General features: G+C 63.4%; 129 protein-coding genes (2 of these 129 running past the window's edge). 64 read left to right on the top strand and 65 right to left on the bottom strand.

The window, feature by feature from the left end; translation table 11 throughout:
* The 5 genes from IAG39_RS10355 to cysS form a co-directional block, all read right to left on the bottom strand.
* Positions 1-386: the beginning of an aspartate kinase gene (locus tag IAG39_RS10355; protein WP_059372055.1), read on the bottom strand. 880 nt of this gene lie to the left of the window's left edge; the window shows 386 of its 1,266 coding nt (coding positions 1-386); its start codon is at positions 384-386; the stop codon falls past the left edge of the window.
* Positions 387-527: 141 nt separating this feature from the next.
* Positions 528-1,502: a tRNA lysidine(34) synthetase TilS gene (gene tilS / locus IAG39_RS10350; protein WP_410469183.1), complete on the bottom strand. Its 975-nt coding sequence runs from the start codon at positions 1,500-1,502 to the stop codon at positions 528-530.
* Positions 1,503-1,653: 151 nt separating this feature from the next.
* The gene (locus IAG39_RS10345; RefSeq protein WP_059372051.1) at positions 1,654-2,619 is read right to left on the bottom strand and encodes an acetyl-CoA carboxylase carboxyltransferase subunit alpha; all 966 of its coding nucleotides are present in this window, start codon (positions 2,617-2,619) and stop codon (positions 1,654-1,656) included.
* Between the two features lie 36 nt (positions 2,620-2,655).
* Positions 2,656-3,300: a DNA-3-methyladenine glycosylase family protein gene (locus IAG39_RS10340; RefSeq protein WP_059372813.1), complete on the bottom strand. Its 645-nt coding sequence runs from the start codon at positions 3,298-3,300 to the stop codon at positions 2,656-2,658.
* Between the two features lie 20 nt (positions 3,301-3,320).
* Complete coding sequence (gene cysS / locus IAG39_RS10335; protein ID WP_118933680.1) at positions 3,321-4,775, bottom strand: cysteine--tRNA ligase; 1,455 nt, start codon at positions 4,773-4,775, stop codon at positions 3,321-3,323.
* 351 nt (positions 4,776-5,126) lie between these two features.
* Between cysS and IAG39_RS10330 the strand changes: the two genes are divergently transcribed.
* The 3 genes from IAG39_RS10330 (at position 5,127) to IAG39_RS10320 (ending at position 7,220) form a co-directional block, all read left to right on the top strand.
* Positions 5,127-5,810, top strand: a complete 684-nt coding sequence (locus IAG39_RS10330; protein ID WP_059372045.1) for a tetratricopeptide repeat protein — start codon at positions 5,127-5,129, stop codon at positions 5,808-5,810.
* Between the two features lie 134 nt (positions 5,811-5,944).
* A complete protein-coding gene (locus IAG39_RS10325) occupies positions 5,945-6,454 on the top strand; it encodes a peptidylprolyl isomerase (protein WP_059372043.1) in 510 nt (169 codons plus the stop codon).
* Positions 6,447-7,220 (top strand): UDP-2,3-diacylglucosamine diphosphatase, encoded by a 774-nt coding sequence (locus IAG39_RS10320; protein ID WP_059372039.1) that lies wholly within the window; start codon positions 6,447-6,449, stop codon positions 7,218-7,220. The genes IAG39_RS10325 and IAG39_RS10320 overlap by 8 nt, the downstream gene beginning before the upstream one ends.
* Before the next feature lie 87 nt (positions 7,221-7,307).
* Here the strand turns inward: IAG39_RS10320 and IAG39_RS10315 are convergent, their stop codons facing one another.
* From IAG39_RS10315 to azu, 3 genes are all read right to left on the bottom strand, one after another.
* Entirely contained in the window at positions 7,308-8,171 is an 864-nt protein-coding gene (locus tag IAG39_RS10315; RefSeq protein WP_059372038.1) for an undecaprenyl-diphosphate phosphatase, read from the bottom strand.
* An 18-nt stretch (positions 8,172-8,189) separates the two neighbouring features.
* Positions 8,190-9,773: a TerC family protein gene (locus IAG39_RS10310; protein ID WP_059372036.1), complete on the bottom strand. Its 1,584-nt coding sequence runs from the start codon at positions 9,771-9,773 to the stop codon at positions 8,190-8,192.
* Positions 9,774-9,968: 195 nt separating this feature from the next.
* Positions 9,969-10,418 carry an azurin gene (gene azu, locus IAG39_RS10305; RefSeq protein WP_059372035.1) on the bottom strand — a complete coding sequence of 150 codons (450 nt, stop codon included), beginning with the start codon at positions 10,416-10,418 and terminating at the stop codon, positions 9,969-9,971.
* A gap of 333 nt (positions 10,419-10,751) precedes the next feature.
* Between azu and IAG39_RS10300 the strand changes: the two genes are divergently transcribed.
* Genes IAG39_RS10300 through IAG39_RS10270 form a run of 7 tightly spaced genes read left to right on the top strand, consistent with a single transcriptional unit; the run spans position 10,752 to position 19,481 of the window.
* Entirely contained in the window at positions 10,752-12,962 is a 2,211-nt protein-coding gene (locus IAG39_RS10300) for a NosR/NirI family protein (protein ID WP_240633371.1), read from the top strand.
* A gap of 54 nt (positions 12,963-13,016) precedes the next feature.
* Complete coding sequence (gene nosZ / locus IAG39_RS10295) at positions 13,017-14,933, top strand: TAT-dependent nitrous-oxide reductase (protein WP_059372033.1); 1,917 nt, start codon at positions 13,017-13,019, stop codon at positions 14,931-14,933.
* A gap of 29 nt (positions 14,934-14,962) precedes the next feature.
* Positions 14,963-16,234: a nitrous oxide reductase family maturation protein NosD gene (locus IAG39_RS10290; protein WP_262422098.1), complete on the top strand. Its 1,272-nt coding sequence runs from the start codon at positions 14,963-14,965 to the stop codon at positions 16,232-16,234.
* Positions 16,231-17,133, top strand: a complete 903-nt coding sequence (locus IAG39_RS10285) for an ABC transporter ATP-binding protein (RefSeq protein WP_118934158.1) — start codon at positions 16,231-16,233, stop codon at positions 17,131-17,133. The genes IAG39_RS10290 and IAG39_RS10285 overlap by 4 nt, the downstream gene beginning before the upstream one ends.
* The gene (locus IAG39_RS10280; RefSeq protein ID WP_118934156.1) at positions 17,130-17,960 is read left to right on the top strand and encodes an ABC transporter permease; all 831 of its coding nucleotides are present in this window, start codon (positions 17,130-17,132) and stop codon (positions 17,958-17,960) included. The genes IAG39_RS10285 and IAG39_RS10280 overlap by 4 nt, the downstream gene beginning before the upstream one ends.
* Complete coding sequence (locus tag IAG39_RS10275) at positions 17,957-18,457, top strand: nitrous oxide reductase accessory protein NosL (protein ID WP_118934154.1); 501 nt, start codon at positions 17,957-17,959, stop codon at positions 18,455-18,457. The genes IAG39_RS10280 and IAG39_RS10275 overlap by 4 nt, the downstream gene beginning before the upstream one ends.
* 25 nt (positions 18,458-18,482) lie before the next feature.
* Entirely contained in the window at positions 18,483-19,481 is a 999-nt protein-coding gene (locus IAG39_RS10270) for an FAD:protein FMN transferase (RefSeq protein WP_118934151.1), read from the top strand.
* Positions 19,482-19,548: 67 nt separating this feature from the next.
* On the opposite strand, the gene IAG39_RS10265 is transcribed toward IAG39_RS10270, so the two are convergent.
* Entirely contained in the window at positions 19,549-20,334 is a 786-nt protein-coding gene (locus IAG39_RS10265; protein WP_059372021.1) for an inositol monophosphatase family protein, read from the bottom strand.
* Between the two features lie 130 nt (positions 20,335-20,464).
* On the opposite strand from IAG39_RS10265, the gene IAG39_RS10260 reads away from it, so the two are divergent.
* Positions 20,465-21,256: an RNA methyltransferase gene (locus IAG39_RS10260; RefSeq protein WP_118934149.1), complete on the top strand. Its 792-nt coding sequence runs from the start codon at positions 20,465-20,467 to the stop codon at positions 21,254-21,256.
* 66 nt (positions 21,257-21,322) lie between these two features.
* On the opposite strand, the gene IAG39_RS10255 is transcribed toward IAG39_RS10260, so the two are convergent.
* Complete coding sequence (locus IAG39_RS10255; protein ID WP_118934147.1) at positions 21,323-22,312, bottom strand: Bug family tripartite tricarboxylate transporter substrate binding protein; 990 nt, start codon at positions 22,310-22,312, stop codon at positions 21,323-21,325.
* A gap of 159 nt (positions 22,313-22,471) precedes the next feature.
* On the opposite strand from IAG39_RS10255, the gene IAG39_RS10250 reads away from it, so the two are divergent.
* The gene (locus IAG39_RS10250) at positions 22,472-23,233 is read left to right on the top strand and encodes an IclR family transcriptional regulator (RefSeq protein WP_059372016.1); all 762 of its coding nucleotides are present in this window, start codon (positions 22,472-22,474) and stop codon (positions 23,231-23,233) included.
* A 74-nt stretch (positions 23,234-23,307) separates the two neighbouring features.
* On the opposite strand, the gene IAG39_RS10245 is transcribed toward IAG39_RS10250, so the two are convergent.
* From IAG39_RS10245 to IAG39_RS10225, 5 genes are all read right to left on the bottom strand, one after another.
* On the bottom strand, positions 23,308-24,141 hold the full coding sequence (locus IAG39_RS10245; protein WP_054453202.1) for a mechanosensitive ion channel family protein: 834 nt from the start codon (positions 24,139-24,141) through the stop codon (positions 23,308-23,310).
* A 151-nt stretch (positions 24,142-24,292) separates the two neighbouring features.
* Positions 24,293-25,408 (bottom strand): DUF1513 domain-containing protein, encoded by a 1,116-nt coding sequence (locus IAG39_RS10240; RefSeq protein ID WP_118934146.1) that lies wholly within the window; start codon positions 25,406-25,408, stop codon positions 24,293-24,295.
* On the bottom strand, positions 25,398-26,486 hold the full coding sequence (locus IAG39_RS10235; RefSeq protein WP_118934144.1) for an imelysin family protein: 1,089 nt from the start codon (positions 26,484-26,486) through the stop codon (positions 25,398-25,400). Before IAG39_RS10235 ends, IAG39_RS10240 begins: the two co-directional genes overlap by 11 nt.
* Positions 26,486-27,994 carry a di-heme oxidoredictase family protein gene (locus tag IAG39_RS10230; RefSeq protein WP_118934142.1) on the bottom strand — a complete coding sequence of 503 codons (1,509 nt, stop codon included), beginning with the start codon at positions 27,992-27,994 and terminating at the stop codon, positions 26,486-26,488. The genes IAG39_RS10235 and IAG39_RS10230 overlap by 1 nt, the downstream gene beginning before the upstream one ends.
* Complete coding sequence (locus tag IAG39_RS10225; RefSeq protein WP_059372005.1) at positions 27,991-29,289, bottom strand: imelysin family protein; 1,299 nt, start codon at positions 29,287-29,289, stop codon at positions 27,991-27,993. Before IAG39_RS10225 ends, IAG39_RS10230 begins: the two co-directional genes overlap by 4 nt.
* A gap of 219 nt (positions 29,290-29,508) precedes the next feature.
* On the opposite strand from IAG39_RS10225, the gene IAG39_RS10220 reads away from it, so the two are divergent.
* The 4 genes from IAG39_RS10220 to IAG39_RS10205 all read left to right on the top strand — a co-directional run bounded on the left by IAG39_RS10220 (position 29,509) and on the right by IAG39_RS10205 (position 33,390).
* Positions 29,509-30,435 carry a LysR family transcriptional regulator gene (locus IAG39_RS10220; RefSeq protein ID WP_118934140.1) on the top strand — a complete coding sequence of 309 codons (927 nt, stop codon included), beginning with the start codon at positions 29,509-29,511 and terminating at the stop codon, positions 30,433-30,435.
* Between the two features lie 107 nt (positions 30,436-30,542).
* Entirely contained in the window at positions 30,543-31,343 is an 801-nt protein-coding gene (locus IAG39_RS10215; protein ID WP_223283329.1) for a class II aldolase/adducin family protein, read from the top strand.
* An 81-nt stretch (positions 31,344-31,424) separates the two neighbouring features.
* The gene (locus IAG39_RS10210) at positions 31,425-32,384 is read left to right on the top strand and encodes a Bug family tripartite tricarboxylate transporter substrate binding protein (protein WP_059371999.1); all 960 of its coding nucleotides are present in this window, start codon (positions 31,425-31,427) and stop codon (positions 32,382-32,384) included.
* 10 nt (positions 32,385-32,394) lie between these two features.
* Entirely contained in the window at positions 32,395-33,390 is a 996-nt protein-coding gene (locus IAG39_RS10205) for a D-2-hydroxyacid dehydrogenase (protein WP_118934138.1), read from the top strand.
* Between the two features lie 55 nt (positions 33,391-33,445).
* Here the strand turns inward: IAG39_RS10205 and IAG39_RS10200 are convergent, their stop codons facing one another.
* The 3 genes from IAG39_RS10200 to IAG39_RS10190 all read right to left on the bottom strand — a co-directional run bounded on the left by IAG39_RS10200 (position 33,446) and on the right by IAG39_RS10190 (position 36,520).
* A complete protein-coding gene (locus IAG39_RS10200) occupies positions 33,446-34,765 on the bottom strand; it encodes an MFS transporter (protein ID WP_118934136.1) in 1,320 nt (439 codons plus the stop codon).
* A 45-nt stretch (positions 34,766-34,810) separates the two neighbouring features.
* Positions 34,811-35,482, bottom strand: a complete 672-nt coding sequence (locus tag IAG39_RS10195; protein WP_118934134.1) for a DUF4286 family protein — start codon at positions 35,480-35,482, stop codon at positions 34,811-34,813.
* A 126-nt stretch (positions 35,483-35,608) separates the two neighbouring features.
* Positions 35,609-36,520, bottom strand: a complete 912-nt coding sequence (locus IAG39_RS10190; RefSeq protein ID WP_118934161.1) for a LysR family transcriptional regulator — start codon at positions 36,518-36,520, stop codon at positions 35,609-35,611.
* Between the two features lie 293 nt (positions 36,521-36,813).
* Between IAG39_RS10190 and IAG39_RS10185 the strand changes: the two genes are divergently transcribed.
* From IAG39_RS10185 to IAG39_RS10160, 6 genes are read left to right on the top strand one after another with little or no spacing between them, the layout of a single operon-like run.
* Positions 36,814-37,821 (top strand): ABC transporter substrate-binding protein, encoded by a 1,008-nt coding sequence (locus tag IAG39_RS10185; RefSeq protein WP_059371990.1) that lies wholly within the window; start codon positions 36,814-36,816, stop codon positions 37,819-37,821.
* Between the two features lie 3 nt (positions 37,822-37,824).
* Positions 37,825-38,640 carry an ABC transporter permease gene (locus IAG39_RS10180; protein WP_059371988.1) on the top strand — a complete coding sequence of 272 codons (816 nt, stop codon included), beginning with the start codon at positions 37,825-37,827 and terminating at the stop codon, positions 38,638-38,640.
* On the top strand, positions 38,640-39,461 hold the full coding sequence (locus IAG39_RS10175) for an ABC transporter ATP-binding protein (protein WP_059371984.1): 822 nt from the start codon (positions 38,640-38,642) through the stop codon (positions 39,459-39,461). The genes IAG39_RS10180 and IAG39_RS10175 overlap by 1 nt, the downstream gene beginning before the upstream one ends.
* A gap of 24 nt (positions 39,462-39,485) precedes the next feature.
* Positions 39,486-39,668, top strand: coding sequence for a DUF4089 domain-containing protein (locus tag IAG39_RS10170; protein ID WP_059371982.1), 183 nt, complete (start codon positions 39,486-39,488; stop codon positions 39,666-39,668).
* Entirely contained in the window at positions 39,665-41,053 is a 1,389-nt protein-coding gene (locus tag IAG39_RS10165; protein WP_118934132.1) for an AtzE family amidohydrolase, read from the top strand. The genes IAG39_RS10170 and IAG39_RS10165 overlap by 4 nt, the downstream gene beginning before the upstream one ends.
* Positions 41,054-41,075: 22 nt before the next feature.
* Positions 41,076-41,783 carry a GntR family transcriptional regulator gene (locus IAG39_RS10160; RefSeq protein WP_118934130.1) on the top strand — a complete coding sequence of 236 codons (708 nt, stop codon included), beginning with the start codon at positions 41,076-41,078 and terminating at the stop codon, positions 41,781-41,783.
* A gap of 20 nt (positions 41,784-41,803) precedes the next feature.
* Here IAG39_RS10160 and IAG39_RS10155 read toward each other — a convergent pair whose 3' ends face one another.
* Entirely contained in the window at positions 41,804-42,343 is a 540-nt protein-coding gene (locus IAG39_RS10155) for an antibiotic biosynthesis monooxygenase (RefSeq protein ID WP_059371977.1), read from the bottom strand.
* A gap of 213 nt (positions 42,344-42,556) precedes the next feature.
* On the opposite strand from IAG39_RS10155, the gene hpxZ reads away from it, so the two are divergent.
* Positions 42,557-42,931 carry an oxalurate catabolism protein HpxZ gene (gene hpxZ / locus IAG39_RS10150; protein WP_059371974.1) on the top strand — a complete coding sequence of 125 codons (375 nt, stop codon included), beginning with the start codon at positions 42,557-42,559 and terminating at the stop codon, positions 42,929-42,931.
* Positions 42,932-43,061: 130 nt separating this feature from the next.
* Positions 43,062-43,616, top strand: a complete 555-nt coding sequence (locus tag IAG39_RS10145; protein WP_059371972.1) for an NADPH-dependent FMN reductase — start codon at positions 43,062-43,064, stop codon at positions 43,614-43,616.
* Between the two features lie 858 nt (positions 43,617-44,474).
* Here the strand turns inward: IAG39_RS10145 and IAG39_RS10140 are convergent.
* Entirely contained in the window at positions 44,475-44,690 is a 216-nt protein-coding gene (locus IAG39_RS10140) for a dodecin (protein ID WP_042794506.1), read from the bottom strand.
* 188 nt (positions 44,691-44,878) lie between these two features.
* Here IAG39_RS10140 and IAG39_RS10135 point away from each other — a divergent pair, with 188 nt between their 5' ends.
* Positions 44,879-45,385 (top strand): DUF6496 domain-containing protein, encoded by a 507-nt coding sequence (locus tag IAG39_RS10135; protein WP_059371970.1) that lies wholly within the window; start codon positions 44,879-44,881, stop codon positions 45,383-45,385.
* 16 nt (positions 45,386-45,401) lie between these two features.
* Here IAG39_RS10135 and IAG39_RS10130 read toward each other — a convergent pair whose 3' ends face one another.
* Positions 45,402-46,304 (bottom strand): LysR family transcriptional regulator, encoded by a 903-nt coding sequence (locus IAG39_RS10130; protein WP_118934129.1) that lies wholly within the window; start codon positions 46,302-46,304, stop codon positions 45,402-45,404.
* Positions 46,305-46,415: 111 nt separating this feature from the next.
* On the opposite strand from IAG39_RS10130, the gene IAG39_RS10125 reads away from it, so the two are divergent.
* The 3 genes from IAG39_RS10125 (at position 46,416) to IAG39_RS10115 (ending at position 48,637) form a co-directional block, all read left to right on the top strand.
* A complete protein-coding gene (locus tag IAG39_RS10125; RefSeq protein ID WP_059371964.1) occupies positions 46,416-47,210 on the top strand; it encodes an SDR family NAD(P)-dependent oxidoreductase in 795 nt (264 codons plus the stop codon).
* A 15-nt stretch (positions 47,211-47,225) separates the two neighbouring features.
* Entirely contained in the window at positions 47,226-48,239 is a 1,014-nt protein-coding gene (locus tag IAG39_RS10120) for a zinc-binding alcohol dehydrogenase family protein (protein ID WP_118934127.1), read from the top strand.
* 152 nt (positions 48,240-48,391) lie between these two features.
* Positions 48,392-48,637 (top strand): hypothetical protein, encoded by a 246-nt coding sequence (locus IAG39_RS10115; RefSeq protein ID WP_280016431.1) that lies wholly within the window; start codon positions 48,392-48,394, stop codon positions 48,635-48,637.
* Between the two features lie 60 nt (positions 48,638-48,697).
* On the opposite strand, the gene IAG39_RS10110 is transcribed toward IAG39_RS10115, so the two are convergent.
* The 3 genes from IAG39_RS10110 to IAG39_RS10100 all read right to left on the bottom strand — a co-directional run bounded on the left by IAG39_RS10110 (position 48,698) and on the right by IAG39_RS10100 (position 51,016).
* Entirely contained in the window at positions 48,698-49,054 is a 357-nt protein-coding gene (locus IAG39_RS10110) for a hypothetical protein (RefSeq protein WP_054453246.1), read from the bottom strand.
* Between the two features lie 75 nt (positions 49,055-49,129).
* Complete coding sequence (locus IAG39_RS10105) at positions 49,130-50,038, bottom strand: aldose 1-epimerase (protein ID WP_118934125.1); 909 nt, start codon at positions 50,036-50,038, stop codon at positions 49,130-49,132.
* Between the two features lie 87 nt (positions 50,039-50,125).
* A complete protein-coding gene (locus tag IAG39_RS10100) occupies positions 50,126-51,016 on the bottom strand; it encodes a LysR family transcriptional regulator (protein ID WP_059371955.1) in 891 nt (296 codons plus the stop codon).
* A gap of 130 nt (positions 51,017-51,146) precedes the next feature.
* Between IAG39_RS10100 and IAG39_RS10095 the strand changes: the two genes are divergently transcribed.
* From IAG39_RS10095 to IAG39_RS10085, 3 genes are all read left to right on the top strand, one after another.
* Entirely contained in the window at positions 51,147-51,935 is a 789-nt protein-coding gene (locus IAG39_RS10095) for a 3-hydroxybutyrate dehydrogenase (RefSeq protein ID WP_118934123.1), read from the top strand.
* A gap of 24 nt (positions 51,936-51,959) precedes the next feature.
* Complete coding sequence (fahA, locus tag IAG39_RS10090) at positions 51,960-53,330, top strand: fumarylacetoacetase (RefSeq protein ID WP_223283330.1); 1,371 nt, start codon at positions 51,960-51,962, stop codon at positions 53,328-53,330.
* A gap of 71 nt (positions 53,331-53,401) precedes the next feature.
* Positions 53,402-54,361, top strand: a complete 960-nt coding sequence (locus IAG39_RS10085; RefSeq protein WP_118934121.1) for a Bug family tripartite tricarboxylate transporter substrate binding protein — start codon at positions 53,402-53,404, stop codon at positions 54,359-54,361.
* A gap of 602 nt (positions 54,362-54,963) precedes the next feature.
* Here IAG39_RS10085 and IAG39_RS10080 read toward each other — a convergent pair.
* From IAG39_RS10080 to IAG39_RS10070, 4 genes are read right to left on the bottom strand one after another with little or no spacing between them, the layout of a single operon-like run.
* Complete coding sequence (locus IAG39_RS10080) at positions 54,964-55,218, bottom strand: hypothetical protein (protein WP_118935172.1); 255 nt, start codon at positions 55,216-55,218, stop codon at positions 54,964-54,966.
* Positions 55,215-55,634: a lytic transglycosylase domain-containing protein gene (locus IAG39_RS31475; RefSeq protein WP_165867978.1), complete on the bottom strand. Its 420-nt coding sequence runs from the start codon at positions 55,632-55,634 to the stop codon at positions 55,215-55,217. The genes IAG39_RS10080 and IAG39_RS31475 overlap by 4 nt, the downstream gene beginning before the upstream one ends.
* Before the next feature lie 37 nt (positions 55,635-55,671).
* Positions 55,672-55,980 carry a hypothetical protein gene (locus IAG39_RS31470; RefSeq protein WP_205736629.1) on the bottom strand — a complete coding sequence of 103 codons (309 nt, stop codon included), beginning with the start codon at positions 55,978-55,980 and terminating at the stop codon, positions 55,672-55,674.
* A gap of 9 nt (positions 55,981-55,989) precedes the next feature.
* Positions 55,990-56,289: a hypothetical protein gene (locus IAG39_RS10070; protein WP_124260423.1), complete on the bottom strand. Its 300-nt coding sequence runs from the start codon at positions 56,287-56,289 to the stop codon at positions 55,990-55,992.
* 108 nt (positions 56,290-56,397) lie between these two features.
* Here IAG39_RS10070 and IAG39_RS10065 point away from each other — a divergent pair, with 108 nt between their 5' ends.
* Entirely contained in the window at positions 56,398-58,071 is a 1,674-nt protein-coding gene (locus IAG39_RS10065) for an acyltransferase family protein (RefSeq protein WP_118935164.1), read from the top strand.
* Between the two features lie 11 nt (positions 58,072-58,082).
* On the opposite strand, the gene IAG39_RS10060 is transcribed toward IAG39_RS10065, so the two are convergent.
* From IAG39_RS10060 to IAG39_RS09925, 28 genes are all read right to left on the bottom strand, one after another.
* On the bottom strand, positions 58,083-58,247 hold the full coding sequence (locus tag IAG39_RS10060) for a hypothetical protein (protein WP_165867979.1): 165 nt from the start codon (positions 58,245-58,247) through the stop codon (positions 58,083-58,085).
* A gap of 2 nt (positions 58,248-58,249) precedes the next feature.
* The gene (locus IAG39_RS10055; RefSeq protein ID WP_124260424.1) at positions 58,250-59,563 is read right to left on the bottom strand and encodes a hypothetical protein; all 1,314 of its coding nucleotides are present in this window, start codon (positions 59,561-59,563) and stop codon (positions 58,250-58,252) included.
* A gap of 136 nt (positions 59,564-59,699) precedes the next feature.
* The gene (locus IAG39_RS10050) at positions 59,700-61,940 is read right to left on the bottom strand and encodes a glycoside hydrolase family 73 protein (protein ID WP_118935166.1); all 2,241 of its coding nucleotides are present in this window, start codon (positions 61,938-61,940) and stop codon (positions 59,700-59,702) included.
* Entirely contained in the window at positions 61,941-63,284 is a 1,344-nt protein-coding gene (locus IAG39_RS10045) for a hypothetical protein (protein ID WP_118935168.1), read from the bottom strand.
* Positions 63,285-63,286: 2 nt separating this feature from the next.
* Complete coding sequence (locus tag IAG39_RS10040; RefSeq protein WP_187523962.1) at positions 63,287-64,135, bottom strand: hypothetical protein; 849 nt, start codon at positions 64,133-64,135, stop codon at positions 63,287-63,289.
* Position 64,136: 1 nt separating this feature from the next.
* Complete coding sequence (locus tag IAG39_RS10035) at positions 64,137-65,642, bottom strand: tail fiber domain-containing protein (RefSeq protein WP_118934394.1); 1,506 nt, start codon at positions 65,640-65,642, stop codon at positions 64,137-64,139.
* Complete coding sequence (locus tag IAG39_RS10030; RefSeq protein ID WP_118934396.1) at positions 65,629-66,048, bottom strand: GNAT family N-acetyltransferase; 420 nt, start codon at positions 66,046-66,048, stop codon at positions 65,629-65,631. The genes IAG39_RS10035 and IAG39_RS10030 overlap by 14 nt, the downstream gene beginning before the upstream one ends.
* The gene (locus IAG39_RS10025) at positions 66,048-67,598 is read right to left on the bottom strand and encodes a hypothetical protein (protein WP_124260405.1); all 1,551 of its coding nucleotides are present in this window, start codon (positions 67,596-67,598) and stop codon (positions 66,048-66,050) included. Before IAG39_RS10025 ends, IAG39_RS10030 begins: the two co-directional genes overlap by 1 nt.
* 1 nt (position 67,599) lies before the next feature.
* Entirely contained in the window at positions 67,600-68,505 is a 906-nt protein-coding gene (locus IAG39_RS10020) for a hypothetical protein (protein ID WP_118934400.1), read from the bottom strand.
* Positions 68,502-69,047 carry a hypothetical protein gene (locus IAG39_RS10015; RefSeq protein ID WP_118934402.1) on the bottom strand — a complete coding sequence of 182 codons (546 nt, stop codon included), beginning with the start codon at positions 69,045-69,047 and terminating at the stop codon, positions 68,502-68,504. Before IAG39_RS10015 ends, IAG39_RS10020 begins: the two co-directional genes overlap by 4 nt.
* 64 nt (positions 69,048-69,111) lie before the next feature.
* On the bottom strand, positions 69,112-69,483 hold the full coding sequence (locus IAG39_RS10010) for a hypothetical protein (RefSeq protein ID WP_118934404.1): 372 nt from the start codon (positions 69,481-69,483) through the stop codon (positions 69,112-69,114).
* A gap of 10 nt (positions 69,484-69,493) precedes the next feature.
* Positions 69,494-69,787 (bottom strand): hypothetical protein, encoded by a 294-nt coding sequence (locus IAG39_RS10005; RefSeq protein ID WP_118934406.1) that lies wholly within the window; start codon positions 69,785-69,787, stop codon positions 69,494-69,496.
* Positions 69,788-69,798: 11 nt separating this feature from the next.
* Entirely contained in the window at positions 69,799-70,791 is a 993-nt protein-coding gene (locus IAG39_RS10000) for a phage major capsid protein (protein ID WP_118934408.1), read from the bottom strand.
* Between the two features lie 13 nt (positions 70,792-70,804).
* The gene (locus IAG39_RS09995; RefSeq protein WP_118934410.1) at positions 70,805-71,809 is read right to left on the bottom strand and encodes a hypothetical protein; all 1,005 of its coding nucleotides are present in this window, start codon (positions 71,807-71,809) and stop codon (positions 70,805-70,807) included.
* A gap of 42 nt (positions 71,810-71,851) precedes the next feature.
* Positions 71,852-72,130, bottom strand: coding sequence for a hypothetical protein (locus IAG39_RS09990; RefSeq protein ID WP_118934412.1), 279 nt, complete (start codon positions 72,128-72,130; stop codon positions 71,852-71,854).
* Entirely contained in the window at positions 72,127-74,256 is a 2,130-nt protein-coding gene (locus IAG39_RS09985) for a hypothetical protein (protein WP_118934414.1), read from the bottom strand. Before IAG39_RS09985 ends, IAG39_RS09990 begins: the two co-directional genes overlap by 4 nt.
* Positions 74,249-74,593, bottom strand: coding sequence for a hypothetical protein (locus IAG39_RS09980; RefSeq protein ID WP_118934416.1), 345 nt, complete (start codon positions 74,591-74,593; stop codon positions 74,249-74,251). Before IAG39_RS09980 ends, IAG39_RS09985 begins: the two co-directional genes overlap by 8 nt.
* Before the next feature lies 1 nt (position 74,594).
* The gene (locus tag IAG39_RS09975) at positions 74,595-75,977 is read right to left on the bottom strand and encodes a PBSX family phage terminase large subunit (protein ID WP_118934417.1); all 1,383 of its coding nucleotides are present in this window, start codon (positions 75,975-75,977) and stop codon (positions 74,595-74,597) included.
* Positions 75,958-76,221, bottom strand: a complete 264-nt coding sequence (locus IAG39_RS09970) for a hypothetical protein (protein ID WP_118934419.1) — start codon at positions 76,219-76,221, stop codon at positions 75,958-75,960. The genes IAG39_RS09975 and IAG39_RS09970 overlap by 20 nt, the downstream gene beginning before the upstream one ends.
* Positions 76,222-76,626: 405 nt before the next feature.
* Positions 76,627-77,031, bottom strand: a complete 405-nt coding sequence (locus tag IAG39_RS09965; protein ID WP_118934421.1) for a hypothetical protein — start codon at positions 77,029-77,031, stop codon at positions 76,627-76,629.
* 228 nt (positions 77,032-77,259) lie between these two features.
* Entirely contained in the window at positions 77,260-77,418 is a 159-nt protein-coding gene (locus IAG39_RS09960; protein WP_165867957.1) for a hypothetical protein, read from the bottom strand.
* Between the two features lie 112 nt (positions 77,419-77,530).
* Complete coding sequence (locus IAG39_RS09955; RefSeq protein WP_118934422.1) at positions 77,531-77,872, bottom strand: DUF1064 domain-containing protein; 342 nt, start codon at positions 77,870-77,872, stop codon at positions 77,531-77,533.
* A 217-nt stretch (positions 77,873-78,089) separates the two neighbouring features.
* Positions 78,090-78,449 carry a hypothetical protein gene (locus IAG39_RS09950; protein WP_118934426.1) on the bottom strand — a complete coding sequence of 120 codons (360 nt, stop codon included), beginning with the start codon at positions 78,447-78,449 and terminating at the stop codon, positions 78,090-78,092.
* Positions 78,446-79,120 (bottom strand): hypothetical protein, encoded by a 675-nt coding sequence (locus IAG39_RS09945; protein ID WP_118934428.1) that lies wholly within the window; start codon positions 79,118-79,120, stop codon positions 78,446-78,448. Before IAG39_RS09945 ends, IAG39_RS09950 begins: the two co-directional genes overlap by 4 nt.
* A complete protein-coding gene (locus tag IAG39_RS09940) occupies positions 79,107-79,904 on the bottom strand; it encodes a hypothetical protein (protein ID WP_118934430.1) in 798 nt (265 codons plus the stop codon). Before IAG39_RS09940 ends, IAG39_RS09945 begins: the two co-directional genes overlap by 14 nt.
* On the bottom strand, positions 79,904-80,263 hold the full coding sequence (locus tag IAG39_RS09935; RefSeq protein WP_118934432.1) for a Ref family recombination enhancement nuclease: 360 nt from the start codon (positions 80,261-80,263) through the stop codon (positions 79,904-79,906). The genes IAG39_RS09940 and IAG39_RS09935 overlap by 1 nt, the downstream gene beginning before the upstream one ends.
* Complete coding sequence (locus tag IAG39_RS09930; protein WP_118934434.1) at positions 80,260-80,676, bottom strand: recombination protein NinB; 417 nt, start codon at positions 80,674-80,676, stop codon at positions 80,260-80,262. Before IAG39_RS09930 ends, IAG39_RS09935 begins: the two co-directional genes overlap by 4 nt.
* Position 80,677: 1 nt before the next feature.
* Positions 80,678-80,992, bottom strand: a complete 315-nt coding sequence (locus tag IAG39_RS09925) for a CII family transcriptional regulator (RefSeq protein WP_118934436.1) — start codon at positions 80,990-80,992, stop codon at positions 80,678-80,680.
* A gap of 32 nt (positions 80,993-81,024) precedes the next feature.
* Here IAG39_RS09925 and IAG39_RS09920 point away from each other — a divergent pair, with 32 nt between their 5' ends.
* Positions 81,025-81,189 carry a hypothetical protein gene (locus IAG39_RS09920; RefSeq protein WP_165867958.1) on the top strand — a complete coding sequence of 55 codons (165 nt, stop codon included), beginning with the start codon at positions 81,025-81,027 and terminating at the stop codon, positions 81,187-81,189.
* Between the two features lie 2 nt (positions 81,190-81,191).
* On the opposite strand, the gene IAG39_RS09915 is transcribed toward IAG39_RS09920, so the two are convergent.
* Complete coding sequence (locus tag IAG39_RS09915) at positions 81,192-81,413, bottom strand: transcriptional regulator (RefSeq protein WP_118934437.1); 222 nt, start codon at positions 81,411-81,413, stop codon at positions 81,192-81,194.
* A 40-nt stretch (positions 81,414-81,453) separates the two neighbouring features.
* Here IAG39_RS09915 and IAG39_RS09910 point away from each other — a divergent pair, with 40 nt between their 5' ends.
* From IAG39_RS09910 to IAG39_RS09780, 27 genes are all read left to right on the top strand, one after another.
* Positions 81,454-82,200 carry an XRE family transcriptional regulator gene (locus tag IAG39_RS09910; RefSeq protein WP_118934439.1) on the top strand — a complete coding sequence of 249 codons (747 nt, stop codon included), beginning with the start codon at positions 81,454-81,456 and terminating at the stop codon, positions 82,198-82,200.
* Between the two features lie 6 nt (positions 82,201-82,206).
* Entirely contained in the window at positions 82,207-82,506 is a 300-nt protein-coding gene (locus IAG39_RS09905) for a hypothetical protein (RefSeq protein WP_118934441.1), read from the top strand.
* Between the two features lie 419 nt (positions 82,507-82,925).
* Positions 82,926-83,147: a hypothetical protein gene (locus IAG39_RS09900; RefSeq protein ID WP_118934443.1), complete on the top strand. Its 222-nt coding sequence runs from the start codon at positions 82,926-82,928 to the stop codon at positions 83,145-83,147.
* A 492-nt stretch (positions 83,148-83,639) separates the two neighbouring features.
* Entirely contained in the window at positions 83,640-83,930 is a 291-nt protein-coding gene (locus IAG39_RS09895; RefSeq protein WP_118934445.1) for a hypothetical protein, read from the top strand.
* Positions 83,931-84,468: 538 nt separating this feature from the next.
* The gene (locus IAG39_RS09890; protein ID WP_118934447.1) at positions 84,469-84,654 is read left to right on the top strand and encodes a hypothetical protein; all 186 of its coding nucleotides are present in this window, start codon (positions 84,469-84,471) and stop codon (positions 84,652-84,654) included.
* Positions 84,651-84,848 carry a hypothetical protein gene (locus IAG39_RS09885; RefSeq protein WP_118934449.1) on the top strand — a complete coding sequence of 66 codons (198 nt, stop codon included), beginning with the start codon at positions 84,651-84,653 and terminating at the stop codon, positions 84,846-84,848. The genes IAG39_RS09890 and IAG39_RS09885 overlap by 4 nt, the downstream gene beginning before the upstream one ends.
* A gap of 8 nt (positions 84,849-84,856) precedes the next feature.
* Positions 84,857-85,159, top strand: coding sequence for a hypothetical protein (locus tag IAG39_RS09880; protein ID WP_118934450.1), 303 nt, complete (start codon positions 84,857-84,859; stop codon positions 85,157-85,159).
* Between the two features lie 63 nt (positions 85,160-85,222).
* Complete coding sequence (locus tag IAG39_RS09875) at positions 85,223-85,495, top strand: hypothetical protein (RefSeq protein ID WP_118934452.1); 273 nt, start codon at positions 85,223-85,225, stop codon at positions 85,493-85,495.
* Between the two features lie 3 nt (positions 85,496-85,498).
* Positions 85,499-85,819 carry a hypothetical protein gene (locus IAG39_RS09870; RefSeq protein WP_124260406.1) on the top strand — a complete coding sequence of 107 codons (321 nt, stop codon included), beginning with the start codon at positions 85,499-85,501 and terminating at the stop codon, positions 85,817-85,819.
* Positions 85,816-85,983, top strand: a complete 168-nt coding sequence (locus IAG39_RS09865; protein WP_165867959.1) for a hypothetical protein — start codon at positions 85,816-85,818, stop codon at positions 85,981-85,983. Before IAG39_RS09870 ends, IAG39_RS09865 begins: the two co-directional genes overlap by 4 nt.
* A gap of 9 nt (positions 85,984-85,992) precedes the next feature.
* Entirely contained in the window at positions 85,993-86,484 is a 492-nt protein-coding gene (locus tag IAG39_RS09860; protein ID WP_205736620.1) for an HNH endonuclease, read from the top strand.
* A 63-nt stretch (positions 86,485-86,547) separates the two neighbouring features.
* Entirely contained in the window at positions 86,548-87,198 is a 651-nt protein-coding gene (locus tag IAG39_RS09855) for an ERF family protein (RefSeq protein WP_118934456.1), read from the top strand.
* The gene (locus tag IAG39_RS09850) at positions 87,195-87,614 is read left to right on the top strand and encodes a single-stranded DNA-binding protein (RefSeq protein ID WP_118934458.1); all 420 of its coding nucleotides are present in this window, start codon (positions 87,195-87,197) and stop codon (positions 87,612-87,614) included. Before IAG39_RS09855 ends, IAG39_RS09850 begins: the two co-directional genes overlap by 4 nt.
* Positions 87,615-88,181: 567 nt before the next feature.
* Complete coding sequence (locus IAG39_RS09845; protein WP_165867960.1) at positions 88,182-88,346, top strand: hypothetical protein; 165 nt, start codon at positions 88,182-88,184, stop codon at positions 88,344-88,346.
* A gap of 1 nt (position 88,347) precedes the next feature.
* Positions 88,348-88,917, top strand: coding sequence for a Lar family restriction alleviation protein (locus tag IAG39_RS09840; protein ID WP_118934460.1), 570 nt, complete (start codon positions 88,348-88,350; stop codon positions 88,915-88,917).
* Between the two features lie 3 nt (positions 88,918-88,920).
* Positions 88,921-89,169, top strand: a complete 249-nt coding sequence (locus IAG39_RS09835; protein WP_118934462.1) for a hypothetical protein — start codon at positions 88,921-88,923, stop codon at positions 89,167-89,169.
* The gene (locus IAG39_RS09830) at positions 89,166-90,542 is read left to right on the top strand and encodes a hypothetical protein (protein ID WP_118934464.1); all 1,377 of its coding nucleotides are present in this window, start codon (positions 89,166-89,168) and stop codon (positions 90,540-90,542) included. The genes IAG39_RS09835 and IAG39_RS09830 overlap by 4 nt, the downstream gene beginning before the upstream one ends.
* Positions 90,532-90,906: a hypothetical protein gene (locus tag IAG39_RS09825; RefSeq protein ID WP_118934466.1), complete on the top strand. Its 375-nt coding sequence runs from the start codon at positions 90,532-90,534 to the stop codon at positions 90,904-90,906. The genes IAG39_RS09830 and IAG39_RS09825 overlap by 11 nt, the downstream gene beginning before the upstream one ends.
* On the top strand, positions 90,899-91,177 hold the full coding sequence (locus tag IAG39_RS09820; protein ID WP_118934468.1) for a hypothetical protein: 279 nt from the start codon (positions 90,899-90,901) through the stop codon (positions 91,175-91,177). The genes IAG39_RS09825 and IAG39_RS09820 overlap by 8 nt, the downstream gene beginning before the upstream one ends.
* A gap of 41 nt (positions 91,178-91,218) precedes the next feature.
* Positions 91,219-91,491 (top strand): hypothetical protein, encoded by a 273-nt coding sequence (locus IAG39_RS09815; protein ID WP_118934469.1) that lies wholly within the window; start codon positions 91,219-91,221, stop codon positions 91,489-91,491.
* Entirely contained in the window at positions 91,488-91,799 is a 312-nt protein-coding gene (locus IAG39_RS09810) for a hypothetical protein (protein ID WP_124260407.1), read from the top strand. The genes IAG39_RS09815 and IAG39_RS09810 overlap by 4 nt, the downstream gene beginning before the upstream one ends.
* A 94-nt stretch (positions 91,800-91,893) precedes the next feature.
* The gene (locus tag IAG39_RS09805; protein WP_118934473.1) at positions 91,894-92,112 is read left to right on the top strand and encodes a DUF4224 domain-containing protein; all 219 of its coding nucleotides are present in this window, start codon (positions 91,894-91,896) and stop codon (positions 92,110-92,112) included.
* Positions 92,090-93,079, top strand: a complete 990-nt coding sequence (locus IAG39_RS09800) for a tyrosine-type recombinase/integrase (protein ID WP_118934475.1) — start codon at positions 92,090-92,092, stop codon at positions 93,077-93,079. Before IAG39_RS09805 ends, IAG39_RS09800 begins: the two co-directional genes overlap by 23 nt.
* The gene (locus IAG39_RS09795; protein WP_124260408.1) at positions 93,076-93,621 is read left to right on the top strand and encodes a hypothetical protein; all 546 of its coding nucleotides are present in this window, start codon (positions 93,076-93,078) and stop codon (positions 93,619-93,621) included. The genes IAG39_RS09800 and IAG39_RS09795 overlap by 4 nt, the downstream gene beginning before the upstream one ends.
* A 20-nt stretch (positions 93,622-93,641) precedes the next feature.
* On the top strand, positions 93,642-96,257 hold the full coding sequence (gene mutS / locus IAG39_RS09790) for a DNA mismatch repair protein MutS (protein WP_059372802.1): 2,616 nt from the start codon (positions 93,642-93,644) through the stop codon (positions 96,255-96,257).
* Positions 96,254-97,447: a cupin domain-containing protein gene (locus IAG39_RS09785; protein ID WP_059371947.1), complete on the top strand. Its 1,194-nt coding sequence runs from the start codon at positions 96,254-96,256 to the stop codon at positions 97,445-97,447. The genes mutS and IAG39_RS09785 overlap by 4 nt, the downstream gene beginning before the upstream one ends.
* A 217-nt stretch (positions 97,448-97,664) precedes the next feature.
* On the top strand, positions 97,665-97,892 hold the full coding sequence (locus tag IAG39_RS09780; protein ID WP_118933176.1) for an endopeptidase: 228 nt from the start codon (positions 97,665-97,667) through the stop codon (positions 97,890-97,892).
* A gap of 239 nt (positions 97,893-98,131) precedes the next feature.
* Here the strand turns inward: IAG39_RS09780 and bamC are convergent, their stop codons facing one another.
* The 4 genes from bamC to IAG39_RS09760 all read right to left on the bottom strand — a co-directional run bounded on the left by bamC (position 98,132) and on the right by IAG39_RS09760 (position 101,610).
* Positions 98,132-99,256, bottom strand: coding sequence for an outer membrane protein assembly factor BamC (gene bamC, locus IAG39_RS09775; RefSeq protein ID WP_059371942.1), 1,125 nt, complete (start codon positions 99,254-99,256; stop codon positions 98,132-98,134).
* Between the two features lie 17 nt (positions 99,257-99,273).
* On the bottom strand, positions 99,274-100,179 hold the full coding sequence (gene dapA, locus IAG39_RS09770) for a 4-hydroxy-tetrahydrodipicolinate synthase (RefSeq protein WP_059371940.1): 906 nt from the start codon (positions 100,177-100,179) through the stop codon (positions 99,274-99,276).
* 87 nt (positions 100,180-100,266) lie between these two features.
* Entirely contained in the window at positions 100,267-100,914 is a 648-nt protein-coding gene (locus IAG39_RS09765) for a site-2 protease family protein (protein WP_059371937.1), read from the bottom strand.
* A 69-nt stretch (positions 100,915-100,983) separates the two neighbouring features.
* Positions 100,984-101,610 carry an L-threonylcarbamoyladenylate synthase gene (locus tag IAG39_RS09760; RefSeq protein WP_059371935.1) on the bottom strand — a complete coding sequence of 209 codons (627 nt, stop codon included), beginning with the start codon at positions 101,608-101,610 and terminating at the stop codon, positions 100,984-100,986.
* An 86-nt stretch (positions 101,611-101,696) separates the two neighbouring features.
* Here IAG39_RS09760 and IAG39_RS09755 point away from each other — a divergent pair, with 86 nt between their 5' ends.
* The 3 genes from IAG39_RS09755 to IAG39_RS09745 all read left to right on the top strand — a co-directional run bounded on the left by IAG39_RS09755 (position 101,697) and on the right by IAG39_RS09745 (position 104,032).
* Positions 101,697-102,551 carry a neutral zinc metallopeptidase gene (locus IAG39_RS09755; RefSeq protein WP_059371933.1) on the top strand — a complete coding sequence of 285 codons (855 nt, stop codon included), beginning with the start codon at positions 101,697-101,699 and terminating at the stop codon, positions 102,549-102,551.
* Between the two features lie 183 nt (positions 102,552-102,734).
* Positions 102,735-103,271 (top strand): hypothetical protein, encoded by a 537-nt coding sequence (locus IAG39_RS09750; RefSeq protein WP_054453268.1) that lies wholly within the window; start codon positions 102,735-102,737, stop codon positions 103,269-103,271.
* Positions 103,268-104,032, top strand: coding sequence for a DUF1828 domain-containing protein (locus IAG39_RS09745; protein ID WP_059371932.1), 765 nt, complete (start codon positions 103,268-103,270; stop codon positions 104,030-104,032). The genes IAG39_RS09750 and IAG39_RS09745 overlap by 4 nt, the downstream gene beginning before the upstream one ends.
* 7 nt (positions 104,033-104,039) lie before the next feature.
* Here IAG39_RS09745 and IAG39_RS09740 read toward each other — a convergent pair whose 3' ends face one another.
* Together IAG39_RS09740 and IAG39_RS09735 are read right to left on the bottom strand one after the other, a co-directional pair.
* Positions 104,040-104,312: a hypothetical protein gene (locus IAG39_RS09740; protein ID WP_054453716.1), complete on the bottom strand. Its 273-nt coding sequence runs from the start codon at positions 104,310-104,312 to the stop codon at positions 104,040-104,042.
* Between the two features lie 271 nt (positions 104,313-104,583).
* Complete coding sequence (locus IAG39_RS09735) at positions 104,584-105,321, bottom strand: ArsR/SmtB family transcription factor (protein WP_118933177.1); 738 nt, start codon at positions 105,319-105,321, stop codon at positions 104,584-104,586.
* A gap of 88 nt (positions 105,322-105,409) precedes the next feature.
* Here IAG39_RS09735 and IAG39_RS09730 point away from each other — a divergent pair, with 88 nt between their 5' ends.
* Positions 105,410-106,678, top strand: coding sequence for an MFS transporter (locus tag IAG39_RS09730; RefSeq protein WP_118933178.1), 1,269 nt, complete (start codon positions 105,410-105,412; stop codon positions 106,676-106,678).
* Here the strand turns inward: IAG39_RS09730 and IAG39_RS09725 are convergent.
* Both IAG39_RS09725 and IAG39_RS09720 read right to left on the bottom strand, forming a co-directional pair.
* Positions 106,638-107,270, bottom strand: coding sequence for an FMN-binding negative transcriptional regulator (locus tag IAG39_RS09725; protein WP_118933228.1), 633 nt, complete (start codon positions 107,268-107,270; stop codon positions 106,638-106,640). The two genes, IAG39_RS09730 and IAG39_RS09725, sit on opposite strands and share 41 nt — an antisense overlap.
* A 96-nt stretch (positions 107,271-107,366) precedes the next feature.
* On the bottom strand, positions 107,367-107,512 hold the 3' portion of the coding sequence (locus IAG39_RS09720) for a GNAT family N-acetyltransferase (protein ID WP_118933179.1). 343 nt of this gene lie beyond the right edge of the window; only the last 146 of its 489 coding nucleotides appear in the window; the start codon falls outside the window, past its right edge — the gene reads right to left on this strand; its stop codon occupies positions 107,367-107,369.

Genomic DNA, 107,512 nt, shown 5'->3' with positions numbered 1-107,512 from the left:
CGACCGGCGTCCAGATCGCCGCGGATGCGCTCGTCGTCGATCGACGTGATGCGCGCCTTGGTGAACGACGAATCGGTGCGCACGGGCACTTGCCAACCGGCATAGCTGCGCGCCGGCACGCCTTCGGCCTGCAGCGCGATGGCCAGCAGGCCGCTGCTGGCCTGTTCGCCGGTGGCGGCGATCATGTCGAGCTCGCGGCTGTCGGGCTGCGGCGTAATCTCGCGCGCCAAGCCGAGCAGGCGATTGGTCTCGCCCGCCATCGCCGACGGAACAACGACAACCTGGTGGCCGGCAGCGTGCCACTTCGCGACGCGACGCGCCACGTTCTTGATGCGCTCGACCGAGCCCATCGAAGTACCGCCATATTTGTGAACGATCAGGGACATCTCGTACTCTGGCTGGGAACCCGCCGCAAAAGGTTGACGGGCAAAGCCGTATATTCTAGCGCGGCGGTAAAAATTTGCGCAGCTTGTGCAAAATTCTGTCCACGCCGCGATTTTTTGGGGACATCGGCGGCGCTGATCCGCCTATTCCCGGGGTTCGACCCAGACCCTGCCCCGGTGGCAGCGGATGACGTGGCCGGCCTGCTCCACCCGCAACTGGCGGTCATGGCCCAGGCTATGCAGCCCGCGCAGCTGCCGCAGCAGATCGCGCATCCTGGCATCCGTCGGCATGCGGGCGCCATTGCGTTCCAGCCAATGGCGCAGCACGTGCGCCTGGCGCGCCTCGGACAGCCCGCGCCACGCCTGCAGCGAAAAGCTGGCGCCGTCCGCGGAAGGATCGAGCGTGGCGAAGTCGTCGCGCGCCACCTCGTCCAGGATCTCGGCCGCCTCGCCCATGTGCCGCGCATGGCGCGCAACGATGGCGCGCCACCCGGGCCAGCGGGCATCGAGCGCCGGCGCCAGCAATTCGCGCAGGGCGGCGCGGGTGTAGTGGGGATCGGTGTTGGTGGGGTCCTGCACCGGACGCCAGCCGCTGGCTGCCGCCACCGCGTCCGCCGCATGCAGGATCGCCTCGCGGCCGATTTCCAGCCAGGGTCGCAGGTAGACCAGTCCATCGCGCCAGGACAGCGGCGCCATGGCAGCCATGCCAACCAGCCCGGTGCCGCGCAGCAGACGCAGCAGGACCGTTTCCGCCTGGTCGTTGCGATGATGGGCCAACAGGATATGCGTCACGCCCTGCTCTTGCGCCAATTGCGCCAGCGCCGCGTAGCGGGCGTCGCGCGCGGCCGCCTCGATGCCCTTGCCCGCCGCCTGCGCCACCTGCACGCGCGCGACCGACAGAGGCAGCGCGAGCATGTCCGCCAGCGCACGCGCATGCTGCGTCCATGCGTCGGCCGCGTCCTGCAAGCCGTGGTGCACATGGAACAGCGCCAGATCCATGCCCAGCTCGCGCGCCACGGCGGCCGCGTGCACGGCCAGCATGGCCGAATCGGCGCCGCCGCTCAACGCCACGGCGATGCGCGCCGGACGTTCGGGCAAGGCCAGCAAGGCGCGGCGCAAGGCCGCGGCCAGCTCGGCCGACACGGGAAGGGAATGAACTACGCCCGCCACGGCCCGATGCGGAGTATCGGACGCTGGGCGGGCGTTCATGGCGGGATGGCGCGTGGCGCTAGGCCGCGGCGCCGGCAGGCACGCCGGCGCCCTGCCTGCTTCAGGCGCGCACTTCCTGGTAGGCGCCGTAGGACAGCAGGCGCTGGACGCGCTGTTCCACGAGCTGCTCGGGCGTCATGCCCTGGAGCTGGCGCAGGGCGTCGCCCAGCGCGCGGCGCAGCAGGCGGGCCATGACGCGCGGATCGCGATGGGCGCCGCCCACGGGTTCGTTGACCACGCGGTCCACCAGGCCCAGGTCCTTCAGGCGCGGCGCGATGATGGCCAGGGCTTCGGCGGCTTCAGGCGCCTTGTCGGCGCTGCGCCACAGGATCGAGGCGCAGCCTTCCGGGGAAATCACGGCGTAGGTCGCGTATTGCAGCATCAGCACGGCATTGCCCACGGCGATGGCCAGGGCGCCGCCCGAGCCGCCTTCGCCGATGATGGTGCAGATCACGGGGACCTTGAGCTCGGCCATGGCATAAAGGTTGTGGCCGATGGCTTCGGACTGGCCGCGCTCTTCGGCGCCGATGCCGGGATAGGCGCCCGGAGTGTCCACGAACGTGAACACGGGAATGCCGAACTTCTCGGCCAGGCGCATCAGGCGCAGGGCCTTGCGATAGCCTTCCGGGCGCGGCATGCCGAAATTGCGGGCGGCGCGTTCCTTGGTGTCGCGTCCCTTCTGGTGGCCGATGACCATGCAGGGCGTGCCGTTGAAGCGCGCCAGGCCACCGATGATGGACTGGTCGTCGGCGTACATGCGGTCGCCGTGCAGTTCATGGAAGTCAGTGAACATTTCGCGCACGTAGTCCAGCGTGTAGGGGCGCTGGGGATGGCGGGCGACCAGGGCCGTCTGCCAGGGCGTGAGCTTGGCGTAGATTTCCTTGGCCAAGGTCTGGCTCTTCTGCTGCAGACGTCCGATCTCGTCGGAGATGTCTACCGCCGAATCGGCCTGCACGTAGCGCAGCTGCTCGATCTTGTTCTCAAGCTCGGCGAGCGGTTGTTCGAATTCCAGAAATGTATTGCGCATGTAGTGTGGTTCCGTAGATGGGCTGCCTGGCTTGCGTCAGTATTGGACCGGAGTCGGATCCAGACTGCGCCACAGATACCAGGTGGCCACGGTACGCCAGGGTTGCCACGCCAACGAGACTTCGCGAGCCTCGAAGCGAGAGACAGGCTCGCCGCTGAAATAGTGTAGCGAGATTGCCTTGAGCAACCCAGGATCATCCAGCGGCAGAACATCAGGCCGCTGCAGATTGAAAATCAAAAACATCTCCGCCGTCCAGCGGCCTATGCCCCGGATGGCGGTCAATTCGGAAATGACGGCTTCGTCGTCCATTGCCGCCCATTTCTCGGGATGGACCCGGCGCTCGCCGAAATGCACGGCCAGGTCCAGCACGTACTCGGCCTTGCGCTGCGACAGCCCGGCCGCGCGCAAGCCTTCCAGGCCGACGCGCAGCACGGCGACGGGCGTGGGGCGCTTGCCCACGGCCTCGATGAACTGGGTCCAGACGGTGTCGGCCGCCTTGCTGGACACCTGCTGCCCGATGATCGCCCGCGCCAGCGTCACGAATGGCGTGCCGCGCGAAGTCAGCCAGACTTCGGGATGCTGGGGGATGACCTTCTTCAGGATGCGGTCGCGCCGCATCAGATGGGCTACGGCGGCTTCCCAATACTCGGGCTTGGGAATGTCGAGGTCGGCGGTGGACATGGCGGGCGGGTCCTGCGGGTTCAAGCGCGACGCCATTGCGTCACGCCGCCCGGCTTGTCGTCGAGCTCGATGCCGGCTTCGCGCAGCTCCACGCGGATGCGGTCGGCTTCGGCGAAGTTGCGGGCGGCCTTGGCGGCCGCACGCGCGTCGATCAGGGACTGGATCGCCTCGGCGTCCAGCGCGCGGCGCTCGCCCTGCTCCATGGCTGCCGCCGAATAACGGGTGGGCGATTGGAAATAGGCTGCGGGATCCTGCTGCAGCAGGCCCAACAGGGACGCCAGCGCCTTCAACTGGCCGGCGCTGCGCGCGCTCTTGTTGCGGTTGGCGTCGGAGGCCAGTTCGAACAAGGCCGCGACCGCGCCCGAGCTGTTGAAGTCGTCATCCATGGCCGCCTTGAAGGCCTGGGCCTGCGGCTCGTTCCAATCGATGCCCTGGGTGTCGGCAGGCACGTTCTGCAGCGCCTGGTACAGGCGGTCGAGCGCGTTCTGCGCGTCGATCAGATTGTCCGGCGTGTAGTTCTGCGGGCTGCGGTAATGGTTGCGCACAATGAAGAAACGCACCATTTCCGCTTCGCGCGGGTTGACGTCATAGACGGCCTGGTCGGAGGTCGGCTCTTGCCGGGCGATGGTCTGGCGGATGGTGCGGAAATTGCCCAGGGACTTGGACATCTTGTCCGAGTCGACCATGAGCGGACCGCAATGCATCCAGATGTTGGCCAGCACGCCGCCGAAAGCACCCTCGGTCTGGGCGATCTCGTTTTCATGGTGCGGGAACTTCAGGTCCGGACCGCCGCCGTGGATGTCCAGCGGCAGGCCCAGCAGCGACTTGCTCATGGCCGAGCACTCGATGTGCCAGCCCGGACGGCCCAGGCCATACGGCGATTCCCACTTGGTGTCGGCCGGCTCGTCCGCCTTGGCGGACTTCCACAGCACGAAATCCAGCGGATCGCGCTTGGCCGAACCCACCGCCACGCGCTCGCCGGCGCGCAGGTCGTCCAGCGTCTTGCCGGACAGCTTGCCGTAGCCGGGAAAGCCGCGCACAGCGTAGTTCACATCGCCATCGTCGGCCTGGTAGGCCAGGCCGTTCTGCTCGAGCTTGCCGATGATGTCCAGCATCTCGCCGACGTACTCGGTCGCGCGCGGTTCGCGGTCCGGCGTCTGGACGCCCAGCGCGCGCTCGTCGGCGTGCATGGCGTCGATGTAGAACTCGGTGACTTCGCCGATGCGGCGGCCGGTCTCGACGGCGCGGCGGATGATCTTGTCGTCGATGTCCGTGATATTGCGCACATAATCGACCGCCAGGCCGCTGGCGCGCAGCCAGCGCTGCACGATGTCGAACGACACCAGCATGCGGGCGTGGCCCAGATGGCAGAAGTCATAGACGGTCATGCCACACACGTACATGCGCACCTGACCAGCCTGGGCCGGCTTGAACGGTTCTTTGGTACGCGACAACGTGTTGTAGATTTGCAGCATGGCGCTTATAGGCTTTATCTAAGTTTTCCGTGGCGGTTGCGGAAAGTTGCTGCCGAAGGAAAATACCTTCGGCGCGTGCCGCCGGGTCGGATGTCGATCCCGCCGATTTCGATCCTGCGATTTCGATCCCGCGGTTTCGATCCCGATCTCGGCTTCGGGCCATAATCTCACTGGCGCCGGCCGTTCCGAACCCGCATTTCGAGCCCGCATTCCATCAACGATATCCTGGGGCTTCGTCCCCGATGTCGAGCCAAAACTCAACCGGGGCTAAAATGGCGGTCGTCAAGTATAGCAAGCGGCCCGGTCGCGCGCGTAAGCGTCGGCCTGCCAAGACTTTTAACGGATGCCCAAGTGACTATCAAGCCGCGCTTTCGCGTCGCCCTGCTCGCCCTGGCCCTTGCGGGCGCGCCGGTTGGAGCCTCTCTGGCCCAGTCGATGGCCGGCGGCGGTGGAACCAACCCCAACGCCAACCGCACCACCCTGGATCCCATCCCGCCCGAGGGCGGCTGGGATAGTCTGGCCAAGCTGCTGGAAGCCGCCAAGCCCAGCGTCGACACCCGCCTGACGCCCTCGGCCTCGCAGATCACGACGCACATCGAGCGCCTGCTGAACCACGGCGACAACGCGGAAGCGCTTGCCATGATCGAAAAGCGCCAGGAGCAGATCAAGGACCAGCGCGGCACCGACGTGCAGCTGATGTTCCAGCACGCCCGCGCGCTGGCGGCCCTGAACCGCACCAGCGAAGCCATCGACGTCTACACCGAGATGACCAACCGCTTTCCGGAGCTGCCGGAACCTTGGAACAACCTGGGCGCTCTATATGCAGGGCGCGGCGAACTCGACCGCGCACAGGACGCCCTGTCGATGGCCCTGCGCGCCGACCCCAACTATGCCGCCGCCCGCGCCAATATGGGCGATCTGCAGCTTCTGCAGGCCTTGAACACCTACAAGAAGGCCGCCGCCGACGGCGTGCCCGGCATGCAGGAAAAGGTCCGAGAAGTCGAAACCATGCTGAAGGATAAACACGGCAAATGATGTCCCGCTACTCCCCCCTACACCTGCTGCGCCTGACGGCGTGCTCGTTCGCGCTGGCTGCATTCGCCCCAGCGCTCGTCAGCGCCGCCCCTGCGGCCAATTCCTCCACCTCCACCTCTGAAGGCACAAAAGCCATGAGCACCAACCCCCGCGTCAAGCTTCAAACGAACCAAGGCGACATGGTCATCACCCTGGATGCCGCCAAGGCTCCCAAGACCGTCGAAAACTTCCTGACCTACGTCAAGGAAGGTTTCTACAACGGCACGGTGTTCCATCGCGTGATCGATGGCTTCATGATCCAGGGCGGCGGCTTTGAGCCCGGCATGAAGCAGAAGCAGACCCATGCCCCCATCGAAAACGAGGCCAACAACGGCCTGAAGAACGACAAGTACACCCTGGCCATGGCCCGCACCAGCGATCCGCACTCGGCCACGGCGCAGTTCTTCATCAACGTGTCCAACAACGACTTCCTGAACTTCACCGCGCCCACGCCCAACGGCTGGGGCTATGCCGTGTTCGGCACCGTGACCGAAGGCACGGACGTGGTCGACAAGATCAAGGGCGTGAAGACCGGCAACAAGGGCTTCCACCAGAACGTGCCGAACGACGACGTGATCATCGAGAAGGCCGAAGTTCTTGAATAAGATCACGCTGTCCGGCCCCATCTGGCTGGCGTCCGACCTGCATCTGGGACCGGCCACGCCGGCCACCTCGGAGGCCTTCCTGGCCTTCCTGGAGGCCGCGCGGGAGGAAGCCGGCGCCCTGCTGCTGCCGGGCGACATCTTCGATGCCTGGATCGGCGACGATGTGATCCGCGCCGCGCCGCCGTGGCTGGCCACGGCGCTGACGGCGCTGCGCGACACCGCCAGCCGGATTCCGGTCTGGCTGGGCCGCGGCAACCGTGACTTCCTCATCGGGGAAGAACTGGCCCAGGCCCTGGGCGCCAAGCTGCTGCCCGAACCGGCGCTGCTGGAAACGGACTATGGGCAAATCCTGCTGACCCATGGCGACGAGTTCTGTACGGACGATGCCGCCTACCAGCAGTTCCGCAAGATGGTCCGCGATCCGCGCTGGCAGGCCGAATTCCTGGCCAAGACGATCCCCGAACGCCTGGCGATGGCGCAGCAGGCCCGCGGCGAAAGCCAGGCTGCCAACCAGATGAAGTCCATGGAGATCATGGACGTCAACGCCGCCGCCATTGAATCCGTCTTCCGCGAAACCGGCGTGCGCGTGCTGGTGCATGGCCATACCCATCGCCCCGCCCGCCACGTGCTGGAAGTCGACGGCAAGAAGCGCGAGCGCTGGGTCCTGCCCGACTGGGACTGCGACCATGTCTCGCCCGCCCGCGGCGGCTGGCTGGTCATCGACCAGGACGGCCTGCAGTTCTACGACCTGGAAACGGAAGCGTAGCCCTCGGGCGCGCCGCCACGGAAAACAGCAAGGGCCGCGCAAGCGGCCCTTGTCGTTGCTGCAGCCGGCGCCATGCCGGCCGTGCCATCAGCGCGTGAAGATCCAGGCTGCGACGACGCCGCCGAAGATGATCCGGTACCAGGCGAACACGCGATAGGTATGGTTGGCGACGAAGCGCAGCACGGCGCGCACCACCACCATCGCGCTCAGGAACGCGGCCACGAAGCCCACGGCAATGCCCGCCAGATCGTGCTGCGTGAGCAGATCCATGTTCTTGTACATGTCGTAGACCGCCGCGCCCAACATCGTGGGCATCGCCAGGAAGAACGAGAACTCGGTGGCCGTCTTGCGCTGGATCCCGGCGATCATGCCGCCGATGATGGTGGCGCCCGAACGCGAGGTGCCCGGAATCATCGCCAGGCATTGCGCCACGCCCACGCCCAGCGCCTGCTTCCAGGAGATCTGCTCCAGCGTGCGGGCCGTGGCGCGCTCATCCGAGGCGGTATCGTCGGCCGCGCCCGGCATGTCGCCCGGCGTATGGTGCGTCTTGCGCTCCACGTACAGCATGATCAGGCCGCCCAGCACCAGGGTCACGACCACCACGGCCGGGTGGTAGAAGACGCTCTTGATGGCCTTGATGAAGATCGCCCCGATGACGGCGGCCGGCAGGAAGGCGATGATCAGGTTGCGGGTGAAGGCCACCTCGCTGGGCACGCCGGTCAGGGTGCCGCGGATCAGCGTCAGGAGGCGGGCGCGGAACACCCACATCACCGCCAGGATGGAACCCAGCTGGATCACCACCTCGAACACCTTGCCCTGGCTGGATTCGAAATTGATCCAGTCGCCCACCAGGATGAGGTGGCCGGTGCTGGACACGGGAATGAATTCCGTCAGGCCCTCGATGATGCCCAGGACGAAAGCTTTGATCAGGTATAGGGTGTTTTCGGTCACGATGGCAGGTCGGTCCAGTTAGTCGTTGGCTAGGGATTCGTCGTCCGCAAGCATTTCCTGCGGCCGCTTTTCGACGCGCACCAGCGCGATGCGGCGGCCGTCCATTTCCAGGACTTCAAAGCGGAAATGCTCGTGGTGGATTTCGTACTCGCAGACGTCGCCCGGCTTGGGCAGGTGCCCGAAGCGCGACAGCAGGTACCCCGCCAGGGTTGAAAAATCCTGGGCGTCATCGACCAGGCCCTCGGTTTCCAGCACTTGCTCGACATGGTGCAGGTCGGCCGCGCCGTCGATTTTCCAGGTGTTCTCGCCGTCGGCGACGATGTCGGGCAGTTCGTCCTCGTCGGGGAACTCGCCGGCGATCGCCTCGAAGACGTCGATCGGCGTCACCAGGCCCTCGATGGCGCCGAACTCGTCGGCCACCAGCACCAGTTGGCCGCGCGAACGCTTGAGCGTGTCCATCAGGCGCAGGATGCCGATGGACTCGTGCACGATGATGGGGTCGCGCAGACGGTTGCGGCGTACCCTGCCCTCGGTGATCAGGTCGGCCACCAGGTCCTTGGCGCGGCCGATGCCCAGCACCTCGTCCAGGGAACCCCGGCAAACGGGGAAAAAGCTGTGCGGCGCCTCGGTCAGCTGGCGGCGGATGGTTTCCGGGTCGTCGTCGATATTGATCCACGACACATCCGTGCGCGGCGTCATGATCGAACGGATCGACCGCTCGGCCAGCGTCAGCACGCCGCTGACCATATTGCGCTCCTCGACCCCGAAAGCCGGGATGGCCGGACCGTTCGCGCTGGGCAGGTCGGGTTCGTCGGCGGGCGGGCGCTTGCCCAACATGCGCAGCACGGCGGAAGCGGTACGCTCGCGCATCGGCCGGCGCGCATCCAGCTTGAGCAGGTTGCGGCGCGCCACCTGGTTGAGCGCCTCGATGGCGACCGAGAAGCCGATGGCCGCGTACAGGTAGCCCTTGGGCACCTTGAAGCCGAAGGCTTCGGCCAGCAACGAAAAGCCGATCATGAGCAGGAAGCCCAGGCACAGCACCACCACCGTGGGGTGGGCGTTGACGAAGCGCGTCAGCGGCTTGGACGCCAGCAGCATGATGCCGATGGCGATGACCACGGCGATCATCATGATGGCCAGATGGTCCACCATGCCGACGGCGGTGATGACCGAGTCCAGCGAGAACACCGCGTCCAGCACCACGATCTGCGTGACGATCACCCAGAAGCTGGCGTACACGCGCGGCCCCGATGAGCCGCCGTGCTGGGAACCCTCCAGGCGCTCGTGCAGTTCCATGGTGCCTTTGAACAGCAGGAACAGGCCGCCGATCATCAGGATCAGGTCGCGGCCCGAGAACGACAGCGGGCCGATGGAAAACAGAGGGGCGGTCAGCGTGACCAGCCATGACATGACCGACAAAAGGCCAAGACGCATGATGAGCGCCAGGCTCAGGCCCATGATGCGCGCGCGGTCGCGTTGCGCAGGGGGCAGCTTGTCCGCCAGGATGGCGATGAAAATCAGGTTATCGATCCCCAGGACGATCTCAAGGATGACCAGGGTAAGCAAGCCGACCCACGCAGTAGGGTCCAGCAGCCACTCCATCAGGAGCTCCAGAAGTTACACGACCGGTAATCGTACATGGAAAATCCGTGACACGCCGGTGACGAACCCCGTCCTTATGCCTGAGACGCAGGCGGTTTAGGCCTGTAGAACCAGGACATCCGAGGTCTGGCGCCGCAGTCGGAGCGGACGAAAAAAAACCGGCTCCCAGCCGGTTTTCGCATCCGGGACAGCCGATCAGTCGCTGAGCTTGAGCGTGCCCTTCATCATGGCCCAGTGACCCGGGAAAGAGCAGAAGTAGGCATAAGCCTCGCCCGGGGTGAGCTTGGAGACGTCAAACGTAACCGAATCCGACTCGCCGCCGCCGATGACCTTGGTGTGGGCGATGACGCGGGTGTCGCCCGCCTTGACGTAGTCCTGCGGCAGGCCGGCGTTCATGCCGTCGGTGGCCACGGCCGTCTTGTCGGCCTCCTTGGTCAGCACCCAATTGTGGCCCATGGCGACCTTGGGCATTTTGCCGACGTGCTTGAGGTGAACGGTGAATTGCTTGCAGCTTTTGTCGACGACCATTTCCTTCAGGTTGTACTGCATGGCGTCGTTGCTTTCTATGGTTGCTTCGCACTGAGCGGCCAACGCGGGCAGGCTGGCTGCGGACAGAGCGATGGCGAGGGTGGCTTTTGCCAGCATGGAGATTCTCCGTAAACGTTGGCGGCTCTTCCGACACGCGTGAGGCACATGCCTCGCGTCGCTGCCGCCACGCACAAGTCTATGGCGCAGCGCAAAGCGCGCTATTGACCGGCATCAATAGCGCCTCGTTCAACCCCTCCAAAACGGGGATATCCCCTACGCCGCATGCGGGTATTGCCCGCCAGCGGTCCGCGCGCGAACGCCGATTGACAAACCGCAATACGACCGATGCCGAGCATTCTTAGGATGCCTGCAAACAAACACAATCAGCAGAGTACGAAAATGCGAGGCAGTAAAGCGGCGGGGCGCGGGTTCAGTCGGTACCAGTGGTTCGTGCATGCAGTCTTTCTAGTCTTGCTGCTGTGCGCGCAGGTCTTCAGCGCCGCCCAGGCCCAACGCCTGCCGGACTTCCTGGGCGGCATCCCCATCGAACAGATCTTCCCCGGCGCCGACCGCGCCGATCCTCCCGCCGGCAAGCCCATGGTTGCCAAGGTCTATGCGGGCACGCGCCAATTGGGCGTGGTCTATCTGACTTCCGACGTCGTCAACACCCGCGGCTACTCCAGCAAGCCCATCGACGTGCTGGTCGGCCTGGCGAACGATGGACGCATCGTCGGCGCCCGGCTGGTGGAACACCACGAGCCCATCGTGCTCATCGGCATTCCGCAATCCAAGGTCGACCATTTCATCAGCGGCTATGTGGGGCTGAACTTCGTCGACTCCCCTCCCCGCCATGGCGCCCCGCCGCCGGTGGACATCATCAGCGGCGCGACCGTCACCCTGATGGTGATCGGCGACAGCATCACGCGCTCGGCCATCGCCGTGGCCCGTGCCCACGGCATCGACAAGACCGCCGCAGCGGCGCCGCAGGCCGCGCCCGTTGCCGCCCGCGTCGTGGACGATACCCGCGATGCCGTCCAGTCCTGGCAGGATCTGCTGGATGCAGGCGCGGTGCGCAACCTGCGACTGAGCCCGGAGGACGTGAACCAGGCATTCCGCGCATCGGGAAGGAACGACGCCGCGGCCAATACGGAAGGCGGCGCCGACGCAGACGGCTTCATCGACCTGTACGCCGCGCTGGTCAGCGTGCCCGCCATCGGCCGCAGCCTGCTGGGCGACACGGAATGGCAACGCCTGAAGGAAAGGCTCAAGCCCGGCCAGCAGGCCGTGCTGGTGGCCGGCAACGGCGCCTACTCGTTCAAGGGTTCGGGCTACGTGCGCGGCGGCATCTTCGACCGCATCGAGATCATCCAGGACGAAAGCAGCTTCCGCTTCCGCGACCGCAACCACCAGCGCCTGGCCGACGTGGCCGCGCAGGGCGCGCCCGCGTTCCGCGAGGTAGCCCTGTTCGTCGTGCCCGAGGACGCCACGCTGGATCCGGTCGCGCCCTGGCGCCTGCAGCTGATGGTACAGCGCGTGCTCAGCGTCAGCGACAAGGCCTTCGTGACCTTCGATCTGAGCTATGAACTGCCGGCGGCCTATACCCGGCCGGTGGCAGGCGCGCAGGCATCCGCCGCGCCCTCGCCGCCTGCCGCTCAAGCCGTCCCAGCCCAGGCCGCTCAGGAAGAAGACGCCGCGCCCGCGCTATGGAAACAGATCTGGCGCGGCAAGGCCGGCCAGGTCACGGTGCTGACGGTGGCGCTGCTGGTGCTGGTGGGCGTCTTCTTCTTCCAGGACCAGCTTGCCAGCCGTCCGCTGCTGCATGACCGCCTGCGGTTGGCGTTCCTGGCGTTCGCGCTGTTCTGGATCGGCTGGTACGGCCAGGCCCAGCTTTCCGTGGTCAACGTGCTGACCTTCTTTTCGGCAATGCGCAGCGACTTCCGCTGGGAGTACTTCCTGATGGACCCGCTGGTGTTCATCCTGTGGTGCGCCACGGCCATCTCCATGGTGTTCTGGAACCGGGGCGCCTTCTGCGGCTGGCTATGCCCCTTCGGCGCGCTGCAGGAACTCAGCAACCGCATCGCCCGCCGCCTGGGTGTGCGCCAGCTCAAGATCAGCCATGGCGTGAACCAGCGCCTGTCGACCCTGAAGTACGTGATCTTCCTGCTGCTATTCGGATTTTCGCTGTACGACCTGGCGCTGGCCGAGCAGCTGTCCGAGGTCGAACCCTTCAAGACCGCGATCATCCTGCGCTTCATGCGCTACTGGCCCTTCGTCGCGTTCGCCGTGGCGCTGCTGGCGGCCGGCCTGTTCGTGGAGCGCTTCTTCTGCCGCTATCTCTGTCCGCTGGGGGCCGCGCTGGCGATCCCTGCGCGGTTGCGCATCTTCAACTGGCTGCGCCGCTACCGCGACTGCGGCAATCCCTGTCAACGCTGCAACCTTGAATGTCCGGTGCAGGCGATCGACCCCACCGGCGAGATCAATCCGAACGAGTGCATCCAGTGCCTGCACTGCCAGATGCTCTACCACCACGAGCAGAAATGTCCGCACCTGATCCAGAAGAAGGCCAAGCGGGAGCGCCGCCGCACGCCCGCGGCCGAACCCGCCGAGCAGGTCATTGTCATGCACCGCGCGCCGAATCCGAATAGCGAACCTGGCGCCTGATCCCGCTTTCCGCACCGCGGCGCCCGGGGCGCCGTTCCTACCAAGGAGTTATCCATGTCAGACAAGAATCCCGACAAGGCCGGCCTCACCCGCCGCAGCTTCCTCGGCACCGCAGCCATCACGGGCGCCGCCGGCCTGGTGGCGGGCGCACAGATCACCACCGCCCACGGCAAGGATGCGAAGGGCGGCGCCAATGGCGTGCTGGGCCACGTCGCGCCCGGGGAGCTGGACGAATACTATGCCTTCAACTCCAGCGGCCAGTCGGGCGAGGTGCGCGTGCTGGGGCTGCCCTCCATGCGCGAACTGGTGCGCATCCCCGTCTTCAACCATTGCAGCGCCACCGGCTGGGGCCGCACCAACGAAAGCCGCAAGATCCTGACCGAGGGCCTCACGCCCGAAACCCGCGAGTACCTGAAGGACAAGGGCGGCGTCTTCATCAACGGCGACGCGCATCACCCCCATCTGTCCTTCACCGACCGCACCTACGATGGCCGCTACCTGTACATCAACGACAAGGCCAACAACCGCGTCGCCCGCATCCGCCTGGATGTGATGAAGACCGACAAGATCACCGAACTGCCCAACGTCTCCGGCGTGCACGGCCTGCGGCCGCAGCGCTACCCGCGCACGGGCTACGTCTTCGCCAATGGCGAGCACATCATCCCGCTGCCCAACGACGGCAAGGTGACGGACGATCCCAAGAAGAACTTCTTCGCCATCTACACCGCCCTGGACGGCGACACCATGAAGGTCGCCTGGCAGGTGCTGGTCGACGGCAACCTGGACAACGGCGACGCCGACTACCAGGGCAAGTACTCGTTCTCCACCTGCTACAACTCGGAGAAAGGCGTCACCGTGGAGGAAGCCTCGGCCAACGAGCAGGACTGGGTCGTGGTGTTCAACATCAAGCGCATCGAGGAAGCCGTCAAGAATGGCGACTTCAAGATGATGGGCGGCGTGCCTGTGGTCGACGGACGCCATGGTTCCAAGTACACCCGCTACATCCCGGTGCCGAACTCGCCGCACGGCTGCAACGCCGCGCCCGACGGCATTCACCTGGTGCTCAACGGCAAACTGTCACCCACCGTCACGGTGCTGGACGTGCGCACGCTGGACGATCTGTTCGACGACAAGATCAAGCCGCGCGACTGCGTGGTGGCCGAACCCCAGCTGGGCCTGGGACCGCTGCACACGGCGTTCGACGGCCGCGGCAACGCCTACACCACGCTGTTCATCGACAGCCAGATGGTCAAGTGGAACATCGATAAGGCCAAGCGCGCCTACAAGGGCGAAAAGGTCGATCCCATCATCCAGAAGCTGGACGTGCACTACCAGCCCGGCCACAACCACTCGACCATGGGCGAGACCCGCGAAGCCGACGGCAAATGGCTGGTATCGCTGAACAAGTTCTCGAAGGATCGTTTCCTGAACGTCGGCCCGCTCAAGCCCGAGAACGACCAGTTGATCGACATCTCCGGCGACGAGATGAAGCTGGTGCATGACGGCCCCAGCTTCGCCGAGCCGCACGACATGTGCCTGGTGCACCGCTCCAAGGTCCATCCCGTGAGCGTCTGGAAGCGCGACGACCCGATGTGGGAAGACGCCCGCCAGATGGCCAAGAAGGACGGCGTTTCGCTGGACGACGCGGCCAAGGTCGTGCGCGACGGCAACAAGGTGCGCGTGTACATGATGGCGGTCGCGCCCATGTTCAGCCTCAAGAAGTTCGAGGTCAACCAGGGCGACGAGGTCACGGTGGTTGTCACGAACATGGAAGTGATCGAAGACCTGACGCACGGCTTCACGCTCGAAGGCCACGGCATCGCCATGGAGATCGGGCCGCAGGCCACCTCCTCGGTCACCTTCACGGCGGACCGGCCGGGCGTGTACTGGTACTACTGCCAGTGGTTCTGCCACGCGCTGCACATGGAGATGTCCGGCCAGATGGTCGTCCATCCCAAGAAGACCGCGTAGCGCTTATGAAGCTCGCCGCAATCCTTGGGATGAGCGCAAGCAAGGCCGTCGGCGCCGCGCTGCTGGCGGCCGCCGGGCTGGCGCTGCCGGGCGCGGCGCCCGCGGCGACCCTGGAGATCGCCGCGGGCGCCGACCTGGCGGCGGCGATCGCTTCCGCCGCGGCCGGCGACCTGCTGCGGCTGGCGCCCGGCTCCTACGCCGGCGGCATCGTCATCGACAAGCCGCTGACGCTGGAGGGTCCGCCCGACCGCTCCGCCATCATCGCCGGCACGCGCCAGGGGCGCACCGTCTGGGTCACGGCCGCGGACGTGTCGCTGCGCAACCTGACTGTCACGCGTTCCGGCCTGAGCCTGTCCGACATGGACGCCGGCATCTTCCTGGACCGCGAGGCGCACCGCGCACTGGTGGAGCGCAACGACGTCCTGGACAACCTCGTGGGCGTGCACGTCTGGGGGCCGGCCGACGCCACCGTCCGCGGCAACCGCATCGTGGGCAACAAGGAGCTGCGCGTGGCCGAGAGAGGCAACGGCGTGACGCTTTGGAACACCCCCGGCACACGCGTGCTGGACAACGACATATCCGCCGGCCGCGACGGCATCTTCGTCAACACCAGCAAGCTCAACACGTTCAGCGGCAACCGCTTCCACGACCTGCGCTATGCGGTGCACTACATGTACACCAACGACAGCGAGATCAGCGGCAACGTTTCGACCGGCACCGACATCGCCTACGCCATCATGTATTCGCACCGGCTGGTGGTGCGCGACAACGTCGCGCTGGACAGCCATGAGCAGGGCCTGATGCTGAACTACGCCAACCATTCCACCATCGCCAACAACACGGTGGACCGCGCCGGGAAATGCGTGTTCATCTACAACGCCAACCGCAATACCTTCCTGGACAACCGTTTCTCCAACTGCGACATCGGCGTGCATTTCACCGCCGGGTCCGAAGGCAACCGGATCTCGGGCAACGCCTTCATCAACAACCGCAATCAGGTGAAGTACGTGGGCACCCGGACGCTGGACTGGTCGGTGGACGGACGCGGCAATTACTGGAGCGACAACACCGCCTTCGACCTGGACGGCGACGGCATCGCCGACACCGCCTACCGGCCCAACGACGTGGTCGACCAGCTGCTGTGGCGCGCGCCGGCGGCCCGCATCCTGCTGAACAGCCCGTCGATTTCCATCGTGCGCTGGGCGCAGTCGCAGTTTCCCGCCATCCTGCCCGGCGGCGTGATCGACAGCGCCCCGTTGATGCAGCCCCCGGCCACCGCAAGCACCAAGGAATCCCCATGAGCACCGACCTGGTGGCGCTTACCGGCGTCAGCAAGCACTATGGCTCGCAGCGGGCCATCGACGGCCTGGACCTGCAGCTGCGCGAAGGCGAATGCGTCGCGCTTGCCGGACACAATGGCGCCGGCAAGAGCACGATGATCAAGCTCATCCTGGGCCTGATACGTCCCACCCGCGGCCGCGTCGCGATCTTCGGCCAGGACGCCCACAGCCCCGCCGCGGCGCGCCTGCGCGGCCGGATCGGCTACCTGCCGGAGACCGTGGCGCTGCATCCGTCGATGACCGGCGAGGAAACCCTGGCGTTCTACGCCAGGCTCAAGCGCCAGCCGCTGTCGGGCAACGCCGCGCTGCTGGAGAAGGTCGGCATCGCCGGCGCCGCGCACCGCCGCGTGGGCGGCTATTCCAAGGGCATGCGGCAGCGCCTGGCGCTGGCCCAGGCGCTGCTGGGCCAACCCCGCGTGCTGCTGTTCGACGAGCCCACCACGGGCCTGGACCCCGCCTCGCGCCTGATGTTCTACGACATCGTCCACGAACTGCGCGCGGCCGGCGCCACGATACTGCTGAGCACGCACGCCCTGTCCGAGCTGGCCGGACATGCCGACCGCATCGTCGTGATGAAGGCCGGAAAAAAGATCGCCGACGGCGCCATGTCGGCGCTGCGGCGTTCCACCGGGCTGCCCATCCGCATCCGCCTGACCTTTGCCAATGCCAGCGCGCCGCCTCCCGGCGGCGATTGGCGCCGCCTTGATGCCGGACGCTTTGAACTCGCCTGCCCCGAGAGCGGCAAGGTCGAAGCGATCCGCGGCATCGGCGCGCTGTCGCCGGCCATCGCCGACCTCGACATCCAGGTCCCGGGCCTGGACGACATCTATGCACATCTGCTTGAACGGGAAGACGTATGAACGCGGTATGCACCATCATCGGCAAGGAAATCCGCGACGGCCTGCGCAATCGCTGGGTGCTGGCGACCGCCCTGCTGCTGGCCGCGCTGGCGCTGGCGCTGGGTCTTTTGGGCAGCTCGCCCACGGGCACGGTCAAGGCCGAACCGCTGACCGTCACGGTAGTCAGCCTGTCCAGCCTGTCCATCTTCCTGGTGCCGCTCATCGCCATGCTGCTGGCCTATGACGCCGTGGTCGGCGAAGTCGACCGTGGCACGATGGCGCTGCTGCTGAGCTATCCGGTGTCGCGCGGGCAGGTGCTGATGGGCAAATTCATCGGCCACCTGGCCATCCTGGCGCTGGCCACGGGCGCGGGCTACGGTTCGGCAGGCCTGGCACTGCAATGGGCCTACGGCGGCCTGGACGCCAGCGCATGGCAGCCGTTCGCCCTATTGATTGGCGCCAGCGTGCTGCTGGGCGCGAGCTTTCTCGCCATGGGCTATCTGATCAGCTCCCTGGTGCGCGAACGCGCCACCGCGGCCGGCATCGCCGTCGGCGTCTGGCTGTTCTTCGTGGTGATCTACGACATGGCGCTGCTGGGCGTGCTGGCGGCCGACCAGGGCCGCCACGTCAGCCCCGGCCTGCTCAACGCGCTGCTGCTGCTCAACCCGTCCGACGTATACCGCCTGCTCAACCTGACGGGCTTCGAGAATATTTCGCTGTATGCCGGCATGGCGGGCGTGAGCGACCAGGCCAGCCTGCCGCTCGCCGCGCTGGTCGCCGCGCTGCTGCTGTGGATCGCCGTGCCGTTCCTGCTGGCGACCGCGGCCTTCAGGAACAAACCGCTATGAAACGCCTGCGACTCCTCCTGGCTGTCTCCACCTTGCTGCTGACCGCGGCCTGCGGCAGCGGCGCCACGCCAGAAGCCGCGCCCCCGCCGCAGGCCGTGACGACGGAGTCCGTCGGCCATTACTGCGGCATGGCGCTCAACGAGCACAACGGCCCCAAGGGACAGATATTCGTCAAGGGACAGGCCGCGCCGGTCTGGTTCTCTTCGATCAAGCAGGTCTTCGCCTACACCCTGCTGCCCGAAGAGCCCAAGGGCATCAGCGCCATCTACGTCAACGACATGTCCACCGCGGGCGCGGGCGGCGCGCCGGACCCGTCCGCCTGGATCGACGCGCGGCAGGCTTACTACGTCATCGAAGGCCGCTATATCGGCGGCATGGGCGCCGAAGACGCCATCCCCTTCTCCCGGCGCGATCATGCCCAGGCTTTCGCCGATACCCACGGCGGCCGCGTCGTCACCTTTGCCGACGTGCCGGAAAGCTATGTCTTCGCCCAATAGTCCGCGCCTCTACAGGCCTATCGCCATGAACCCTACCCGCCGCCGTTTCATCGGCATCGCCGCCGCAGCCAGCGCGCTGGCGCTGACGCCCGTCGCCGCGCGCCGCGCCGCCGCCTCGATCGCACCCGCCACCTGGCAAGGCACGGCGCTGGGGGCCGACGCCGAGCTGCGCCTCTACCATCCCGACACCGGCACGGCCCAGCGCCTGATCGCCCAGTCCTTGCAGGAACTGCGGCGGCTGGAAGCCATCTTCAGCCTGTATCGCGACGACAGCGCCCTCTCTGTCTTGAACCGCCAGGGCTTCCTGGACAGTCCGCCGGCCGACCTGCTGCGGCTCCTGAGCGAAAGCCGGCGCTACAGTGAACTGACCTCAGGCATGTTCGATCCCACCGTGCAGCCCTTGTGGCAGCTATATGCCGAACACTTCTCGCAGCCGGACGCTGCTGCTGACGGTCCCCCGCCCCAGGCCATCGCGCAGGCGCTGTCGCGCGTATCCCACGCCGACGTGATGCTGGATGGCAGCCGCATCGAACTGCTGCGGCCCGGCATGGGCATCACGCTCAACGGCATTGCCCAGGGCTACATCACCGACCGCGTCACCGACCTGCTCAGGCGCGGCGGGCTGGAGCGGGCGCTGGTGGACATGGGCGAAATACAGGGGCTGGACAGCCGCGCTAGCCCGCAAGCGTGGAAGGTCGGCATCGCCGATCCGCGCGACCCGGCGCGCCTGCTGGCAAGCGCAAGCATGACGAACCAGGCCCTGGCGACTTCCGGCGGCTATGGCACCGCCATCGACCCGGCGGGCCGGTACACGCATCTGTTCGATCCCCGCACCGGCCGCGCGCGCCCGCGATACCAGAGCGTGTCCGTCATGGCGCCTTCCGCCACCATGGCCGATGCCCTGTCGACGGCTTTCTCGCACATGCCGCTGGAAACGACGCAGGCGGTGGTGCGGGAGCTGGGGCTGCGTGCGTGGTTTGTGATGGAGGATGGGCAGTTGGTATTGCAGGGGCAGGCTGGCTGAGCCTACGCCCGCACATGAAAAAACCGGCCAATGGCCGGTTTTTTCATTCTGGCGGCAGCGTTCCGCCTCAAGCCGCCGAAGGCGGATTCAGCGAAGACAGCATCTGCGTGAAGATCTTGGGGCTGGCGGCCAGCACGTTGCCGCTGTCCATCCAGCCTTGTTCGCCGTCGAAGTCGGCGACCAGGCCGCCGGCTTCCAGCACCATCAGGCTGCCCGCGGCCAGGTCCCAGGCCTTCAGGCCCACGCCGCAGAAGCCGTCCAGGCGGCCGCAGGCCACGTAGGCCAGGTCCAGCACGGTGGAGCCCAGGCGGCGCACGCCGGTGCTGCCTTCGGCCATCTGGCGGAAACGCGCGGAGCCTTGTTCCGGATCGCCGGAGTTGGGCCAGTGCGCGCCCAGCAGGGCTTCGTGGTAGCGGGTACGGCCCGAGACGCGCACGCGGCGGTCGTTCAGGAAGGTGCCGCTGCCACGGCTGGCCGTGAACAGTTCGTTGCGGCTCGGGTCATAGATGACCGCCTGCGTGACCTGGCCGCGTTGCGTCAGGGCGATGGACACGGCGTAGTTGGGCAGGCCGTGGATGAAGTTCGTGGTGCCGTCCAGGGGATCGATGATCCACTGGAATTCGGCCTGGTCGGGGCCTTGCAGGCCGAATTCCTCGCCCAGCACGGCGTGGTCCGGGTAAGCCGCGCGCAGCGTCTCGACGATGGACTCCTCGGCGGCGCGATCGACTTCCGTGACATAATCCCGCGGCCCCTTGCGAGCCACGCTGAGTCGTTCCAAATCCATGCTGGCACGGTTGATAATGGTGCCGGCACGCCGGGCCGCCTTGATGGCGATGTTGAGCATCGGGTGCATAAAATTCCGTACGAATGCGATGAGTTGGCTTGATGATAGGCCGCTTGCCGCCCCCCGGTCCGCCGTTCCCCGACAGGGGGAAATCGACCCAAAAAACCAGGAAGGCACTAAGCCAAACGTGCCATTTTAAATGACTCAAGCATTTTCACGTGTTCGCTTCGTTATGGTGAACCCCAGCCACCCCGGAAACGTGGGTTCGGCGGCCCGCGCCATCAAGACCATGGGCTTCTCCGAACTGGTCCTGGTCGAGCCTAAATTTCCAGATGTAACAAGCCAGCCGGAGGCCGTGGCGCTTGCCAGCGGCGCGCTGGACGTGCTGGAAAATGCCCGCATTTACGCATCCCTGGAAGAAGCGCTGGCGCCGGTCACCATGGCTTTCGCGCTGACCGCCAGGGTGCGCGACCTGGGCCCCCCGCCCTGCGACATCCGCCAGGCGGCCGAACTGGCCCGCGCCCACCTGGGCGAGACGGCCGAGGGCGTCGCGGCCGTGGTGCTGGGCACCGAACGCGCGGGGCTCACCAACGCCCAGATCGCGCTGTGCCAGCGCATCTGCCATATCCCCGCCAACCCCGAGTACAGCTCGCTGAACGTGGCCCAGGCCCTGCAGTTGGCCGCCTGGGAGCTGCGCTACGCGCTGCTGGTGGACCAGGGCGCGGCGCTGCTGCCGGCCTCCACCGCGCAAGAGGCGCCCCGCGGCGCGGCGCCGGCTTCCAGCGAGGCGGTGCAGGCCTTCCTGGCGCACTGGGAAGAAGCGCTGGTCGGCGTGCAGTTCCTGGACCCGGCCCACCCCAAGAAGCTGATGCCGCGCATGCGGCACCTGTACTCCCGCCTTGCGCTGAGCCGCGACGAGGTGGACATGATGCGCGGCGTATGCACCGCCATGCTGGCCACGGCGCGCCGCAACGGCGGGGCAAAAAAATAGGGGCGCAGGCTTACGCCTGTCCCCCAGCAAGGTTTGCCGGGCGGCTTGCCGCCCGGAAATCGAAAATCAGTCCACCTTGGCGCCCGAGGCCTTGACCACCGGGGCCCAGCCTTCCACTTCCGACTTGATGAACTGGCCGAATTCGGCCGGCGTCGTCTTCACGCCCACGGCGCCCAGCTTCTCGAAGCTGAGCTGCACTTCGGGCTTGTCCAGCGCCTTGACCATGGCCGCGTTGAGCTTGTTCACGACTTCCGGCGGCGTGCCGGCGGGCGCGATCAGGCCGAACCACGACGACACGTCGAAGTTGGCGAAACCGGATTCCTTCATGGTCGGCACGTCAGGCGCGCTCTTGGAGCGTTCCGTGGTGGTCACGGCCAGGGCGCGCAGCTTGCCCGATTGCACGTGGGGCCAGGCCGACGGCATGTTGTCGAACATGAACTGCACCTGGCCGCCGATGAGGTCGGTCACGGCAGGCGCGCTGCCCTTGTACGGCACGTGCAGCACGTCGATGCCGGTCTGCATCTTGAAAAGCTCGCCCGCCATGTGGATGGACGTGCCGCTACCGGACGAAGCGAACGCCAGCTTGCCGGGATTCTTCTTGGCGTAGTCCACCAGCTCCTGCACCGACTTCACGGGCACTTGCGGGTTCACCACCAGGATGTTCGGCACCTTGGCGCCCAGCGCCACCGGCGTGAAATCCTTGGTCAGGTCGAAATTGACGTTCTTGTACAGGGTCTGGTTGATGGCGCTGGTCACGGCCACGAACAGCAGCGTGTAGCCGTCGGGGTCTGCGCGCTTTACCTGGTCGGTAGCGATGTTGCTGCCGGCGCCGGGCTTGTTCTCGACCACGAAGGACTGGCCGAGGCTTTCAGTCAGTTCCTTGGCCATGATGCGGGCGATCACGTCAGTAGTGCCGCCGGCGGAAAAACCGACCACGATGCGGACGGGCTTGTCAGGGTAGGCGGCATGGGCCGAGCCCATTGCGAATGCGCTTGCGGCGGTAGCCAGAAGGGTGGCGGCGATACGCCGCAGTCCAGGCTTTTGACCTGTAATCATAGAGTCTCCGTGCAGGTACTGTCCATCAAGTGGACGATTTGAATTGTTCGATGCAGCATTCTGAGCTATACACATGCACTGCATCAAGGTAGAGTCCACAGCACGGACAGTGGTTTTCCCTTGAATATTCCGTAATAACCCGAGTTTTCAGAGATTTTCATGCAAGATAGCGACGCCGCGGCCGCGGGTCCACGCACATTGCGGCGCGGGCTGGCCGTCCTGGCCGCCCTGCGCGACCAGGGTCCCGATGGCCTGAGCGTGACCGATATCGCCCGCCTCACGGGCATACAGCGCCCCACCATCTACCGTCTGCTGGCCGCCTTGCTGGACGCCGGACTGGTGCTGGCCGTGACCGGCACCAAGAAATACCGCGCCCAGCTGGCGGTGGACCCGGACACGCGCTCGCGCGATCCGCGCGTGCGCCAGTTGCTGCCCGTGCTGCGGCGCCTGGCCGACCGCACTGGCGACGCGGTCTTCCTGGTCGTGCGCGAAGATGACGATTCCATAAGCCTGCATCGCGAGATCGGCAGCTATCCGGTGCAGATCCTGGCCACCTACGCCGGCAAGCGCCAGCCGCTGGGCGTGGGGTCGGGCGGCATGGCCCTGCTGGCCGCCCTGCCCGACGACGTTGCGCGCGGCATCGTCGAGCGCAACTCGGGCCGGCTGGACGAATATGGCGGCATGACACCGCAAGAGATGTACCGCCTGATCGAAAACACCCGCGCCCGCGGCTATTCCGTGGTGGGCAACCACGCGGTGCGCGGCGCGCTGGGCGTGGGCTGCGCGCTGCTGGATGCCCAGGGCGCGCCGATCCTGGCGGTCAGCGTCACGGCCATCATCGACCGCATGCCTGCGCAACGCCAGCGCGAAATCGCCGGCTGGATCAAGAACGAACTCGCGCGCCTGTCGATGCAGGCCTGAGGTCTGCTGCCGCCAGCAAAAAAATGGGCGCCCATCGGGCGCCCATTGTCATTCCAGTGCAGACCCGGCCTGCTTCAGGCCGCGGCGCCCGGCTTGGCGTTCTGGATCTCGCGCATGGGGATCGGCGGCTGGAAGCCCGCATCTTCCAGCGACTTGCGGATGTCCTGGTACAGGCCCCAGCGCAGGTCCCAGTACTTGGCAGACTCGGTCCATACCCGCACGTTCACGACGACGCCGTTTTCCTTGTAGTCGACCACCTTCACCAGCGGTTCAGGATCCTTCAGCGTTTCCGGACGCGCATCGACGATCGCGCGCAGCTTGGCCACCACGACTTCCAGGTTGTCGCCATAGCGCACCGGCACCGGGATATCCAGGCGACGCGTCTTGTTGCGGCTGTAGTTGGTGATGGTGGCGTTCCACACCGTGCTGTTGGGCAGGGTCAGATGAATGCCGTCGACCTGGATCAGGCGCGTCAGGAAGAGACCGACCTCTTCCACCGTGCCGTCCACGCCGGTGCTCAGCGCCACGTATTCGCCCGCGCGTATCGGGCGCAGGATCAGCAGCATGATGCCGGCGGCGATATTCTGCAGCGTGCCTTGCAAGGCCAGACCCACGGCCAGGCCGGCGGCGCCCAGCACCGCGATCAGGCTGGCCGTCTGCACCCCGAAACGCGCCAGCACCGCAATCACGGTGAAGATGCGCACCGTCCAGACCACCGTGCTGTAGAACATGGGCACGATGGTGGGATCGATCTTCTTGGAACGCGTCGCGGCGCGGCGCACCCAGCTGCCCAGCAGGGACGACACCCACCAGCCGATGATGAGGATCAGCAGCGCAACCGCCAGATTGAGGCCCAGGTCGACCAGCTTGGGAGCCCAGGCGTTAAATTCTTTCAAGGCTTCTTCCATGGATACTCCTGCGGAAAAGTTGAGGCCGCGCAGCGTCCCGGCAACGGGCGCCTGGCGGCCTGAAAAAAGCAGCCGAAAACTTTATCAGATGGCGCTTGCGATAAGGGCCGCATCGCGGCCCCGTTGTGTCAAGCTTTGTAAGCAAACGGGATCAGACCCGCGCCGGGATCTTGCGGAAATGATTGTCCCAGGACACCTCGCGCGACGGCGCCAGCACGGGCTGCTCCTTGCCGGACGCGTCGATGCGCAGCATCGCTCCCAGGCCGCTGCTCAGCAGGAAGCCGTCTCCGGCGGCCGGCGCCACGCCGCAGCCGTCGGCCAGTTCGGTCGTGCCCAGGCAACGGCCGCTGGCCGCGTCCCAGTAGATCACCTGTCCGCCTACCGGGCTGGACGTCGCGACCACGCCGCCCGCGGTATCCACGGCCACCGAGCCGACGTAGTTGCGCATCTGGCGCAAGGCTGGCGCCGGCCCTTCGAACAGTTCCAGCTGCGCGCCGCGCCTGTGCCGACCCACCAGCGCCGGCCGGTCCGCGGCCGGACCCATGTACTGGCAGCCGAACCAGACGCAGCCGTCGGCAGTCAGCGCGAGGTGGCGGATGGACAGGCGATGCAAAGCGGGCTCCAGCTCCACTCTCTCCAGCAGCTCGCCGCTGGCCGCGTCGATATAGGCCAGCGAGGGCCGCATCGTGTCCAGGTTGAGTTCCAGCTTGCCGTAGTCGGGATGCGTGAGGATGCCGCCATTGGCGACGCATAGCGTCTTGCCGTCGGGCATCAGCACGACCTCGTGCGGACCGATGCCGCCGCTGTCGAATTCGCCGATGCGGCGGTACGCGCCGCCGGGCGAGGCATCGTACAGGCCCAGCACGCCCCGGCCCGCTACAAAATCGTTCTCGGTGGCGGCCAGCAGCCGGCCGCCGTCCACGTAGGCGCCATGGCCGAAGAAGTGGCGCTCTTCGTGCATGGGCAAGGCCTGGGGCTCGCCCCCGCGCAGCGAAAACGCCAGCGCGAAGAAGCCCGGCTGGCGGCCGAAGACGACCGCGCGTTCCCCCGCGGCATCGATGGCGAAGCTGTGGCCGCGCGCGGGCATCGGCACCACCAGCCGATCGTGTCCCGCTTCATCCAGCAGCGCGGTTTCGTCGCACCCGCCGCGCTTGCGCGCGCTCAGGTACAGGACATCGCCGTCCTTGGGCGCAGCCGCCAACGCAGCCGCCGGGGCCAGGCCCAGCGCGGCCGCGAGCGACAGGAAGCGGCGCCGGTCAATCACCATCGAGCGCATTGAAGCCGATCGTGACGCCCAGGGCCGGCGCCAGATTCTCGTCAACGATGGCCTTGGCGTTCTTGAGGGTCAACGCCGCCAAAGTCAGTTGTTGGCGCCCTTCTTCCTGCGCCAGCGCCTGCTCCAGCGGCTGCGGCACGTCCAGCAGCACGCGCGCCGCGCTCGCCAGTTCACCGCGCACGGACTCGGCCATCCAGGCGTCGCCCTTGGGCAGCGCATAGGCCCCCGCCTGATAGAAAGCCTGCAGCCCGTCCAGATTGGCCGCCAGCAGGCGCGTGGACAACTGGCTGCGCCAGAATGCAGCGCGCTTGGGCCGCGCTGCTTCCGGCGTATCGCCCAGCACAGGCAGGATCTTCACGTCGCGCGCAAACTGCAGCCCGGTGGATAGGGACTTCATGGCCTCGGCCGCGATTTCCTGTTGATCGCGGTACAGGTCGTTGCCCGCCTTGGGTTGCGCGAACTGCCGGCCGAAATCGCCCTCGGCGCTCCAGGCCTGGGCTACATCGCGCGTGATCTGCCTGACGTTGGCGGCCACCGCCCGGGCGTAATCGCAGGCGTAGGCGTCGACCTGCCCGCCATCCTGCCGCAGCAAGGCCGGCTCGCCGTACAGCACGTATTCCAACGCGGGCAGGCCCTGCACGGCCACGCTGCGTCCCGCCAGGGCGCCGGGCACGAGCAAGGCGCCGTCCTGCGCGGCGATCAGCGCCTGCACCTGCTTCGGCATCACGCCGCGCGTATCGGGCCAGAAGGCCAGGCGTTCGTAGCGGTTGGCCTGCACCAGAGGGCCAAAGCGCAGGAACTCGACGCCCGACCAGGCCAGCGCCAGGTCCTCGAACGCCTGCTTGACGCGCGCCGCGCTGGCCGCGCCGGGCTGCGCGCACCATCCGCCCAAGGCGCCGTCCAGCGCCGAGGCCGCGTCCGCCATTTTCGCTACCGCCGGCCGCGCGTAATCGCGCGCCAGACGCTCGCCAAGATCCGCGGGCGGCGCGGCCTGCGCGGCCCAGGACGTGATGCCGCCCAGCGCCGCAGCCGCGGCCAGTTTCAATACACGCGGGGCTATTGCAGCCATCACAGCGACTCCAGGAAACGGATGAGATCGGCGCGTTCTTCCGGCGTCATTGCCACCACGCGGTCGCGCGCGGGCTTGGCCTCGCCGCCATGCCACAGCACGGCCTCCAGCAAGGTGCGCGCGCGTCCGTCATGCAGCCAGGTGGCATTGGGGTTCACGGTCTTGGTCAGGCCTATGCCCCACAGCGGCGGCGTGCGCCATTCGCGGCCGTTGGCCAGGCCGTCCGACACGCCGTCGGCCAGATCGTCGCCCATGTCGTGCACCAGCATGTCGGTGTAGGGCCAGATCAGCTGGAAGCGGTGCTCGGGCTGCTTGGCGTTGCGGCTGGTGACGTACTTGGGCACGTGGCAGGCGACGCAATTGGCTTCGTAAAACAGCTTCTTGCCGGCCAACACCCGCGCATCGTCGGCGTCTCGGCGCTGCGGCACGGCAAGGTTGGTGGAATAGATGGTGACGAAGTCCATCAGCTTTGCCGGCACTTCCTCGGGGCCGAAGCGCGGCTGCGCGCCGTGCGGCATGTCGAGGCACTGCTTCTGCGAGGGCGTGCAGTCGCCGGAATGCTGGGGAAACAAGGGCGTGGACAGCCCCATGTCGTTGGAAAACGCCGCGGCGCTCTGCTGCTCGACCGTGGGTTGGCCGGCCTTCAGGTTGAAGCGCCCCAGCACACGCGCGCCGGTGCGCACGTCGGTGACCCAGTTGGCCTTGCCGACGATGCCGTCGCGCTTGTCCGCGCCCACGTTGGCCAGGATGTCGGCTTGGTGGATGGATTCCAGCAGACCCAGGCCGATCATGGGTGGCGCGAGGCGCGGCGAGATCTGCGTGTCCGCGCGCATCGGGCCATAGCCGAGATTCTCGATGCGGTAGGCGGGCTTCATCAGCGTGACGGTTTCACCGCCGTTGAGCGCGACCGGGACCGGCTGGTACTCGATCTCCATGCGGCCTTCGGCGGGCAGGCCCGCGACCGCGAAGTTCTGCAGCTGCACACCGTAAACGGGTTCGGGCAAGGCCGCGATCTCGCCCGGCGCGAGCTTGGGGTGACCGCGATCGGCGCCCTGCGGCACCGCCAGGCGCAGCAACAGCGCCACCGCGTCGGTACGTTCCAAAGGATCGAAGCCCGGCACCGTGCCGCGTCCGTCCTTGGTATGACAGGCCTGGCAGGAACGCGCATTGAACAGCGGCCCCAGGCCGTCCGAGGCTTGCGTGGAAGCCGGCGCCGAGACCCAGTCCTTGCGGAACAGGCCGTTGCCGACCTGGAATTCCTGGCGCCCCTCAAAGCTCATGTTGGCCGACGGCTGCGAAAAAATGTCGGCGTTGATGAGCTTGTTGGTGGTGGCGGCGCCCGCCTGCATGGTCTCGAAGGTCTCGACCTTCGAGAAATCGCGCGTGGGCGCGGTGATGGCGGTCACGCGCTTCAGGTCTTCGGGCGTGAGGTCGTCACGCCCGGTCGGAGCGGCGGCGGCGCCGGCATGCGCCGACGCCGCCAGTACGGCGGCTAAAACGAGTTTCACTTGAATACGGCGTCAGGTTTGTCCAGGCTGTCGGAACCTTCGATGGCGACCTTGCCCAGGTCCAGCAAGGCGATCACGCGCTCCAGGCTGCGGGTCTGGTCGACCAGGCGGTCGATGGCGGCCTGCACCACGGCATTGCCTTCCTTGTTGCCGTCCGAAATCATCTGGTCGTAGGTTTCGACCGTTTCGGCGCGCGTCTTCATCGCCTGCATGGCGGCCACGGTGGCGTCCAGCTTGGCGCGCACTTCGGCGTCCAGCTTGGGATCGCGGGCCTTCACCAGTTCCGACAGGCTGGCGCCCGAGACGGTCTTGCCGTCGATACGGGTGTAGCTGCCCAGGTAGACGTTGCGGATGCCGATCTGGTCGTAATAGTGCGAGTTGTGCGTGTTGTCCGAGAAGCAGTCATGCTCTTCTTCGGGATCATGCAGCATCAGGCCCAGCTTCATGCGTTCGCCGGCCAGCTCGCCGTAGGACAGGCTGCCCAGCCCGGTCAGCATGGCGATCAGGCCCGCCTTGGGATCTTCTTCGACGGCCTTGCGCGCGGCGCCGTCCTTCTTCCAGTTGCCGACCATCTCTTCCAGGTCCGTCACCAGCAGGTCGGTCACGGCCTTCAGGAACTGCACGCGGCGCTCGCAATGGCCGCCCGTGCACTGCTTGGGATCGAAATCGGTGTGCGGACGGTTGCCGGCGTGGCGTTCCTGCGGCGTGCCCTTGCGGTCGGCGGGCGCGGGGCCGGTGCCGTTCAGGTCCTGGCCCCACAGCAGGAATTCGATGGCGTGGTAGCCCGTGGCCACGTTGGCTTCGTTGCCGTCGGCTTCGTGCAGCACTTCAGACAGCAGCTGGGGCGTGATCTTGCTGACGTCGACGGTCTTGCCGCCCACCGAGATCTTGGAATTGGCGATGACGTTGACCGCGTAGTAGGCGTTCTCGTCATTTTCCGTGCCATAGGACGCGTCGACGTAGTCGATCAGGCCTTCGTCCAGCGGCCAGGCGTTCACGCGGCCTTCCCAGTCGTCGACGATGGGGTTGCCGAAGCGGTAGGCCTCGGTCTGCTGGTAAGGCACGCGCGCCGCCAGCCAGGCCTCGCGCGCGGCCTTCAGCGTGTCGGCGCTGGGCTTGGCGATCAGGGCGTCGATGGCGGTGCGCAGGGCCCGGGCGGAAGTCAGCGAGTCTTCGTAGCCAGCCAGCGCCAGATCCGAATACGTGGCGACCACGGCCTTGGGCTCGGCCGCAGCCTGGGCCGTCCCCCCGAACACCGCAGCGGCCAAAACCGCTCCCAACAGCAACTTGCGCATCGACTTTCTCCCGTAACTCGAACGGCACCCGCCCCCACGGCGGTCCGCTCAACCTCGAATTTTGAGGATGAGAGTGTAAACAATTTTCGTTTGTCATTCAGAATAAAGTCAGATACCTGACATTTCTTTGAACCGCCAGCCCCGTTTTCCCGGAGGCGGCAAGGCCGCATGCGCACGCCGCTGCGACTACTATCCCCTACTCCCCTCCCGTCATGCGCCATGGAACTCCGCCAACTCCGCTACTTCGTCCGCGTCGCTGAACTGGGCAGCATCGGCCGCGCCGCGCGCGAGCTGGAAGTGGTCGCCTCGGCGCTCAGCCAGCAGATCAGCCGTCTGGAAAGCGAGCTGGCCACGCGGCTGCTGGTGCGCACGCCCACTGGCGTGGTGCCGACGCCGGCGGGCACGGCATTCCTGCGGCAGGCGCAACTGACCTTGCGGCACGCGGAAAACGCAGTGACGGCCGCGCGCGAGGCGCGGCTGGCCGGCATGGTCAGCGTCGGCTTCGCACCGACCACCGCATCGGTGCTGGCCAGGCCCTTCTACGCGGCCATGGCCGAACGCTATCCGAACGTGCGGCTGCATCTGGTCGAGGGCTTGTCGGGCAACCTGGGCGAACTGCTGACGGGGCGGCGCCTCGACCTGGCCGTGCTGTTCCAGAACGACAGCAGCCAGGGCCGCAGCGCCATCCCGGTGCTGGACGAACGGCTGTTCCTGCTGGCGCGCCGCGGCATGGTCGCCCTGCCCGACGGCGAGCCCATCACCATGGCGCAACTGGGCAGCCTGCCGCAAGCCGTGACCAGCAAGGCCCACGGTCTGCGGGCCTGGGTCGAGGCCGCCTTCGAACGGGCCGGCGTCGAACCCTGGATCGGCGTCGAGGTCGACGGCCTGACCACGCTGATGGATCTGGTGCAGGCCAACGCGCTGGCCACCATCCAGCCCGGCGCGGCGGTGGCCCGGGTGGAGTCCGGACTGCTGAGCATGCACCCCATCGACGATCCCTTCCTGTTCCGCCGCAACCTGGTGTATTGCATCAACGACGAGGAACTTTCGCCGGCGGCACTGGCCGCGCGGGTGGTGCTGCTGGACGTGATGCGCGCCCTGGTGCGCAACGGCGGCTGGCCGGGGGCAACCCTTCTCGATTCGTGATGCCCCCATGCCTGGGCCGGGGCTAGGCCCGCCCCCATCCCGCCGATAAATTGCCAGGCATGGATGCCGCGGCATGGTGCGGCGGCAATGGAGCTTCACGAATTCCGATGACCACTGACACTCACGCCGGGGGACGCCTGCGCATTGCCTCGATGCGTCCGCATTGCACCGAGGCGGAATGGAAAGCGCGCGTCGACCTGGCGGCCTGCTACCGCCTGGTCGAGATCTACGGCATGGCCGACATGATGGCCAACCACATCTCGGCGCGCGTGCCCGGCGAAGACAACGCCTTCCTGATCAACCCCTACGGCATGATGTACGAGGAGATCACGGCGTCCAGCCTGATCAAGGTGGACCTGGACGGCACCATCCTGGCCCGGCCCGACTTCGGCGAATTGGACTACGGCATCAACAAGGCCGGCTATGTCATCCACAGCGCGGTCCACGCCCATCGCCACGAAGTGGACTGCGTGATCCACACCCACAGCTGGGCCTCGATGGCCGTGTCCTCGCTGGAATGCGGGCTGCTGCCGCTGACCCAGACCGCCATGCGCTTCCTGAAGATCGGCTATCACGACTACCAGGGCGTTGTGCTGGGCGTCGAGGAACAGGCCTCGCTGCTGGCCGACCTGGGCCAGGGCGAAGCGCTCATCCTGCGCAACCACGGCGCCCTTACCGTGGGACGCAGCGTGGGCGAAGCCTTCAACTGGATGCACCGCCTGGAACTGGCCTGCCGTTCGCAGCTGGCGGCCATGGCGACGGGATCGCCGCTGCAGGCCGTGGCCGCGCCGGTTTTGCAGGAAACCTGGAACAACTACCAGCCCGGCACGCGCCGGCCCTATGGAGTGATGGAGTGGCCCGCCTTGCTGCGCAAGCTGGACCGGCAGGACCCGAGCTACCGCGACTGAGTTTTTCGGTTCAACAGGCGCCGGCCGGCGTGGCGGCACGGCGCCATCGAAAACACCACTACGCCCACGCGAGGAGACATCATGAACACTGCACGAGCCCTGCTCGCTTCCGCAGCGCTGGCTGGCGCCTGTACGCTGGCGCCGCCCGCGGCCGCGGACTATCCCGACCGGCCGGTGAAGGTCATCGTGGCGTTCTCGCCCGGCGGCACCACCGACACCCTCACCCGCAGCGTCACCAATACCCTGACCCAAAAGCTGGGCCAGCCTTTCGTGGTCGAGAACAAACCGGGCGCGGGCGGCAACATCGGCACGGAATACGTCGTGCGCGCGGCGGCCGACGGCCACACGCTCATCGTCAACTCCGTGGGGCCCATCGCCGTCAACCCCTCGCTGAACAAGCTGCCCTATAGCCCGCTGACTGATCTGGTGCCCATGGTGCAGATCGCCACGGTGCCCAACGTGCTGGTAGTGCCGCCGGCTTCGCCCGCCAAGGACATCCAGGGATTCCTGAAGTACGTCAAGACCGCGCGCCAGCTCAACTACAGCTCCACTGGAGTCGGCACGTCCTCCCACCTGTCCAGCTACATGCTGATGGACGAGCTGGGCGTCAACGCCACGCACGTGCCGTACAAGGGCGCGGACGCGGTCAACGACCTGCTGGCCGGGCGCATCGACTTCATGTTCGCCACCATCCCTTCCGTGATCGGGCACATCCGTTCCGGCAAGCTGCGCGCGCTGGCGGTCAGCACGTCGCAGCGTTCCGCCACCCTGCCCGAGCTGCCCACCATCGCCGAATCCGGCTACCCCGGGTTTGACGCGGGTTCCTGGTTCGGCTTCTTCGCGCCCAAGGGCACGCCGCAGCAGGTGGTGGACGTCGTCAACCGCGAGGTCAACGCGGCACTGCCGGGGCTCAATGAACAGATGCTGCGCGAAGGCGCCGAACCGGTAGGCGGCACGCCCGCGCAATTCGGCGCCTTCATCAAGCGCGAACATGACAAGTGGGCGCTGCTGGTGCGCAAGTTCGCCCCCGAAGCCCATTGAACCCGCCGCCATGACGCAAGGCTCCGACATCCGCATCCTGTGCTCGCCCGCCGAAGCCGCGCCGCTGCGCCTGGCGCTGGACCGCAGCCCGGCAGCGGGCCGCTATGCGCTGGTCCACCCCGTTGCGGACCAGCCCATGATGGCCGAGACTGCGTTCGTCTCGCGCGACATCACGGGGCATTCGACCAAGTTCGAGATCCAGCCATCGACCGCCCTGTACTACGAGGCCATGCGGAACGCGCCGGCGCTGCGCTGGGTGCATGTGCACTCGGCCGGCGCCGACCGCGAGATCTACCAGCGTCTGCACGAGCGTGGCGTCGCGGTCACGACCTCGCAAGGCGCCAGCGACCCGGTGGTGGCACAGAGCGCCGTCGCCGGCGTGCTGGCGCTGGCGCGCCGCCTGCCGCTGCTGGCCGCCGATCAGCGCGACCGCGCCTGGCGGCCGCTGCTGGACGAGCGCACGCCCAGGGACCTGGCCGGCCAGCATGCCGTGGTGGTGGGATGGGGCGGGATAGGACAGCGTATCGGCGCGCTGCTGGCCGCGCTCGGCCTGAAGATATCGGTCGCGCGCCATAGCGGCGCGCCCGTGCCGCAGGCCCGCCACACCGTGGGTTACGGCGAACTGCCGTCCCTGCTGCCCGCGGCCGACTGGCTGGTATTGGCCTGCCCGCTCACGTCCGCCACGCGCAACCTGATCGGCCGCGATGCGCTCGCCGCGCTGCCCGCGCATGCGATGGTGGTCAACGTGGCCCGCGGCCACGTGATCGATGAGCCCGAACTGATCGCGGCGCTGCGTGCCGGCCGCCTGGGCGGCGCCTTCCTGGACGTGTTCCAGCACGAGCCGCTACCGCCGGATTCCGCGCTGTGGGACCTGCCCAACGTCATCGTCACGCCGCACAGCGCCGGGTTCTCGGACGGCAATGCCGCGCGCGTGCGGGCCCTGTTCGTCGACAACCTCAACCGCTGGCTGGCCGGCGAGCCGCTGGCCAATCGCAGCATCGCCTGAATGGCCTGTCGCCGCCCGGCCGCGAGGCCGGACGGCGACAGGCATGCGCCGCGCCTCAGCGCTGCAACGGAGACTTGGCCGTTTCCCTGGCGGCCAGCACCGCCACCGCCGTCACGACCAGCGCCGCCGCCACGTACAGCGATATGGCGAAGGTCGAATTCCAGGACTTGAACAGGCTGGCGATGATCAGCGGCGCGAAGCCGCCGCCGACGATGCCGGCCAGCGTGTAGGCCAGCGAGGAACCCGCATAGCGCACGCGGCCCGGGAACTGCTCGGTGATGAAGGCGGCCTGCGGGCCGTACATCAGCGCGTGGATCAGCAGGCCCACCACGACGGCCGCGCAGATGGCGATGGGATGCGCGGTGTCCATCAGCACGAAGAAAACGAAGGCCCAGATCATGCCCAGCACCGCGCCCGCCAGGTACACCGGACGGCGGCCGATCTTGTCTGACAGATGCCCGCACAACGGCACCGCAATCGCATTCAGCGCGGCGCCCAGCATGGTTGCGGTGAGCGCCATGGGCCGCGACAGGTGCAGCACCGTGGTGACGTAGGTCAGCGTGAACACGACCACCAGCGCATAGAGCACGTCGGAGCCGATGCGCGAGCCGCCCGCGACCAGCAACTGCCGCCAGTACTGGCCCAGCACTTCCTTGATGGGCGTGGCGGCGGTTTCACGCTTCTGTTCCATTTCCAGGAACACGGGCGTCTCCTCCACGCCGCGGCGCAGCCACAGGCCGAACAGCACCAGCGCCACGCTGGAGACGAAGGGCACGCGCCAGCCCCAGGCCTGGAAGTCCTCGGGGCTCAGAAAGGCCGAGACCACGGCGATGAAGCCCGTGCCTATCAGCGTGCCGCAGGACGGACCGATCTGCGTGAAGGAGGCGTTGCGCCCGCGCTGGTCGGGCTTGCCGTGCTCCATCGACAGCAGCACCGCGCCGGCCCATTCGCCGCCCAGGGCCACGCCCTGCACGAAGCGCAAGGCCACCAGCGCCACGGGCGCCCATACACCCCAGGACGCGTAGGTCGGCAACAGCCCCATCAGGCCGGTGGACACGCCCATGATGACCAGGGTGGCGACCAGGACAAACTTGCGCCCCAGCCGGTCGCCCAGATGGCCGAAGACGAAGCCGCCCAGCGGCCGAGACACATAGCCCACGGCATAGGTGGAGAAGGCCAGGATGGTGCCCGTCAGCGGGTCGAAGGACGGAAAGAAGATGGAATTGAAGACCAACGCCGCCATCAGGTTGTAGATGGTGAAGTCGTACCACTCCAGCGTGGTGCCGACCGAGCTGGCCAGGGCCAGCCTGCGCATCTTGTTGGGCGCGGCCGCGGTCTTCACCGGCGCGGCGCCATATAGCGTTTCTTCAGCCATGGGATTCCCCTTGAATTGGATGTTTGATGACTGGCCGCGATGGGCTCAGCGCAGGTCGGCTGCCGTCAGTTTCCAGCCCAGTTCCAGCAGCCAGGCCTGTGACGGATCGGTATCGAATGCGCTGCAAGCCCGATCGCGCAGGACGCGCGCGGCGGCTGCGGAACTCGCTTCCACCACGAACAGCGGCGCCAGCACGCGGTTGTCGGCGGACTCGCGCGGCAGCGGCGTGCTGAGCCCCGCGTCCGGCACCAGCAGATAGGACTGCACGAAGCCGTCCGCCTGCGCCAGTTCAGCGCCCAGCGCCTGCGCCCGGGCCACCAGCGCTTCGCTGTCATTCGTCGCCGGCAGAGGCAGGACCGCGATCTCGCTGCCGGAGCCAAAGCCCGTCACGGCCCGCACGGCGCACACGCGGCGCATCGGGTCGCGCATGCGGTCCAGGTTGGTCACCGACCATACGGTCTGGCGCTCGAACGCCTTGCGATAGTCCGCCGTGGTGAAGGCGGCCAGCGATTCGGTGCGGTACAGGCCCAGATACTTGCGGCCGCCTTCCCGCGACAGGTAGCGCGCGCCCGACAGGAAGCCGGGAATGCGCACGCGCTCTTCCACGTGCTCGCGGTCGTACCAGCGGTTGAAATCGGCTTCGTGGGCGGGGTCGGCGTCAGTGGCGACGAACAGCAGGCCGTGCGGCGGGAGGGAGGATTCGGTGTGCGTGCTCATGGGCGGAAGACAGGAAATTCCTTCGATTACGGAAGGCTCCATCTTCAGCCGGCCGGATGCCCCGGGACAAACGAGTAATTCTTCTGCGCGGCAATAAAATTACTGAAAGACGCCCTAGGGATAACACTATTGCGCCGAACCCAATCGCGGCGCAGAGACCGAGGACGTGAACTGGTCCGACGCGCGGCTGGCAAGTTCGGCCACCAGCCGGATCGCGTCCGAGCCGGCGCTTTCCAGATAGCTCACCACCAGCAGCTGGGGCGGCACCGGAATGTCGCAGCGGATGATCTGTACCTCGCCGCGCGCCACGTATTCGTAGATGGGCGGCAGCGGCACCAGCGCCCGGCCAAAGCCGCTGCGCACCAGCCGCGCCAGCGCGGAGATCGAGCTGACGCAGTGCACCTTGCCTTGCGGCATGCCGACTTCGCGGTACAGCGCCTTGAGTGCTTCGTGAGGCTGCGATCCCGGGCTCATGGTCAGCACCGGTTCGCTCAGCAGTTGCTGCGCGCTCAGCGCCTCCTCGTCGCCGGCCGGCCCGACCCAGCCCATCTCCATGGGCAGGCAGGCGTTGCTGATGATGCCGCTATCGTTCAGCAGGTCCGTCTGCAGCGCGATGTCCAGCGCGCCTTCGCGCAGGCCGCGGTGCAGCGCGCGCGTGGTCTCGGAGGTGAGCTGGACCTCGATGCCCGGGTAGGTGGAGCGCAGATTGGTCAGGAAGCCGATCAGCCAGGTGTGCACCACGGTTTCGATGGCGCCGATACGCACCAGGCCGAAGACCTCGTCGCCGCCCTTGCCCAGCGACAGGATCTGCTGGCGGATCTCCAGCAGCCGTTCGCCATAGTCCAGCAGCCGGGTGCCGGTGGCCGTCAGCCTGAGCTCCTTGGCGTCGCGCTCGAACAGGCGCGCGCCTATGTCCTCTTCCAGCGAGGCGATGCGATTGGCCACGGCGGCCTGGGTGATGTGCAGGCGGTCGCTCGCCGCCCGGAAACTGCCCAGGCGCGCCGACCACAGAAAGGCTTCGACAAAACGCGTATTCATCTCGGTATGACGCGGCCAGGCGTCGCGCAAGGGTTCACAAGTCCGGAGCGGCACGCTCCGATCCGCCCACATGCTACCGCCATCGCGCGCAGCGCGACACGGAGGCCGGTTACGTCCCCTTCATTGGTGCGCCGTGCACCAATGTGGTTCAGGCGAGGCACCAGCGCGAGGCCGGCCCGCCAGGCGCACTGGGCGCATGCCGCCCCGGAAGAAGTTGGCACGGCTCTTGCTTGATGCCTGGTATGCCAGCTTGTCTACAAGCGCCACTTTCCTTGCACACCAGGAGTTCCTCCATGATCTACCGCAACGCGCCCCATGCCTTCAACGCCACCCGCCGCCGGCTGATCCAGGGCGCCGCGCTGGGCGCCGCGACGCTGGCCGCGCCGGCGCTGGTTCGGGCGCAAGCGGGACCCGTGATCCGCATCGGCTTCTGGCCCGTGGCGGCCGGCCTGCCGTTCTACGCGGCGCTGGAAAAAGGCTATTTCAAGGAGGCCGGGCTGAACGTCGAGCCGCTGAAATTCGCGGGCGCGCAGCAGGTCATGGAAGCCATGCTGGCCGGCCGCGCGGACGGCAGCGCCAACGGCACCGGCTCGGCCAATCTGGCCATCGGCGAGATCGCTTCGCCCGGCCTGTTCAAGATTTTTGCGTCCAATCCCAGCAACGCCAAGCACGTGCTGGACGAGTTCATCGTCGCGAAAGACAGTCCCATCAAATCCATCGCAGACCTCAAGGGGAAAAAGGTCGGATCTGGACCCGGCATCCAGAACGCCACGCTGGCCAAAGCAGTGCTGGAGCGCGCCGGCGCAACCGGGGCGACCGTGGTCGAGCTGGCGATAAGCCAGCACGTCGCCGCGGTCGCCGCCGGCCAGTTGGACGCCTGCTACACGCTGGAGCCCACGGGCACGGTAGGCAGGCTGAATGGCACCACCCGCGTGCTGGAGTCCGGCGTCATCTCCAAGTACGTGCTGGGCGATCCGATGGCGCCGTGGTTCGGCGGGTCGGCATCGCTGACCACCGCCTTCCTGAAGAAGCATCCCGAGGAAAGCAGGAAATTCATCGCCGCCTATGCGCGCGGCATCGAACTGATCCGCAGCAAGCCGGAAGAGGCGCGTCCCTACCTGAAGGGCTACACCGCCATCGAAGGTCCGATGACCGAGGAAGTGCCGCTGGCCGCCTACACCCTCTACAACGAGTTCACGCCCGGCGATATCCAGCACTTCCAGAAGTTCTTCGACCTGTTCGCCGACAAGGGCGTCTTCGCCCAGAAGGTCGACGTCTCGACCATGCTCTACAAGGGCTGAGCCATGACCGCAACCACTGCAACAACCACGGCCGGCCCGGCCGCGACAGCGCGGCCCCCACGCAAATTCGACACAAGCCGCCTGCTGCCGCTGATCGGCCCGCTGGCGCTCTTCGTGGTGTGGGACCTGGTGGTGCGCCTGCAACTGGTCAGCCCCGTGCTGCTGCCCACGCCCAGCGCGGCGCTTGCGGCGCTGGTCAAGGGCATGGCGGGCGGCCCGCTGCTGGCGGACTTCCTGGCGTCGCTGAACCGCACACTGCAGGCCTTCCTCATCGCGGGCGTGATCGGCGTGCCGCTGGGCGTGCTGCTGGGCAGCAACGAAAAGGCGTATCGCAGCGTGGAGTTTCTGATCGACTTCTTCCGCTCCACGCCCTCTTCCGCGCTGATCCCGCTGTTCCTGATGATCTTCGGCGTTACCGACATGAACAAGATCGCCATTGCTGCCTTCGCGGCGGTGCTGGTGATCCTGTTCAACAGCGCCTATGGCGTCATCAACGCCCGCAAGCAGCGGGTCATGGCGGCGCGCGTGATGGGCGCGTCGCGCTGGCGCATCTTCAAGGACGTGCTGATCTGGGAAAGCCTGCAGCCCACCTTCGTGGGCCTGCGCAGCGGCGTGTCGATGGCGCTGGTCATCGTGATCGTGGCCGAGATGTTCATCGGTTCGGACAGCGGCCTGGGCAATCGCATCATCAACGCGCAGCAGGTGCTGAACGTGCGCGACATGTACGCGGCCATTCTTGCCGCCGGCGCGCTCGGCTATGTGTTGAACATACTTTTTCTCGTGCTGGAAAAGCGCGTGGTCCACTGGAGCGGCCGCTGATGTCCACCGTCCTCAATCCCATCATCGCCCCCGGCCCCGCCGCCGCCCCGTTCGAGCCCGGTCCGCTGGGCACCCACATCACCATACGCGGGCTGACCAAGTACTTCGCCGGCTGGCCGTTGTACGAGGACTTCAACCTGGACATTCCCAAGGGCAAGATCGTCTCCGTCTTCGGCCCCAACGGCTGCGGCAAGTCCACGCTGATCAACATGATCGCGGGCCTGATTCCCATCGACTCGGGCGAGATCCTGTTCGACGGCAAGTCGCTGGCGCAGACCAAGATCGGCTACGTCTTCCAGAACTACCGCGAAGCCATGTTCCCGTGGCTGCGCACCATCGACAACATCGCCTATCCGCTGCGCCTGGAAGGCCGCAGCAAGGCCGAGGTGGATGCGCGAGTCGCAGAGCTGGTGGCCTCGTTCGACGTCAAGTTCGACCTGAACCGCTACCCCTACGAACTGTCCGGCGGCCAGCAGCAGACCGCATCGATCATGCGCGCGCTGGCGCCTGGCCCCGAGGTGCTGTTCCTGGACGAACCCTTCTCCGCCCTGGACTTCGAGATGACGCTGTTCATCCGCGAAAAGCTGCAGGAGGTCTTCATGCAGACCGGCACCACCATGCTGCTGGTGTCGCACGACCTGGAGGAAGCCGTGTACCTGGCCGACCAGGTGCTGCTGCTGACCAAGCGGCCCACCCGGGTCGCAGAGATCCTGGATTACCGCGACGCGCGTCCGCGCACGGTGGCGACGCTATCAGAGCCCAGCTTCATCGAAATGAAGAAACTCAGCCTGGAAATCTTCCAGCGCGAAGTGCGCAAGTAAATCACCCGTACCGGAGAGTCCGCCATGACCCAGGAAACCATCGACCAATACGTACGCAGCGCCCTGGCGCTGGCCGGCTATGCCTTGCGCGAGCAGACGGTGGCCGACGTCGCGCAGCAATTCGCGCGCATCCAGGACATCGCGGCCGGCTTCGTCGACGAGCCGCTGGCCGTGGAGCTGGAATCGGCCGCGGTGTTCCGTCCGTGAGCGGCCCCGCGCAGGATATCGCGCGCCAGGTCCGCGCCGGCGAACGCAGCGCCATGGCCGTGCTGGACGCCACGCTGGCGCGCGTGCGCGAACGCGACGCGCGCTACAACTGCTTTACCGCCGTCACCGAAAGCCGGGCGCGGCAGGAAGCGGCGGCCATCGACGCGCGCCGCGCCCGCGGCGAGCCGCTGCCGCCGCTGGCGGGTGTGCCGTATGCGGTCAAGAACCTGTTCGACATCGCCGACGAAGTCACCCTGGCCGGCGCGCGGGTCAACGCCTCCAACCCGCCCGCGCGGCGCGACGCCAGGCTGGTCGAGCGCATGCGCGAGGCCGGCGCGGTGCTGGTCGGCGCACTGAACATGGACGAACACGCCTACGGCTTCACCACGGAAAACAGCCACTACGGCGCCTGCCGCAACCCGCACGACACCACCCGCATCGCCGGCGGCTCCTCCGGCGGCAGCGCCGCCGCGGTCGCGGGCGGCCTGGTGCCGCTGACGCTGGGCTCGGACACCAACGGTTCGATCCGCGTGCCGGCATCGCTGTGCGGCGTGTTCGGCCTGAAACCTACCTTCGGCCGCTTGTCGCGCGCCGGCTCATTTCCGTTCGTCGGCAGCCTCGACCATCTGGGACCGTTCGCGGCCAGCGCCAGCGACCTTGCCGCCGCCTACGACGCGCTGCAGGGCGCGGACGCCGAGGACGTGGCCTGCGCCGGACGTCCCGCCGAAGCCGCGTTGCCGGCGCTGAACGCGGGCATGCGCGGACTGCGGGTGGCGGTGCTGGGCGGCTACTTTTCGGAATGGGCCGGACCGCAGGCCCGCCGCGCCGTCGAGATCGCGGCGCGTGCGCTGGACGCCACGGCCGTGGTCGAACTGACGGGAGCCGCCCAAGCTCGCGCCGCGGCCTTCGTCATCACGGCGGCGGAAGGCGGCGCCCTGCATCGCCGCAGGCTCGTCACGCACTACGACTACTACGAACCGCTGTCGCGCGACCGGCTGGTCGCAGGCAGCCTCGTGCCCGCGGCCTGGGCGCAGCAGGCGCAGCGCATCCGCCACCGCGTCTATCGCCAAGCGCTGACGCTGTTCGAACACTACGACGTGCTGATCGCCCCTGCCACGCCAGTGCCGGCCACGCCCATCGGTTCGGACTGGCTGACGTTGGCCGGCCAGCGGCTGCCGGCGCGCGCCAGCATGGGGCTCCTGACGCAGCCGGTGTCATGCGTCGGCCTGCCCGTCTGCGCCGCGCCGGTCTGGCCCGAAACCGGACAGGACGATCACCTGCCGCTGGGCGTGCAGTTGATCGGCGCGCCATGGCGCGAAGCCGATTGCCTGCGCGCCGCGCACGCGCTGCAGCAGGCCGGCATTGCCCGCCTGCGCCCCCTTTGAACCACCGCTCCGAGGCCACCACATGGAAACCGCCTTCGCCGTCATCGACATACCGCGCACGCTCGCCGACACCGCCTACGGCACGCTGAAGCGCGACATCCTGGACTTCCGGCTGGCGCCGGGCGACCGCTTCACCGAAACCGAGATCGCCGACCGCCTGCAGGTCAGCCGCACGCCCGTGCGCGAGGCCCTGTTCCGCCTGGAGCGGGAAGGCTATCTGGAGGTGCGGCAACGCAATGGCTGGCTGGTCAAGCCGCTGGACTTCAACACGCTGGACCACTTCTACGAGCTGCGCAGCGTGCTGGAAGCGGCCGCGGTGCAATCGCTGTGCGCATCGGCCAGCGCCGCCGAGCGGCAGCGCGCGCTGCGCCCGCTGGCCGATATCTGGCTGGTGGACCCAAGCGAACGTTCGGGCGACTGCGAGCGGCTGGCGAATCTGGACGAGCGCTTTCACATCGACCTGGTGACCGCCGCTGGCAATCCGGAGATCGCCCGTGTGCACCGCGCAGCCACCGAACGCATCCGCATCGTGCGGCGGCTGGACTTTACCCTGCCCGAGCGCATCGGCAAGACCTACGAAGAGCACGCGGCCATACTCGAAGCCGCGCTGGCCGGCGATGCGGCGCGCTCGGTGGCGCTGCTGCACGCGCATATCCAGGGCAGCCAGGCCGCGGTGCGCAAGATCACGCTGCACCGGCTGTATTCCTCCCGCGGCGCGCGCGCGGCCTGAACCGGCCGCGCCTGCCTGCTTCAGCCCGCCCGCAGCCAGCGATGCAGCATGCGCGCCACCAGGGGCATGCAGATGAACACCATCACCGGCGTGAGCGCTACGCTGGTGATCAGCACACGCCAGAAAACCGGCAAGAGGCTCAGCGGTTCGCTAGCCAACACGGAGAAAACGAGCAGCACCGGAAAGTAGGCCAGCCAGATGCTGACGGCCTGCTTCCAGCGCGGCGGCGCGCTGGTCCTGGGCGCGAACCAGTCGTCCGTGCCGCTGACGCGGCGCTCGTGGCTGGCGCGCACCAGCGACGCGCCGCGTTCCAGCCACATGCGCCGCGGCAGGGAGTTTTCCCAGCGGGCGAGGCTGGCCGCGTCGGCAAAACGCAGGACGATCTGGTACTGGTCGCCGCCTTCCGCGGGTTGCAGCACGCCAGACCCGAGAAAGCCCGGGAAACCTGCCGCGAGGATTTCCCCCTGGCGCATCCAGGACAGGAAATCGCCATAGCGTTCGGGGGTGATGTGCCGGGTGACCAACATGGTGACCGGGGCGGAAACGGCGGAACTGGACATGGCGGAACTCCTGGGACGGCGCGCAGCTTGTTATGCAGCATCTATGCAGTATTTACCCTAGCAAGCGGCATGCCAGGATCGCCACGCCGCGCTCCTCCCGACGAGGTCGAGAAACCGCCGCTCACGGGACGGAGCCGCCGCACCGCAGGACACACCATATTGGTGATTACCCCTAGATTTCGCACCATAACGGTGCCAACTGGAGCAGCACGCATGGATATCAATCTGCCCGACGTCGTGGCGGAAGTCACCGCCGCCCTGGACCGCTACGAAACCGCCCTGGTGAACAACCAGGTGGAGGTTCTGGATGCGCTGTTCTGGAACAGCCCTCACACGCTGCGCTATGGCGCGGGCGAAAATCTCTACGGCTACGATGCCATCCGCGCCTTCCGCGCGGCGCGTTCACCGCAAGGGCTGGCCCGGCGCGTATTGCGCGCGGTCGTCACCACCTATGGCCAGGATTTCGCAACGGCCAATCTGGAATTCCAGCGCGACGGCAGCGACCGCATCGGCCGGCAAAGCCAAACCTGGATGCGCACGCCTGAAGGATGGCGCGTAGTCGCTGCCCATGTCAGCCTGATGAGCTGACGCGCCAACCCGCGCGCCGCCGACATCAGCGCGTCATGATCATGAATAAACATATCCGCGATCGTGATTGAGCGGGCTTGCGTACAGGTCTACACTGACAATCCCGTCCACCCCTTGGAGCCTGCGCCCCATGAGCACCTACAAGATTGCCGTTTTCGTCGGAAGCCTGCGCGCTGCCTCGTTCAACCTGCGGCTGGCCCGCGCGCTGGAAAAGCTGGTGCCCGCGGACTTCAAGTTCGAATACGTGAGCCTGGGCGACGTGCCGCTCTACAACCAGGACAACGAGAACAACCTGCCCGCCCCCGCCGCCAAGCTCAAGCAGCAGATCGCCGACGCCCAGGGCATCCTGTTCGTATCGCCCGAGCACAACCGCTCCGTGCCCGCCGCCATCAAGAACGCCATCGACTGGGGTTCGCGTCCCTGGGGCCAGAACTCCTGGACCGGCAAGGCCGTCGGCATCGTCGGCACTTCGCCCAGCGCCGCCGGCACCGCGTTGATGCAGCAGCACCTACGCAACATCCTGGCCGCCGAGGGCGCCAACGCCCTGACCACGCCGGAAGTCTTCCTGCAATACACCGAAGGCCTGGTCGACGACCAGTACAACATCACCAACGAAGGCACCCGCAAGTTCCTGCAAGGCTGGGTGGACCGCTACGTGGACTGGATCAAGAAGTTCAACCCCTGATCGCCGCCGCTGCCGGCGCGGGCTCCTCCCGGCCGGCAGAGATCGCCCGTCTACCTCCGGGCGATCCAGCCCCCCGATACGTCGGGGGGCTTTTTTTTGCGTGCGACCTCCCATGAATCCCGCATCCTTCCTCGACCGGAGAATGCGGCGGCCATTGTGCGCAGCCAGCGCAGCTCGAGCGGCGGCCCGCCGCCGGGCCGCCCCAAGGCGGGCCAGCCCCCTCGGGGGCCGGCAAGCACGCGCAGCGTGCGCGGCGTGGGGGCATTCACTTATCCCCGCCAACTGTGGAGAAGGTTGAGGACAGCCTTGGGGCATAGTGAAATTCCCCTGTCCCGCCAAGCACTTGCGAGGGCCGGTCAAAAATTGCGCAATCATCCTTTTGGATGATTTTTGACGCACTTATCCACTGAAACCAGGATGACCGCGCGGACTTGCGCGGCGGCTGCGCCGAAATGTGGATTTGTCCCCGCGTTCTGTGGAGAAGCATGAGGACAGTATGAGGGCAGGTCGAAAATTCCCTTGCATATCAATCGCCTGCAAGGGGTGGTCAAGAATGGCTCAAATGCCGTATCGAAGCGCCCAGGTTGTCCCCGCCAAATGTGGATAAGCCTGAGGACAGTATGAGGGCAGCATGCAAAAAGCCTTATGCACCAAGCACTTGAAGCTGCCGCTCAAGAAACGCTCAATGCCGGCGGGTTCACGATGCCTCCGCGGATCGCGATGACGGCAGGCGCAAGGCAAGCAAGCTTGTCCCCACCGAATGTGGACAAGCCTCTGAACAGTCGGATAACAAGCGGGAAAAATCCTTATCCGACAATCACTTGGAAGGGGTGCTCAATAAAGAAGCAGCAAGCGGACTCACTCGTTCCCTTCCAGCCGCATGCCTATCTTCAAGCCGACCTGCCAGTACGCCACCTTGCCGTCCTTGATGTGGCCGCGCACTTCGGTCACTTCGAACCAATCGAGGTTGCGCAGCGTCTCGGAAGCGCGCGCGATGGCCTGGCTGATGGCGTCGTCGGTGGACTTGGTGGATGAACCCACCAGTTCGATTTGCTTGTAGACATGATTCGACATAGCTCGTCTCCGCTAAGGGGGTGAGTCGTGCATCGTCGGTCTGGCGGCGGTGTTCCGGCGCTTACGACCGGCAATCCATTCGAACACACAGCATACGCCCACGGCGCTAGAGTGGTGTTACGAGTTCCGTCGCACCGGCCTCGGCGCGGCGGAGCGCGTTTTCGCAACGCAAGCAAGGAGGTGTCGTCATGCCTGAACGAAAAACCCTGGAACGAGCGGCGCGCGACAAACGGCAAGGAAAATCCGCATCCACGCAGGCCGGAGAATTCGTGCGCGAGGAAATCGAACACGTACGCGAAGGCAAGCATGGCGTGAGATCCACCAAGCAGGCCATCGCGATCGGACTGTCCAAGGCGCGCCGCGCCGGCGTGGCCCTGCCCGCGCCGAAGAAGGCCAGCGCGGCGACCAAGCGCCGCGCAAAGCAGGACAGCGACGCAGCCCATGATGGGCATGCCAAGTCCGCCACACGCGCCAAGGCCACCACCACCGCCCTGAAGAAGGAAAGCGCCAAGCCCGCTACACGCACCGCGTTGTCGCGGCAGGCCAGCGCATCGGCCTCCAAGCGCAGCGCCGCCGCCCGCTCGGCCGCGGCCAAGAAGGCTGCCGCCACCAAGGGCGCCGCGGGCCGTTCCGCAGCCGCGAAGAAAGCCGCCCGCACGCGCGCGGCAAACCAACGGGCCAGCCACGCGCATTGAAGCGCACAAAGGCCGGCTAGCCCGCCTCGAACGCCTTGAAGCGTTCGTGCAGGAACTCGCGCAGCCGCTTTACCGCCGGCGACAGCAGCATGCGGTGCACGCACAGCAGGTATAGCGGCGACGGTTCGCTGGTGTAGTCGGCCAGGACTTCGATGAGCCTGCCCGCCCGCAGGTCGGCCAGCACGTCAAAGCGCGACTTATAGGCCAGGCCATGGCCAGCCAGGGCCCAACGGCGCACGAGTTCGCCGTCATCGCCGACGCGGTCGCCCTTGACCGGTATGGTGAGCGCTGCGCCTTCGTGCCGGAAGGCCCAGCGGTCGTGCAGGGTTTCGCCCAGCACGAAGGACAGGCAGTTGTGGCGGCGCAGGTCATCGGGCACCTGCGGCACGCCATGGCGCGCAAGGTATGCGGGCGAGGCGCACACCACGCGGCGGTTGTGCTCGGATAGCGGCAGGGCCACCAGTCCAGAGTCGTTCGGAGTGCCATAACGCACCGCAAGATCCACCGGCTGCCGGTACAGGTCGGCCAGGCGGTCGCTGATGCGCACCTGGAAGTTGACGCGTGGATGCCGTTCCTGGAACTCATCCAGCCATGGCAGCAACACGTGCCGGCCCAGGTCGGACGGGATCGACAAGGACAGCGTGCCGGAGATTTCCGTCTTGTTGCGCGCCACGGCGTTCCTGCCCGCGTCCAGCGCCGACAGCGCCGCGCGGGCATGCTCCAGATAGCGTGCGCCGTCGCTCGTCAGCCTGAGGCTGCGCGTCGTGCGCACGAAGAGACGCGCGTCCAGAACCTGCTCGAGTCGCTTGAGCGCGGCGCTGGCGACCGCTGGCGTCAGGTCCAGCTCGCGCGCGGCGGCGGAAAAGCTGCCTTGGTCCGCCGCCGCCATGAATATCCTCAGATCCTCGAACCGCACCATGCCGGCCTCATTTTCAAAAAATTATTGAAACTGACTGCGATGCTAGCCGCTTTTTCGCTGGTTTGGACTAGGTAATCATGGCTCCATTCCCCGACACGCAAGGAGTCCCCCATGAAAATCGAACTGAACGGCAAGAAGGCCCTGGTCACCGGATCGTCCGGCGGCATCGGCCTGGCCATAGCCGCGGGCCTGGCCGAGGCCGGCGCCGAAGTCGTGCTGCACGGCCGCAACGCCGACAAGCTGGCGCAGGCGGCCGCGTCGCTTGCCCAGCAGTTTCCCGCCGCGCGCGTGAGCACCGTGCAGGCCGATCTCGCCACCGCCGACGGCGCGGCCTCGATCTCGGCCGCCCATCCCGACGTCGACATCCTGATCAACAACGCCGGCTACTTCGCCCCCAAGTCCTTCACTGAAATCACGGACGACGACTGGCAGTACATGCTGGACATCAACGTCATGAGCGGCGTGCGCCTGTCGCGCTACTACCTGCCGCGCATGCTGGCCGCCGGCTGGGGCCGCATCGTGTTCATATCCAGCGAATCCGGGGTCCAGATCCCCGCGGAGATGATCCACTACGGCGTCAGCAAGACGGCCCTGCTGGGCGTGTCGCGCGGACTGGCCGAGCTGACCGCCGGCACCGGCGTCACCGTCAACGCGGTGCTGCCCGGCCCCACGCGCTCGGAAGGCGTGTCGGACTTCTTTGCCGAAATGGCCAAGGAACAAGGCGTCACGCAGGACCAGATGGAGCGCGACTTCATCGCCCAGCACCGTCCCACTTCGCTGCTGCGCCGCCTGGCCACCGTGGAAGAAGTGGCCAACATGGTCGTCTACGCGAGCTCGACGCAAGCCGCCGCCACCAACGGCGCGGCGCTGCGCGTGGACGGCGGCGTGGTGCGTTCCATCATCTGATCCCGGCAAGCAACCATGAAAGCCATCGCCTATTTCAAGAACCTGCCCGCCGATCACCCGGAGGCGCTGCAGGACATCGACATCGCCGACCCGGTGCCCGGCGACCACGACCTGCTGGTCGAGGTCCGCGCCATTTCGGTCAACCCGGTGGATGTGAAGATCCGCGCCAATCGCAAGCCCAAGGACGGCCAGCCCGAAGTCATAGGCTGGGACGCCGCCGGCGTGGTGCGCGCAGTGGGTGCAAAGACCAGCCTGTTCAAGCCGGGCGACCGCGTCTGGTATGCGGGCGCGCTGAACCGCCCCGGCGCCAACAGCGAGCTGCACGTGGTGGACGAGCGCATCGTCGGCCGCATGCCGGCCAGCCTGGACTACGCCCAGGCCGCGGCGCTGCCGCTGACCACCATCACCGCCTGGGAGCTGCTGTTCGACCGCCTGCGCGTGCTGGACAACGCCGCCCCCAGCCAAGGCAGCCTGCTGGTCATCGGCGCCGCGGGCGGCGTGGGATCCATTCTGGTGCAGTTGGCGCGCCAGTTGACCGGACTCACGGTGATCGGCACCGCCTCGCGCCCGCAAACCCAGGCCTGGGTGCGGGAACTGGGCGCGCATCACGTGATCGACCACAGCCAGCCGCTGGCCGCCGAACTCAAGCGCATCGGCTTCGGACACGTCAGCCACATCGCCGGCCTGACACAGACCGACCAGCATTTCGCGCAGATGGCCGAAGCGATTGCGCCGCAAGGCAAGATCGCCCTGATCGACGATCCCGCAGCCATCGACGTGCGCCTGCTCAAGTCCAAGTCGGCCTCGCTGCATTGGGAGTTCATGTTCGCGCGTCCGCTGCACGGCACGCCCGACATGATCGCGCAGCATGAACTGCTGAACCAGGCCGCCCGCCTGATCGACGAAGGCGCGCTGCGCACCACCCTGGGCGCGCACTACGGCAAGATCAACGCCGAAAACCTGCGCCGGGCGCACGCCTTCATTGAAAGCGGCAAGGCGCAGGGCAAGATCGTGCTGGAAGGGTTCTAAGGCGCGTAGGCCATGCCTCGCCGCTCGCGGCGGCGGGGCGTCTCGCAATTGCAGGCAGAAAGCAGTACAAACTCGACTGCGCGCAAACACATGCGCGACACCATCGGGAGTCTCTTCTGCTCGACCACATTCTCAATCAGGCGCTTGAACCCGTGCTCTGGGGGATGGTGGCCTTCACCCTGCTGATGCTGCGGCTGGCTCCCTTGCAAGGATGGAAGGCCGCCATCGTCGCCGGCATCACGGCCGGACTGGTCTTCGACACCGTGCAGTTCCGCGTGGGTCCGCCGCGCCTATGGGACTTGCAGGTACTGGGTTCGGTGCTGGCCGCCCTGCTGGCGGCCGCCGTCTTGGAAGCGCTATTCCTTCTGGTGCGCCGCTCGCGAGCCGAGCGGGCCTGAGGCGTGGGGCCGGCATCCGGTCCGAACTGCGACACATGATGCGCCGGCAATGCGCCCGTTCTAGGCGCGCCCTTCCCGCTTGGCGCGGGCGTGGGGATCATTGATCTCGGCTTCCAGCTCGGCGATCAGCCATTCCAGCCAGCCGTTTTCGCTGCGCGCGTAGACCACCGCGGCGGGCGTCTTGCCCGTGCGCCAGCCAGGCTGGTGCGCATCCATCCACGCGCCCAGGCTTTTGTGCGGCGCCAGCAGGCCTGACAGCCACGACCACAGATAGTCGGGCACATTGCGGCGGAATCCTTGCGCGCAGGCATAGAGGGTGGGCTCAAGCGGCAAGTTGCCGGCGCGCGCCAGCCTCGCCTGCACGCGGCGCAGCGTCTCGGCCGCGGCCTGCAATTGTTCGGTGCTGAGCTTTTTCATCGAAGGACTCCTGGACTTGGTTTGCCCGGATTATCGCCGCAGGCGGCGGCGCTTTCAAAGCGCCGCTTGCAGGCATCAGGAACGCGCAGCCCGAGGCGGCTCCAGGCCGAACAACGCGGTCGCGGCAAAGCGCGCGCCGGGCTCGAGCGTCCGCATGCCGGTACGGGCTTCGCCGGCCGCCGCAAGGTTGAATGCATCGGCCACGTTGGTGACCGGCTCGACGCACAGAAAATCCGAACCGCCCGCCGTGTAGACCACCAGATGCGCAAACGCCGGGTCGGCGTGCAGCGACAACTGATGCCTATCGGGCCAATGCAGGGTGGCTCGCCCTTCCCACTGCGACAGATAGGTATCGCAGCCGCTGGCCGAACGCCGCAGTTCGCGCACATGAACGGCCTTGCTGCCGGTGGGCAGGCCGTCGGCGTCCGCCGCCCACTCGCGGCGCGCATGCAGCGTGACCCGCTCGGCCGTGAAATAGGGATGCAGGCCCAGGCCGCAAGGCATGGGCGTGTCGCCGAGATTGACGATGGCAAGCGCCACGCTCAGGCCGCGCGCGTCCAGCTGATAGCGCTGCACGCATTCGAAGGGCCAGGGCCAGCCCAGCACGCCGGCGGGCTGCTCCAGCACCAGGTCGACGCTGTCCGGACTGTGGCTGCGCACGCGCCACGGCTGATACAGGCCTGCACCATGGATCGCATGGGGCCGGCCGGGTACGGACTGCAATGCGTGCCTGGCGCCGTTGAAGGTGAACACGCCGTCGCGGATGCGGTTGGAGTAAGGCGCCAGCGGATAGGAGCCCGCCCGCGGCCAGCGTCCGGCGGGCCACTGCGTGTCGGTCAGGGGCACGATCCAGTCATGCGCGCCGGTGGACAACCGGGTCAGGCGGCCGCCGCCGCCCGGCGCGAATTCGGCCTGGTGCGGGCCGCTGGTGATGGTGATGCGCTCGCTGGCGTCCAGCGTGGCCGGGACGGATAGAACCTGCATGGATAAGAGACTCCGGCGGCGGAAACAGGGCCGCGCGCTGCGATTGTGCCGTTTGCGGCCGGCCAGGAGCAAGCGCGGACAGGCCCCCTACCCCGCCACGCCCCCGACGCCGCACAACGCCAACAGACGCCCTAACGCCGGATTCTGGTTGGTCTCCAGCCAAGCAATGCCGTGCTGCAGCTTAGGGGCGTCCGCCGGCAACGGGCGGAACATCACGCCCTCCATGTTGAAGGATTCGATGTCGCGCGGAATGATGGCCACGCCGGTGCCAGCCGCGACCAGGCACAGCAGGGTTTGGGACGCCTCCGTTTCCCGCAGCACGCGCGGCAGGAAACCCGCCTCCAGGCAGATCGCATCCATGGCGTCGCGCAAGTGGAAGCCCTTGCCCGAGGGATAGGCGATGAATGGTTCTTGCGCCAGATCCGCGACACGCAATTCGGCCTTGGCGGCCAATGGATGCGCGTCCGCCAGCGCAATGGAAAACTCGCTGAGCATGAACTCGTGCGACGCGATGTGCTTGCCCTCCAGGGGCAGAAAGCACAGCGCCGCATCCAGCGTGCCGTCCAGCAGCTTCAGGCGCAACTCGCCCGTGGGCAGCGGCCCCTGGATGTCCAGCGCGATATCGCTGTAATGGCGCCGGCAATCGCGCACCAGCCCCGGCAGGCGCACATGGCTGGCGCGTCCGGTATAGCCCAGCCGCAGGCTGCCGGTCTCGCCCCGGCCAGCCTTGCGGCAAGCCTCCACGGCGCCGTCAAGCTGCCGGAACATGGGCTGGATGCTGTCCAGGAACACGCGGCCCGCCACCGTCAGCGTCACCTTGCGCGTGCTGCGGTCGAACAGCTTCACGCCCAGCTCGTCTTCGAGTTCGCGGATGCGCTGGCTCAAGGGCGGTTGGGCGATGTGCAGGCGCAAGGCGGCCCGCGTGAAGTTCAGCTCCGTGGCGAGGACCATGAAGCTCTGCAGATGGCGCAATTCCATGAGCGGTTCTGAGGGTGCCGGCTATTAATATTCTACGAATATAAATCATGCATCGATAATAAATTGGACGACTCAATCCCCACGCCCTAACCTGCCACGCATTCCATAACGACACAGCGTGGAGACAAGCATGGCTGATCTTTCGGGGCGGGTGGCCCTGGTAACCGGTTCGACCAGCGGCATCGGCCTGGCGGTAGCGCGGCGCCTGGCGCGCTCCGGCGCGACCCTGGTGCTCAACGGCCTGGCCGACGCTTCGGCGGCCGACGCGCTCTGCGCCGAATTCCGCGATACCTATGGCGTGCCGGTCCGTTTCCAGCCCTGCGACCTGCGCAAGCCGGCCGAGATCGAGGCCATGATGGCCGAGTTGAACCAGGCCTACGGCGCGCTGGACATCCTGGTCAACAACGCCGGCATCCAGCACGTCAGCCAGATCGAAGCCTTTCCGGTCGACAAGTGGGACGACATGATCGCGGTCAACCTGTCCGCCAGCTTCCACACCATACGCACCGCACTGCCTGCCATGCGCGCACGCAACTGGGGCCGCATCGTCAACATGGCATCCATCAGCGGCTTGCGCGGCCGCGCCGGCAAGACCGGCTACAACGCCACCAAGCACGGCTTGATCGGCCTCACCAAATCGGTGGCGCTGGAAACCGCGCAGACCGCCATCACCTGCAACGCCATCTGCCCCGGCTGGGTACACACGCCGCTGGTGCAGAAGCAGATCGACGCACTGGCCGAACGTGACGGCCTGGACAATGCCGCAGCCACCAACAAACTGTTGGGCCTGCGCCAGCCCTCGGGCAAGTTCGTCACCCTGGAGCAAATCGCCGGGCTGTGCGAGTTCTTCTGTTCGCCCGACGCCGACGAAGTCCGCGGCGTGGCCTGGGCCATGGACGGCGGCACGACCGCGGCCTGAAGCGGCGACGACGACCTCACGAACATGCGCGCAGGCCGGGCAGCGGCGCGCAGCCATACCGACAATGCCCGCGAGGAGTACACGATGCTGGACCACACCCACGCGCCCACCGCCCAGAGCTGGGTCGACGGCGCCGACGGCCATCCGGATTTCCCGGTGCAGAACCTGCCGATGGGCGTGTTCCGCCACGATGGCGGCGCACCACGAATCGGCGTCGCCATCGGCGAACAGGTGCTGGATGTCCAGGCCGCCGTGGAACTGGGCCTGCTGGACGGACTGGACCCGGTCGCACGCCAAGCGCTGTCGGCGCGCAGGCTCAACGACTGGATGGCTTTGCCCGGCCCCACCCGCAAGGCTGTGCGGCACGCGCTGTTCGCCCTGCTGGACGCCGCACACCCTGGCCGCGCGCGGCATGAGGCCCATGCCGCGCGCCTGCTGCACCCGCAAGCGCAGTGCGAACTGCTGCTGCCCGCGGACGTGGGCGACTACACCGATTTCTATGCGGGCATCCATCACGCAAGCCACGTGGGCAAGCTGTTCCGCCCCAACAACCCGCTGATGCCGAACTACAAGCACGTGCCCATTGCCTACCATGGCCGCGCGTCCTCCATCTGCGCGTCCGACACGCCCGTGCGGCGGCCCCGCGGCCAGGTCAGGATCGCGGCCGGCGTCGATACGCCGGCCTTCCGGCCCTCGGCGCAATTGGACTTCGAACTGGAACTGGCCATCTGGATCGGCCCCGGCAATGCCCTCGGGGAGCCGGTGCCGCTGGAGCTCGCCGCCGGCCACATCGCCGGCTACGGCCTGCTGAACGACTGGTCCGCGCGCGACATCCAGGCCTGGGAATACCAGCCGCTGGGGCCCTTCCAGGGCAAGAACTTCGCGTCCACGGTTTCGCCCTGGATCGTGACCAGCGAGGCGCTGGCCCCGTTCCGCCGCGCCGCGATGGCGCGCGGCGACGCCGATCCCGAACTGCTGCCCTACCTGCGCGACGCCAGGGATGCCGCCAGCGGCGGACTGGAGATCGCGTTGCAGGCGTGGCTATCCACGCCGCTCATGCGCGAACGCGCGCAGGCGCCGCGCCAGCTGTCGGCATCCGACGCGCGCCACCTGTACTGGACGCCCGCGCAGATGGTGGCGCAGCACACGCTGGGCGGCTGCAACCTGCGCCCCGGCGACCTGCTGGGCTCGGGCACCATCTCCACGCCCGACGACAGCGGCCACGGCAGCCTGCTCGAACTGACGCACGGCGGCACGCAACCCATTACCCTGCCCTCGGGCGAAACCCGGCTGTTCCTGGAGGCCGGAGACGAAGTCACCCTGACGGCCCATTGCAGCCGCGAGGGTTTCCAGCGCATCGGCTTCGGCGCAAGCCGCGCGCGCATCATCGATTGACGTTCAATACCAGGCATCCCGCTAGACCTGGAGACGGCCGGCAAGCCGGCGGCACACAAAGGAGGAATGACATGAAGAAGATCCTGGCAGCAAGCATGATGGTCCTGGCAAGTGCAGGCAGCGCCCCCGCGCTGGCGCAGGACTTTCCCAATCATCCGATCCGCCTGATCATCCCGTACTCCGCCGGCGGCGTCACCGACGTGGTCGGCCGCGCCCTGGCCGAGCAGTCCGGCAAGCGCCTCGGCCAGACCGTGGTGGTCGAGAACAAGACTGGCGCCAACGGCACGCTGGGCGCGACCCAGATGCTCAACACCGCGCCCGACGGCTATACCGTCACCATGGTGCCCATCGGCATCTTCCGCATGCCGCACATCACCGGCACGCGCTACGACCCGGTCAAGGACCTGACCTACATCTCGATGATCGCCGGCTACAACTACTACGTCGCCGTCGCCTCGGACTCGCCCTGGAAGACGCTGGACGACCTGGTCGCCTACGCCAAGTCCAAGCCCGACACGATTTCCTACGGCACGCCGGGCGCCTACAGCAGCCAGCACATCGCCATGGTGCAGCTGGGCGAAGCCGCCCAGGCCAAATGGACCCACGTGCCCTACAAGGGCGACGCCGACGCGCTGACCGCCATGCTGGGCGGCCACATCCAGGTGCTGGTCGGCGCCAGCACCATCCTGCCCTACGTCGCCTCGGGCAAGGTCCGCATCCTCGCGTCGCTGGGCGACAAGCGTTCCCCCGACCTGCCGGACGTCCCCACCCTGAAGGAAGCCGGCTATCCCGTGGTGCACACCTCGCCCTTCGGCATCGCCGGTCCCAAGGGCATGGACCCGGCCGTGATCGCCAAGCTCGACGGCGCCTTCCGCGACACGCTCAAGGACGAAGCCTTCCTGGCCCTGCTGCGCCAGTCCGGCGTATCGCCGCAGTACATGGATACGGCGAGCTACACCAAGGCCGCCCACGCCAGCGCGGAAACCGAGCGTGAGGTGATCAAGAAGTTGGGGAATATCATGAACAAGTGAGGTCCGGACAAAACCAGCATCCGTCCCTCCCCGCAGCGGTTCACGCGCCCGATACAATCACGGGCATGAATTCCGCAACGCAAAACACCGCCGCCGACGCCCACCCGGGCCACACCCCCATGATGCAGCATCATGCCGGCAGAATTGCGTAACCGTTTGACTTAAAAGGTCTTTGTGCTGTCAACTGTCTAATAACCTATGGCTACTTAGGTGGCCATAGAGTCGCATGATTCCTAGACGGATTCCTGAGTATTAGACGCAGAATGTCCTACTTCAAAGACCCCACCGCCAACCCCGGAGGTTGCTGGACCTGCACGCACTGGCACGGCGAGACTACCGACCAGGGACGCAGGCCATTCTGCCGCCGAGATCCGGCATTCAAGATCGCCCCATCCTTTCCGGATCAGGGCTGCGGGTCATGGGAGCGCGAAGTAGGATCAGATGATGAGATCCGGCTGGTCAAGGACCGCGGTTAGTCATCCATCCCTGGCCAATCACACAGCCTGGCGCCAAGCTCGTTATGAGCCATGACATATCGCATGTCTTCGACCGTCAAATGGCTACCTTCGGAGAAGTAGAAGGGGCGCGCCAGAGCGCAAAACTCATTGCCCACCCTTTCCCTTGTGGCGCACCCAGCGACGATTAAACTCAGACCTAACAGTGTCATCATCCATGCGATCAATCTTGGCTTGAACATCGCGGCTTTCCTTGGCGGCTTCCACCGCCTGCTTGTTGATCTGCTCTCGGATCTCTTGGCGCCCGTCAGACTTACCCTTGAGGCGCACGCCAAAGTACGCCAGGACGATTGCTAGCCCCCCGGCGATGTAGGGCCAGAATTCGGCTATCAGCATGCTCATGGCGACACCCATAGGTATTCCGGCTTGCGGCCGCGCTCCAGTTTTGCCTGCACTTTGCTGGCTGCTTCAGCTTTGGTGATCACCCCATCCTTGTTAGCATCAAGGCCAGAGTTCTGCCGATAGGTTGTAGGCCGCTCCGACTGCGCCCAGAGGGATGACGATTCCGGCTTGCCTATGGCAGCAGGCCATAGGATCGCCATGTATACGTCGCTCAGAGTCTTCAATCGGCCTTTGTAGGGCTGGAAATACTTCTCCACCCAATCAAGCTGATCAACCGCGGAGAGCGCTGCCAAATTGCCGGTAGCTGTACCCAGGGAACGCGCTGTAGTGGGCATGAACTGGATCAGACCTACGGCCCCACTACCAGCTGCGTTGTAGATGCTGGGAGAGAACGTCTCAGCAGACTCAAACGCCATGCAAGCCATCAGATAATCTGGCTCTATCCCAAGACGTTCACAAAGGCTTATCACCTTCGCCCTGAACTCCGGGCTGACCTTCTTGCCCCACGCGAGCGTCGCGGGCTTCTGTAAGCTTGCGCTGGACATAGAACTTGCTGAGGATACCCCCAACGATGAGGGCGACACCGAACCCGTAGATGAACCACGGCGGGAAAACGCCTCGGATATCATCCGGAAGGCCGCGCCAAACTTCGATAGCAACATCGGTCATACTCCCAAGGGCAATAAAAAAGGCCGCCGCAGCAGCCTGAAATCGGACGGAGTGAGAGCGCCACAAAGAGCGCCATTCGGGTACTAGCTTCATGGGCTACACCTAATCATCGTTGAGAGTTTTTGATACATCGGGTGCCCCCCCTTTCTTGACCATCTGGGTGATTAGGCGACGCTCCCAGTCCTTGCGCTCGTTGTCCTTCTTGATAAGCAGCACATCCGTCTGAATCGAGTTGACGTTGCTTACCAACAGCTCGAGCTTGTCGACACTCTTGTTTGCATACCACCAGTACCCGCCGCCCATGAAAATCATCACGGCTATGGCTGCACGAATGGTGGCCTTGAGTCCGACCATTTCCCGCTCGAGCGCGGATACACGTCCTTCAAGAGGGCTTGCTTCCATAACGTTCCTTCTGATGCAAAAAAGCCCGCATCTACGGGCGTTAGGGTTTTCCTCAATGAGTGATGGCTACTCATATAATCGTCCATCACCTCCGATACAGTTCCATCAATGACGAACCGAAACGCAAGTTCCACGCCATTTGTTTGGGCCGCTTTCTTCTCTCTTTTGGTCGCTTACATCGGGGCGGCGGTTCTAAGCCCGAAGCTCACGCCGCTGTTCTTCGGCAAATCAATAACTTCACTAACAATCAGTCCGGTTCCGAGCGATAACCCAGCAGCCAAATCCTCGGAAATTTGGCTAGCAAAGAGTTCGCAGCAAGTAACCGCCGATCCGCAGAAGTGGTTAGACAAGGGCGACAAGTTCGTTTCTACCGGTGATCCCTCTTCCCCCCTCACCGTCACATTTCAACCTGGGGAGTTGAAGCCCATAGTAATAACGCGCAGCGCTTGGTCAGGAGCAGCCAAGATCACTGTCGGTGGCCAATCGACCACTTACGATCTGTACTCTGCCAATGATTCTCCGGTGACAATCCGGTTAGAAGACCTATTGATAGGGAGTAGATCTACGCGCGCCATTTGGGGCTGGTCCATCATGGCTGCTCTATTCTTAGGTAGCTTCTGCATACTTACTGCCATCTTTCGACGCGGCTGGGTGATCAGCGCCGTTGCGGGCCACGCTTTCGAGTCGAAGAACATCGCCTACTCTTCCCGGCTTGATCACCTGCGCTTCATCGCCGCAGCCCTGGTCATCTACTACCACAGTCATACCGATGCATTCGGCCTCGGCCGATCCACATACAACCCACTACGTGCCTTCGTCGAGCAAGGACACACGGGCGTGGCTCTCTTCATGGTGCTTAGCGGCTATCTGCTGACAAGCATCGGCTGGGGAAGGCATCTGAACTACTTCGAGTTCATGAGGAACCGCGTCTTACGGATCTATCCTCTATACCTTCTCTGCGTTATTTTTATGCTGACCGGCTGGAAGGATAGATACACCTTCGAGCAAGCGCTATCCCTATTCTTCCCGTTCGTGAACAGCTTGGCGCATGTAGATCTGCCCGCGTTTGGCCATCTATGGACCATTGCTGTTGAACTCCAGTTCTACCTGCTATTCCCCTTCCTGCTGCTATTCGCGACGAAGTACGGCGTCAAATACTTGCTAGGCATCCTGGCAATCTTCATCTTCTTCAAATACGCCTACTGGACATGGAATGGAACTGTGACCAATGCGGCGTACCTAACGCTTCTCGGCAGGATGGATCAATTCCTGATTGGGATGATGCTTGCCATTTTTGCTAAGCACTTCATAAAGCCTGGGTTCACCCTCTCCCCGCTTTATCTTGCAGCATCCCTTGTATTTCTAGGCGGCGTAATGTCGTGGTTTGGAGGCAATGGCGGCATGGTTGGCAGCCTGGGAAACAGCATTTTCATGGTCTTTTGGCCAGCCACCGAGGCAATAGCTTGGGGAGCCTTGATCGTTACGTATGCCCATGCTGCCCTTCGGCTTCCTTCCTGGTATGACTCCCCGCTTGCCCGCCTTGGACAACTCAGCTTCTCCATATACTGCTTGCATTACGTCGTCATCGGTGTCACCAAGAATATCTGGGCTCCGACCGGCCTATACCAAGGCTCCTTGAGCGACCTATTGGTCCATGTCACGATGCTGACAGTTCCAGCAGTCGTCCTGGTATGCATGTTCACGTATGGCCTAGTTGAGGCCCCGTTCCTACAACTACGTAAGAAATACACGGACTCGGCGGAAAAGGCGGCCGTCGCCTAGATGTACGCGGATTAGGCATCCCCTGCCGGAGGTACGTCATGTCCCATGGGTTCGGGCGTACTACCTTCGGAAAGCCACTCCAGATACCGGACGTAGTCCATGTTTTCCATGCTTACAGGAATAATCGCCTGATCGGCAATGCGCAGGACACGAAATTCATCTATCACTTGGTACATGTTCAAAGCTCCGCAGACCAAAGCAGAAGGGGTGCAGTGACGATATGCAATAGCGACGTCCAACCCTGAGTTAGAGGAGAGGCGATATCAACCGATACGCGGCATCCTCGTAGACCTATCCAGTCCACAGAGAATGTCGTACATGCGATGTTGCCGCCGCCAGTGCCCTGGACGCCGAGAGACGCTGCGGACCCGTTAAGAAAGCTGAATGTCGGAGGAGCCCGCATCTCCGCTGGATAGTTCAGAATACCCTGCCCATAGTTGTTGAATGCAATGAACGAGACTGGGCAAATTGGCGGGGTTGAGCCAGCATTGTTTAAGACAAATGCATACCTTAGGCACAACTGGCTCTCTACGCCGATTGGCCGGAACTCAAAGAGGGTCGCGTTGGAGCCAAATTCAAGCTGCGCCAGCGATACGGTGCCAGTGCTGAACTCTATGCCAGAGTCGATGCCTCCTGTGACTGCAGCCGATACCCCGCTTGGGGAAAAGACGCCCCCCCCGAACTTGCCTAAAGCGGTTCCAGACCAAGACAGCGTATAAACACCCGACTTGACATTATTTCCTTCTACAACTTGCGACAAAGTTCCAGACGAAATATTGATCGTGGTTATGCCGTTTGAGGTTGTATAGGTATAAGTGCACCCTCCACTTCCCGCCTTCCATCGATCATGACCATATGCTCCGGCCGCCAAGACTACTGTCCCCCCAACCCCTCGCTGGTTAACATTGAAGTTGCCATTGATTAGAAGGTTCTTGAAGCCACCAGATGGGATCACGCCGGTTGCGGTGTCTAGACGAGCGGGATATGCGATTGCGCGCCAGATACCAGGGCTTTCATTCATAAAGGCAATTACATCATTAGCCTTTGTGACAATATTTGCGCCGCCAGGTAATTGTAGGAACCCTGCGTTCACAATCGTGATACCAGCGGGGAAAATGAGATACACAATTCGTCCGGGGTACACATCCGTCAGAGAAGTTATCGACGTAGACCCCGTAACAGCGAAAACACTTCCCTCCACTGGGACAGGTAAGGCTGCTGCGGAAGGTATATCAGCCCCTTTTATCAGTTGTTCCCACCGCAACGACTGACCAGTTCCAGACGGCGCGCCGAGGCCGGCGACCACAAAGCCACCCATATTGAGGCTACCGGTCATCGTCGTTTGCCCGTCAGATGACACAGAATTCTGGATAGCCGTGGCCACATCATTGATCAACGCCTGCCAATCAGCGGCTGTAGCGGCTGCCCCGTTAACCGCGGGGTTCCATGAATTGTTTGGCAGGCTGTACCCGCCAGTTCCGTTGCGCGGCATTCACACACCTCTAAATGAAAAGGCCACCCGGGGTAGGGGTGGCCTATACTTTTGCCTATGGACTATATCGACTACAAAATTTGGAAAGCGGTTGCTGTCCTAGCCGTCATCTTTATCTACGCTATCTGGCGCGGGTTCACTGGGCGACGATGACCGGTGCTGACCGGGCGGCAGTCACTGGAAGCGCCTGGCGAAGCGCGTTAGCCAATGCCGTATTGGACGATTGACCCAGCATCGCATTGCGTGCCGCTGCGCTGTTCAGCAAGGAATTCGCCATCCTGCCAACGCCTACGGACGCCACTGCTGCCGGGATCCCAGCACCGTAGCCCATCAGGGCACCTGCCATGATCCGTTGAGCGGCCCCATGCTGGCCCTCCCGAGGCCGCAAGAATTGCGCTGCAATATCAGCTAACTCCTGTAGCTCAGGATTACGAATGTTCCGCATATTCGCCAGTCGAGCGATGGAAATATCCCCATCGACGCCGTTTTTCGCCAGGTTCTCCAGGGAAAGCATGTTCCCATATTGCTGGCGCACCTTCGCGAATGCTTCTGCCTCTTTCGGCCCAAGGGAGCGATTCAGAGCGCCCATAAGGTCGCGCTTCAACTCATTCGCGTAGAAAGCTTCTGGTGTACTGCGTTGCCCAATTCGGTCAAGCGTGCGTTTCAGGTTATAGGCAAGTTGGCCGTCTAACTGGCCATTTGCTTTGGCTGCCTGATTGATGATTTCATCAATTTGCTTGCCAATGATGCGCGCGCCGTCAGAGCCAAGCTCAGTGGAAGCTTGTTGAGCGCGCTCCGCGAGTGCTCCCAGAAACTGATCATCGACCTTTACCGCTGTCTTCTGCAGAACGTCATCGAATTTCTGACCGAGATCGCCAGCAGCAGAACGCAATGCTTGAGTAACGTTGGTCGAGTCCTGCCCGACCGTACGAGACAAGGCACGATTCAACTGGGATTGCATGGTGTCTTCGACGGCAGCCCGGCCACTGAACGGAACATAGTTCAGGCTTGCAGCCATCGCATTCATCGGACGGCTGTTTACGATGCGGTCTGCAGGCACCTTGATGCCCAGTTCGGCCGCACGATTGGCTAGGTCGCGAACAGGTGCCGATACTTCGCCGCCTCGCAGCATGTTGCCAATCGCATGTCCACCTTTAGCGAGCGCCACCCCAGCCAGCGGAAAGGCGGCACCAACAGCCGCGCCCAGACCAGCCGAGTCAGGATCAACTAGCCCAGCGGAAACCGCACCGGTTCCAGCGCCACCAACCATTCGGGTAGCCAAGTTCCCCACCTGACCGGCTAGTGTCGCGGCAGGAGCGCCGCCCAGGTTCATCCCACCCGAGCGAAGCGCATTCGCTAGTTTCTCGGCCTGAGGAGCCACGCGGCCAAGATTTGGAGCTACGGCAGATACCCCGCGACCCAATACCCCGCCGACCGGAAGTGTGGCGGCGATGTTCCCCGCCAACTCGCCACCACCAGCAGCGATAGGGCTTACCTCTTTGTAAGGCGCAAGCTCGCCAGCAAGCTTGTTTAGCCCCTGTTCGGCATCCTGCACCAGCCAGTTACCGGCTGCGTTTCCGTCTTCACCTTGCGTGAAGAAATCCCCTACCGCATTGATTCCTTTACCCAGATACCTCTGCGCGTTCAGGGCAACGTCACCCACACCTTTACCTAAGCCTGCCCCTATCGCCACCAATGAACTGTCCGACACCTGAGGCTTAACCGGGCGTCCGTACTGCTGCATAAATTGGCCGCGGGCTACCTCTAGCGACTCTGGCGGCACTTGAGGGGCAACCACCTGCTCAAAATACTGGTTTCGCGCTGCGTCTTGCTGTTCAGGGCTAAGCGCCTTGAATTCAGACTTCGCGATCACATCCTTCCAGGCTACAGGTGCACGTTGTTGCTGTGACTGCGCCGCCTGAGCGGTAGGTAGCAGTGCTGATGCAATTGAATCCATGACGCCGCCAGATTTGCGCACTAAATCGGTTGAGGCCACAAGCTTACGTACGTAGCCCGGATCTTCCGCATAACCGCCTGCCTTTAATGCTTCAGCGTACGCCTGCGCATTCTCCCCCGCGCCAATGGCCTTCTGGTATCGGCGGCTAAGAAGCCCGGCGAAGTCCTGTCCGAAGGCGTCCGCATTGTCATATGTGCGGTACTTGTCCACGCTTCCCGTCATGTTGTCGGTAGCGGTAGCCCCTTGTCCTGAGAAGTCTTTGATATTGCCCAGATTGTTGGTGCCTGGGATAACCGATTTCCCCCAACCCGTTTCAAGGCCCCACTGCCCTAGCAAGATGGACGGGTCAACGCCGATCTGCTTTCCTACAGAGGCGGCCAGAGAGCCGTATTGCGTTGCGAACTCTTTAGGGCCTGCCATTTATCCACCCCACAGGCTCGAATAGTTGCCATTGGAGATACCGTTGTCCTTCGGCGCTTCCTCACCTAGCTGGGCCTTTTGTCGCATCCGCTGAACACCGGTCTTGATGGTCTGCTCCAAAATATCCAACTGTTCCCGGGCAAGCTTTTCGCTAATCCTAGGGTCATTGAGCGTGGACCACGCCTTTTCTGCTTTCTGGCTTTCGTAATCGGTGATCGTGCCAGTTCCTTTGAGGCGGTCCCGCATTTCGAGCCAGCCCTGGCTGATGACTTGGTTCGTCAAGGCCAGTGCGTCCGAAGCCTTGGATCCGGCCATATTGGGGAAAAGCCCCTGGATCCCATAGTTCTTCCCAAAGCCTTCACTTTTACGCAATGTGTCGATGTTGGTCAGTAGCTGATTTGCGGCGGCCTCCATTGAACCGAATTGCTCCCGGGCCTCCAGTACCGCTTTGGGAGGTGTAGACCCAATGCCCCCAGGCTGACCTGCGGTAGGCTGAGTGGCAGTGTTCGAGGTCGGAGGCTGCCCCGCGCCTGCATTTGGGCTTGAGGCCGAAAGCATCTGGATATATTGAGCGCGAGGCATCTTGATAGTGCCTCCCCGACCATCCGGGACATCCACCAAATCCAACATCGCGCCCGTAGTCTGAGAATCGCGATTCTGCGCGATTTCGAACGGATAGCGCGCTCCGGCAATGGCACCTGCCTCTGCCCCCTGGATAGCAGCATTCGCCGCACCATAGCCCGGAACCGCCTGGGCCTGCGCGCCGTTAGGTCCGTAAGTTGTCTGGATTCCGTTTTGCGCCGCAGTGAAGGTCGGAAGGTTCGTGCGTGGGTCTACCAGCGTTCCACCGGGTGCCACAGCGATAGGCCTTTGATTGCCCTGCTCCCCTACCATCTTGAGATATGCAGGCAGGCCCATCCCCTGAGCGATAATGAAAGACTCCTGCGCTGAACGCCCCGGCAGCAAGGGCATCGTCGATTGGCCCTCACCCTGTCCGACTGGCATACTCTGCGCGCCGGACGCAGGGGACGACTGCCCCAGCCCGAAATCGGATGCCATTTTCTCTGTCTGCATCTGCTGCAGTTCCTGCTGCTGCTTGGGCATGTCAGCCATAGCTTTCATGCCCAGGTAGCCGCTCAGCGCCTTGGCTAACCCCTGCGTCCAAGAGGGGGCAACGTAATGACCACTCACATTCTGCCCTTGCAACGGGTCCATGCCCTGCTGCATAAGCGCTTGTGCATAGGCCTGGCGCTGCGCTAGTTGGTACTGCTTTGCCGCGATATCCGGCCCCAGCAACGGTGATCCGAACCCAGCGCCAGGCTGCATGAATCCTTGTTGTGCCATTCTTAACCCCGTAGCTGAGCCGCCATTCTTTGGCGATATTGATCACGTTGCGCCGCGGCTTGTTCTTGCAATTGATTGAACTGAGCAAGGGCCATAGCCTGGGCTTGTCGCTTCGCCTCGTTCTCAGCCATTAATCGCTGAAGACCGTCCGGCTGCTGTTGCGCTCCCTGCTGCTGGGCCTGCTGTTGCTGCTGGCCCATGAACTTCTGCGCAAGATCCGTCCAGCCAGGTTGCTGGCTCATCCCGGACAAGTCTTGGGTAAAGGTGCCACCAGATTGGAAATTCGGAGAAACTGTAAAGGGGTTGCCGCCACCAGCCATCCCGCCAGCGCCTCCCAATCCGCCCGCTCCACCGAGAACTGGCGCCCACGCGCCAGACATACCAGCCGTGCTACCAAGAGCCGTCCCACCGGATACAAAGCCCGGAGCGACCGAGATACCAGCCCCTCCAGCGCCTAAACCGCCGCCAAGGCCACCACCTATACCGCTGGCTGCAGTAGAGCCGCCGCCGGCAGTCCCTGCCGCCCCAGCAATTGCAGGCGCAGCGAAGTAGCCGCCAATAGCCAAGCCCAATGCATCGCCGGGCTTATCGCGGACAACATCCCCGATACGATCAACGATAGGGATCTTCCGCACCGGGTTAATCGTTTCGTCGATCCGGTCAAAGGGCGTCATCACTTTGGACAGAGTCTTGTTGGTCAGCTCAGGAATCTTATTGCTGGTCAGATCCACCCACTTATCGCCGACTCCAGGAATCATGGCGATAGGGTCAGTGAATTTCTGGATCTTGCCGCCAATCTTCCCCAGAACGGAACTATGATCGCCTTTGCCGAACATTCCACCGAGGCCCATTTCACACCTCCGCGTAGTTGACGATCTTCAGGCCGCCGATTTCGCGCACAGCGCCGGGGGAGACGCGTTCTACTTCGTCTGCCATGTACCCGATCATGCTGCCGCCGAAAATATAGTCAAACGAGTAGATACCCAGACCTTTGATCGAAGTAGCCAGACGCTTTATGTTCCGCTTCAAGCGTCGATCTGAGAACATGCCCATTCCATAGCCCATCATGCCTAGTTGCCCAAGCCCGAAGAGGCCACTCATCATGTTCGAGTTCCCCGCATTCTGGGCATTCGACGCGCCAAGTTGGGATTGATAGGTGTTCTGAGCCGCGCCGGTATAGTCGGGGCCGCTCGTAGTCGCCTGTTGCGAATACCCGGGGAACTCAGGCATTTGCACCTGCGACCCACTGCGTAGCGCATTCAGTTCATTCAGCGGCAAGTTGCGAAGAAAAGCTTGTTCCTGAAGCGCCTGCTGGCGTGCCTGATTCGCCTGACTGAATTGCTGGTTCTGCAATCCGGCTTCCTGCGTCCGCAGTCCATTCTGTTGTGCGAACTGTTGCCCCTGCAGTGCGGCAGCCATTGCTCTATTCTGCGTCTGCTGGTTGTAGGTCAATCCCTGCTGCTGCATGCCGAGATTGATACCCTGCAGACCAGCTTGCGTTACAGCATCATTGCGCTGCTGCCCAAACGATGACATGGCGTTGTTCCATGCCGCCGATCCTTGAGCGATGCCTTGATTGGCAAGCTGGTTCCTCAACGATTCGTACTGACGATCAAGCTCCGGATTGACTCTAGAGAGAATTGCATCGGTAGCCGTATTGGTGGCCAGATTTGGGTCATATACAGCGCCGGCGCCTGGCAAACTGTTCATATCCAGCGCCTGCCCCATGCCGGGGAGGTTCCCCATGTTTAGCGCTTGGCCACCGCCGGGGAGTGAAGACATATCGAAGCCGGTCCCCATCATCTGGTTAACTCGACCTAGCGCCGAATCTTGCGCCCCGGCCAGCCCCTGAGACAGCTTCATCTGCTGGTCAAACAGTGCCTGCATCTCAGGGGAGAGCTTGACGGTCTGGGTCCAATTGTCGGCGCCAGAGTAGTAATCCTGGGCATTCGGCATTGCCGCGCCGCTACCGCCTCCTCCAGAAGCCATACCGCCGGAGTTCTTGGCAACTCCCTGGTTGTTCATGACATTCGGCACCCACACGTTGTTGTACGTGGCGTTCGGGTCGCCATAGCTGGTGTCTGGCCTGCTCTCCCAATGCCCACCAGCACTTCCGCTCCCACCTCCTCCAGTGTTCTGATTAGCTAGGCCGGACCGATATGCAGCCATGGCCGCGTCGTATCCGGCCTGGTCAAATGTTTTCCCATTGGTCCAGGTAAGCGACCCATAGGGCGTAACTTGATTGACCCGATTGGCTTGCGTTGCGTACTTAGCCAGGTCCAAGTTTCCTTGGGACGTAGCCTTCGCCGCGCCGATGTAATCAGGCACATCAGGAGTGCTCGAGCTACCTTTTCCCATTTTTCAACTCCAGCCAGCGGCAATCTGTTGCCAACATTCGATAGATGATGATGTCGCCTTGCGGGTGCGCGTCCTTCATTGCGCATTCCTCGACGAACCCAAGATGTTCCACAAACTTTCGGCATGGACCATTGACACTCGCGACAGGAGCGGTCATACGGGTTGCCTTGAGGTATTCGAATGGGTAATGAAAGATCGCCCATAGGAACTCTTTATTCAGCCAATGCGGCCCATCCCCGGCGATGTGACACATCACGTTCGCGCCGTTGAAATCCTCGTAAAGAATCCCGCCGACAATTCGCCCATCCCTAATGCGGCCAATTGCCTTCCCTCTTCCTTGTGGCCAGATACCGCCTACCCGTTCGCATACCCACGGGCCTATCACAGAGTCATCCGTGAACAGCATTAGAGGAGCCCGCCACGCTGATAGACAAAACTGGTGGAAGCCCATTCCACATCAGATGAATTGCTTTGGACCACCAGACGAAGTGCGGCGGCTTGGTAGATACCGCCCACGGTGTTCCAGTTCGACAGCTGCTGGAATGATCCGCCCCAGGTCATGCTTCCCCACACCATCGATCCCCACACCATGCCCCCGGGAGGAACATAGTTCAGTACGCCAACTGGAGCAGCAGGTAGATAGTCGCCATTGATGCCGTAAAGAACGGAAGGACGCCCATTCGTCTGAATGTATGGACGAACCATGGTGAAGTATTTGTTCTGGGCCTGCGCACCAAAGTTCTGGAAGGATTGAAGACCGTCCGCAGTGATCATGTCACTGCCATCGACATTCCCAACCCAGGCCCGCTTAACCGAGTTCCCGGTGCCGAAGTAAAGGCCGAGTGATGTGTTCTTGAAGGTATTGGCAGCCCATCCGGTGAACTTTGTCCAAGCACCCGTAAGACTGTTCATTCCAAACTGGAAATTGGCCCCCATACCCTGCGGCACGTTCAACAACAAGGCATTCTGTTCAGGGAAAACGCACAGCTCCCACCCGAAATTGTTGCGATACGCCGCCACAGCATCATTCACACTGTTCTGGATCTTGTCCGATATCGCGGCTCGGCGATCCACTGAACTTGAGAGAAGCGACTTGCCAAGCGGCATGACACCCCGCTCACACATGATCAACAGATCGCCTCCATACTTGACTGCGCACCGTCTGCCAATCGGTACCCCCAAGTAGAAAAGCCCAATTAGCGACCAGCCAGATGCCGACGATGGATCTGTACCCGCGTAAACAGCGACCTCGCCATTACTCGACAAGAAAACCGCGTGGTCATCCGCGCCATTACCCGCGTCGATGGTCCAGGTATACATTCCTACGACCCAGCCGCCTCGCTGGAAGATCGCGCCGAAATCGATACTCTGCGCAGCGCCGCCGACACTCGAAACGGGTAGGTACCACACACGCATGGAATCGCGTTCCGTCATGAACAAGCGATTCTTGAATACGCAACCCTGAACAAGAGAGGTGGTGGCTACACCCGTAATAGCAATCGGACTCGAGCCAGCATCTACCGCCTGCCAGGTCGTCCCGTTGTACAACTGCGGTTTGTCCTGCCCATTGAATAGGTATAGGAAGTTTCCGCCCGGGGTAGAAGCCGAAACTTCCTGCCATCGGTTGTTTGTCTGCCCCGTCACCACTGGAGCGCCGATAGGGCCGGCAGTCGTAATGTCGTAGATCGAGCCATTGGAGGCCGCGAACAGCTTGTTCAGTCCATTCGGCGGGGAATACTCAACAATGGTATCAACCGAAGTGGAAAACCCAGATGACCAATCAGCATAGCCATTGCGTACGCGCAGGCGCGATGGAAGAGGCCACCAGTTTTCCAGGATTACCGCGTCCTCTACTGGCATAGCAGCGAGAGGGTCCCTGTCATTCAACCCACCGACAGGCGCCGGCAACGACGCAGGCGCGGCGGTCTGATAGCCTATTCTTCGACGATTCGCCATATCAGTTCGCTGGCCAGTTCCCGTCTGGGATGTTCTGGGTCGACAACAGAATAGAAATGTCCGCTGGCGACAGGCTGAGCTTAGGCGCGGATCTATCTTGTGCCTTGCATTGCTCCAACAGGATGTTGAAGCGTGACAACTCAAACGACACGTCCAACCCCTTCGCCTGCTTGAATGCGACCTTCAGGCCCTCCACCATCAACGAGTCATCGAACACACAGGTGTCAGTATCCGCAGTGAAGGATGGTTTGTATGTCACCCCGTCAGCATCGATGACATAGCCATTGCTGATGTACTCAAATGCCAGGACAATCCCATTAGGAGGCGGCGGGTTCAGGGCAATCGTCTGTCCCAGCAATCGGAAGCGCTCACGCGGGCCAGCGTAGACAATCCCGGACTTGAAGGATTGCCAGCCCTGTGCAGATTGCGGCCCTAAAAGTGGCCATCTGTTGGTACGGTCCCACTCGGTCTGAGGGATCTGCTTCTTCCAATCGACCGGCAGAGGGTATTGCACCTGAGCAAAGTTCAGATCAAACGTCCCGGTTTCTAAGGCCGGCATGTTCATCGTCACCTGCGTTGGCGAATCGACCGACACGATCTGAGCGAACGGCTGAATCCCCGTTCCGTCTATCCCCCAGTTCGTCGTCAGGCCCGTGGAAGATGGAACTGTCAGGATAGGACTGTTCACCACCATCGTCGCGCTGATGGTCTGCGCTGAGGTAATCAGAATATGCTCCCGATCCAAGCGCTTCCAATCATCCTGACGACACAAATCTCCCCCGAACCGGTTCAGCAGGGCATACATCTGGATAACCTGCGGATCCTGGGACGAAACTACAGCAGTCGGGACGCCAAGCGCCATTTCCCGGCATGCCTGTTGAATCAGTTGAAGGAGGGTCATGTTCATGCCTCAGCGGTATCCTTCGGCGGCCGACCGGGTCCGCGCCTTCCCTGCTCCTTAAGCTGCGCTTGGAGATCAGCAATAAGCGAGTGCAAACGCTCATTCTCGGCAGCCTGCGCGGTAACCGCAGCAGTATCCTTTGCGTTAGTCAGATAAGCTTTTGCCTTCGTGCGAAGCTCGGAAAACCCCATACCCATCTTCATGCAATGAGCATCGCTCAGGCCTGCCATTGCCTCGACGGTATGCACTTCAAAATATTTGGCTTCTTTGACCTGCGCCCGGTTGATCTGCGGCCATTGCTCAAGCGGCGTGCCTTCTTGCCCTGCCGCTTCCATGCGTTCAAAGCGCGCCCATGCCTTCGGATACTTCTGCTTGTCAGCGTCCGTGGCGCGGCGCTCAATGATGTTGTGCGGGTCGCCAGGGATCATGATCTTGACATGGGGCATTTCCTTATAGATAGGCCGCCCTTCACGTTCGGATTCATGGGTGAGCTCTACAGCATCTGAATAGAACTCGACGAACATCTGATCTTCTTGGATGGGGTTCATGTATGGTCCTTTGAGGGTTTGCCTCAGATGGAGAGAAGAGAAAGGGGCCGAAGCCCCTTCCTTGTTATGCACCCAGTTGGGATATCCACTGAGTGCCGGAAACGCCAAAGAACATGGCACTCTTGCCTGCAGGCACAGAAAAGCCGCCGGTCGTCGCAGTCAGAGCGTCGATCTGCACGCCCGTGCCGGGATAGACCAGAAGAGCATTAGCGCCCTGGTTAGCAACGAGGACGGAAGAGCCGACCTCTACCGGCATCAGGCGAACGCCTGTACTGGCTGCAGTGGTAGTGACAACGTTGATTTCGGCGGACAACCCCAAGGCGTTCGCATTGGTAGTACCGGCGGCGGTGAGCGTGTTAGCCACACCGCCGCAGATAGCACCAGCAGACGGCCAGGAGCTGCCCGTACCCATCAACCGAGAGGGGATAGCGGGCATCTTCTTCTCCTTAGACCGAAGCCGCGTCGAACCAGGCTTGATCGCCAGTGGCCATGGCAAAAGCTGGCGACAGATATGCGCCGCCAGATGCGGTGGCCAGGAACGTCGTCGGGCTGACGGTGCATACCGCAGTACTGGCCGGGATGCTGGCGTTGGCCTGGGCGAACACCGAGCGCTTGCCATCAGTCGTCCAGACTTGATCACCAAGCTTGGGGCGCGAAATGCCATTGGCGATATCGGCGGCCAGGTAGATCGTATTCAGATCCACACCGACCTTGGGGGTAGTGGTAAACGGAGCAGCCATGTTTCTTCTCCTTAGGCGGTCAGAACGCCCTGGAACTGGGCGCCAGAGGTGGTGAGGTTGCCGGCCCAGCCGATCAGACGCACCAGAGCGTCCTGGTTGACCGATTGACGGTCGCCACCGATGGGAACGAAATTGCGGTCGCGGTGCGGACGGAAGAAGATGTACTTCGTGTTGAGGAAGTACATGGTGTTGGTGGGGATAGCCCCGCCAATGCCCCCATCCAGGAACACATCGCAGTTCAGGCCCGCGCCCATGTACTTGATGGACGTGAAGCCAGCCGCTGCGCTGTCTTCCGACGTAACGCGTTGGATAGCCTGGAGCGATTCCAGGAAGGCGCGGTAGTAGTTGTTGTCCGCCACGATCATGTCGGGACGATCCGTACCGCGCACGAGCTGCACCGCAACGCGGTTCATATACGACTGGATGTTGGCCGAAGTGACAGCAGCACCACCATTGGTGACAGCGGAGAACGCCACGTTTCGCCAGAACGACCACGTAGCGCGATTGATACCGCCATACGTTCCCGTCGCCGGAGACGTGGTAATCGCCGCTTGCAAGCCGGTGATATTCTTGCCGCCGTTGCCGGTACCATCCGAGTAGATCCCCGCGCTGATTTGGTTCATCAGCTGGGCCTCAGCGACCTGAATACGGCCTTCCAGCAGGTCGATGATCTGCTCCTTGCCCGAGTTCTGGAGTTGTTCCAGGCCCGAGATGGTGACAACCGCCGCGTATTGCTTCAGGTCGTACTGAGCCGACGAAATGGGGCTGTTCGGGGTGATATCGATCACGTCATAACCGGAATAAGAGCCGGCATTCTGCGTGTTCGGATCGTTGTACATCAGCTCCTGCAGAATCACGTTTCCGCCCGAAACGGGCTTGACGTTGCCGCGCTGGCGCAGCTTATACAGGAGGGCGTTGTTGTTGGTAACGCTATCCGCCAGCACGCCAGAACGACTCTGGATCGTGGTGGCGATGATATCGCTCAAGTTAGCGAAGGTAGGCATGATGAGGTCCTAATTAAGTAGCATCGGATATGGCCGCTTCGATCTGATCTCGGAGCGACCCCTTAACGGGCTGAACCCCAGCACCAGCGGGCGAACTTCCCTTGACGCTCACCGCAGCGGATTTCGCTCGCGTGGCTTGGGCTTGTTCAGTTGCTGCGCGTTGGGCCTCGGCGCGTTGCTGCTCAACCAGGGATTGCCTGATATCGGCACGCATCCATACAGCCGTGTTGTAGGCGGCTTTGAGATCTTCTGCTTTGCCGGTTTGCAGCAAAAGCGCCATGTCCTCTTTGACCGCCTCAAAATGAGGGTGCGCAGGATCAGCTGCGAACTTCTGGATCTCGGACTGGTATCCGGCCTGTTCGCGCATCTCCTGCTGTTGGTAAAACTGCTGAATCTGTTGTTGCTGCTGCAGCATCTGGTGCTGCAGGTATTGAACGTTCGGGTCCACCGGCGGCGCATTCACTACTTGGCCAATGTCCACGCCGTATTCCTGGGCCAGTTGCCCAAGAAAACGGGCCTTGGTAGCTGGATCCGAGTAGCGCAGTGTGTGATCTGCCTGGAATAGCTTCGCAATAGCGGTAGGAGCATCCACGCCAAGATTGCGGATCGTATGCATGTACGGCTCGACCACACGCTGATAGGCCTGGGCCTCGTGCGCGTGCGTCTTGTATTGCTCGATGCCCTTGTGGTAATCACTTTCCCGCCGGTCAGCCTCCTGCGTCAGAAGCTTCACTTCTGCGGGCGTGAGTTGTTCACCGGCGTCCGCCTTCAGGTATGCAGCCTGTGCATCCGGCTTCCAGCTTGACGGCGCTTTACGCGGCGGGGCTACCTCTTGAACAGGCTCAACCACCGGCGCGGCATCGTCTGCTGGTTTCGCGGCGAACCGGCCAGCTTCATCGCGGGGCCGATTGTCAGCGTGAGATTCTTGTGCGATCGGTTCAGCAGGCGCGTTCTGTGCTTCAGCCTGCGTAAACGCGTCGTTCAATGCGCTGTGCAGGTCGTCCGTTGGGTTTTCCATGGATTTCCTTGGGCAATAAAAAAGCCACCCGGAGGTGGCTGGTTAGCTGTAGCGCCGAACGGCGTCTATCAAATCTCGTCGGATGGTGGGGTCTGGCCCCGCGCTGCGTTGGACCGGCCTTTCATTGCCGATCTCTACCAGGCGATGCTGCTTCAGATGTTCCCGGTGCTGGCGCCGGCCCATGATCATTTCGCCGGTCGCCATGGATTGGTAGGGCTGGATATCGCCTATCACCATGGGGCCAGTGACTCGTGGACCTTCGTACTCCTCGGCTGGGATGAGCTTGAGCGTCACCGGGTCTTGGATGTAGCGCTTCCTCATTGCCGAACCTCGGAACTGATCTCGTTGGTAGCCGCCTGAGTCGCAGCGTTATCAACCTTAGCCTTCGCACTGATATTGGCAGTCTCAATCTTGGTTGCCGCATCCAGTTCAGCCTTCCAGCGCGCGAATGCCATGTCATTCATCGCTTGCAGTTGATCATTCTGGGTCTTCACGGCATTCAATTCAGCTTCCTGGCGGATCTTCATCGCGTGCTGCTCAGCCTCGGCACGCTGGCGATTGATATCAACCTGAGCCTGCATCTGCATACGGGCATGCTCGACCTGCATTTCCGCACTCATCTTGGCCTGGTCAGCCTGCATCTGAGCAGCTAGCTTGGCCTGCTCGATCTGCATATCCGCCTGCATCTGCATCTGCTTTTGCTGGGCTTCGGCCTGGATCTTCATCTGCTCGGGATCAGGCTTATCCGGCTTCGGCTGGCTCATCTGATCTACAAACTTCTGGAATGCCGCTTCCATTTCCCGGCCGCCCTTGAACGCACGCACGCCGAACATGAGCATTTCACCCAGCAGCGGGGCCATTTCAGGCGATTGTGTGGCAGCGGGGATAGCCTGGCGCAAGAAGTTGCTGGCAGCACCCAGGAACTCAGTACGGGATGCCTTCTCCTGCTCCTGATCCAGTTCGATCAGGGAATCTGCAGCGACTTCAACGCGGTAAGCACGCATCGGCTCGGACTTCATGAGCATGATCGCCTGTTGCACAAACTCAGCGTCATATGTATCCATGATTCCGGACATAGCAATCAGCGATTCTGGGCTGTACACGTCCATCATCAATTGCGCCTTGATGCGCAGGATCTCGCTGGCGAACATGGCTACGTCTTGCTGTCGAGGACGAAGGCGAAGCGACCCGAACTGGCGTTTGATGTTCTGCGCCGTGGCCGTCTCACTCGCTTCCGTGGCGCCACGGATAATGTCCGATATGCCGGTTATCTCGTAGATGACCTGCTTGCATTGTTCCCGTGCGGCATAGCACTCGTTGAGCGCCTTGATGATCTGTTCTAGTGGCAGCCAATCCACTTGTCCCCGAACGCCGCCCTTCTCAGCGAACACCGCCCAGTTATCTACCGGGATCATGGTGTTGTCCACGCCTTCAGCGAGCATGCGCTGAATGCCATTGGCGCTCGCGTCGTAGACACCAACGACCTTGACGGCTTGCGTCAGTCGCCCAATACGCTGGGTCAGCATGTCCAACTCGTTCGCCTGGTCCTGGTAAAGCGCGAAGTCAGGAACCGGCACCAGCGTGTCACTGGTCTGTGTGGAAAACAACGGCTTCGGGCATGGCCAGAATTCATCAAGGCCGTAGGGGTCTTCACGTATGTCCAGCAGGTCGTCGAAGCCCTGTGCAACCCAATAGACGGCTTTGGTCTTCTTATCCCACAGCTCCCACACTTCAGCCTTCTTCATGGCCTCGGTGTCGCCGTACGTGGCTCCCTGATCCTTCATCTGGTCCAGACCAATGGGAACATGGGTGAGAGGCACATCAGCCGCGCGTTTGCCCTTCTCGGCCAGGAAATCTCCAAAGCGGGTCTTCACCTCGTCCCGCGCCATATATACGCGGCGCGCAATCCACGTGACCTCGCCCCATACCCTGGCGGCAGAACACCGGAAATCCTCCCAGTACACGTAATCCACAGCCGAGCAGTCTTTAACCTCGTATTGAGAGGGCGCGGCGCCCTCTGCGACCGCAATCTCCCTTTGCTCGTATCTCACCCACGCAACTCCACGGCCAGGCAGCAGCCGGTCCTGCACTGCATTGCGCATGGCTTCGTCGAAATCTGGGTAATGATCGATCTCATATTGCAATGCGCGCTCAAGGATCTCAGCGGCGCAGCGTGCTGCCGGGTCGTTGTCCTTGTTCCGACGCACGGCCTCAGCCTTGGGAGCCTTGGCGTAGATAGCAGGCAAGATCGTCTGCACGTTCGACCACAGGATGTTGTATCGATTGCCCCCCGTCGTGCCGGCGCGCTCATCCCGATAGCGCTTGACGATCTTCTTGCCGCGGTTGATCCACTTTTCATCCATGCGCTTAGCCAGCTCTAGCTCAAGCTTCCAGCGCCGGGCGATATCAACCGTCGATTCGGCGGCCTTCTCCACTTGCTCAGACACAGATGCCCCCTAGTTGGGACATGGGGATACCGTTGCTATAGGTGAATACCGGAGCCGTGGACGTGCAGAGTCCTTTGGTGTGAATAGGAAGGCCGTTGCACCATTGCGTGCCATCAGGCAATCCTGCGGTAGCATCCGTCAGCACGACTGACCCATTACCATCCGTAGGAACAGCCTGGGAGAAGCGAACGATGGTCATGTCGTAGTCACCCATTACGGGCAGGCTGGCAGCGAATGCAGCGTCTCCCTCTTGGATGAAGCCGTTATGGCTGACGCGCGTAGGCTGATCGGTCCACCCAAACTTGACCTTGCCGTCCACTACAGGGAATAGCGCCATTTCAAATCCTTTCCGTTCGGGCGGGCGTCTGCGCCCAAAGCTCGTCCAGCGTTGCCGTGACGATGCGACCGCCAACACCCTTAATCGGGTACTTGGCGTCTTCCTCTTTCTCGGGGGCTTTGGCCTCTGCCATCACCTGAGCGCCATATGAGAACGCGTCAGATGGGTGCGAGGCCCAGTTATGCAGTGGCTCACGGGAGAAAACGCCCGTGTCCTCGTTGTATACAAACTCCCATGCGCGCAGGCCATCTAAGCCCGCCTCGCATAGATCTCGATTGAAAGCGCATTTCGGCAGCACGGTACGCGCTGCGCCGATCCGGTCAGATTTGCGCGTTTGGGGGACTACTGCCACCTTCCCCGCACCGAACGCGCTCAAAAACTTCTCGACCGTCGTGTGCTTGCTTTGGAACGTCTTGGCCTTGGCATCGTGCGGAAGCCAAATCTTGCCTACCTGCTTGGCGCCCAGGTCAACTATGTTTTCTTGGATCTTCGGTATCCAGTCGTCGGCATCCAGCCCTGATTCACCCTCATACTTGAGCAGGTGAAAGCCACCGGGCAAGCGCTGCCAGTACCACCAGGATGCCGTATCATGGAATCCAATATCGCTAGTTATCTCTATCGGCGCGCCGTCAGGGTCGAACACAATGCCATCCGACACGCGCCCTTCCCGCTCAGCTTGGCCAACCCACTTACCCAGGATGGAGCCGGCGATGTTGCCGTAAGCGCCTTCCCAGATGTGGTCATACTCATCCGGCCTATTCTCAGCATCCCGCAGGCGTTCGCGCTCAAGCTTGGCGGGGAACTTCGGATTGTCCCGCCAGTTAAGCTGCACGACCTTGTATCGCGCATCCTTCGTTTTGCGAAACCGAATGTCTGTCGGGCTACCCTTGCGCCGTGGGTTCCATGTCACCCATAGCTCGGCGTTCCAATCCTCGCCCTCTTCCCGCAGCGTGGGGATCAGCACCATCCAAGAATAGTCACTGACATCCTCGGCCTCATCCACCCAGCATAGGAGAATGCGGCCCTTCGACTTTACGCTGGAGATGTTGCGGTCCAGCCCTGCGAATGCAAAGCTAATGCGCCCATCCCTGGACTTGATGTACTTCTCGCCTATCTCGTAATAAGCCGACAGCCATGGCTCATCTTCGATGGCCCGCTTGCATTCCTCCAAGCTGGAGTCTTCGAGCGAGTTCATGAACTGGCGGGCGCACAGCAGTTGCCCTCTCAAGCCCATCTTGCCGTACATGTAGCCACGCACAGCAACCATCTTGGCAAAGCTACGGGTCTTCGCTGACCCCCGCCCACCGTATGCTCCCCGAACATCAGCCTCACCCTGGAAGACAGGGATCAGCTTCTTGGGTAGCTCAATCCTTACCGTTGACACTCATCGCCACCAGTGCAATCCGTGTGATGGTTTCTACCGGGCCGCCCTCCTCGCCTGTATGTGCTACTTGGCTGAGGTCAGGCACGCTCTTTCTCAGAAGGATTTCAATCGCCTTCAGACGTGTAGGTGACAACTCCTGCTCAGTCAGCCCAAGTGCATGATTTTGCAGCACATTGATCAGCTGACTGGCCTGGATCTTGTCTCGGACGAAGTCCTGGTGGCGTTTGTTAAGCCGCGCTGCCATCGTGGCCTCGCAACCAGTTATCAACCGCCAAATCGACCAGGCAGTAAGCCGCGGAAGCCATGGCGACAGGCACGCATACCAATATGCCTGGGTCCGGGACATCTCCGCCAGTCACACGGTAGACGGAGGTTTCTTTACCGCTTAGGTTCGGTTGAAATGCGAACTCGCGGCGCTCATCAGGTTTGCTCATGATTGCCTCGCTATGGAGCGAGTATTAGGCTGCCGCCTGCAAAGGATCGCGCCTTGGGACAGGGGAGGAGCGGGCTTGAAGCGCGTTCCCGAGGCGGCAGTCTGATACTCGCGGAAATGAAAAAGCCGCCAGAGATTTCTCCCTAGCGGCTCGGTACTTCACCCGTGCTGCATGCGTAAGTGGCACTTACACAGCCTGCACATATCACTCTACTTTCATGTACACACTCGATCAAGGTGTGTACACAATTTAGGCTCGTATCCCGTTGTGTACACCCCCCCCATGCTCTGCGCCAGTTGCTTATGCGCATGCTCAAGGGTGAAGTAATAGATGCGCTTCTCCACTCTGAGCCGATCGGCTTTGGTCTTCACCGGCCCAGCCCACACATAGTGCGCAGTGATCACCACCCGCATATCCGGATGCAGGTGGTTGATAGCATCATCGATTCGCAGCATGTCCCCGTCAGCCGCGCATGCCTCCGGGCCGCTGTATCCCCATCCATCATGGTCTACACGCTCTTTGGAGAATGCGGCGGCAGTGGGGTAGCCAAGGGCGCGGTCCTTCCGGATATCCTGCCGCCGACCCCATTCTGATAGGAGAATTTCAAGATTCGTGCGCATTCAGCCACCCTTTTATTCTCTGCAAGATGCTTCTACTCTCCGGCTGCTTCTGCAGCTGGAAAAGTTTCCCTTCTATCCCGCAATTACCTCTCGCCCGTTCCAATTCACATAAAGTGGAATATCCAACCACACTCGAATTTCTCTCGTGAAAGCAACGGGGAGGCGCCATGCGACTTCTCGAGACATGGGCACAGTTCACGCATCGGCGCGGTTCGTGATTTGGTTGCATCACCCCTCCATATGCCGGAAATTGCTGACGTTACTGGTCATCGATGTAAGTCGCGGCTGGAACTTGGCACGCTCCGCTGCCTGGCGCATTGCCATGCTGGGGACGTATGCGCGGGCATGGATGGGCTTGATATCGCTGGGTTTGACGGCTTGCTTCATTTGGTTCTCCGATCGTGAAGGCGATCATGCAGGTAATACCAAAGCTTCATTCCGTAGAAACCCAGCAAGAATGGCAAGACCACTTTCAAGACAAATGCATAGATAAAGTCCATCAGAATTCCTCCACTGCCCATCCACCGCCGTCCTTCTTGGCCCGGGCCTTGATTGCCACGAAACGCACCGGGTACATGTCCGATGCGACCTTGATCTTTACTTTGGCGTCGTCCTGCCAGTACCCCTTGACCTCATGAGCCTCCAGCTGGCCATCCGGCTTCATGACCATGAAGTCCGGGGTGTAGAACGTGTTGTCAGCCAGGCGGAACTTCATGCCTTCGAACTTGTGCCAGAGGATCCCGCCGACCGCTTGGAGCTGGCCCAGGTAGGCGGCATACGCCTGTTCGGTCTTGTTGAGCTGCCCCGTCTTGAGTCGGCCAAGAGCGAAGGATCGGTTCATTTCTCGATCCTCAAGCCACAGCGGCTACAAACATGACCAAGGTATGAGCGCGCAACAGTACCTTCAGCCATTCTCCTCACGATTTCCTCAGCGCCCGCCCCTTTCAATTCCATTCCGTCGCCCAGCAATGTCCTGAGGCTTTCGCCGCTCGGTTTAACCTCGTACACAGCCTGGAAAGAATGCCCAAGCACCATCCCGGCAATTCCTTTGCATTCGCTCATGCAGCACCCACCTGCGCCATTAGCACGCGAAAGGGATCGAACATCGCCGGGTCCACCGATACGCGAAGAGCGGCAATCGTCTTGCTCGTCTCTTCCATGGCGACCTTGGCCCGCTCGCCGTAGTCCACATCGTCCTTTCCTACGTTCTCCCCAGCACCAGGCGAATACGCAGGCATGCGCTTACCGCCTGGGCGCTTGTGCCATGTCGAAATGTGGGTCAGCTCTCGCTCGTTCAGATCGCGCGCGGCTACCCGAACGTCATGGAGATTGGCCTGCACCAGCGCTTTAAGCTGGAAGATATCGAGAGCTTCGTTCGTTCGAAGCCGATAGATGATCCTGCGTTCCAGGGGTGTCATGATTCCTCTCCTTTCGCCCTCTTGAGCATCGCCGCGATGGTGGGCGACGGTTGTTCGCCCTTGGCAATGCGTTCGTCCCATTTCGCTATCCAGCGCCGCGGATCCTTGCCGCTCTGGTCCAATGCCTTGTCTGCGCCCATCTTCTTCAGCGCCTTTGCTGCCTCTACCCGATCTGCTGCCGTTTGCTTTGGCGCCGGTAGCGCTACCGATGCCTTGGGTATCTCCTTCCATGCCCCCTTCTCCATTTCCTCGATAAGCGTTTTTTCCCAACGTCCCTTGATCGCCCCATAGGTGCTGTTCAACAGGTCCGTGGAACTGACGGCCACAGCAGCCCAATAAATCGCCGGATGGGACCACTGCCCCATTTCCCCACGGCGGCGGCAAGACATGCCGTGCACGGCCTCGTGGTAAGCGATCTCGCTATCCATCCATGGGCAGCACAACCGCAGGAACTCCGGGAGCGTGGGCGGCCAATCACGGCGCAAGCAAGCAACCAAACCGCGTCGGACATCCCGCTCCGCCAGACCGGACAGCTTCTGGTCCCACGACTCCTTCAACTCCCGAGCCGTCAGGCCCTGCCACTGCTGGGCGAACTTCGAGCCGTACAGCATTCGCATTTCGTTGACCACGAGAGCGCCCATCGTGGCTTGTTGCGCTTCAGTGACTTGCATCAATCACCCCCATGTCAATCTCCATCGGCCTATGGCCTTCGGTCAGCACGTCACGCAGTTCTGCGTTCCAGTCGGCAATTCGTTGTGAATGCGTCTGCCGCGACGGAGAGGCTCGGGCTTGGTTCTGCAGCCACCCTGCTTTGAAACCTTGCCAGCCGCGCTCGATCTGCGTGCGCAATGCGGTTTCCAGGTCCATCCCGACTGCTTCGGCTTCTCGCATCACCCCTTCGATTACGGTTTTTGTGACCGTGGTTCGCTTTTTGTGGCGCAGGGCGATGTAGTCGGCAGCCACGGTTGGGGGTATGCCCATTGCTTCCAGGTCAGAAGCCACCAACTCGTCCGAATCCTTCTTCCCCCGCTTGCGGGGGGTAGGGGGGTGTTCTTTTATCTGTTCTGTATCTGTTCTGTTCTGTTCTAGGCCGTTACTGGAACGTTCCTGAAACGTTTCATGCGTTTCACCAGCCTGCTTGGACTTCTCCCGATGCCTGCGAACCCGCGCCGTGCTTGAGTCTGAGGCGTATTGACGCTTGTCCCAGTTGCGCAAAGTCCAGTCGGAATTGATGAATTCCTTGCGCATGAATAGCTCTTTGGTGGCAGCGAGTTCGGCGTCAGAAATGCGCAGCGCAAACGCTATGGAGCTATCCCTTTCCGTTTCATGAAACGTTTCAATGCCGTTACTGCATTGCAGGCACAACAGCATTACCAAGCGGCGCTGCATGGCCTCCGGCATCATTTGGACTTTGGGATCTGTGGCGAACTCGCCATACATGCGGAACCAATCCATTACGCTGCCTCCAGCATTCCAGCAGCGGACAACGCAGCATCAGGGACAACCTGGCCCTGCGTTTGCAGGATCTCGATAGCCCATACCAAAAGGTCACGCTGCTTGCCGTAGCGCGCTTCGAAACGTGCCTTGTAGGGATGGACAGCGATCAGGCCAGGTGCGCCAGTGCCGTCTTGATGATGGCCAGCACACAAGGGCAAAACGAGCCAATGCGCCTCCGGCTTGGTACGTCCGTCGATGTGATGGATAAGCACATTGAAATTGCCAATCCAGTCATTACGACAAGCGACACAACCTACGTTTTGGCACAGAGCGTCATGGAACCGCTTCTGAGCGGCAGAGGGAGATTTGCCTTTCATTGCTGAACCCACCCCGGAATATGCGGCTCATCGGACCACTGAACACTGTTCATGGCTCCGAACGCCTGAATGCTCTCAATCAAGTCCGCCATGTCCTTGACGCCCAGTGCGCGCGTCTGCTGTCCAAGGGCTACAACGCCCTTCCCGTCCAGCGACGGCACCAGTTGCATACGGTTCGTCTCGCGCATCCAGGAATCGACCAGCAGACGCTTCCAGTCTTCAACGCCCAGTTGCCGTCCCATCCACTTCATTTGCGCCGCGATATCGCCGCACAAAGCATGGAGCTTGGCGTTCTGGTTCAGGCTGCGATTCGGCTCCTGGATAGCCACGTAGTGACCATCAGGCGCGGTCAAGATGGCCTGGACCAGCATTTGGCGAGTGGCTGGCGTGACGCGGATGCGGCGCTTGTCCATATCACTGGCTCCGGTGCTGGTTCTCAACTTCAGCCTGCAGGTACTTCGCCAGCATCGTCTTCATGGCGAACAGTTCCTGGCGGCTGATGACCATCGCGTTAGAAGGCGACAGTTGAAACCCCAGGGCGGCAAGGAGCTGGCAAAAATGATCAAGGCCATCTTTCGAACGGCTGAGCGTGCTCGCGTCCACGTCCATGCAAGCCGCTGCACGGGCCTGGGTGAACTCTGCAAGACGGCGCAATACTTCGCCCTGAATTCTTGCGCCGGTCTTGCGGGTGCTTTCCACCTGTTCGGCTGATACTGGTTGCGTACTCATCGTGTACTACCTATCAATGAGAGAAAAAGAACGTGACTGAAACTGAAACCCTGCTGTCCCAAGCCCAAGACATCGCCCTGCGCGCCTTTGAAGATCCCAGCGAGAGCGCTGTGATGGATATCTTTCGTAGGCTCTGCTGCGAGCAAGACGAGGCGCGTATGAGCCGGGATTTGGATAGCCGCGGGGTCATGCATTGAGTTCATCGCGACAACTCCGGCCAGATGCGCGCCCAGTCATCAGGACGCAGGTCAGCACGGGAGATTTCCCCGTTCGTGACGCGTTCGATGTCTACGCAGCGCTCGATGGGGATCGGTCGCCGGCCGCTGATCCACTGCCAGGCCATGGATTGAGTAACGCCCACGGCGGACGCAAATGCCGCTTGGGTCGTGCCGGTCTTCTGGAGGTATTGGGCGATGTTCATAGCCCGATACTAGCAACGCTAGTTCACGGAGTCAATAGCAATGCGAGTTGCAGCTGATACTAGCGTTGCTACATTGCCGCACATGGCAAAAGCATCACCACAAATCGAGCAATGGCAGCTTGAGGACGCCCAGCGCCTCAAAGAGCTGTTCAAGGAGCGCGCTCGTCTGAACCAGACAGAATTTGGGGTGCGGTACGAAATCGGCAACCAGGGCTATGTCTGGCAGTTGATGAACGGCCGCCGTCCCCTGAACATTGATACGGTGAAGAAGTTTGCCAATGGGCTTGGATGCTCCATCGATGAAATCAGCCCAACCTTGGCCAAGCGCGTGGCCGAGGCCTCTACCCACCTATCAACATCCGGTGACAACACCGAATTCATCGCTGTTCGCAGGCTTGATGTCCGTCTTTCGGCGGGACACGGGCAACTTGTGACTTCGGAAGATGAGCTTTCGAGGTTGTCATTCCGCGCTGACTTTCTTCGATCTGTTGGAGCTACTCCCGATCACACGGTATCTGTATCTGTCAAGGGCGACAGCATGGAACCCCTAATTCCTGATGGTTCCACGATCTTGGTTAATCGTGACAACACGACCATCGTCAATGGAAAGGTGTATGCGATTCGGAAGCACGAGGAATTGCTAGTTAAACGCCTTTACAGGGGAAACGGTGGCTTCATCGCGAGGTCTGAGAACCCTGCTGGCGGCTACCCAGATCTCCACTTGAACGAAGCCGATCCCGAAATCGAGATCATTGGCCGCGCATTCTGGGTTGGATTTAAGCTTTAGGAGACTATGTTGCTTATCGCCGAACTTGATGACGCGGAAGTTGATGCCCATCGTGGAAATATTGCTTCCATACAAAAGCAGATTCGCTCGAAACAATCGCCTACGCCGCCCTTTATTTATGGGTGTATTGCTGCCGCGGTTGCCTGGTACTTTCAAGCCACACATCCCGTCATCGTGGTGGCCGCCGTATCTGCAGCATCTCTGGGCATCCTGGCGCGCTCGATAGACCTAGCCATTCTCGAGGCTCGACTACAGGGCGAGCAGACCCGCTTGGCAATCCGAATTGCCATGAGTCGCTTCACGTAATCCCACCTCACCCCAGCCATAGCCCGCTCATGCGGGCTTTTTTTCGTCGTTACAACTTTGCACTAGCGGTGCTATTGACATTCGAATACTAGCAGCGCTAGTATTCTCCTAACGCAGCACAACTCGCACCGCTTAGGCCAAAGGCCAGCACCGCGACGCTGCAGTACCAGCAGCACCGCAAGCCCATGCGTGGCCCGACGCACCTGGTTAGCCAGATCCGAGGGTTAAGTCGAAAGAGGAATGCCTAGCCCAAGCTGCAATTGGGTGGACGCTGAGAAGTGGCAGATAGCGGAGAGCCACTGAGCCGACAGAGCCGCGTGTCTGTATCGCGAACTGGAACCGTCAGGGGCGATGCAGACCAGATTCATCTGAATGCCAGCCCATCCGGGTTCAGGCATTTTCATGAACCTGGAGAAATTATGAGAAACGTATTGGTCAACACAATTCGCCGCCGGGGTCTTGAGTGCACGGTGTTACGCGACAAAGTGAATGCGTCGCGTCGCGCTGCAATCAGCTCGATCAGTGCTGACGAAAGGACCGGCCACTTGGTGTCAATGGCGCTCGTCAACAAGCAAGCGAATGACCTAGATGCCCACATTTCCGACCTGCGCGATCAATTGATCCGGGAATACGGCGGCTAATTTTCTTCCTGCGCCGTGACAGGACGCAGACACGTGAACAAGGAAATGCGGATCCCGACAAGGCAGCAGTCCCTTGTCTCCCGCGACTCGCCGCCCGACGAGAGATAAAGACCTGGGCCGCATTACCGGACGCCAAGGAGCAATCGGGCCGCGTGGCTGCGTGAACGCTACGGCATGGGAATTTGGGAAACCCGTGTGCGATTCGAGAACGACTGACCCAGCAGTGCCGGATACGTACCCGGCCGCGAGCCTGTAAACAGCCGCGCACAGGCCCATGGGGGACATGGTTATAGCCCCATAGTTGCAAAGAATGAATCCTGAAAGAAGCGGCATCCCGGAAGGACGGGAGACAACTCAAGCCGCATATGTGTCGATCTAGGGAGTGCTTGCGGCAATCCTAGGTACTGGTAGGCCCGTACATGATCGCAGCTGCGTATCAAGCCGCAGCCCGCTTCTTTCAGGATTCGCATACCGATTAACAAGGAGAACGAGATGCTCGATCTGGAAGCCGTGTTTGAAAAGTTCGACGACGAGTACATCCGCTTTGAGCGGATCGAGAACCCGGCTCACTCGCGACCTGACGTGTGCGCGTTCATCATGCTTGATCGCCTTGTACCTGGGGGAAAGCGGGACATGGTGTGCTCTGCCGAGCATGACGAAATCTGGCTAGATATCGACCTAGATAAGCTCGCTGCCGTCGCTTCCGAGGAAGACATCCTAGCTCTCGTCAGATGCGGAGTCCGCCTAGATAACGACATCTCGTCTCTAGCAATGTTTGTTTGAATCTCCCTGGCGCCGTGAAACAGTTCGGCCGTCCGCTGCACGAAACGCAGCGCTATCAAGTAGGCACCCCTGGGGTTGCGATTGAGCGGCCAAGAACCCGGGGCCGGACCCGCTGCACCGGCAGCATTCAGGGGGTGCCTACTTGATGATGAATGCTAAGTGACCTCCGAAGGTTCTTGGCTCGGCGTCATCACCCTCCGGCTGGGTAAAGTCCGGTTGTCGAAAGCAGATGCGCTATGCCGCGTCCGGTCTTCCTAGGTCTGAACCGGGGAAAACGCGGCCACTAGTGTGCAGCGAGTAGGAGGTTAGGAGAACCGTTCGAACGGCCGTCAGGCGCAATCGGGCAAACGTCATGCCTAGCCAATCAATACGGCGGTGGAAGTCCGCGCTGGAGACGTAACCAGCACCCTACGGCTGCTCAAGTCAGCGCATCCCTACGGCATCCGCCATGCCACAACCCACTCCGCGAAAAGTGCGTCCCTCCGGCATTGGGGTGCGCTGACTTGAGCAATCCAACTTCAATCCGCAAGGAGCAACCATGGAAATCACGACTACCCAAGCAGTCGCCGCGATGCAGAAGTACGGCGGCAATGGCGTTCAGAAGCTCGCCGCATGCTGGCTTGCTCTGGATGCGGAGAAGCGCCAGCGACTGGAAGAGGCTTTCTCGCCTGAGTTCCAGCACTACCGCGCGATGTATGTGGAAGACGTGAAGGCAGCAGCATGAAGCGCGCAATCATTCTCTTCACGGTCATCTTGGCTGGATGCAACGCTGATGCGAGCGCTCCGACCATCGAAAAGCACATCAACGCTGAAGTGTCCGGATATACCGGGACGCCACGCAAGTTCCTCGATGTTGAAGCCGGCGTGACTTGCTACTACATCAGCTACCGCGCAATTTCTTGCGTGAAGACTCATTAGGAACGCCCATGAGCAAGATCAATCTGCCTCCGCTGCCGGAATTCGACGTTGGGATACTAGGTCAGGTCAAGTTCGCCTACTCGCTAGACGCGATGGAGGCCTACGCCGAGCAGGCTGTACGCGAGGCTCTGGCGGCGCAGGTAGCCAAGATCAATGTTGCCATGGCCTTCATGAGTATGGATGGAGTTAACGGCGGCCCGGTGCAGAAGGAGTACTTCAAAGCTGGCGCTCGTAGTGCGATCCAGGCGGTCAATAGCGCCCTCATCCCGGAGAGTAACCATGTGGAAGCTGCTGATAAGCAACACCCTTAGCCTCTGGTGGTTCTACGCGATTCTTTTGATCCCACTCGGCTACGTAGTGGGTTGGAGCTAGACATGGACCGTTTCCACGGCGATGAGCAGTACCAGATCCTCACAGCCACCGTGCAGGACGTATGCGAGACGCTGGGTAACCCTGCTAGCTGGGACGCGGATGGGCATGACGCGCTGTTCTGGGCCAAGCGGCTGGAGGCGGCGGACTTCTTTGCCAATCTGGGAGCCGCTGATTACGTCTCGATCCTGTACGCGGTGATGAACAGCAATTCTCAATGGTGCTTAGGAATCCAGAGGGATATCAAGCACGCGATCAAAACTGAATTGGTGGGGTGAGGCATGACGACGGAACACACGCCTACTAAATGGCAGATTGACGGCAATTGCGTCTATGCACTGAATGACCAAGGCTACAACCGCTTTTCGGCATGGGTTCAAGGCGGGAATACAGGTCCTATGGAGAAAACTCCGGATTCGGAGTTGGAAGCCAACGCCCGCCTGATCGCCGCCGCGCCGGAGCTGCTTGAGGCGCTGGAATCGATTCTTCCCATGCTGGCCGATTGGCATGACGAATTTCCGGACCACGTAGGCGACAAGGAAGCGCCGGCTGTCAAAGCTGCCCTCACCGCCATCGCCAAGGCCAAGGGAGAGCAGCAATGATCCGCCTCCTACGCCGAATCCTCCAAACCGATGCCCACGCCGCCGTGGGTATTTTTTCGCTCATCTGCGCCATCGTAGGCGCTCTGGCAAGCGTTCAGCAGTCCGATGCCGCATCTAACGAACGATGGGCGAAGGAAGGCGTGGTCTGGGGGCTGGTCAACTAGGAGAAACGAATGAAGTATTTGCCTAGCTATGAGCTGGTGAACTCGCTTCTGGAGTACGACCAAGAGACTGGCGTTTTTACTTGGCGTGTGTATCGAGGCGGCAAGGCGAAGGCTGGTCTGCAAGCAGGATACCTTCGGGCAAATGGCTATCTGCAAATTAAAGTCCAAGGGCAATTTTTCGAAGCTCACAGGCTGGCATGGCTACTGTCTACGGGGTCGTGGCCCCGCCAGCACATAGATCATCTGGATGGCGATCCTTCGAATAATCGCATACGCAATCTTCGCGATGTATCTCGGCAAATCAATGCTCAAAATCAGAGGAGACCTCGAGACAGAAGCACCTCTGGTTTACTCGGCGTATCTCGCCACTATGGGAAATGGCAAGCCAGGATAGGGTTAGGTGGCCGAAATCACTACCTTGGAACATTCACAAGCCCCGAAGAAGCTCACGCCGCCTATCTTGTCGCAAAACGCAAACTTCACGAAGGTTGCGCGATATGAATCAAGACGACGAAGCCGCCGCACTGGCCTACCAGCAAGAACTCGAATATCAGGAGCAAGACCATGCAACACAGCGAATCGATGAAGGCCATCGCTCCGGCGCTCTTGGCTGCTCAGAAGGCCACCGAGTTTGCCAAGAAGGACGCCACGAACCCGCATTTCAAGAATAAGTACGCCGACTTGCCAGCTGTCATTGAGGCGGTCAAACCGGCTCTGAACGCAGCTGGCATCGTGTACATCCAGACTGCCAGCCCGTCCGACGACAACCGCCTGCACCTGACGACGATGTTGATGCACGAGTCAGGCGAGTGGATCTCGGACACTCTCGTCATGCCTCTGCCGAAGCAAGACCCCCAAGGCTACGGGTCAGCGATGACGTATGCGCGTCGTTACGCGCTGGCGGCGATCACAGGCGTCTACCAAGACGACGATGATGGCAACGCGGCATCCGGCGCAGGCGAGAAGAAAGCTCGTATCACCAAGCCTACTGCTGGCGCTCTGGAGAGCCTGAACGAAGACGACCAGGAAAAGGCGCTGGCTACAGCCATCATCATCCAGACGAAGTTTAACGCTGAAGACGAATGGGACGCCTTCGTTATCTGGGAGGAATGCCCGGACGACGTTACGTTCAAAACCGCTGTCTGGGACAAGCTGGATAGCAAGTGTCGCGCTTCTATCAAAAAGCAGTCTGCGGCAGCCAAGGAGCAGAAATGAGCAATGACCTGAACCGATGCGAATTCATCGGGAGGCTCGGCAAGGATCCTGACGTTCGGTATTCACCCGAGGGTTCCGCCGTCTGCAATTTCTCCTTAGCGGTTGGTTGGAAGACCAAGGATAAGGAAGGAGTTGAATGGGTACGCATCGTCGCCTTCGGCAAACTAGGCGAAATCTGCGGCGAGTACTTGACCAAGGGCAAACAGGTCTATGTTTCCGGGCGCATGACGACGCGCAAATGGACCGACAAGGACAGCGGCCAGGATCGCTACGCCACCGAGGTTGTCGCTGACCAGACGCAGATGCTTGGCGGGAAAGGTGATGAGGTGGACCGAGAATCCGCTCAACGCCCCGCACGCCAGCCGGCCATGACAGCCCGCACGGGCGAGGATTTTGATAGCGAAATCCCTTTCTGAGGACACGCCATGCTTTGCAAAAGCTGCTTGATTGATAAAGAGGCCAGCGCCTTCTACGCCAGCAGCAAGGCGAAGTGCAAGGAATGCGTAAAGGCTGCGGTCCGTTCAAATAGGCTTGAAAACCTCGAGTACTACCGGTCATATGACAGGAAGCGGTCTGCTCAACCTGAGAGGGTGGCCGCTAGGAAGAATTACAGCCAAACCCAGGAAGGCCGCCTAGCCCACGCAAGAGCGAACGAAAAATGGCAGGTAGCCAATGCCATACGAAGGCGCGCTAGCCACCTCGTGGCCAAGGCGGTCAGAACTGGCAAGCTCACCCCAGAACCATGTTTCATTTGCGGTGAGAAGGCTCAAGCACATCACCCGGACTATTCCCGTCCACTGTCAGTGACCTGGCTTTGCCCTGGGCATCACAAAGCCGCCCATCGAATCGTTGCCGAACTGCGGTACGCCGCTGGTGAAATCGACACGCTTCGCTTCTAGTCCCCCTGCAGCCCCCCCCCAGCATCATCCTCCGTATCCCCTCAAAGCTGGCGGGGCTGCCCTCCTATTGCCTTGGAGATTCCCATGCGTAATGAAGACAAATGGCATCCAAACGAAGACGACGACGACTTCGTTGAAAGCCTTCTCATCGCCTGGGGTCTTCCGGGCGCAATCATCGGACTGGCGCTCTTTAACGCTGGACTCTACTTCCTCTGGCGCTATCTGCTGAGCCTTTTCACTGGAGCCTGATATGACCACCCTCCCCGCCGGCTGGAAGCCGCGTCTGAGTTGCCCGTTCTGCGGCAGCACCTGCTTGTTCACGGTACCGGACGAGCATGGATCTGGAGGCCAGTGGGTGCCACCGATCCACGTTGGCTGCAACGACTGCCAGGCTGAGCAAGTGGCTGACACCGAGGACGAAGCGGTAGAGCGCTGGAATCGCCGGTCTTCCCCCGCCTCTGTAGCGCCTGGGGATGCGCAGGCCGTGGCCTGGATGGACCCGGAGACGCTGGACGTTATCAGCGCTGAACGTAAGGCGTCCTGGCTCTCCAACTATGGCATCGGCGGCGCGAACAAGGCGGCGAGATACACGCGTGCCCTGGGCGACTTCCGCCCCGCTCCCGCTGCTGGCGATGCGCGAGATGCGGAGCGGCTGGATTGGCTGCAGCAGCACGACGGGCGGTTCTTCAACAAGGACAGGATCTCCAGCATTGTCGGCGTGGGCTTCTTGGTCGCGGGCGATCCGCAGGGCGTTCGTCATCAGACGGTACGCAGCGCGATTGACGCAGCTCGTGCAGCCTCTCAGCAGCAGGAGGGGTGAGACATGCCGATCAAAACAACCACCGTCACTGAGTACGAGTGCGATTTGTGCGCGTCGGAGATCAAAGAGGGTCAGGTTTTTACTGGCGCCAAGATGACGATGTGGCGCGACCGAGACGTGGAAGCGCGCATCGACGTGACTATGACGCTGACCATCGACTATGTGACCGACAAAGGCGTCGTCTGCAAGCGCTGCGCGGCTATCCGGCTGCGTGAGATCGCCGATGCGACTGACAAGGAGTATTGGGCATGACAGACCACACCCCCGCCGCCCAGGCGGCAATGCAAACCGCCCTAACTGATGCTGAACGCAACGCTGTCTTCGATGCGTGGCTTTCCAACCAGGGAGAATTTCGCAACTACTCAGCGCTGATGGAAGCCATCGAATCCGCTGTGCTGTTCAAGCTGCGCGCCCCTGTAGCCACGACCACTGACCGTGCCATGCTCCAGAGCGTTCTACAGGACTTGGAGAACTCAGATTCGGTGTGCCCACGATGCGGGCATAGCGATAGCTGCGCGGATATGGATGTGGTCTACATGATCCGCGATCACTTGAAAGCCCAAGTGCGCGCCCCTGTGGCCGATGAGCGGGCGATTCACCCTGAAATTCAGGCCGTACTCGCTATGCTGGATGTGCCAGTTCTCGGGTATCTCGGCAGTCATTCCGGCAAGTTGCTCAAGTCCGCTGACATGGCGGATAGATTCGAGTCTGCGATTCCCCTGGTAAGCGAATCAGCCCACCGTGCGGCTTGCGAAAAAATAATCGGCTCCCGGGCAAGCACCCCTGTAGCCGATGAGCGGGCGGACGATACCCTCACGCAGGTCTATGACCGGTTCGGTATAGGCATCTTGGCGCGCAACCCCAGCACGTTGATGGCGTGCCTTGGCAACGTAATTCGCCGCGCAAACTGCCTGAGCCAAGTCGAGCAAGTGTTGTCCGTGCCGACGCCGCCTGAGCCTGACGATGAGGGCATATGGGGCGAAGAAAGCCTGCTGCGCTGGGGCGCAGATGAAAAGGGGTATGCCGAGCACTTCAAGGCCGCTCTGGCTGAATGGTCGCGCCGTGCCGCCCTGGCAAGCGCCCCTGTAGCCGGGGAGGCGCGGAAGCCGGTGGCAGTAACTGACCTGCAAGGCGACGTTCACTGGAAGCACGGGCGGAAACCGGGAATAGCGCTCTATGCCGCGCCCCAGGCCAGCGAGGCTGTACCGAATTTGCCGCGAGGCTGGCAGCTGGCACTGAACCTCGCCATCGACGCCATCGAGAACGCCGCGCCGGCTGGTCAGGACTGGCCTGTGAACTGGCCGGTCATTCTGCACGGTCTGAAGGAGCTGCGTGATTCGCTGGCTCAGCCCCAGGCCAGCGAGGCGGCGGCCGAGTTACCGGCTCCTGTAAACGGGGAAGCGCGAGCGTGGAGCTTTGCCGCGCCCGGGCCAGTGGCCGCCGAGGTGCGCGTTCAGCAACTGGAAGCTGCCCGCATCGCATATGCCCGCGAGTTCCCTCCGGATGAAAACGGCGACCCCGACGTGGGCAACATCCACGCGAACATCCGCAAGCTCAAGTCCCAGCTCGCCGCCCTGTCCGCGCAACCGGGAGCGCAGAGAACGGGAGGCAGCGATGCAGAGTGATCTGGAATTGCTGGAGCTCGCCGCTCAGGCAATTGGCGAGCAGTTCCACAGCGGGCATATCACCCAGAACGGCAAGCAGTACGAATGGGTGGAATGGAACCCGCTCACCGACGACGGCGACGCGCTGCGGCTGGCGGTGAAGCTGTCTCAACGTCCTGGCGGAATCGCAATTCTGCTGAATTCTCGCTTCGATTCAAGCATGTTCGCGACGGTATACACCGATGAACACCACTTGGCCGGCCAAGAATACATGGGCGACAACGCAGGAGAAGCCACTCGCCGCGCCATCGTCCGCGCGGCCGCCGAGATCGGCGCCCAGGCCCACCCCAAGCAGCACAACGACGGAGGCGCGGTGTATGGCTGATCAATGCAAATGCTCGTTCGCCATCCGCATGACCGGAGACTGCTGCCGGTACTGCCAGCCGCAGACGTACATCGATCATCTGGAAATGGCGGCCAAGGACTATCAGGAGTACACGGATGGCCTGGTTGAGCAGCGGGATAGCGCTATCAAAGCCTTGCGCCGCGCCCGTCTAGCTCTAGCCGCGGCTGCCAGTCGTATGCCCGAGTTCGATAGTGATTACCAGCAGGTTGACTCGTTCATCCTGCTCCACGACACGAAAAAGCACGGTTAATGAGTCATTAACCGCGCTAACGCGCCAATAATGAGGCAATCATGAACAAAGAAGAACTTGAGCAGATCGCCCAGCGCCCTAGCTGCTGCAAGCCCTTCGGAGCCAGCGTGACGCTCAGTGTGGGCGAGCGCGATGAGCTGGTGGCGATGGCGAGGCGGTATGTGTTCCTGAAGCGGAATTTACCAAACCTCTTAGCCGTGGCGGCTCAAGGTGGGGTCAATACCGACGAGGCGCCCTCGATATTCGAGAAGTTCTCAGATATGACGAAACTGGATTCTGCGTTGGACGCCGCCATGACGAAGGAGGAAGCGTGAACCCGGACCAAATGACAGAATCCGCTGCGAAGGCGGCAGGTGTTCCCTGGGAAGGCGTGTTGGAGGTCGGCGGGGTTTTCATACACAACGGGCGCGTCTGGGAGCCCCTGGAGGACAGCGGACAAGCGCTGAGCCTAGCTGCCGAACTGGATCTTGCTATCGACTTCAGCGTACCCGGGAGAGTTCAGATTGCCGGTCCTCGGGGCCTTGGATTGGACATTTACATCCAAGACCACAACAACTCGAAGATCGACGCTGCTAGATACGGGATCGTGTACGCCGCTTCGATTCTAGGAGACGAGGTTTAAACAACTGATGCAGCAAGAGATTGACCGAGTATTGAAGACCACCCGCAAGTATTGGATACAGCCCGCCTAGCGCGGGCTTCGTTTTGGAGGCGATATGCTGACCCTTACCGACAAGGAAATCGGCGAGATAACGGCTCGCCAGCGGCGACCTGCCCAGATGAAGGTCCTCAAGGCCCTAGGAATCCGGTATCAGGTACGCCCGGACGGCTCCCTGCTGGTCTACCGCCGATACGTGGACAAGGGCCACCCCGATACAATCCCGTCTCGGGAACCGCAAATGAGGCTGAGAAATGGGCCGTCCGCGCAAGTCTGACAAGCATTTGCCGCCCTGCGTCTATGAAAAGCACGGCGCGTACTACTACGTCAAAGCCGGGAAGTGGACGCGCCTGGCGGCGGATCTGCCTACGGCTTTGGCCGAGTATGCCCGCAGGTTCGATAACCCGCGTGGTGGCATGCCCGAGCTCGTCGAAAAGGTGCTGACCCACATTTCACCCAAGCTGTCCAAGAACACGATCCACCAGTACAAGATCGCGGCAGCGCGTATCAAGGATGCGTTTGCCGAATTCGCACCGGATCAGATCCGCCCGAAGCACGTCGCCGCCCTAAAAATGGACATGGCCGATACGCCCAATATGGCAAATCGCGTCCTTTCGTTCCTGAAGACGGTGTTTGCCCATGCAGTTGAGTGGCAATTGGTCGATAGCAACCCATGCGTAGGTATCCGCCGGCACGCCGAAGGCAAGCGCCACCGCTACATCACCGACGCCGAATACGCCGCCATTTACGCAAAAGCAAACCCACGAATGCAGGTCATTATGGATTTGCTGTACCTTACTGGCCAGCGTGTGGGCGATGTCTTAGCTATCAAACGTTCTGACATGAACGAAGATGGTATCGCCTTCGATCAAGAGAAGACCGGCGCCAAGCTCCTAGTCCGCTGGACGCCTGAGCTGCGAGACGCGATTGCGCGAGCCAATGCTCTAAATGGTAACGTTCTGGGCCAGACCCTGTTTCGCACCAGATCGCATGGCAAATCCGCGCCTTCGTATGGCACCACCCGAGATAGATGGCGAGAGGCTGTCGAAGCGGCCGGTGTGGAAGACGCCCATATCCACGACCTACGCGCCAAGTCTTTGACTGATGCGAAACGCCAAGGGAAGGATGCCCAGATGCTCGCGGGCCATACTTCTCCGGCGATGACCGATCGATACATTCGGCTGCGTGAAGTGCCTGTTGTTGATGGCCCCACGTTCAGCCGCCAAGCAAAGAAAACTGCATGACACGAACGATCAACGGCGTTGAAATGCCGCCGAACGTGCATTTCAAACATGGGGCCTTTTACTACGTCAAATACGGACGCTGGCACTACTTAGGCAAAGACCTGGAGCGCTTACCGGCCGTCATAGGGATGGTAGGGACAAGGACTCAACACAAGTTCTACGGTGTGGAGCAGTTCATTCGAGATCGTGTGTGGCCCAGGGCACGTAGCAACGCGATAGGCCGCCGCCGCCTGTCTTTCGACCTGACCGCAGACGAGGCAGTCGCTCTAGCCGATTCGGCAGGCTGGCGATGCGCTGTTAGTGGAACGCCGTTTTCACTAGAGGAAATCGGCCCGCGCAAGCAACGTCCCTATGCCCCCAGCGTAGACCGGATAGACAGCTCACAGGGCTACTACAAGGATAACTGCCGCATCGTTTGTGTAGCCGTTAACTACGCTCTGAACGCCTGGGGAGCGGACGTCTTTTACACTATTGCTCGCCACAACAAGACCAACATCAAACGTCTTTTATTAGACACGTCTAATACTTTGCACCGTAAGTGACTGATTCACAACATACTCCAATGATGCAGCAATACCTCCGCCTGAAAGCGGAGGCCGGTCCCTTGCTGCTGTTCTACCGCATGGGGGACTTCTATGAAATGTTCTACGAAGACGCGGAGCGCGGCGCGCGTCTGCTGAACCTGACGCTGACCAAGCGCGGTTCGTCCAACGGCACGCCGATCCCGATGGCCGGGCTGCCGGTGCATGCCATGGAGCAATACCTGGCGCGGCTGGTCGCCATGGGCGAGTCCATCGCCATCTGCGAGCAGATCGGCGACCCGGCGACGTCCAAGGGTCCGGTCGAGCGCCGCATCGTGCGCATCGTCACACCCGGCACGCTGACGGACGATGCGCTGCTGCCGGCCAAGGCGGACCGCGCGCTGGCCGCCGTGTTCGTGGGCGGCACCGCGCGCGCGCCCCGCGCGGGGCTGGCCTGGCTGAACCTGGCCAGTGGCGAATTCCGCGTGACCGAATGTGCGCCGGCGCAGCTGGAATCCGAGCTGCACCGCATCGCGCCGGCCGAGATCGTCTGCGCCGACAGCGCCGAATTCGATTTCCCGTTCGAAGGCGCGCGGGCCCGCGTGCCCGATTGGCACTTCGAAGCGGACAGCGCGCGCGCGCACCTGCTGGCGCATTTCAAGACCGATACGCTGGCGGGCTTCGACATCGAAGACATGCCGGCCGGCATCTGCGCCGCGGGCGCGCTGCTGCGCTACGCCGCCCGCACCCAGTCGCAGGCCCTGGCCCACGTGCAGAGCCTGTCGGCGGAGCGCCCCGGCCAGTACGTGCTGCTGGACCCGGTCACGCGCCGCAACCTGGAGCTGACGCAGACGCTGTCGGGCGAAGATTCGCCGACGCTGTTCTCGTTGCTGGACGGCTGCCGCACGCCCATGGGCAGCCGGCTGCTGCGCCGCTGGCTGCACCATCCGCTGCGCGAGAACGAACAGGCGCTGGCGCGCCAGCAAGCCATCTCGGCGCTGCTGGCGGGCCGCATGGACATGGAGCAAACCTTCGGCGCGGCCGGCTTTGGTTCGGCCGGCCTGCTGGAGTCCTTGCGCAGCGCATTGAACGCCTTCCCGGACATCGAACGCATCGCCGCCCGCCTGGCGCTGCGTTCGGTGCGCCCGCGCGAGCTGGCCAGCCTGCGCGACGCGCTGCAAGCCCTGCCGGCGCTGCGCGACCAGGTCGAGCCGATGGCGGATTCGCCGCGGCTGGGCGAACTGGTCTCGCACCTGTCGGTGGACCCGGCCCTGGCCGCCCTGCTGGTACGCGCCATTGCCGCCGAGCCTGCTGTCGCCATCCGCGACGGCGGCGTGCTGGCGGCGGGCTTCGACGCCGAACTGGACGAGCTGCGCGGCCTCGCGGCCGACGGCGGCGACTTCCTGGTGCAGCTGGAAGCCCGCGAGCGCGAACGCACCGGCATCAGCAACCTGCGCGTGGAGTTCAACCGCGTGCATGGCTTCTACATCGAAGTCACCAAGGGCCAGACCGCCAAGGTGCCGGAGGACTACCGCCGCCGCCAGACGCTGAAGAACGCCGAACGCTACATCACCCCTGAACTCAAGACCTGGGAAGACAAAGTGCTGTCCGCCCAGGACCGTTCGCTGGCCCGCGAGAAATGGCTGTTCGAGCAATTGCTGGACGTGCTGGCCGAGCACGTGCGGCCGCTGTCGGACTGCGCGGCCGCCTTGGCCGAACTGGACGCGCTGGCCGCCCTGGCCGATCACGCGCGCCGCCACGACTGGATCGCGCCCGAACTGTCCGAACAGGCCGACATCGACATCGATGCCGGCCGCCACCCGGTGGTGGAACACGCCATCGAGCGCTTCACCCCCAACGGCTGCCGTCTGGAGCCGGCGCGCCGCATGCTGCTGATCACCGGCCCGAACATGGGCGGTAAATCGACCTACATGCGGCAGGTGGCGCTGATCGTGCTGCTGGCGCGCATCGGCAGCTTCGTGCCCGCGTCGCGCGCCCGCATCGGCAAGATCGACCGCATCTTCACCCGCATCGGCGCGGCCGACGACCTGGCGGGCGGCCGCTCGACCTTCATGATGGAAATGACCGAGGCGGCCGCCATTCTGTCGGCCAGCACACCCAACAGCCTGGTGCTGATGGACGAAATCGGCCGCGGCACGTCCACCTACGACGGCCTGGCGCTGGCCTGGGCCATCGCCTGCCGCCTGCTGGCCCACAACCGCGCGCTGACGCTGTTCGCCACCCACTATTTCGAGCTGACCCGCCTGCCGGCGGAACAGCCGGCCTCGGCCAACGTGCACCTGGCCGCGGCCGAATCGGCCGGCGGCATCGTGTTCCTGCACGAAGTGCGCGAAGGCCCGGCCAGCCGCAGCTACGGGATCCAGGTGGCGCAGCGCGCGGGCGTGCCCGCCGCCGTGATCCGCCAGGCCTCGCGCGAGCTGGAGCGCCTGGAGGCCCAAGGCGCACCCACGCCGCAGCTTGGCCTGTTCGCGGCCGCGGCTGACGCCGACGCCCAGGCCTATGCCGAAGCCGACCGTTCCGACGACCTCGACGCCCTGGACGCCCTGCGCGAGGAACTCGCCGCCATCGACCCCGACAGCCTGACCCCGCGCGAAGCGCTGGACGCCCTCTACCGCCTGAAGAAGCACCTGCAATGAACCTCGACCATCCCTTGGCCCTGCTGGGCAACCAGAGCCCAAACGACTTCATGCGCCGCTACTGGCAGCGCAAGCCCCTCTTGATCCGCCAGGCCATCCCCGGCTTCAAGCCGCCGGTCACGATCGCCGCCATCAAGAAACTGGCGCGCCGCGACGACGTGGAGTCGCGCCTGATCTGGCGCGAGAACGGCGAATGGCAAATGGAGAACGGCCCGTTCGCGCGCCTGCCCAAGGACAACGAAGGCGATTGGACCTTGCTGGTGCAAAGCGTGGACCTGCATAGCGATGCCGCATCCGAACTGATGCAGCTGTTCCGCTTCATCCCCGACGCGCGTCTGGACGACGTGATGATCAGCATCGCCAGCCATGGCGGCGGCGTGGGTCCGCACTTCGACAGCTACGACGTGTTCCTGCTGCAGGCCGCCGGCGAGCGCGAATGGCGCTATGGCCGCCAGAAGGACCTGTCGCTGGAGCCGGGCCTGCCGCTGAAGATCCTGAGCCGTTTCGAGCCCGAAGAAACGGCCGTGCTGGCGCCCGGCGACATGCTCTACCTGCCCCCGCAGGCGGCCCACGACGGCGTCGCGGTAGGCGACGGCTGCATGACCATCTCCATCGGTTTTCGCGCGCCCACGCAGGCAACGCTGGCGCGCGGGCTGCTCGAAGCGGCCGCGGACCAGGTCATGGCTCGCGTCGGCCTCCTGGGCGGCCCCTATGGCGAGCCCGCCCTGCCCGGTCCGAAACTGTCGGCGGTCTATCGCGACCCCGGCCAGCCCGCGGTCGACACACCCGCCGCGCTGCCGGACGCGCTGGTGGCCGCCACGCTGGAAACCGTGGAAAAGCTGCGCTTCGACGACGCGCTCGCCTCGCGCTTCCTGGGCTGCTGGCTGACCGAGCCCAGCAATCTCAGCGTGTTCGACGCTCCCGAAGGCATGGACGTGGACCTGGAAGAAGACTGGCCTGCCGCGGGCCGGCTGGTGCTGGACCGGCGCAGCCGCATGCTCTATCGCGGCAAGCAGCTCTTCATCAATGGCGAGACTGCCATGGTGCCCGCGGACGCCGCCCTGCGCACGCTGGCGGACGCGCGCAGCCTGGATTGTTCGGATCCGTCCTGCGCCCGCCTGACCGACGAAGCGCGCTCCTGCCTGGCGGATTGGCTGGATTCCGGCTGGATCCGCTACGTCGCGGCGTAGCATCCCGACACGGCCCCGTATCAGTCCTGTACAGAAGGAAATCAGGTCTGATACGCGGGACACATCAAGAAAGAGATAACACGAAGCTGAAAGGTTTGTTGCCGTTGGGATGCGACCTTTTTAAATTTCATACGCGTTGCGCCCGCGTGTTCCTGTAGCCTGACTTCTGGTTTCCCCTAATGGGGTTTCAAGAGTCGTCATCTACAGGAGTCTAAAAATGATGAGCAAAACCTTGATTATTGCCTCGGTGCTGGCCGTCGCGCTGAGCGCCTGCAACAAGAAGGAAGATGCCCCGGCGCCCGCGACCAACCCCGCTCCGGGCGCAAGCACGCCCGCCCCCTCCACGACGCCCCCGGCCACCTCGCCGGCTCCGGCGCCCACGCCCAACACCACGCCGGGTGGCGGTTCGACCACCCCGGGCGGCTCGACCACGCCCGCGTCCTAATAAAAACTCAGCGACGAACCCCCGCTCTGAGGACGCAAGAAAAAGCCCCGGCTTTGCAGCCGGGGCTTTTTTGCGCCCGGAGGGCATATGCGCAAGGTGCGGCAAACGCACGCCCTCGCGGCGCGAAGCTCGCCCTCCCTGCGGCACGCAAGAACCTCAAAGCGTGTCCGACAAAAAAAGAGGCCCCCGCAGGGGCCTCTCTTGTGCGGGCCTGCGCGTGAGCGCAGAACCGTCTGGTCTTACATCTTGTCCTTCAGCACGCTCAGCAGACGCTGGGCGGTGGCGCTATTGTCGCGCGCGCCATTGGCATCCAGCACGGTCACCACGGTCTGGTCGCCGCTGGCGGCCAGGTGGATACGGTACTGAGGCGCCTCGGCCTTCTTGTCGCCCGAGAACATGCGGCTGAAGAAGCCCGGCTGCTCCATCTTTTCGCCCGTGTCGGTGTCGACATAGCGGACGAAGTAGTCGCCAGCGGAGCGGTCGCGGTCGTCCACGGCGAAGCCGCCGCCATCCAGCGCCACGCCGACACGGCGCCAGGCGCGGTCGTACGATTCGGCAACGAGCAGCGAGGCACCCTGGGCGCGGACGTCCTGCTGCACGGCGGGTTTCTGCGGCGCGGCCTCGGCCTGCTGCACCAGCTTGCGGGCGTTGTCGACGTCGGAGCCCAGATAGACCATCATGCGCGCCAGCATGGCGGCGTTCAGGCCCGGGTCTTCCTTGCCGTTCTGCCATTGCACCTGCATGCCGTCGGCGCCGACGCGCTTCTCAAGCATCTGGCGATGGCTGACGTAGACCTCGGTGTGGCCGTTCACGCGTTCGACGCGCGTACGGAATTTCTCGCGCTCGCCGCTGTCCCAGGCCGACTCCAGCACCGCGCCCAACGCTTGGCGCAGCCAGCTTTCCGGGATCTTGGCGCGGTTTTCTGCCCAGTCGGTTTCGATCAGGCCTGCGCTCGGGTTGTTGCTTGCCACGGTGAAACCGCTTTCGGTCCAGAAGTCCACCAGACGCGGGAACACGTCTTCGGGAGCACGGTCCACGACCAGCCAGCGCAGGTCGCCGTCACGCTCGACACGCATGTCCTGGCGGCCGGGGAGCACGTTGCTGGTCTTGGGCTGGGAAGCTTGCGCCTGGCCCTGTTGCTGGAACTGCGAATAAGTGGTGGAGCCCGAAGCGGGCGCGCGATAGCGCGGATCGCTGTTGGCCTGGGTCAGGTCGGGGGGAATGCTGAGCGGCTCCCCACGCTGGGTGACGGCGCTCTTGTAGTTGACGGACTCTTCATTGCCCAGGAATTGATTGACCTCACTGCAACCGGCCAACAACACCAGAGACATCAATGCCGACAAACCGGCATGACGCTTGTTCATACGTATCCTCACGATATTTAGAGCAGGCCCGTTTCCTGGAGCGCGGCGCGCACGGTCGCGTGGTGCTGCGCCCCCAGCTCAACCAGCGGCAGCCGGTAGCCCAGTGCGCTGCGGCCCATTTCGGCCAACGCCCACTTGACGGGGATGGGGTTGGCTTCCACGAACAAAGCCTTGTTCAGACGCGCCAGGTACGCGTTAAGTTCACGCACCTTCGGCACATTGCCGGCCAGGGCGGCGGCACAGAGCTCACGCATGAGCTTGGGCGCCACGTTGGCCGTAACGGAAATATTGCCGCGCGCGCCCAGCAGGATCAGGGCGGCGGCGGTGGGGTCATCGCCGCTGAAGACCTGGAAGCTGGCCGGCGCTTCGCGCAGCAGCAGGCCGCCGCGGGCGATATCGCCCGTGGCGTCCTTGATGCCGATGATGCCCGGCACCTGCGCCAGGCGCAGGACCGTTTCGTTGCTCATGTCGGCAACGGTACGGCCCGGCACGTTGTACAGGATGGTGGGCAGATCGACGGCTTCCGCGATGGTGCGGAAGTGACGGTACAAACCTTCTTGCGAGGGCTTGTTGTAATAGGGAACGACCGACAGGCCAGCCTGCGCGCCCACGGCCTTGGCGTGGCGCGTCAGGTGGATGGCTTCGTCGGTGGAGTTGGCGCCCACGCCGGCGATGACCGGAATGCGGCCCGCAGCGTGTTCGACCGCAACGCGGATCAGCTCCGCATGTTCTTCCATGGAGACCGTGGGCGACTCCCCGGTGGTGCCGACCACCACCAGTGCGTCGGTTCCTTCCTGGATATGCCAGTCAATCAGCGACCGGTAGGCCGCGTAGTCCAGACTGCCGTCGGGCTGCATGGGAGTGACCAGAGCCACCATGCTGCCTTGGAAATTAACGCCTGCGGCGGTTGCAGGGGATGCCATAAATGTAGGGCTCCAAAACCCCGTGGCGGGATGCCCCAGGGCCAGAATCAAAGAAACCGTTAAGTTTAACGGATATTGGCTGAAATCCTACAGAAACCACTGGACGATGGTCGTCCCCAGGGAGAGTACCGGCCGCATCAATAGCCAGAGCACATCCGTCACCAGCAAGATGACGACGATCACCAGGCCATACGGCTCTATTTTCGAGTATTGCCAGGCCAGGCGGTTGGGCAGCAGGCTGAAGAGGATGCGTCCCCCGTCCAACGGCAGGATGGGCAGCAGGTTCAAGGCCATCAGCACCAGGTTGACGTTCACGCCGGCCACGGCCATTTCGAACCAGAACGATTCCTGCAGGCCGGACTCCAGGAAGATGCGCAGCGAAAACGCCCACAGGACGGCCATGAACAGGTTGGCGGCGGGTCCCGCCAGCGCCACCCACAGCATGTCCTGCTTGGGCCGGCGCAAGCGGCCGAAATCCACCGGCACGGGCTTGGCCCAGCCGAACAGCATGCCCGGACTGCCCAAAAGCTTGGAGGCCAGCAGGATCGCCACCGGCACCAGCAGCGTGCCGACCGGATCGATGTGCCGCGCGGGATTCAGGCTGACGCGTCCAGCCTGATAGGCCGTGGGGTCGCCGAACATCCGCGCGACGTAGCCGTGCGCGGCTTCGTGCAAGGTGATGGCGAAGATGACCGGTATCGCGTAGACCGCAATGGTTTGGATGATGTCATTCATGGCGAACCGGATTGTAGATGAGCCGCGCGCCGGCGCATGCCGGCGTGCAGATCGGCGCGGCGGGCGCGCTCAGGCAAGACCGAGGGTGGCAGGATCGCCGCGTCCGACGCGCACAACCACCGGGTCGTCGCCGGTGAGGTCGATCACGGTGGTGGGCGATTGCGGGCAAGCGCCCGCGTCGATGATGGCCGCCAGGGAGTGCTCATAGCGTTCGCGGATTTCTTCCGCGTCGTTCAACGCTTCGGTCTCGTCCTTGGGGATGAGCGTGGTGGACAGCAAGGGCGCCCCCACCTGCTCCAGCAGGCCCAGCATGACGGGATGGTCCGGTACCCGGATGCCGATGGTCTTGCGCGACGGATGCGAAACGCGGCGCGGCACTTCCTTGGTGGCTTCCAGGATGAAGGTCCAGGGTCCCGGCGTCGCGGCTTTCAGCAGGCGGTACTGGCGGTTGTCGACGCGCGCGAAGTGGCCGATTTCGGCCAGGTCGCGGCACAGCAGCGTGAGATGATGGCGTTCGTCCAGGCCACGCAACCGCCGCAGTCCGTCGGCGGCGTTCTTGTCGTCCAGCCGCGCGACCACGGCATAGCTCGAATCGGTAGGCACCGCGACCAGCCCGCCATCGGCCAGCCATTGGGCCGCCTGCTTCAGCAGGCGCGGTTGCGGATTCGCGGGATGAATATCGAAATACAAGGCCATGGGTTTATCCTAACACTCTTGAAGGCCGCTCAGTACAGAGCGGCGATGCAAAATGGCGGGAACGCCGACCCGCCCGGAGAAACAGTATGCGCCTTGATGACTCGCGCGAAAGCGACAATGTGGAAGACCGCCGCGCAGGCGGCCCACGCATCGGCGGCCGCGGCACCATCGGCATAGGCACGATCGTGCTGGCCCTGGTCGCCATGTATTTCGGCGTGGATCCCAGCGTGGTCCTGCAAATGGCCGAAGGCCCGCCCGTGCAGCAACAGCAGGGCCCCGCCACCCGTCCGCCCGCCAACGACAAGCAGGCAGTGTTCGTCTCGAAGGTGCTGGGCGAAACCGAAGACACCTGGAGCGCCATTTTCCAGAAGGACCTGAACCGCCAATATGTGGCGCCCAAGCTGGTGCTGTTCCGCGGCGCCACGCCCACGGCCTGCGGCACCGGACAGTCGGCCATGGGGCCGTTCTACTGCCCGGGCGACAGCAAGGTGTACATCGACCTGGCGTTCTTCGACGAATTGCAGAACCGCTTCAAGGCGCCGGGCGATTTCGCCCAGGCCTATGTCATCGCGCACGAGGTCGGCCATCACGTCCAGCATCTGCTGGGCATCTCGGACCAGGTGGACAATCTGCGCCGCCGCAATCCTGCGCAGGCCAATGCCCTGTCGGTGCGCATGGAACTGCAGGCCGACTGCTTCGCCGGCCTGTGGGCGCAGCGCGCCAATGCGGCGCGCAACATACTGGAAAGCGGCGACGTGGAAGAAGCCCTGACCGCCGCCACCGCGATCGGCGACGACCGCCTGCAAAAGCAGAGCCAGGGCTATGTGGTGCCCGACTCCTTCACCCACGGCTCGTCGGCCCAGCGCGTGCGCTGGTTCAAGCGCGGGCTGGAGAGCGGCAGCATCAAGCAGTGCGACACGTTCGGCGCCAGCTCGCTATAGCCGCGTGAACAAGCCTCGATGCGCCGCTGGTTGCGCTGTACATCCATACAGCAAAACGGGCGGCGCAGTCTTCATCTTGTAAGATTACGCCCCCTCGCAGTGTTGCGCGTGCGCCCGCCGCCGCGCGGCGTTTGCCAGGCGCGCTGCCCGGCGCGCGCATTTCCAAGACCCTAGATCAGTTCCATGGCCAACAAGTTCGAACCGTTAATCACCGTTGATGAGGTGCAAGAGATTCTTGCCGAACCCAAGGAAACCGTAAAACCGATCGCCTGGGTCCCCAAGCCCGCCGCCAGCAATCTCCAATGGATGGAATTCGCCTGTGCCTGCCGGGTCAAGGGTGAAGTGCGCGAAGACGTGATCTTCCGCGCCACCTATCGCGGCGCGCGCACGGCAGTGCATGGCCAGGCCACCATTTTCCTGGCCGAGGCGTTCTGCGCCAGCCTCTTCGTGGGTCCGCACCGCGTGTTCGGCGTGGACACCGACGACTCCTTCCATACCAGCCTGGTGGGCGAAGGCCGGCCACAGTACCGCAAGCCGCTTGCGGACCGCAGCCATGAACACATCTGGGTGGACGATGGCGAAGGCTACGCCGAGCCCATCGTGCCTGCCCTGCAGAATATCGGCGCGCTGATGCAATACTTCCTGCCGCGGGCGAACCTGACGCTCACCGGCGGATTCGCGCATCCCCTCAAAGGCCGCCAAATCGAACTGATCCTATGAGCACTTTCCTGGAAGCCTCCGGCTGGACCGTCCTGCCGGCGGGCGAGCACGCCATCCGCGCCATATCGCCCATGACCCTGGGCCTGGACGGGCAGCATGCGGCCTTCTTCATCGCGCATCCCGACGAGTCCACGTTCTACCTCACCGACGCCTGTGAGACCGCGATGCACGCGTCCAGCTATGGCATCGACCTGGCGGCCAAGCGCATCGACATCCTGAATGAAACGCCGGGCGTCAGCCTGGCGCACTTCGACCGCGACGGCGCCATCGTCGCCAGCGGTCCCAACGAACAGCTGCAGGAAGCGCTGTGGGACGCGGTCAAGCTGGCGATGGCCCTGTCGTTCCAGTGCGCCAAGTGGATGCCGAAGTTCAGCCAGCTGCGCTTCCGCGCGCAGGTCGGACGGGCGTTGACGGCGGGCGTGGGCGTGAACCGCATGGTCAAGGGCGCGCGCGCCAAGGGCAGCAGCGGCCACACGGCCGATTTCGCCTTCGCCGTGCGCGCCGCCAGCAGCACCGCGCTGACGTACATCGAACCGATCGCCCTGAAGGCCGGCAAGAAAATGGACTGGACGCAGGTCTACCAGACCCACGGCAAGATGTCGGACGTGAAGATGGCGGACGCGCGCAACTCGCGCATGGTCATCCTGGAGGACGGCGCCTCGGCCGAGGAATTCAAGAAAGCCGTGACCATCCTGGAACAGTCCGCGACCGTGCAGACGCTGGCCAAGACGCGCGATTGGCGGGAAGTCTTTTCCGGCTAGGACGGCGTCAGGCTGGCAGGTTGGTCAGGCCGTCGACGATTTCGCGGCCGTGCAGGATCGCTGCATGCACCGCTTCGCGCGGACTGTAGACAAAGCCGCCCTCGGCAAAACGCGGAACCGGATATTCGTCGCCGCCTTCGAGCACGGCGCCTGCCTGGACCACCATCACCGACGCTATGAATACGGGGCCGCTGGATTGCGCCTGAACCTCGGCGTCTGCGCCCCGGGACACTTTGGCCGTCAGCCGGTATCCCTTGTAGATCAAGTTGTTCTGATGCACTTCGGATGCCCTCTTTCTGCGACCCAGCATACCCCGCTTGTCCATGACAGTTCGGATATGTTTTGTAACGTAGGCAGAAAATAGAAACACTGTTGCAGCGCAAGAATTGTGTCCCCGTTTTTTGAGGACGCTGCGCGCGAAGCACCTGCGCACCGCATGGCCAGGGTTGGCGCGGCTTGCGGCGCGACGCGGGATGCTGTCGCGACCCGCCGCCGCACAGGTTCACGGGGATTTCCCTAGATCTGTTGCATATGCACACCTTGTTGCGGCTTCAAGCCGCAACATGGCGGTCGTGCTGCGCAGTCGCTGCGGCCGGCTGCTCACCGGCCGGTCCAAAGAAAGCGGGAAACTGCTTTTCGCCCTTTTTCGTGACGCTCAGCGCACGTGAATCCAGATCCTTGCTGATCCACCCCCGGCGCGTCAGCGCCTCCAACAGCGCCGCGCCCAAGGCGCCGCCCAGATGCGAGCGGCGCTCGCTCCAGTCCAGGCAGGAACAGGCGAAGCGCCGCCGGCGTTGGCGCGCCTGCGACACGTCCACGCCTATCTGCGCCAGCGCCGCCTCGCCCAACGGCGTCAGCAGGTAATCGCGCCCGTCCGCCGTAAGCCATTGGCGCGACAGCATGGCGTCATGGATGCGCACGGCCAGCGTGCCCGCCATGTGGTCATAACAGGTGCGCGCCTCCCGCAGCGCCGACGGCGTGCTGGGTTTGAACGGCACGCGTTCCGCGCCAGCCACCACCAGCAAGGCCTCCAGCGCGTGTCCGACCTCGCTGTTGGCCAGGCGGTAGTAGCGGTGCTTGCCCTGCACGGCCATTTCCACCAGCCCTTGTTCCCGCAGGCGCAGGAAATGGCTGCTGGCGGTGGAGGCGCCGATGTCGGCGGCAGCCGCCAGTTCGGTCGCGGTGCGCGCGCGGCCGTCCAGCAGCACGCACAGCATGCGGGCGCGGGCCGGATCGGCGATGGCGCCAGCCACGGCGGAAAGATTGATGTCGGCGAACTCGGATTCCATGATTCGTCACAGACCAAAGTGTTGTGTGCAGAGTCAAGCATACTGCGACTCAACACAACAAGACAGCAGCCGGCCTGCCCGGACACCCATGCCCGCATCCCGGAAATTCTTCGGCTGGACAGTGCTTTACGCCACCTTCGTGCTGGCGATCTTCGGCTGGGGCGTCGGCTTCTACGGCCCGCCCGTCTTCCTGCATGCCGTGGCGCAGCGTACAGGCTGGGGCGTGGCCCTGGTATCCGGCGCCGTCACGCTGCACTTTCTTTGCGGCACCGTGGTGGTCGCCAACCTGCCGCGTCTGTACCGGCGCTGCGGCGTGCCGGCAGTCACGCTGGGCGGCGCCGTGCTGCTGGCGTTCGGCGTGGGCGGCTGGGCCACGGCCGCGCAGCCCTGGCAGCTCTACGCAGCCGCGCTGTTCTCGGGCATGGGCTGGGTGACATTGGGAGCCGCCGCCGTCAATGCGTTGATCTCACCCTGGTTCGTGCGCCGCCGCCCCGCCGCGCTGGGCATGGCCTACAACGGCGCCAGCGTCGGCGGCATCGTCTTTTCGCCCTTGTGGGTTTACCTGATCGGCCAGGCGGGATTTGACCAGGCGGCCTTGTGGGTGGGCGCGGCGATGGTGGCGGTGATCGCCGTGCTGTCGCGCCAGGTGTTTGCCCTGACGCCGCAACAGCTCGGCCAAGAGCCGGATGGCGCTTGCGCTGCGACTCAGGCGCCGGCGGCTGCGGCAGGCATCGCCCCGCCCGCGCCGGTGGCGGACCTGTGGCGCAACCGCGCCTTTCTCACCTTGGCTGCCGGCATGGCGCTGGGCCTGTTCGCCCAGATCGGTCTGATCGCGCATCTGCTGTCCCTGCTGGCGCCGCTGCTGGGTGCGCAGACTGCCGGCCTGGCAATGGGCCTGGCCACGGCCGCGGCCATAGGCGGGCGCACGCTCGTCGGTTGGCTGATGCCTGCCGGCACGGACCGGCGCAAAGTCGCCTGCCTGGCCTATGCCATCCAGATCGCCGGTTCGTTGATTCTGATGTTGGCCGCCGAGCACGCCTGGGCCATCTGGCTGGGCGTTCTGCTGTTCGGCTCAGGCATAGGGAACGCGACCTCGCTGCCGCCGTTGATCGCGCAGACAGAGTTCGCCCGCGAAGACGCGCAACGTGTGGTCCCGCTGATCGTCGCCATGTCGCAAGGCGCCTACGCCTTCGCGCCCGCGTCGTTCGGCATGCTGCGGGCATGGTCCGAACAGGCCGGACAGCCGCTGCTCTGGTTCCTGGCGGCGGCGGCCTGCCTGCAGGCTGCCGCCATCGCCAGTTTCGCGTGGGGGCGGATTACTCCAGCCCGCCGCGGCGGGCAACCAGCCCGGCCATGACCGCATCGCCGTTTTCCGCCGCCAGGCCTTCGGCCACGCCGCGCCTGTCGGCAAGCGTGCGGTTTTGACTGACCTTCCATTTGCCTTCGATGCGCGCAATGGGGATCTCCACGCCGACGATGGCACGCATCTGGGCGGCGATGAAATCCGCAGGCGCGTCGGCCACGCGCCAAGGCTGCGCGCGCGCCCTTTCCTGGCTGTCGGTCAGCGCATCCAGCTGGGCCCGCAGCCAGGCCGGATCATCCTGGATCACCGGCACGCCCCAGGCGTGCACGGCAACGAAGTTCCAGGTGGGCACGACCTTGTGCGTCTCGGCCTTGGTCGGATACCAGGACGGCGTGACGTAAGCCTGCGGCCCATGGAAGACGACCAGGCATTCGCGGCCTGCAGCCAGGTTGGCAAGCTGCGGATTGGCGCGAGCCACGTGCAGGCGCAATACGCCATGCGGCCCCTCGGGATAGAGCAAACAGGGAATGTGGTTCGCCATCAGCCCCCCATCCCCGCTGGTCGTGAGCACGCCCAGGGGGTGGGCGCGGATGAATTCGTGCTGGACTTCGGGCGAGTCTTCGCGAAAGGCGGACGGCAGATACATGGCGGGTTCGGCGGTAGCGGCTGAAAACCACAACATACCGCCATCGTGGCTCCATTTCCAGGACCAGCCAAGGCTATTTTCATGGAGCCAGAAGCATCAGACCGGCAAGGGCTTTTCCAGCAGGACGGTAGTGAAGCCGCAGTCCCATTCCTCGTCAGGATAGGTATCGATCTCGGCGTAGCCGTGCTTGCCATAGAACTGGCGGCTGCGCATGTTGAAAGAATCCGTCTCCAGCCGCGCGC

The sequence above is a fragment of the Achromobacter xylosoxidans genome (assembly GCF_014490035.1).
In the GTDB taxonomy this organism is placed as follows: domain Bacteria; phylum Pseudomonadota; class Gammaproteobacteria; order Burkholderiales; family Burkholderiaceae_B; genus Achromobacter; species Achromobacter bronchisepticus_A.
Note: the sequence above shows the minus strand (reverse complement) of the source record. Positions and strands in the feature narration are given on the sequence as shown.

Coding starts and splice junctions, on each gene's coding strand:
- IAG39_RS10015 (WP_118934402.1), bottom strand. CDS start 69,047: ATGAACCCCATCCAAGAAGATCAGATGTTCGTCGAGTTCTATTCAGAT.
- IAG39_RS10245 (WP_054453202.1), bottom strand. CDS start 24,141: ATGGAAGAAGCCTTGAAAGAATTTAACGCCTGGGCTCCCAAGCTGGTC.
- IAG39_RS10025 (WP_124260405.1), bottom strand. CDS start 67,598: ATGGCGAATCGTCGAAGAATAGGCTATCAGACCGCCGCGCCTGCGTCG.
- IAG39_RS10235 (WP_118934144.1), bottom strand. CDS start 26,486: ATGGCTGCAATAGCCCCGCGTGTATTGAAACTGGCCGCGGCTGCGGCG.
- IAG39_RS09745 (WP_059371932.1), top strand. CDS start 103,268: ATGAGCACTTTCCTGGAAGCCTCCGGCTGGACCGTCCTGCCGGCGGGC.
- IAG39_RS09930 (WP_118934434.1), bottom strand. CDS start 80,676: ATGGACAAGCGCCGCATCCGCGTCACGCCAGCCACTCGCCAAATGCTG.
- IAG39_RS10160 (WP_118934130.1), top strand. CDS start 41,076: ATGGAAACCGCCTTCGCCGTCATCGACATACCGCGCACGCTCGCCGAC.
- IAG39_RS09915 (WP_118934437.1), bottom strand. CDS start 81,413: ATGAACATCGCCCAATACCTCCAGAAGACCGGCACGACCCAAGCGGCA.
- IAG39_RS10340 (WP_059372813.1), bottom strand. CDS start 3,300: ATGTCCACCGCCGACCTCGACATTCCCAAGCCCGAGTATTGGGAAGCC.
- IAG39_RS10040 (WP_187523962.1), bottom strand. CDS start 64,135: ATGGGCCTCGGTGGAATGTTCGGCAAAGGCGATCATAGTTCCGTTCTG.
- IAG39_RS10065 (WP_118935164.1), top strand. CDS start 56,398: ATGACGAACCGAAACGCAAGTTCCACGCCATTTGTTTGGGCCGCTTTC.
- IAG39_RS10265 (WP_059372021.1), bottom strand. CDS start 20,334: ATGCACCCGATGCTCAACATCGCCATCAAGGCGGCCCGGCGTGCCGGC.
- IAG39_RS10325 (WP_059372043.1), top strand. CDS start 5,945: ATGAGCACCAACCCCCGCGTCAAGCTTCAAACGAACCAAGGCGACATG.
- IAG39_RS10005 (WP_118934406.1), bottom strand. CDS start 69,787: ATGGCTGCTCCGTTTACCACTACCCCCAAGGTCGGTGTGGATCTGAAT.
- IAG39_RS10030 (WP_118934396.1), bottom strand. CDS start 66,048: ATGCTGTTCACGGATGACTCTGTGATAGGCCCGTGGGTATGCGAACGG.
- IAG39_RS10135 (WP_059371970.1), top strand. CDS start 44,879: ATGCCTGAACGAAAAACCCTGGAACGAGCGGCGCGCGACAAACGGCAA.
- IAG39_RS09935 (WP_118934432.1), bottom strand. CDS start 80,263: ATGAAAGGCAAATCTCCCTCTGCCGCTCAGAAGCGGTTCCATGACGCT.
- IAG39_RS09950 (WP_118934426.1), bottom strand. CDS start 78,449: ATGACACCCCTGGAACGCAGGATCATCTATCGGCTTCGAACGAACGAA.
- IAG39_RS10055 (WP_124260424.1), bottom strand. CDS start 59,563: ATGCCGCGCAACGGAACTGGCGGGTACAGCCTGCCAAACAATTCATGG.
- hpxZ (WP_059371974.1), top strand. CDS start 42,557: ATGGATATCAATCTGCCCGACGTCGTGGCGGAAGTCACCGCCGCCCTG.
- cysS (WP_118933680.1), bottom strand. CDS start 4,775: ATGCTGCAAATCTACAACACGTTGTCGCGTACCAAAGAACCGTTCAAG.
- IAG39_RS10220 (WP_118934140.1), top strand. CDS start 29,509: ATGGAACTCCGCCAACTCCGCTACTTCGTCCGCGTCGCTGAACTGGGC.
- IAG39_RS09855 (WP_118934456.1), top strand. CDS start 86,548: ATGCAACACAGCGAATCGATGAAGGCCATCGCTCCGGCGCTCTTGGCT.
- IAG39_RS09820 (WP_118934468.1), top strand. CDS start 90,899: ATGGCTGATCAATGCAAATGCTCGTTCGCCATCCGCATGACCGGAGAC.
- IAG39_RS09990 (WP_118934412.1), bottom strand. CDS start 72,130: ATGAGGAAGCGCTACATCCAAGACCCGGTGACGCTCAAGCTCATCCCA.
- IAG39_RS10155 (WP_059371977.1), bottom strand. CDS start 42,343: ATGTCCAGTTCCGCCGTTTCCGCCCCGGTCACCATGTTGGTCACCCGG.
- mutS (WP_059372802.1), top strand. CDS start 93,642: ATGATGCAGCAATACCTCCGCCTGAAAGCGGAGGCCGGTCCCTTGCTG.
- IAG39_RS09780 (WP_118933176.1), top strand. CDS start 97,665: ATGATGAGCAAAACCTTGATTATTGCCTCGGTGCTGGCCGTCGCGCTG.
- IAG39_RS10175 (WP_059371984.1), top strand. CDS start 38,640: ATGTCCACCGTCCTCAATCCCATCATCGCCCCCGGCCCCGCCGCCGCC.
- IAG39_RS09725 (WP_118933228.1), bottom strand. CDS start 107,270: ATGTATCTGCCGTCCGCCTTTCGCGAAGACTCGCCCGAAGTCCAGCAC.
- IAG39_RS10125 (WP_059371964.1), top strand. CDS start 46,416: ATGAAAATCGAACTGAACGGCAAGAAGGCCCTGGTCACCGGATCGTCC.
- IAG39_RS31475 (WP_165867978.1), bottom strand. CDS start 55,634: ATGGCGTTTGAGTCTGCTGAGACGTTCTCTCCCAGCATCTACAACGCA.
- IAG39_RS10270 (WP_118934151.1), top strand. CDS start 18,483: ATGAACCCTACCCGCCGCCGTTTCATCGGCATCGCCGCCGCAGCCAGC.
- IAG39_RS09970 (WP_118934419.1), bottom strand. CDS start 76,221: ATGGCAGCGCGGCTTAACAAACGCCACCAGGACTTCGTCCGAGACAAG.
- IAG39_RS10290 (WP_262422098.1), top strand. CDS start 14,963: ATGAGCGCAAGCAAGGCCGTCGGCGCCGCGCTGCTGGCGGCCGCCGGG.
- IAG39_RS10010 (WP_118934404.1), bottom strand. CDS start 69,483: ATGCCCGCTATCCCCTCTCGGTTGATGGGTACGGGCAGCTCCTGGCCG.
- IAG39_RS09765 (WP_059371937.1), bottom strand. CDS start 100,914: ATGAATGACATCATCCAAACCATTGCGGTCTACGCGATACCGGTCATC.
- IAG39_RS10285 (WP_118934158.1), top strand. CDS start 16,231: ATGAGCACCGACCTGGTGGCGCTTACCGGCGTCAGCAAGCACTATGGC.
- IAG39_RS10035 (WP_118934394.1), bottom strand. CDS start 65,642: ATGGGAAAAGGTAGCTCGAGCACTCCTGATGTGCCTGATTACATCGGC.
- IAG39_RS10085 (WP_118934121.1), top strand. CDS start 53,402: ATGAAGAAGATCCTGGCAGCAAGCATGATGGTCCTGGCAAGTGCAGGC.
- IAG39_RS09850 (WP_118934458.1), top strand. CDS start 87,195: ATGAGCAATGACCTGAACCGATGCGAATTCATCGGGAGGCTCGGCAAG.
- IAG39_RS10080 (WP_118935172.1), bottom strand. CDS start 55,218: ATGAGCATGCTGATAGCCGAATTCTGGCCCTACATCGCCGGGGGGCTA.
- IAG39_RS10105 (WP_118934125.1), bottom strand. CDS start 50,038: ATGCAGGTTCTATCCGTCCCGGCCACGCTGGACGCCAGCGAGCGCATC.
- IAG39_RS10180 (WP_059371988.1), top strand. CDS start 37,825: ATGACCGCAACCACTGCAACAACCACGGCCGGCCCGGCCGCGACAGCG.
- IAG39_RS09805 (WP_118934473.1), top strand. CDS start 91,894: ATGCTGACCCTTACCGACAAGGAAATCGGCGAGATAACGGCTCGCCAG.
- fahA (WP_223283330.1), top strand. CDS start 51,960: ATGCGCGCAGGCCGGGCAGCGGCGCGCAGCCATACCGACAATGCCCGC.
- IAG39_RS10200 (WP_118934136.1), bottom strand. CDS start 34,765: ATGGCTGAAGAAACGCTATATGGCGCCGCGCCGGTGAAGACCGCGGCC.
- IAG39_RS10280 (WP_118934156.1), top strand. CDS start 17,130: ATGAACGCGGTATGCACCATCATCGGCAAGGAAATCCGCGACGGCCTG.
- IAG39_RS09730 (WP_118933178.1), top strand. CDS start 105,410: ATGCCCGCATCCCGGAAATTCTTCGGCTGGACAGTGCTTTACGCCACC.
- IAG39_RS10205 (WP_118934138.1), top strand. CDS start 32,395: ATGACGCAAGGCTCCGACATCCGCATCCTGTGCTCGCCCGCCGAAGCC.
- IAG39_RS10050 (WP_118935166.1), bottom strand. CDS start 61,940: ATGGCAGGCCCTAAAGAGTTCGCAACGCAATACGGCTCTCTGGCCGCC.
- IAG39_RS10210 (WP_059371999.1), top strand. CDS start 31,425: ATGAACACTGCACGAGCCCTGCTCGCTTCCGCAGCGCTGGCTGGCGCC.
- IAG39_RS09910 (WP_118934439.1), top strand. CDS start 81,454: ATGCGAGTTGCAGCTGATACTAGCGTTGCTACATTGCCGCACATGGCA.
- IAG39_RS09955 (WP_118934422.1), bottom strand. CDS start 77,872: ATGAACCGATCCTTCGCTCTTGGCCGACTCAAGACGGGGCAGCTCAAC.
- IAG39_RS10095 (WP_118934123.1), top strand. CDS start 51,147: ATGGCTGATCTTTCGGGGCGGGTGGCCCTGGTAACCGGTTCGACCAGC.
- IAG39_RS09995 (WP_118934410.1), bottom strand. CDS start 71,809: ATGGAAAACCCAACGGACGACCTGCACAGCGCATTGAACGACGCGTTT.
- IAG39_RS09900 (WP_118934443.1), top strand. CDS start 82,926: ATGAGAAACGTATTGGTCAACACAATTCGCCGCCGGGGTCTTGAGTGC.
- IAG39_RS10275 (WP_118934154.1), top strand. CDS start 17,957: ATGAAACGCCTGCGACTCCTCCTGGCTGTCTCCACCTTGCTGCTGACC.
- IAG39_RS09925 (WP_118934436.1), bottom strand. CDS start 80,992: ATGAGTACGCAACCAGTATCAGCCGAACAGGTGGAAAGCACCCGCAAG.
- IAG39_RS10255 (WP_118934147.1), bottom strand. CDS start 22,312: ATGATTACAGGTCAAAAGCCTGGACTGCGGCGTATCGCCGCCACCCTT.
- IAG39_RS10110 (WP_054453246.1), bottom strand. CDS start 49,054: ATGAAAAAGCTCAGCACCGAACAATTGCAGGCCGCGGCCGAGACGCTG.
- IAG39_RS10000 (WP_118934408.1), bottom strand. CDS start 70,791: ATGCCTACCTTCGCTAACTTGAGCGATATCATCGCCACCACGATCCAG.
- IAG39_RS10240 (WP_118934146.1), bottom strand. CDS start 25,408: ATGGTGATTGACCGGCGCCGCTTCCTGTCGCTCGCGGCCGCGCTGGGC.
- IAG39_RS09905 (WP_118934441.1), top strand. CDS start 82,207: ATGTTGCTTATCGCCGAACTTGATGACGCGGAAGTTGATGCCCATCGT.
- IAG39_RS10185 (WP_059371990.1), top strand. CDS start 36,814: ATGATCTACCGCAACGCGCCCCATGCCTTCAACGCCACCCGCCGCCGG.
- IAG39_RS10170 (WP_059371982.1), top strand. CDS start 39,486: ATGACCCAGGAAACCATCGACCAATACGTACGCAGCGCCCTGGCGCTG.
- IAG39_RS10195 (WP_118934134.1), bottom strand. CDS start 35,482: ATGAGCACGCACACCGAATCCTCCCTCCCGCCGCACGGCCTGCTGTTC.
- IAG39_RS10070 (WP_124260423.1), bottom strand. CDS start 56,289: ATGGAAGCAAGCCCTCTTGAAGGACGTGTATCCGCGCTCGAGCGGGAA.
- IAG39_RS31470 (WP_205736629.1), bottom strand. CDS start 55,980: ATGAAGCTAGTACCCGAATGGCGCTCTTTGTGGCGCTCTCACTCCGTC.
- IAG39_RS09750 (WP_054453268.1), top strand. CDS start 102,735: ATGGCCAACAAGTTCGAACCGTTAATCACCGTTGATGAGGTGCAAGAG.
- IAG39_RS10225 (WP_059372005.1), bottom strand. CDS start 29,289: ATGCGCAAGTTGCTGTTGGGAGCGGTTTTGGCCGCTGCGGTGTTCGGG.
- IAG39_RS09875 (WP_118934452.1), top strand. CDS start 85,223: ATGGACCGTTTCCACGGCGATGAGCAGTACCAGATCCTCACAGCCACC.
- IAG39_RS10345 (WP_059372051.1), bottom strand. CDS start 2,619: ATGCGCAATACATTTCTGGAATTCGAACAACCGCTCGCCGAGCTTGAG.
- IAG39_RS10310 (WP_059372036.1), bottom strand. CDS start 9,773: ATGGAGTGGCTGCTGGACCCTACTGCGTGGGTCGGCTTGCTTACCCTG.
- bamC (WP_059371942.1), bottom strand. CDS start 99,256: ATGAACAAGCGTCATGCCGGTTTGTCGGCATTGATGTCTCTGGTGTTG.
- IAG39_RS10190 (WP_118934161.1), bottom strand. CDS start 36,520: ATGAATACGCGTTTTGTCGAAGCCTTTCTGTGGTCGGCGCGCCTGGGC.
- IAG39_RS09785 (WP_059371947.1), top strand. CDS start 96,254: ATGAACCTCGACCATCCCTTGGCCCTGCTGGGCAACCAGAGCCCAAAC.
- IAG39_RS10145 (WP_059371972.1), top strand. CDS start 43,062: ATGAGCACCTACAAGATTGCCGTTTTCGTCGGAAGCCTGCGCGCTGCC.
- IAG39_RS10060 (WP_165867979.1), bottom strand. CDS start 58,247: ATGTACCAAGTGATAGATGAATTTCGTGTCCTGCGCATTGCCGATCAG.
- IAG39_RS10140 (WP_042794506.1), bottom strand. CDS start 44,690: ATGTCGAATCATGTCTACAAGCAAATCGAACTGGTGGGTTCATCCACC.
- IAG39_RS10020 (WP_118934400.1), bottom strand. CDS start 68,505: ATGAACATGACCCTCCTTCAACTGATTCAACAGGCATGCCGGGAAATG.
- IAG39_RS09815 (WP_118934469.1), top strand. CDS start 91,219: ATGAACAAAGAAGAACTTGAGCAGATCGCCCAGCGCCCTAGCTGCTGC.
- IAG39_RS09980 (WP_118934416.1), bottom strand. CDS start 74,593: ATGGCGCTATTCCCTGTAGTGGACGGCAAGGTCAAGTTTGGGTGGACC.
- IAG39_RS09840 (WP_118934460.1), top strand. CDS start 88,348: ATGACCACCCTCCCCGCCGGCTGGAAGCCGCGTCTGAGTTGCCCGTTC.
- IAG39_RS09945 (WP_118934428.1), bottom strand. CDS start 79,120: ATGCAAGTCACTGAAGCGCAACAAGCCACGATGGGCGCTCTCGTGGTC.
- IAG39_RS09755 (WP_059371933.1), top strand. CDS start 101,697: ATGCGCCTTGATGACTCGCGCGAAAGCGACAATGTGGAAGACCGCCGC.
- IAG39_RS09870 (WP_124260406.1), top strand. CDS start 85,499: ATGACGACGGAACACACGCCTACTAAATGGCAGATTGACGGCAATTGC.
- IAG39_RS10100 (WP_059371955.1), bottom strand. CDS start 51,016: ATGGAATTGCGCCATCTGCAGAGCTTCATGGTCCTCGCCACGGAGCTG.
- IAG39_RS09860 (WP_205736620.1), top strand. CDS start 85,993: ATGAAGTATTTGCCTAGCTATGAGCTGGTGAACTCGCTTCTGGAGTAC.
- IAG39_RS09965 (WP_118934421.1), bottom strand. CDS start 77,031: ATGCGCACGAATCTTGAAATTCTCCTATCAGAATGGGGTCGGCGGCAG.
- IAG39_RS09795 (WP_124260408.1), top strand. CDS start 93,076: ATGACACGAACGATCAACGGCGTTGAAATGCCGCCGAACGTGCATTTC.
- IAG39_RS09825 (WP_118934466.1), top strand. CDS start 90,532: ATGCAGAGTGATCTGGAATTGCTGGAGCTCGCCGCTCAGGCAATTGGC.
- IAG39_RS09880 (WP_118934450.1), top strand. CDS start 84,857: ATGAGCAAGATCAATCTGCCTCCGCTGCCGGAATTCGACGTTGGGATA.
- IAG39_RS09865 (WP_165867959.1), top strand. CDS start 85,816: ATGATCCGCCTCCTACGCCGAATCCTCCAAACCGATGCCCACGCCGCC.
- IAG39_RS09800 (WP_118934475.1), top strand. CDS start 92,090: ATGGGCCGTCCGCGCAAGTCTGACAAGCATTTGCCGCCCTGCGTCTAT.
- IAG39_RS09835 (WP_118934462.1), top strand. CDS start 88,921: ATGCCGATCAAAACAACCACCGTCACTGAGTACGAGTGCGATTTGTGC.
- IAG39_RS09845 (WP_165867960.1), top strand. CDS start 88,182: ATGCGTAATGAAGACAAATGGCATCCAAACGAAGACGACGACGACTTC.
- IAG39_RS09760 (WP_059371935.1), bottom strand. CDS start 101,610: ATGGCCTTGTATTTCGATATTCATCCCGCGAATCCGCAACCGCGCCTG.
- IAG39_RS09960 (WP_165867957.1), bottom strand. CDS start 77,418: ATGAAGCAAGCCGTCAAACCCAGCGATATCAAGCCCATCCATGCCCGC.
- IAG39_RS09735 (WP_118933177.1), bottom strand. CDS start 105,321: ATGGAATCCGAGTTCGCCGACATCAATCTTTCCGCCGTGGCTGGCGCC.
- dapA (WP_059371940.1), bottom strand. CDS start 100,179: ATGGCATCCCCTGCAACCGCCGCAGGCGTTAATTTCCAAGGCAGCATG.
- IAG39_RS09940 (WP_118934430.1), bottom strand. CDS start 79,904: ATGGATTGGTTCCGCATGTATGGCGAGTTCGCCACAGATCCCAAAGTC.
- IAG39_RS10215 (WP_223283329.1), top strand. CDS start 30,543: ATGACCACTGACACTCACGCCGGGGGACGCCTGCGCATTGCCTCGATG.
- IAG39_RS10250 (WP_059372016.1), top strand. CDS start 22,472: ATGCAAGATAGCGACGCCGCGGCCGCGGGTCCACGCACATTGCGGCGC.
- IAG39_RS10260 (WP_118934149.1), top strand. CDS start 20,465: ATGACTCAAGCATTTTCACGTGTTCGCTTCGTTATGGTGAACCCCAGC.
- IAG39_RS09830 (WP_118934464.1), top strand. CDS start 89,166: ATGACAGACCACACCCCCGCCGCCCAGGCGGCAATGCAAACCGCCCTA.
- IAG39_RS09895 (WP_118934445.1), top strand. CDS start 83,640: ATGCTCGATCTGGAAGCCGTGTTTGAAAAGTTCGACGACGAGTACATC.
- IAG39_RS10130 (WP_118934129.1), bottom strand. CDS start 46,304: ATGGTGCGGTTCGAGGATCTGAGGATATTCATGGCGGCGGCGGACCAA.
- IAG39_RS09885 (WP_118934449.1), top strand. CDS start 84,651: ATGAAGCGCGCAATCATTCTCTTCACGGTCATCTTGGCTGGATGCAAC.
- IAG39_RS09890 (WP_118934447.1), top strand. CDS start 84,469: ATGGAAATCACGACTACCCAAGCAGTCGCCGCGATGCAGAAGTACGGC.
- IAG39_RS10120 (WP_118934127.1), top strand. CDS start 47,226: ATGAAAGCCATCGCCTATTTCAAGAACCTGCCCGCCGATCACCCGGAG.
- nosZ (WP_059372033.1), top strand. CDS start 13,017: ATGTCAGACAAGAATCCCGACAAGGCCGGCCTCACCCGCCGCAGCTTC.
- azu (WP_059372035.1), bottom strand. CDS start 10,418: ATGCTGGCAAAAGCCACCCTCGCCATCGCTCTGTCCGCAGCCAGCCTG.
- IAG39_RS10045 (WP_118935168.1), bottom strand. CDS start 63,284: ATGGCACAACAAGGATTCATGCAGCCTGGCGCTGGGTTCGGATCACCG.